The sequence below is a fragment of the Bacillus sp. FJAT-22090 genome (assembly GCF_007676755.1).
Classification (GTDB): Bacteria; Bacillota; Bacilli; order Bacillales_A; family Planococcaceae; genus Psychrobacillus.
The window spans coordinates 1-115,343 of the sequence record NZ_VEBK01000012.1 but is presented as its reverse complement, the minus strand read 5'-3'; the positions used below and the strand labels follow the sequence as shown (position 1 = coordinate 115,343).

Sequence of the window (115,343 nt, the reverse complement as noted above, 5' to 3'; positions counted from 1 at the left end):
TTACTAAAGCGTATGCCAGTTTAAATTCTGTAAAAGAGGAGAGGTATTTCAGTACGTGGCTTACGAAGATTCTTATCAATACAGCGTTAGAGTTTTTAAGAAAGACCTCAAAAATAATCCAACTAAATGAAAACATACCGGAGAAACAGTTTCCGATTGTGAAAATTGAAGAAAAACTAGATTTATTACATGCAATAGAGCAGCTAGAAGAAAAATATAAAACGGTCATTATTCTTCGTTATTATAGGGATTTATCTGTGCAACAAATAGCAATTTTTTTAAATTGTCCAGAAGGTACGGTGAAATCGAATTTACATCGGGCAATTAAAAAGCTGAAAAAGTTTTATCAGGGGGGAAAAGTAAATGGACAAGGATATTAAAAAATCAATTGATTCAATTCAAGTACCTAGACAAAAGCTAGATGCAGCTATCAAAAAAGGGTTAAATGTAAGCCAAAAACAAATTAAGCCTAGAAGAAAAAAAGTAGTGATGCTAATACTTTCATGTGCAGCTACATTTGGTTTACTAATTAGCTTAGGATTTATATCACCTACTATGGCTAGTGTACTTGCAAGAGTACCTTTACTCGATTCTATTTTTACATCAGTCGGTGACAAAGGTTTACGTGTTGCGATCCGTGATGAAAATGCAATTTTATTAAACGAAACGATATCTAGCAATGGAGTTTCATTTAAGGTTCAGGAAGTAGTATATGATGGTACTCGCCTTGCATTTTCATTTGTTCAAGATAAAGCTGAATACTTAAATCTACACCAGATTGAAGTAAACGGAGAAGAAATCAATTTTTCATCAAGTACTAGAGGTGAGTATTTAGAAAATGGACAGTTTTCTGGTCTCGTCCAAATATATCCAACAGAGTCCTTACCTAAAGAATTTGATTTAAACGTATCAATAATACACATAGGTGACACAAGAGGTGATTGGCAGTTTGAAACCCATGTATTACAAACCAATAATCATCGTGTGAATTTAGGAATAGGGCAACGAGCTGAATTAGATAACTTCTCGTATGAGGTGAAAAAATTCGAGAGTACAAATTCAGCTATAAGTTTGCATGTACTATTTAAAGAAACTCCGGAAGCTATGTATAATCCAAAAAAACAAAGATTAGAATTATACTTATTAGACCAAAAAGGAAATCCTATACCGATGATAAGTGCATCTGGTTCAGGTATTAAGAAAGGTTTAATTCGTGAATATGTGTTCGAACCAATTAGTGAAGAAGTAAGTGAACTTACAATAAGTCCTTTCTTTGTACCGGAAATCACTGAAAGAAAAGAGAATATAGAAATTCTGGATAAAAATAGTTTGCCATTAATCATTTCACAAGGTGAAATGGGCGATTTAGTGGTGACGAGAATGGAAGAAGAAAATGATCTAACTGCAGTTTACTTTGAATCGACAAGCTCATTCCCGTTTGGTACAGATTTTGAGATGAATCATTTATGGGTGGGAGATAGTGAGGGTAATTACTTAATTGCAGATGGAGGTTATCCCAAATCGATTGGCAAAAACAAATATAAAATGTATATTAACAGTACAAAAGACAATGGGGAAATAATTATTAAAACAATTAATATTCCAAAAATGACGCTAAATCAAGAAGCTCAAATCACAGTTAAGATTCCACGATAGAGAATATGATGATGCTTTCTATTCCTTTATGAAGTGAATTAGCTCTTCTTCGGCTAACGGGTGCTTAGCTAAATATTCGCTTTCCAAAATAATCAATTTTTATTACAAAAAGCCCTAAACAGTTATGAAGAATAGCCCCTATTTGATCAATCTTTGTTCAAAATAGGGGCTATGATTTTCTGTTAAAATTAGCTTTTGTAGCTGTTTTTAATCAATCTTTATTCCAAACCAATAACAAAAGAATCGTGCGCATGATCACTCTATTGATTGCAGTGAAAGGTGGCGACTCCAGCAGGATGAGGGAGAAAGGTGAAACATCACAACGTACCCGAAGGGGCGGTGATGGTTCAGCGCTCCCCCTGCGGAACGCGTCCACCTGAAACGGAAATCGGCAGTATTCTTTATTCTTTAAAAATGACGAGAACTCAGTGTTTACAGGACACTTATACTTTCTTATCTTTTGAAAAAAAAAAAACAAGAGCCAGATTATAAATGATCCGGCTCTTGCTTTTCTTGTACTTGTTCTACTATTTCTACCGGCGGCACTATTTTCGGAGCAACGCCCGTTTTCTTAATTAGAAAATAGGCACAGCCAAAATTACAATACTCGTATAAATAATCTTTCATCGTGCTTATTTTCGTATCAAAAGTTGCTTTATGATTCCGATCTTCAAAAAAACCTTTTAAGCGAAGCTGACCATATCCCCAGTCTCCCATAATATAATCATACTTCGAAAGGATTTCGCTATATCGATCCAAAAAAGCATCCTCTTTAAATGCATCCCGGTAATCTTCTATAATTTCATAAGTAAAACCTTCTGCAACTATCATTCGATCACCATCCATTAGCTATTTTGAGTAGCTAGAAGTTCCTCACCCTGCGCTTGTCTTTGTTTCGCTGCGGCATTTACTTGTTCATCTGCATGATAACTACTTCTGACAAGTGGACCTGCTTCACAATGCGAGAACCCTTTACTCATTGCAATTTTCCGTAATTCACCAAACTCAGCAGGAGAATAATATTTTAGCACGGGTAAATGCTTTTTCGTTGGTTGTAAATATTGACCGATCGTCATAATATCTACATTATTAGCGCGTAAATCGTCCATTACTTCTAATATTTCTTCATGGGTTTCCCCTAAACCTAACATTAACGAAGATTTCGTTGGAATGGTTGGTTGCATTTCTTTTGCACGACGCAATAATTCAAGCGAGCGATCGTATTTTGCTCTTGCACGAACCCTTGGAGTTAGACGGCGCACAGTTTCAATATTATGGTTCAAAATATCTGGTTTTGCATCCATAATATTTTGGATATTTTGCTCTATACCACCCATATCAGAAGGTAGTACTTCAATTGTTGTAAATGGGTTTTTACGGCGAATTGCACGAATCGTCTCGGCAAATACTTCAGAACCGCCGTCCTTTAAATCATCTCGAGCTACAGCTGTTACTACAACATGCTTTAAATTCATAATAACAACTGAATCTGCCACACGTTCTGGTTCTGCTAAATCTAACTCATTTGGAAGACCTGTTTTTACGGCGCAAAAGCGACATGCTCTAGTACAAACTGCACCTAAAATCATAAACGTAGCAGTTCTTCTTGAACCCCAGCATTCATGGATATTGGGACATCTTGCTTCTTCACAAACTGTATGTAGATTGTTTTCACGCATTAACTTTTTCAGACCTTTATAGTCCTCATTTGTATTTAGCTTTATTTTTAACCAATCTGGTTTACGTTGATGCTCTGATTTCGTTGGTTTACACGATGTCACTTCATATCTACCCCATTCTTCATAAACTGACTACACTGTTGTCAATGTACCATATTATTAGAATTCAAACAACCTTCTAAAAACCATACTGTAAAAGTAAAGGAACTATTTTTTTGTGTGAACTGCTTGCTTGTTTTTGGCATTCCATACAACAAATAATCCAATAATAATACACACTACAGTAGCAAACCCTAACCATGCAGAGTCCGTCAATCCTAAAACTAAATAGCCAACAGCAGCAATTATTGCACAAATAATCGCATAAGGTAATTGCGTCATGACATGATCGATTACATTTACCCCTGCTCCGGTTGCAGACATAATCGTCGTATCTGAAATCGGTGAACAATGATCTCCAAAAACCGCTCCTGCTAAAACCGCTGATAGAACCGGTAATAATAATGCTGGTTCGATCGCCATGATGATACTCGCCCCAATAGGTAATAAGATTCCGAATGACCCCCATGAGGAACCTGTTGCAAATGCCATAAATGCTGTTAGGACAAATAGTAATACAGGTATGACTCCAACGGGAATATGATGATCCGTTACTAATTTAGCCAAAAATGCTCCTGTTTCTAACTTATTGATCAGGAAGGATAATGACCATGCAAAAACTAATATAAGAATCGCAGGCAGCATTGAATTTATCCCGGTCACAAGAGCTTTCCATACTAAGCCGATATTTGCTTCTGCATTTGTTTTGAATTGGCGCACATACAGTGCTATAGCTAAAATAGTCGCTGTCAGACCTCCGATCAATAAAGAAAAAGGAACGTCTGTGTTTTCAAAAATCACAAATAGATTTAATTCAAATCCTGAATGTTGATAGCCTGTCCAAAACATGGTAAACAAAGTCACTACTATTAAAGTAATGATTGGCAAGACTAAATCGGTTACTTTCCCGTAATTATTTTCCGGGAAATTTCCTTGAAGATCCCCTGGATTAGATTTACTTGAATCGTAAAGTTCTCCCTTTTCTCTTGCTCTTTGTTCATGTTTTTTCATTTCTAATAAGTCAAAATCTGTCCAAGCTACAAAAAATACGACCGCTAACGTGGCGACAACATAAAAATTCATCGGTGCCATCAATACAAATGCTTGAAGCGGCGTATAGTCAGTTACCGAATAGGTCGCAAAAATCACCCCTAATTGGCTGATTAAAAAAGCACCCCAACTAGAAACAGGCGATACTACACAAACCGGGGCAGAGGTAGAATCGATAAAATAGGCAAGTTTTGCACGTGATACCCGATGAGAATCTGTAATAGGTCTCGCAATTTGCCCGACTGCCAACGCATTAAAATAATCATCCACAAATATAATAATCCCTAAAAATGCAGTCAGTAATTTGGATCCGCGGCGAGTTTTAATTCTTTTTACCGCCCACGCAGCAAATGCTGTACTCCCACCTGACAGACTAACAAACGCCGTAACTATGCCGAGCAATAAAATAAATAATAATATATAAATATTGTACGTATTCAACCCTTCCTCCCAAAAAGAAGTTTTAAAGGACTCCCACAACAATACAAACGAATCGACTGGTGCAAAGCTTTTTACAAGCAGAGCCGCTGAAACAATCCCGACTCCTAGTGATAAGACAACTCTTTTCGTTACTAATACCATAATGATTGCTAGTAACGGGGGTAATAAAGAAAAAATGGTGTTTTCCAAAACTGCTTCCTCCTCAAAAATATAAAAAGCCAACCTATACATTACATATAGGTTGGCTTTAACTATTGTATTTAAGCATAAAAACGTGTATTTATCCTTTGTAGCTCCCCATTTATATGAATCCATATAAATGACAGTGTTATTTCTATTTGAAATAACCCCAACCACATATCGTTTGACGAACGATATATAGCTTCGGCAAAACTTCCTTTCGTATACGATCATAAGCGTCATCTTCCCGTATAATACTATTAAGTCTTGCAGCCTCTACCTATTTTATTCATTTTCTATATTGTAACAGTTATTTCCGTCTTACCTGATATTTTTATTTTTCTGGTAATGGGAGTGGTACTTCGACAGATGGAGCAGCAGAACCATCTCCCCCTGTGTAAATATGAGGTACCTGGCCTTGAACTAACCCCATGGCAACTGGAATATTTTGTTCGACTACACTCATTTTACTAGCGAGCGGTACTATAATTTGGACATTTACTTTAATATGAATACTAACTTCCACATACGCATTATTTATCCCAAATTCTCTAATGGTAGGCACTACATTCGATTGGACATTCCCAATAACATGAAACCGAATAGGAATTTTAGGCCCCAAGTTTCCAATCAGAGGAATATTGGTTGCCTGCCCCATTGGCACAAAAAATACGACTCCTCCTTGGTCTTCCATTGTTTGTTTGTCGTATTCAATATCATCTAAATAGGGAAGACTCGATAAATTTCCTTGTTCTGCTTGTTCTAGATGCGCTTGAACCAAACTATTGGTATCCGATAACACACGATTAATGATTTCTGTATTGAATTTCGTCGTCACCATATTTGTACTACCGTTCGTGGACGGAACTTCCTCAATAATATCGTTCACATCTAGAACATTTGCCGTTCTTGAATTTATCGCTTTACTAATAACCATCGATGCAATTTTATTTGTTTGGACTTCTGCATATTGAAGATAGGTTGGTGTCAAACGATAATTGATCACATAAAAAACTACCGCTACCGATAAAATAAAGAACGCTAATAAAAGAGCTAATTTCCGCTGATTAGTTAAAAGGTTAAAACGCTTTTGTTTTCGATAGAACAATATAAAATCCCCCTTATTACTACTATGTAATAAGGGAGATTGTTATGTCTGCGATAGATGACTATCCAATTGAGTACCATACCATTTCACTACATCACGAATTAACTCGGGCATAAAGTATTCTTTTGTCGCAAATTTTAAGGAAGGAAAGAAATAACCAAATGTGAACATATCGAGCGTAGCAAGTGTGTATACTTTCTCTATTTGTAATTCCTCATCCTTAACATATAGGATACCTTCTTCGCTTTCTTTTAGATGCTCGAATAACATCGCCCCTAAATAGTTGCCTCTAAATCCAAGTCCTTTAACTTCTAAATAAGGCCATTTCTCGTTCTTAGACTCTTCTACAATTTCAAGTAGCTCTGCTCCCGTTAACGTAATGACACAAGGGTTAATCGGATGGGGCAAGCAACGATGCAAGTCACCCGCCGTTATCACTCCTTTATGTAAATCAGTTAAAAAAATACCTGCTGGAAACAGAGCACAATCTGCCTTCGTAAAGGATAGTAATGCCTTCCCGAAAAATGTAGACAGCTCCGATTCACCAAACCATTCTTTCTTTAAGTAAGTAGCGTTTTGGAAAACAGGGAAAGCGAGTTCTTCCCTACCAATCTCCTCCCACGCCTTTATTTGCAACTGAGCATCTTTTGGTTTTGGTAAACTTTCTGTAGCATATAAAACTGCCTGCTTTGAAATGATTCTTTTCGCTTCGTGATCATATTCCATCGTCACATGTCCTATATACATTCCATATTTTCCAGCCGCTGCTTGAAGTGTGTTTCCAAGCATTTTTCCATTTTCAAAAAAGTGATGAGTATGCGATCCTAAAATAAGATCAATTTCAGGGATTTGCTCCGTCATTATTTCATCTTGGGACATGCCCAAATGAGACATACAAATAATGAAATCCACTTGTTCTCTTATATCCTGGCATACTTCTTTTAATCGCTCAATCGGTTTTTGAATATGCCAGCCTAACTTCTCATAATACAAGCCAAAATCAGCGGTTGCAGCTACAATGCCAATTTTTATACCAGATGAGATAGTATGAATTTTATAGGGAAGCACCCAAGAAGGAATTTCCCCCTCTAATGTAGTGAAATTAGAGACGATAACTTCAAACTTGGCATCTTTATATAAAGTGTCCAAATCATCATGACTTAAGGTTATTCCTTCGTTATTCCCGATGGTCACATAATCATATCCTGCATCATTTAATAATTGAACATTTCCTTTTCCAAGGGAACCTTCTGTAAATATGTTCGATCTGTCCATATGATCTCCAATGTCTAGTAGGAGATACGCATCATTTGGATGATGTTTGGTATGAAATTCCGAGAGAAACTGATGAATGGTTGGCCAATTTTCTAAATGGCTATGTAAATCATTCGTATGATAAATATGTATGGTCTCTCTCATAGTCGGTCACCTTTCTTTATAGCAGTCCAGCAATAATCGAACGTACTCCCAATAATAGCAATACAATCCGTAAAGCAAAAACAAGTGTATCTGAGTTTAATTTTTTATTTAACGTTGCACCAATTTTAGCCCCTATAAAGGCAGCTGGAATAACGGGAATCGTATAAATCCATGGCACATTTCCCAATGATATATGGGTAACAGAATTGACAAGCGCAGATAGGAAAACCATAAACATGGACGTTGCGACTGCGACATGCGGTGGAAACAAAAATAGTAAGATCATAGCAGGCACAATGATAGAACCACCGCCAATTCCAAATAGGCCAGACGCGAAACCAACTCCAAATGTTAAAAGAAGCGCAAACCAAATAGGAAAACCATAAACATATATATCCTTCTCATCTTGAAATGTTCTTTTCTTCCCATTTTCAACAAACCACCGTACTGGTTTTAAACGATTGCGAACTAATAAAAGGGTAGATAAAATAATTAATAAAATTCCAAAATACAAATTAAAAGAAGGCAAATCCAATCCTTTGTTTACCCATGCTCCGAGTATCGTTCCCGGTATACTTCCAAGAAAAAAGATAAATCCACTTCTAAAATCTACAGTCTTTGTTTTCATATACGAAAGCGTAGAAGAAAGACCTGTGAAAATCATCATCACAACGGAAAGCCCAACTACGCTCTGAGGCGTGATATTAGGTATCAGTCCTAGTGTAGTTCCAAAAAACAAAACCGCCGGAACTAGAATAACACCGCCGCCTAATCCTACTAATGCCCCAACAATTCCCGAAAATAGTCCAGCTGCTACAAGTAATATCCACTCCATTATATCCCACCTTCAAATAAGTCTAATTGTTTCGGTGCCAACCCTTCAAATTCAATGCCTAGCATTTGTTGAAAGGTTTTCGCATTTTTGGCAGCATGCCCACCGGAGTTATTATTAAATAAGACAACTACCTCTTTTGCTTGTTTATGTAATTGCTCCACGTATTGTTGAATCTGTGTGAGCTCTTCTTTATTATAATCATATAAATAACGTACTTCCCGCCATTTTTCATTATTGCCCGGATTTATCCATCCATATGTATTTCGACCATGCAAACGAACGAGTACTTTGTCTGACGTTGCAACAGGTATGAGAGGAACAGATCCTTCTCCGACTTGCGGCTCATCGCACACCGTGTGGTGGAGATGGTGATTTTTTAAAAAGTTCAATGTGCCTTCCTGATGCTTAGTGGGGTACCAAGATTGATGGCGAAATTCGATCGCCAGCTCGAAGCCTTTCAATTCTTCTCTCACCCGAAGCAAATTTTCCACGTTTTCTTTGATACATGTAAACCAAGGTGGAAATTGTACTAACACCATCGCTAGTTTACCAGCTTCTTGAAAGGGCTGAATGGACTCACGGTAACGCTCGAACATGTCATCAGCTGATTCATAATGGGATTCCCCACGTAAATGGCCGGTTATCTCTTGGTATGCCTTTACGACAAATTGAAAATTATCGGGTGTCTCTTTTACCCACTTCGTACTATTTTTAAGGGAGGGAATCGCATAAAAAGATGTATCTAATTCAACAACTGGAAAATGGGCACTATAATCTTGTAATCTGTCTTTTGCCGTTGAGACATACAAATCAGAATGATCTCCCCAACCGGTTAAACCAATTTTAATCATTTGCTCACCTCTCTAGTTATGTTATTTTATCATAACACTACGACAGCTAATTAGACAAAAAAAGCAACAAGGATGAAAGGTACATTCATCCTGTTGCTTTTTGGTCATGAAATAGGAATTAACCGATAGAACCTTCCATTTCGAACTTGATCAGTCGATTCATCTCGACCGCATATTCCATTGGAAGTTCTTTTGTGAATGGCTCGATAAAGCCCATTACGATCATTTCTGTTGCTTCTTCTTCACTTAGTCCACGGCTCATCAAGTAGAATAATTGTTCCTCTGATACTTTAGAAACTTTTGCTTCATGTTCAAGAGAAATATTATCGTTCAAGATTTCATTGTAAGGAATCGTATCAGAAGTAGACTGATTATCCATGATCAATGTATCACATTCGATATTTGCACGAGCACCAGTTGCTTTACGTCCGAAGTGCACGATACCACGGTATGTTACTTTCCCACCTTGTTTAGAAATAGATTTCGAAACAATAGTAGAAGAAGTATTTGGAGCCAAGTGCATCATTTTCGCACCAGCATCTTGGTGTTGGCCTTTACCAGCAATTGCAATAGAAAGTGTCATACCACGAGCACCTTCACCTTTAAGGATTACTGCTGGGTATTTCATCGTTAATTTAGATCCGATATTCCCGTCAATCCATTCCATTGTCGCATTTGCATCACAAACAGCACGTTTTGTAACTAAGTTATACACGTTGTTTGCCCAGTTTTGGATTGTTGTGTAACGGCAGTACGCATCTTTTTTAATGATAATTTCAACAACCGCACTATGAAGTGAGTTTGTTGTATATACAGGTGCTGTACAACCTTCTACGTAGTGTACAGAAGCGCCTTCATCTACAATGATTAGCGTACGCTCGAATTGACCCATGTTTTCAGAGTTAATACGGAAGTATGCTTGTAGTGGTGTATCGACTTTTATGCCTGGTGGTACGTAGATAAATGATCCACCTGACCATACAGCTGAGTTAAGTGCTGCGAATTTATTGTCCGAAGATGGAATAACAGTACCCCAGTGTTTTTTGAAAATATCTTCATTTTCACGAAGGGCTGAATCCGTATCTTTAAAAACAATACCTAAATCTTCTAGCTCTTGTTTCATGTTGTGGTAGACAACTTCTGACTCATATTGTGCAGAAACACCCGCAAGGTATTTTTGTTCTGCTTCTGGGATACCTAGTTTATCAAATGTAGCTTTGATTTCTTCTGGTACTTCATCCCATGATTTTTGTGTAGCTTCTGATGGTTTTACATAATACGTAATTTCATCAAAGTTTAGAGATCCTAAATCTCCACCCCATTGTGGCATTGGTTTAGAATAGAATATATCTAACGCTTTTAAGCGATAATCCAACATCCATTGTGGTTCATTTTTCATACGTGAAATTTCTTCAACGATTTCTTTCGTCAATCCACGTTTTGAACGGAAAATGGATACGTCTTTATCGTGGAAACCATATTTGTAATCACCAATTTCAGGCATTTTTTTAGCCATCGTATTTCCTCCGTTCTTATGTTAGTTCTGTTCTGTAGAAACGCCTTTTTCCATCGCCTTCCACGCAAGTGTTGCACATTTAATACGTGCAGGAAACTTAGCGACACCATTTAACGCTTCAATATCCCCCAGGTCAATCGAGTCATCGTATTCTTTCCCAAGCATCATATCCGAAAAGATAGAAGAAAGCTGAAGTGCCTCTTCTACTTTCTTGCCTTTGACCGCTTGCGTCATCATCGATGCAGAAGACATGGAAATAGAACATCCTTCTCCGTCAAACTTTGCATTTTGAACTACCCCATCTTCCACTTGTAGTGTTAAATGTATGCGGTCTCCGCATGTTGGGTTATTCATATCAATCGTCAATGCGCCATCCTCAATGCTTCCTTTATTGCGAGGATTTTTATAATGATCCATTATCACTTGTCGATATAGCTGATCTAAATTATTAGAAGACATCGTTAAAATACTCCTTTGCAGTGCGCAATCCAGCAACAAGTCTGTCAATATCTTCTTCTGTATTATACAGATAAAAGCTTGCTCTCGCGGTAGCCGTACATTGTAACCATTTCATCAATGGCTGTGCACAATGATGACCTGCACGAACAGCAATACCGCTCATATCAAGTACCGTTGCAACATCATGTGGATGCACATCATTTAAGTTAAACGTTACGATTCCAGCTCGCTTAGATGGATCATTTGGTCCATAAATAGTCAAACCTTCAATAGTTAACATTTTTTCCATGGCATAAGTAGCAAGCTCATGCTCATGTTTTTCAATTTCATCTAGGCCGATTTCTTCCAGAAAATCAATCGCTGCTCCTAAACCGATGGCACCTGCAATTATAGGCGTTCCGCCCTCGAATTTCCACGGAAGTTCTTTCCATGTAGAATCATATAACCCCACAAAGTCGATCATTTCTCCGCCGAATTCAATTGGCTCCATTTTTTCAAGCAGCTCTTGTTTTCCATAAAGAACACCAATTCCAGTAGGGCCACACATTTTATGACCGGAAAATGCAAGAAAATCACAATCCAAGTTTTGAACATCTAACTTTAAGTGTGGCGCAGCCTGAGCCCCATCCACGACCATTATCGCTCCATGTTCATGTGCAATTTGTGTAATTTCTTTAATTGGATTCATCGTTCCTAAAACGTTTGAAACGTAGACAATGGATACTATTTTCGTTTTGTCCGTTATAGTAGCTCTAACTTTTTCCAAAGACAATGCCCCGTCTTCTTCTAAATCGATATATTTAAGCGTAGCGCCTGTTTCTTTCGCTAATTGTTGCCAAGGAATAATATTGGAATGATGCTCCATATGCGTGATAACAATTTCGTCGCCTTCTTTTACATTAGCACGGCCATAGCTTTGCGCCACAGTATTAAGCGAAGTTGTTGTACCACGTGTAAATATTATTTCTTTTGTAGATTTAGCATTAATGAATTTACGAACTTTTTCGCGTGCTCCTTCATAGCTTTCCGTTGCACGGTTACCTAATGTATGAACACCGCGATGTACATTCGAATTTTCAAATTCATAATACTTTGTAATAGCTTCTATTACTTGAACTGGCTTTTGAGAAGTTGCACCACTGTCTAAATACACTAATGGATGACCATTAATCTCTTGGCTTAATATGGGAAAATAGCTTCGAATCTCTTTACTGAGCATTAGCGAACTTTCCTTTCAATAACCTCCGACAGCTGTTTCTTCACGCCTTCGATTGGTAATTCGTTTACTACAGGGGCAAGGAATCCATGAATTACTAGACGCTCTGCTTCCTGTTTAGAAATACCACGGCTCATTAAATAATACAACTGAAGTGGATCTACTCGGCCAACAGAAGCTGCGTGACCTGCTGTTACATCATCTTCATCGATTAAAAGAATTGGGTTTGCATCCCCACGAGCTTTTTCACTTAACATAAGGACACGAGATTCTTGTTCAGCATTCGATTTCGTAGCGCCGAATTCAATTTTCCCGATACCATTGAAAATAGAAGAAGCTTCATCTTTCATCACACCGTGCTTCAAGATTTGACCTTCTGTATGTTTGCCCCAATGGATTACTTTCGTTGTAAAGTTTTGTTTTTGTTTTCCGCGTCCTACAACTACCATCTTCACATGTCCTTCTGAATTGTCCCCAACTAAATGTGTCACATTTTCAGAAATTGTATCACTGTCGTTCATCATTCCTAGTGCCCATTCAAGCACCGCATCACGACTAGTTACACCACGGCGGTTAACATACGTAGTAAAGCCTTCTGCTAATACATCCACTGTTCCAAATGTCACTTTAGCGTTATCTTTTACAATTACTTCAGAAATGATATTTGCTAAACCATTTGTTTTTTCTACAGTAGACAAGTAGTTTTCTACATAAGTTACAGCACTATTTTCATCCGCAACAAGCAATGTGTGGTTGAACAAAGATGCTGTTTCATTGTCATGTAGATAAATAACTTGAATCGGCTCTTCTACAACTACATTTTTTGGTACGTATACAAATACGCCACCGTTTAATAGTGCTGCATGAAGTGCTGTCAATTTATGCTCATTTACTTTTACGCCATCAGTCATAAAGTATTGTTGAACAAGGTCACTATGCTCACGAAGAGCTGTATAGATATCCGTTAAAATAACACCTTTTGCTTGTAAATCTTCTGATAATGAAATAAATGCAGGTGTATTATTATGCTGAATATAAATATTTTTTTGTTCTTCTGCATGTACTAACGCCTTAACTTCTTCAGGAAGTTCTTCTAAAGACGAGAAGCTAGTGCTTTCTACAGTATGTGTTGGAAATTCAGTGAAATTCCAATTTGTGATTTTTGTTTTATCTGGAGTTGGCATTGGAAGTGTTTCAAGTTCACCAAATGCTTTTAGACGAAGCTCCGTCATCCAGCTTGGTTCTTGTTTACCTTCTGAAAAGGAGCGGATATCTTGCTCGGTTAATGCCAATTTTGTTTCAACCGTCATGCTTATTCGTCCCCTTTCTTATACTTCTTGTCCAACTGTCTCGTCTTCAATTCCTAATTCGTCTTTAATCCAGTCATATCCTTGTGCTTCTAATTTTTGAGCAAGCTCAGGACCACCAGATTTTACTACGCGACCTTGCATCATAACATGTACATAATCAGGAGTAATGTAGTTAAGCAGGCGTTGGTAGTGAGTGATTACTAGACTTCCGAATCCTTCTCCACGCATTTCGTTAATTCCTTTAGAAACTACTTTAAGCGCATCGATATCCAGACCAGAGTCAATTTCATCTAAAATAGCGAATTTTGGTTGCAACATCATTAATTGAAGAATTTCATTACGCTTTTTCTCTCCACCGGAGAATCCTTCATTTAAATAACGTTGAGCCATATCAACATCCATTTCTAGGAATTCCATTTTGCTGTCTAATTCACGGATGAATTTCATCAAAGAAATTTCATCGCCTTCTTCTCTACGTGAATTAATAGCAGAACGTAAGAAGTCAGCATTTGTTACTCCCGTAATTTCACTTGGATATTGCATAGCTAAAAATAGACCAGCTTGAGCGCGTTCGTCTACTTCCATCTCTAATACGTCTTCTCCATCTAATTCAATGGAACCAGAAGTTACTTCATATTTAGGATGTCCCATAATAGCAGATGCCAAAGTTGATTTACCAGTACCATTTGGACCCATAACTGCGTGAATTTCATTTGTATTAATAGTTAAATTAACACCTTTTAGTATCTCTTTACCGTCAATTGCAACGTGTAGATCCTTAATAACTAAAGTCGACATTGAATAACCTCCATTAAGTAACTATGAATGAGTAACCATTCTAATTTATTATCATTCTAATCTTAACGCAAAGTGAAGACTCTGGCAAATCTTTTGAAATAGTTTCTCATTTATATTATTAGACATCATAATCTTTGAATTTCAAACTATTTTCCCTTAAGCAGCACCGTCTATTGAGGGAAGCAAATTTTTTCAATAAAGTTTTCTAATTGAGAATTGATTTCACTATGAATATAGTAAAAACAATAGAAAAAATCCATGAAAACAGATGTCTTCATGGATTTTTTACTATTTAACCTCTAAAGGCTTGAGCATCGATTTTGGCTACTAATTGAATACTTTTTTCATAATCTCTTTGTCTACGTTTTTCAACCTTCAAACGTAAAGTCTGACTGTTTCGCAATTCATCGTACCCGAATCCGTGTACTCCTCTGAATGCATGGTCCATTTGTTCCGTGTAAGGTAACCCTTCTGAACTGATAATGAATCATTCCTTTCAATTTTTAACACTTACACTGTGTTATATACCCGGTTCGTTTTTGTTTAAACATATTTTTTAAAAATGAATACATGATGATTTGGGCGTGCTTTTTGGTGGGAGTTGGGGTTGGGGTTGGGGTTGGGGTTGTATGCCCGAAGTCGGTTACTTTGAATGATTGTCCATGTTTTATGCTCGGTTGGACGGTAGTTATGCTCGGATAGCCACAACTTATGAGCGGATAAGCACAAACTATGCTCGAAGACATTCGCTTTGATCGGATGAACATGTTTTATGCTCGGTTGGATCGCGGTTATGCTCGGATAGCCACTGCTTATGAGCGGATAAGTACAAACTATGCTCGAAGACATTCGCTTTGATCGGATGAACATGCTTTATGCTCGGTTGGATCGCGGATATGCTCGGATAGCCATTGCTTATGAGCGGATAAGCACAAACTATGCTCGAGGACGTTCGCTTTGATCGGATGAACAGGTTTTATGCTCGGTTGGACGGTAGTTATGCTCGGATAGCCACAACTTATGAGCGGATAAGCAATAGGCATGCTCGAAAGCGGCTGCTTTGATCGGATGAACAGGTTTTATGCTCGGTTGGATCGCGGTTATGCTCGGATAGACACTGCTTATGAGCGGATAAGCACAAACTATGCTCGAGAACGTTCGCTTTGATCGGATGAACAGGTTTTATGCTCAGTTGGATCGCGGATATGCTCGGATAGCCACTGCTTATGAGCGGATAAGCACAAACTATGCTCGAGGACGTTCGCTTTGATCGGATGAACAGGTTTTATGCTCGGTTGGACGGTAGTTATGCTCGGATAGCCACTGCTTATGAGCGGATAAGCACAAACTATGCTCGAAGACATTCGCTTTGATCGGATGAACATGCTTTATGCTCGGTTGGATCGCGGTTATGCTCGGATAGCCACTGCTTATGAGCGGATAATCACAAACTATGCTCGAGAACGTTCGCTTTGATCGGATGAACAGGCTTTATGCTCGGTTGGATCGCGGTTATGCTCGGATAGCCACAACTTATGAGCGGATAAGTACAAACTATGCTCGAAGACGAACACTTTGATCGGATGACCGTGTTTTATTCTCAGTTGAGGAGCAGTTTTGATCGGAACAGCTACATTTGCTCAATTTCAGCAGACTTATGCTTGTTCGTATATAAAATGAAACCCTTCAACGATTGTTGAAGGGTTTCATTTTATAGTATGTGGACTTTTTGTTTCCTACTTTTATCAAATTTTCATTGGATAGAATTCTAGTAGCCTCATGTCTATTATTAAGTTTTAGAAAGTCTCTGCATTCCTTATTTGTAATGGAGTTTTTGTATATCAAAAAATAGGAAGCAAGTGCTTCTTTGTATGCGTGTATGTCTTTTTGGCCACACTTAGGACATTCCCAGGTACGTTTAATTTTTCGCATACCAACATAATGACATTCCGGACATTCCACACCTCTTAACAATTCATTGGGATTAATCGAAAAGTATTTGGTAAGAGGAAAATAAGTAAATGGAGTATTTTTATTTAAAAGGATGTTTTTCACGTTTTCCATTTCTTCGTCATTTAGGATGGGTGATTTCTTTTGTAATTGTAATAGATATGGAATTATTTCATTTTTATAGAGGATTCTTGCTTGATTGTTAGAGACACGCACGTAGCTCTTATGAGAGGCAAAAACGATGGCACCATAGATTGGAATAGAGATATTATGGTCATTGAAAAAGTGGGCAAGCTCGGCTTTGTATCCTTTTAGCTGGGTAACAGGGCATGGATATTTATTAATTTCGCCGTTTTCTTTTCGCTGAATAATTTGGGAAGGATTCTCTTGAAATTCAATTTCTCCTGTAATATTTTTCACTTCAAAAATCACAGCACCAAATGGTGTGATCAGAAGAATATCTAATTCAAATGACCTTTCAGAGTGTAATAATAATTTATGATAAACATGATACTTATATGGCAATCTCATCCTTTCTAGCTCCCGAAAAACCATCTCCTCACCAAATTCACCAGCAGTTGCAGCGTGAATAGCTGTCATCACTTTTTCATATAAAGAGTGACTAGTGTGCAATCTCCTGATAAGTAATTTCATCGCCTCAATATGAATAGATTTGGAATATTTTTTTACAATCAATTTATCAACTCCTTTTGAATCAGAATAGCATGAACATTGCTTTTAATCTATAAAAAAAGCAGGCACTTTATATGCGTGCCCGCTTCCCCACTCTGTTAATCAGTCGACTGGTACTACAGATCCGCCCCACTCTTTTAAGATAAAGTCTTGAATTTCTTGAGAGTGTAACGCTTCGACCAATGCTTTGATCTCTTTTTTGTTTTCATCGCCAGCTTTTACTGCGATCACATTCACATATGGTGATTCAGAAGCTTCTTCAATAGCAATAGAGTCTTCAAGAGGATTTAAACCTGCATCTATCGCATAGTTGGAGTTGATAAGAAGAGCATCCCCTTCGTTATTTTCATACAATTGGACCATTAGAGCTGATTCATAGTTAGGATCAAATTGAAGGTTTTTCGGATTTTCTACGATGTCAGAAATCTCAGCAGTAGTTTTATCTACGCCTTCTGCTAATTTGATTAGTCCTTTTGCTTCTAGCATTGCCAATACGCGGCCATGGTCTGCAACAGAGTTACTCATTAAGATTGTTGCGCCTTCAGGAAGTTCTTCGATTGATTTATATTTTTTTGAATATAGACCAATAGGTTCAATATGGATTCCACCGGCATTTACAAAATCGTATCCGAAATCTTTAATTTGTGATTCTAAATAAGGAATGTGTTGGAAATAGTTGGCATCTAAATCACCTGAATCTAAATCTTTGTTTGGTAATACATAGTCTTGATACGTTTGAATATCTAATTCAATACCTTGCTCTTCTAAAATTGGTTTTACTTGCTCTAATATTTCTGCGTGCGGAACATTGGATGCCCCGATTACTAATTTACTGCTATCATCGTCACCACATGCTGCAAGTGTTAAAGCGCTAATTGATAATAAAGCTCCAGCTAAAAATTTCTTCATCCAAATTCTCTCCCTTTTTCTATCTAATTTATAATCGAGTAAACTCGTGAACACCTAGTTAACGTTTGTCTATTTTCGCCGTTATTAAATCGCCAATCCATTGAATGGCAAATACAAGGATCAATATCAATATAGTGGCGATTAGTACGACGTCGCCTCTGCCACGTTGGAATCCATCTAAGAAAGCTAATGTACCTAGACCACCCGCACCGATAATTCCTGCCATCGCAGTATAACCAACGAGTGAAATACAAGTAACTGTAATTCCTGATACTAGGGCAGGCATCGACTCTGGCAATAAAACCTTCCAAATGATCGTGGAAGTTTTTGCTCCCATCGATTTTGCTGCTTCTAGAACGCCTTTATCTATTTCTCTTAATCCGATCAATACCATGCGTGCGTAAAATGGTGCCGCTCCAATAACAAGAGCTGGAAATGCTGCATTCGGACCACGCATTGTGCCTACAAGTAACTTCGTTAATGGAATTAATAAGATAATTAAAATAATAAACGGAATCGAACGGAATATGTTGACAAATGCCCCAGTTAACCAGTTCGCTAATTTATTTGCCCACGCTTGATGGGGGCTTGTTAAAAATAGTAAAAGTCCAAGTGCAAGACCTATAATAGCTGTTAAAATAGTAGAAACTGCAGTCATATATAAGGTCTCAAATGCTGCATCCCACATTTTTGGCCAATCAACATTCGGAAAAAGCGTATTAATCATTGTTGATCACCTCTGTAATAACTTTTTGCTCATGTATAAATCGAATGCCTTCATCAATTGCTAATGCATCTCCATCTAATTGAAGGATTAATGTTCCAAAGGCACCGCTTTTCGTATGTGAAATATTTCCTTGCACAATATTAACCTCGAGATCAAATTGTTTAATAAGTCTGGATAAAATCGGTTGCTCCGTTTGCTCCCCAACAAAAATAAGCTTGATCAGTTTTCCATGTGGATATAGATCCACTAGGTTTTGAATCGTTTGTAATGCTTGGTTGGAATCTGATACTTGAGAAACGAATCTTTTCGTAATCGGTTGTTGTGGATTTTGGAAAACTTCGAGCACATCCCCTTCTTCCACTACATGACCGCTTTCCATAACCGCTACCCGATTACAAATTTTTTGAATCACTTGCATTTCATGCGTGATCAACACAATAGTAAGGCCTAACTTCTCGTTAATGCTTACTAATAAATCTAATATGGCATCGGTCGTTTCTGGATCTAGTGCAGATGTTGCTTCATCGCATAGCAATACTTCCGGTCGGTTTGCTAATGCTCGAGCAATCCCTACACGTTGTTTCTGTCCACCTGACAGCTGAGAAGGATAATAATTCCCTCTACCTTCTAGCCCAACAAGTTCGATTAATTCCTTTACACGAGTTTCTCGCTGATTCTTGGGAACTCCAGCGATTTCAAGTGGGAAAGCAATATTTTCAGCAACTGTTCTGGACCATAACAGATTAAAATGTTGGAAAATCATGCTTACTTTCTGTCTAAATTGACGCAGTTTGTCTTCATTTATAGAAGTAATTTCTTTGCCGTTTACAATTATTTGTCCAGCACTCGGCTTTTCTAATCCATTGAGCAATCGGATCATTGTACTTTTGCCGGCTCCACTGTAACCGATGATTCCAAAAATTTCTCCTTGCTTTATGTCAAGATTTACATCATCAACAGCAATTATCGTACCTTGTTTCGTTTGGAACTTTTTCGAAACATCTTTTAAACTAATCATGTAAATCTCACCTTTCCTTTCATTAAAAAATCCCTTCTGCAAAAGAGCAGAAGGGAAGTAAGTGGTCAATTTTAATAACACTCATCCATTCTCTCATTTCCCAAAGCATTTGCTTTGCGTGACTTGGCACCATTTCATTTACATGACGGTTGCCGGGCTTCATAGGGCACTTCCCTCCACCTCTCTTAATAAGAGCGACACTATTAAATTTTTAAAGCTTAATAAACTGAATTTTATCATACGACTACTTGGTCGTCAATACCTTTTATCGTTTCTAATAAATAAGGAACTGATTGAAACGCATATATTTTTTTATACACTTTTCCACTTTTTGCAATCAATAGACAAGGCACACTTTCAATTTCATACTCCATGGCTAGGCTTTCTATAAAATTGATGTTTGCTTGGCCCACTGGATAAGAAACCATTTCATTGATGACATGCAACATTTTACTTGCTACCTTGCAAGTACCGCACATCGGTGTATATAAATAAAACAAGGAAAGTTGCTTGGAATTTCTAAACTGTTCCCATTGTTCTTTAGACCACTCATTCACATTGCATCATCCTAAAGTAAAAATTCTTTTTTCACTTTAATATTAACACGTTTCAGTATGGAAGCCAAAACTTTGAAAGGGGTATTGGCGACTTCGCAATACATGGGATTCGTGTATAAGTGGATAGCTTCGGGATATTCTTTTTTTACAATCGAACGTATTTGTTCGCCTGATTTGTCAGCATCTAAAAAAGCATAGATTGGAAAACCATCGTACGGACTTAAGATTTCTTCTAGCTTTACATTGGAAATAGTACCATTTGTACAAATGATTTCTGGAGATTCATCGAGAAGTGTTAAAAGGTGGAGCTTATCCGACCTTCCCTCGACGAGAATTACTTTTTCACTAAATACATTAGCCATTTAGCTTCTCTCCCAACTAGAACTCTTTAAATCAGTATATGAAAAAAACGCCGACAATTAACCGGCGTTTGCATTATTATTCTGCAATTAATTCTTCGTATTGATCTGCAGACAATAACTCATCGATTTCTGATGTGTTAGATGGTTCTACAACGATCATCCATGCATTTTCATAAGGAGATTCGTTTACAAATTCAGGGCTATCCTCAAGCTCACCGTTCACTTCAACAACTTTTCCGCTAATAGGAGCATAAAGTTCTGAAACAGTTTTTACTGATTCTACACTACCGAATGGATCTCCTGCTTTAATTTCGTCTCCAACTTGTGGAAGCTCAACAAACACGATATCTCCAAGTTCAGATTGTGCAAAATGAGTAATACCGATACGTGCGTTTCCGCCCTCAGTTTTTACCCATTCATGTTCTTCTGAGTATTTCAACTCTTTAGGTGTGCTCATAATTATACCCCTCTCAAATAAGTTATACATTCACTTATAATATTCACATATTTTTATAGTAAAAACAAGCGACTTTAGTTGTTTGTCCAAATATGTTCAAACTCATCTTCCTTGAAACCGAGTGTCACATGTTCACCATCAAAAGCAAGCGGTCTTTTGACAAGCATTCCATCAGATACGAGCGTTTCTATTTGTTCTTCTTCTGTCATAGTTGGCAGCTTGTCCTTTAACTGTAGCTCTCGATATTTCGTGCCACTCGTATTAAAAAGTTTCTTTATATCTACATCCGTTTTCTTCAATATTTCTTTTATTAATTCCTTGGAAGGAGGATTTTCTACAATATCGTTATCCTCAAACGCGATGCCATTGTCCTTCAACCACTTACTCGCTTTTTTACATGTGCTACATTTTGAATACCCGAAAAACTGAATCGTCATGACATCTCACCTTTTTTTCTTTTTATCATACCAAAAAATAATGCGCACCGCATTTTCAGAATTTTTTATTAGAAAAGCACAAGCACCCTTTAAGATGAAAACCTGTATTTGACGTTTTCGAAGTGCTTTGGAAAGAAAAGAAGCAACACTTTCCTACACTTAGAAAATGCGACCGAAGATACAATTTCGGTCGCACCCCTCCTTCTCTATTAGGAAACACTTACTATTCGCTATCATTCCACTATGAATACAACAGGGATTACCAAGATAATATTTATCCAAACACCGCTTAATCGAATCCTCAGCATACGAGAAGATCATCTCTATTTTTCGTTCTGCGAAACACCACATATATGATTGATAGTAGTGAAAGGCGGCGACTCCAGCAGAGGCCAACAGGATGTTGGTCACGAAGGCGTTGCCACACGAGGTGGCGTTCTTAGCCTTCGTTCCTTTGTAAACACTCTATAGGTCATCAAATTCTAGATTTCTTAGGTGAGGACTCATCGCTCACCCTGCGGAACGCGTCCGCCTGAAACGGAAATCAACCGTATGATAGAATCTATATTTTTCTCGCTACATTGATTTTACGGAGTGGAAAATTTCTCTTTTAAAAGAAAAAAAGCCGATCCACATGGGACCAGCTTTTCCTGTGCATTAAACGATATATTTTTCTGCGTCGATCAGTTTTACAGAAGCTTCACGTTTTTTAGCGATTACATTGTAAGGTGTGTAGCGTGTAAGTTTACGAAGGGCAGAAATCATCATTCGTAAGTTATCTCCTTCTACAGAAGCGATAAGCGTTTCTTTTGCTGCTTTTTCGATTTCATCGAATGCTTCTTGGCAGAAAATTTGTGTATAAAGGAGTTTTTGGTTTGCTTTTTCTGCTCCGTCACGACCGATTGCTTTTTCTGTACGTAGGACAGCAGATTCCATTGCAAATAAGTTATTAGCGATGTTCGCAATATTCACTAGCACTTCTTGCTCTGCTTCTAGTTTTGTACCAAAACGCTGTGCAGCAAGTCCAGCAGCTAGTAAACCAATTTTCTTCGCGTTTGCTACTAGTACTTTTTCTTGAGCTAATGGCTCATCACTTACTTCTTCTGGCATCATCATTAGTAGCTCTTCTTGTAGACTTTGTGCTTTTTGAAGTAATGGAAGCTCGCCTTTCATCGCTTTTTTCAAGAATGTTCCTGGAACGATTAAACGGTTAATTTCGTTTGTACCTTCGAAAATGCGGTTAATACGAGAGTCTCGGTAGATGCGCTCCACTTCGTATTCTTGCATGAATCCGTAACCGCCATGTAATTGAACAGCTTCGTCCGCGATGTAATCTAACACTTCGGAGCCTACTACTTTGTTAATAGAACATTCAATTGCATATTCTGCGATAGATGCTGCAATCGCTTTTCCATCTTTTTGTTCATCCGCGCTCAATTGACTCATACGCTCTTCAAAATAACCTACAGTACGGTAGATTAAACTTTCTGTCGCATACAATTTAGAAGCCATAGTAGCTAATTTTTGTTTTGTTAAATTAAAAGAAGAGATAGGTGTTTTAAATTGTTGGCGTTGATTAGAGTAAGAAATTGCTAGCTCAAGCGCACGTTTAGAGCCACCAACCGTTCCTACACCTAGTTTATAACGACCGATATTTAAAATATTGAATGCAATCACATGTCCGCGGCCAATTTCTCCAAGTAAGTTTTCTACTGGTACTTGTGCATCTTGTAAAATAAGCGTACGAGTCGAAGATGATTTAATACCCATTTTCTTCTCTTCAGCCCCGACAGAAACACCTGGGAATTCGCGTTCCACGATAAATGCAGAGAATTTGTCTCCATCTACTTTAGCGTAAACAACAAATACATCTGCAAAGCCTGCGTTTGTAATCCATTGTTTTTCTCCATTTAAAATATAGTGAGTTCCTTCCGCATTTAACTTAGCTGTAGTTTTTGCTCCTAAAGCATCTGACCCTGAACCTGGCTCTGTTAGAGCATAAGCGGAGATTTTTTCTCCAGATGCCGAATTCGGTAAATACTTCTGTTTTTGCTCTTCATTACCGAATAGCACGATTGGTAATGTCCCAATTCCTACATGTGCCCCGTGGGTAATAGAGAAACCACCAGCTACTGATAGTTTTTCTGCGATTAAAGCTGAAGAAACTTTATCTAATGCTAGACCGCCATATTCTTCTGGAATATCAGCTGCAAGTAATCCTAAGTCTCCAGCAGATTTAAGTAAACGAACAGAATGCTCAAACTCATGATGCTCCAGCTTTTCCACTACAGGTAATACTTCGTTTGTTACATAATCTTCGGCAGTTTTCGCAATCATTTTTTGCTCGTCTGTGAAATCCTCCGGTGTAAATACACGGCTTGCCTCGATATCTTCTACTAAAAAGCTTCCACCTTTAATCATTTGTTTTACTTCAGTCATGTTAAATTCCCCCTTGATAAGTTTGGTTATAGTAGTTCGAACACTCCGGCAGCTCCCATTCCCCCACCGATACACATAGTTACAACACCAAATTGTTTTCCTTGTCTTTTTAATTCGCTCATCATTTTTAATGTCAAAATCGTTCCTGTAGCTCCAAGCGGATGACCAAGAGCAATTGCTCCACCATTGACATTTACTTTATCAAGGTCAATACCTAAATGACGTACGACTTGGATTGATTGAGAAGCGAACGCTTCATTAATTTCCCAAATGTCGATATCTTCAATAGATAAACCTGCAAGTTTCAATGCTTTTGGTACAGCTACGATTGGTCCAATTCCCATTACGTCTGGTGCAACTCCACCGACTGCGAACGAACGGAATTTAGCGATTGGTTTTAATCCTTGTGCTTCCGCTACTTCCCGGTCCATCACAAGTACTGCACCTGCTCCGTCTGAAGTTTGTGAAGCATTACCTGCCGTTACAGATCCGCGAACATTAAACGCGGGACGTAATTTTGCCAGCGTTTCAATTGTTGTTCCCTGGCGAACGCCTTCATCCATTTCAAATAAAAACTTTTTCTCTTGTGCTTTATTGTTTTCATCCACAAAATGCTTCACTACTTCAACAGGTACAATATCATCATTAAATTTTCCTGCTGCAATAGCCGCTGCAGCTAATTCATGTGATCGAACGGCAAACGCATCTTGGTCCTCTCGACTCACGCCGTATTTATTTGCCACTTGTTCAGCTGTATGTCCCATCCCCATGTAATACTGCGGGGCAGTTTCTGCTAAGTGGGCATTTGGTCGAATCGTATTTCCCATCATGGGAACCATACTCATCGACTCTACTCCACCAGCAATAATTGCTTCCGAATGTCCAAGCATAATTCGCTCCGCTGCATAAGCAATCGATTGTAAGCCGGACGAACAAAAACGATTCACTGTAATTGCTGGGGTTGTATCCGGAAGGCCAGCCAAAGCCCCTATATTACGAGCGACATTCATCCCTTGTTCTGCTTCTGGCATTGCACATCCTAGTATTAAATCATCTATTGGCCCATCATAATTTCCAGCTCTTTTTAACGTTTCTCTTACTACTAATGCACCAAAATCATCTGGGCGAACAGTTGCCAAAGATCCTTTTTTCGCTTTGCCAACTGGTGTTCTCGCACCTGCTACGATAACTGCTTCACGCATAAGTTCTCCTCCTTTATCACCTACACACGCTTAGTTGCGTAGAGGCTTACCTTTCACTAACATATGCTGCATTCTTGCTTGGGATTTTGGATCTGCCACGAGACTTAAAAATGCTTCGCGCTCCAAATTAAGTAAATACTGTTCATCTACTAAAGTACCGTATGGAACTTCTCCGCCCGCCAACACATACGCAAGTTTTTTCGCAATTTTCAAGTCGTGCTCACTAATATAGCCAGACAAGAACATGCCCTCTGCCCCTAAAAGTAATGTTGCGTATCCAGGTGAACCTGTTACCGGAACTTTTTCACGAAGAGGCGCTTTATATCCATTTTCAGCGAGTGCCAGTGCAACTTGTTTTGCATCATATAATTGATGATCTGGATTCACACTAATACCATCTGCAAAATTCAAAAAGTTATTTTCACGAGCTTCTTCGCCCGAAGTAGAAACCTTTGCCATTGCAATTGTTTCAAATACTTTATTGGCAACATATTGATAATCCACTTGCACACCTTTCGGTAGACCCTTTAAATGCTTCATATATAGCTCTTTGTTTCCGCCACCACCAGGAATTAGCCCGACTCCCGCTTCCACTAAGCCCATATATGTTTCAGTAGTTGCTTGAATATGCGCTGCTGGTAAACAAGCCTCTGCTCCTCCACCTAGCGTCATACCGAACGGAGCAGCTACTACCGGTTTGGAGGAGTATTTGATTTTCATCATCGCATTTTGGAAACTGCGAACTACAAAGTCCAATTCAAAAATATTGTCATCTTGCGCTTCCATTAAAATCATGCCAAGATTTGCACCAACGCTAAAGTTTTTGCCTTGGTTACCGATGACAAGCCCTTTGAAGTTTTTCTCTACTTCTTCAATCGCAAAGTTAATCATTTGGATGATATCCAAGCCGATTGCATTGGATTTAGAATGGAATTCAAGGAGCGCAATTCCATCGCCAAGATCTATTAAACTAGCACCAGAATTAGATTTAATCACACCATGCTTCTTCTTATATCTTTTTAGATCAATTACTTTCTCATTTAACGGAACTTTTTCATAATCCTCACCGTTGAAGAAATACTGGTCGCCGTCTTCCTCTTTATAGAAGGATTCGAAACCTTTAGCTAACAAAGAAAGGGCAAATGAAGGAACTTCGTGACCATCTGACTTCATTTTCTCTACAGAATCCTTCACACCAATTGCATCCCAGATTTCAAAAGGACCTTGTTGCCAACCGAATCCCCATTTCATCGCTTGGTCGATGGATACTATATCATCTGCAATTTCACCAACAAGCGTTGCGGAGTACAGTAGTGTGGGACTTAAGATGCTCCACAGCAATTCACCAGTACGATCTTTTGCGTAAGTTAACGTTTTCACTTTTGCCGCTAGACCCTTTTGCTGCTTAGCCATTTCCATGGACGGAGTTTTTAACTTTTTGACTGGCTCATAGGTAAGTGTCTCTGTATTTAATTCTTTAATTTCTTTACCTTCTTTTAAGAAAAAGCCTTGCCCTGTTTTTGCACCAAGCCATTTGTTTTCAAGCATTTGTTGCATAAAAGCAGGTACCTCGAATACTTTTTGTTCCTCTCCAGTTGTTTGGTCATACACGTTTTTGGCAACATGTGCAAAAGTATCTAACCCCACCACATCTAATGTACGGAATGTCGCAGATTTTGGACGACCGATCAGCGGACCTGTAACTGAATCTACTTCTCCTACAGAATATCCACGCGCCAGCATCTCACGCAGAGTTACAAGCAAACCATATGTCCCGATTCGGTTAGCGATAAAGTTCGGTGTATCTTTTGCCAACACAACCCCTTTACCGAGCACGTCCTCTCCAAATTGTTTCATAAACTCGACCACTTCTGGTTCTGTTGTTGTAGCTGGAATTACTTCTAAAAGTTTTAAATAACGTGGTGGATTGAAGAAATGCGTTCCAAGAAAATGTTTAGCAAAGTCTTCTGAACGTCCTTCTACCATTGCATTTATACTAATCCCCGAAGTATTTGAACTAATGATCGTTCCAGGTTTACGTACTGCATCTATTTTTTCATATAAGTTTTTTTTCACTTCTAAATTTTCCACTACTACTTCAATAATCCAGTCTACTTCTTTCAGTTTGTCTAGATCATCTTCTAAATTGCCTGCAGTAATTAATTGTAGGTTTTTAGAAGAAGTAAGCGGTGCCGGTTTTTGCTTCAGCAATTTTTGCAATGCCGTTTGAGAAAACTTATTGCGAACTGCTGGGTGTTCCAATGTTAACCCTTTTACTTCATCCTCTTTGCTCAGTTCTTTTGGAACGATATCTAATAATAATGTTGGAATTCCGATATTTGCTAAGTGAGCTGCAATTCCCGAACCCATTACGCCCGAACCAAGAACTGCCGCTTTTTTTATTTGATATGTCACGTGCAAAGCCTCCCTTTAACTTGAATGAATACTCATTCATTTTGTAAATAAAAAAAATAAAACCAATTTCTATATCTATTAGTTTAGAACAATATTTAAATTTTCGCAATAATAAAATGAATAAAAAAGTACATTTTTCTTTCTCCTCTTTTAAAAACAGTGTAAACTACAAGAAAAGTGTAAATGTCTATGTTCAACATTCTTCCACGACTAGACATAAAAAATTATTGGAGGTATATAAAATGCAAAAAATCACAACTGAAGAGCAGTTCAATGAAATTATTTCTGGTGACAAAGAAGTACTAGTAAAATTCGAAGCCGGCTGGTGTCCAGATTGCCGTCGTATGGAGATGTTCATCGATCCAATCATTGAAAAGTATAATCAGTACACTTGGTATGAGGTAAATCGCGACGAATTGCCAGAGATCGCAGAAAAGTATGAAGTAATGGGCATTCCTAGTCTTCTAATTTATCAAAACGGAGAGAAAAAAGCACATTTACACAGTGCAAATGCAAAATCACCAGAACAAGTAACTGAATTTTTAGATGCACAGAAATAATAAAAAGATTGACTGTTCTTTAGTAGGACAGTCTTTTTTTATTTCTATATCCTTTCGTCGGTTTAATTCGTTATAATAGAGAAAAAACCTGAGGTGCTGTTATGTCACATGAAAAACAAATTCTTGAGCTAAAAGAAAAAATTGTTTACTATGAGCGAATTATAAAAAATATGTCTACTCCTATCATTCCTTCTATCGTGCCAAGAACAATTATGATTCCTATTGCAGGGTATATCTCTAAAGAACGCTTTGAACATATCGAAACACAAACACTAGAGTATATTAGCGAACATCGGGATATCGAAAAAGCAGTTTTTGACTTTACTGCTGTCAGCTTAAGTGATGTAGAAGAATTTGACTACAATGACCTAGCAATATCAATATCTAGTTTAAATAGTTCCCTTCGATTAATGGGTATACGTCCAATCTATGTTGGTTTTAATCCACGATTTATCCAAGAGATCGTTCGAGCAAGTATTCATGTAAATATTGAAACTTATAATAGTTTCCGAGTAGCATTAAACCAACTTCTCATGGAAGAAAACCAAATCATTACTACTATTAAATAAATAATAAAATCGTTGATAAGGCCTTCTTTTCAGAAAACGCAACCTTTTTCAACGATTTTTTTATAATGAAAGAAGAAATTGTTTACACTAAAAGTTTATTTACCATAAATACTTGAGAAATATCTGTATTTCTAAACCCTTTGCTTTGTAAGAAAGAGAGCGTTTTTTGTGAATGGTCCATTAAATTATAAGTAGTCCTTTTAAGAGATTTTTGAAACAGTAAGCCCTCCTGTAGGACAGCGTAGAGTGCCCTCTCCCCTTCTTCGGAATCTTTATTGACAATAGCTTGAAATAACGTCACCCCTTCTGCCTCTGAACCAAACTGTTGCCTCGTTCTTACTAAACAGGCGGCAAGGACTTCACCATCTTTCGCTGCAATAATTGCCTCTCCCCCTACCTTCGGGATAATAGTTGGATCAACTTGCCATGGTGCCATGGTTGGGAATATTTTTGCATGTGCAGCTTGTAAAGCAGGTATCCTTTTTATTAAAAACTCATTGGCAATTTCTTCATCCATAGGCAGCACACCGTCCGCTTCCCAAAAATGTAAGGTGTCCATAACTTTATAGCCGACTTTTTCATACAGTTTAATAGCTGGGTGATTCATAGATAACGCTTCTAAAGTAGCAATACTCACACCTTGCTGTTTCAATACATCTAGAGCTTTTTCCATCAAAATTTCACCAAGTTTTCTTCCCCTGTACTTAGGGATAATTCCCGTACCCCCATTCCAAGCCATTTTCTGACCGTTCACATCTCGTATTCCTTGCAAGACAAAACCAATTGGGAGTTCATCTTCAAACATAATAATCGATAATCCAGGAGATAGATTTTCAGTGCCTATTTTTGCTATAAAGGCATCTAGCTCCATTGTCATGGGGATATAATATCCTTCAAATCCTTGTATAAAAAGCTCATGTGACTGTCTATATGTCAAATCTTCCATTGTTTTGAATGTAATCATTTCAACACACCCCTTATGCAAACTCTAAAACGACGTGAAACAAACAGGTCCTTTCTTAGGCTTAAACCACTCGTCTAGCGAATGGATATCTATATTAGTTAAGGTCACAGATCCATAATTATAAAGAGAATTTAGGGAAACACACCCCATCCACCAAGCACTTATATCTTGGATACCTATTGTTATATTAATCTCTTCAGTCGAATCTGCTAATTTTGTAGCATTCCAGAAATCACCATTATAAATAACTTCGTATACACCATTTTGCTCTGACAGGAATGTATCTTCTATTTCTAGTAGGATTCTCGTATATTCATCGGGTTTTTTCAGCTGCTGAAAATTCATTTCGTGTATAAAATCAATTACATTTGTTATGCGATACATTATACCTGTTCCCGAAGTTGCAACCTCATGGTAGACACTTGGTATAAGATGATTCGATTCATTTAAAGGATTTATAAGAGCATGCACAAATGATTGATCATGTGTACGAAAAATAATTCTATCTACTTGGTCTTGTTGAGAATTTAACCAAGAAGCTAGCTGTTTGTATGCCTCTGGTTTTGTCCATATCCATTCAAGCACGGTCATATGTTGATGTAAAAAATGACTGTCTTTTACAGGCTCCAGTGTAAATGCCAATGCGCCTATTAGTTGCTCATTTTCTTTCACACCCACATAATTGGTGACTGCATTTTTAATACGCTGGCGTTCAGTCCAGGTTCTCTTTATCATCCCATGATTTTTTTGTGCGTAATCATTGTAAAGAGTAACGATTGCTTCCTCATCTTTGGGTGACAAGAACTCAACCAACCCTTTTTCTCCATTTGCGATAAGGGCATCAGGTTTAATTTTAAATTCATATTTCATCGGTCCGTAGCCATATCCCATTTTCCGATAAAAGCTTGGGTTAAAAGGATACAAGGAAACAAGTGACACATTTTCCTGTCTAGCATATTGATGAAAATGAGATAGAAGTGCAAAGGCAATTTTCTCTTTTTTATGTAGAAGGTGAACTGCAACCATTCCAATTCCAAATATACGCTGGAATTTGCCGTTTACATTACATTCAAAATCATTCAAACGATACATCCCTAACAGTTCTTCTTCCTTATTAAAATAACCAAAATATTGAATACCGTTTTCTGCGTCTTGCTCTTTCGTTAAACGCTCTATAAATTCCAGTTTTTTCTCTGATGATTGGATATTCATGCCTGGGTAGGCAAAAGCAACGACATCTGCCGCTTGTTCGAAGTCACGTTTTTGTAAAAGTCGAATCAAGTTATTCTCCCCCATTATTTTAATTCCTATTTTAAGGATAATTCATAATGACAAAATATTCACTGAATTTTAATTAGTTTTTATACCAAAATATTAGAATTTTATTTTCGTACATAAAAATAGACCATCCAAATGATGGCCATATTTGCTGTAGCACCCTTTAGCTCAATAAGGAAAGTATTAAATTTCTTTCTCCATTAATACATTTGTTGTCTGGTAACCTAATTTATCATATAATCCTCTTGCTACTTTGTTATGACCAAAAACATGAAGACCTATTTTATGCATCCCAAGATCTTTCCCGACAATCTCAATTTGCTTCATTGCTTCCTTTGCATATCCGAATCCTTGATATTGTTCTAATATATTTATATCGTATATAAATCCTTCTTTTTCAGACTTTCTTGCAAGCCATAGAACACCAATTGCCTTGTCATCATTTATGATATTGTATAAATAATTACTTTCCGTCTTTTCACCTTTTGGCAAAAGTCTTGTATATTCCTCTTCTGCTTTCCTTATTGATTCTTCTTGATTCCAATTTCCAGATAAAACTTTTTCATTTGCATATAATTTAATAGCTGAAATAATATACTTTTGATACTCTTCGGAATTCATTAATACTAATTTAACCATTCTCATTCTCCCCCTAATAGTTTATAACTTCTATAAAATAACACTTACTTCCTTCTTTTCACTATCCTGCACCTTTAGTTTTAGAAGAAAAAAAGCTTTACTCCTTTTTGAAGTAAAGCACCCGTCAGCACAATAATAATTAACTAATCCAAGTCATTTTCACTTCTTTGGACTCCCATTTATTATGTTTATAATGAATTTTAACTTCTACCCCAACTGCCCCTAAACCCGAACGATACTTGGAACCCTCCAAAAAAATTTCATTATTGGACTTAAAATCAACTTTTTCTACCCTTAGAAGTACGCCATCCAAACCCATCGTATTTGAATTGTATAATCCCTTTTCTTTCAGTTGTTCAAGAGTAGCGTCCATTACTTCAATCTTATACTTTTCCTTAAAGTAGATTAAAACTTCTTCTTTATCACTTTCATCAGCGTTCTCAAAATTACTGGTATCAATAGCCATATATTCCATATCACTACTTAATGCTTCATCTTGTTCCATTATAGAGTCCAATGCTACCCTATATATTTCTCCTAAATGCTCCCTTGGCTCAATTCCAGTATTGCAAGCAGAAAGGGATAGCGATAATACAAGCAAAATACTAAAATGTTTAATCTTCAAATTTACCCCTTTCTGAAGTAAAGCCCCAAGCCCACTGTACAAGCATAGTTAATTGATTAAGAATATTACTTATGGTGAGCAATCGTTACCGTTACAATTCGAGAAACAATGTAAGAAAAGCCACTTAGACCTACTATTCCTAGTAAAATTAATAAAGGCACTTGTTCAGCATACAACATACCTACACAAAACATGATAAAACATAATAGTGAGCCTATAATATTTAGAAAGATGTTTTCTCTATTCATTGTTTAAAACCACCTTTTATTCACTAAACTGCTGCATTAGTTCTATAAAATAAATGACTTGTATTCACCTATTTTATTTTTTTGTCTTAAATTTAGAGGAAAAATGAAACGTAAATAATATTATAAATGCGATAATACAAGGATAGCCAATTAGCACAACTGGATTCATGTGTTCGACTAAACTAAACTCTCCCCATTCTAGCCACAACCTCCATCCCATTCCTAAGGCACTAAATATCAAGGAGAGTATAAAAACCAATAATAGTCGTTCTTTAAATAACCCAACAAATATATTCGCAACTCCAATATAGATCAAAAGTGCAATAAAGAAGAAATACCAATTGAAGCCTTGTAACCCAGGGATTACAAAAGTAAATGTGATACCAGTAAAAAATACAATTGCTAGAATACTATAAATCAAAAAGAATAATGGTTTCTTTTGTACCTCTTCGTAAAAATTTTCACCTTTCATTATTTTAGACCTCCTATTACTTCCATACTCTTAATTTTACCATTATTCTTTTTCAAGTAACCTGCTTCGTGACCAGTGCTTACCTACTGTAAACTCACGTTATATATGTCTTCCTTATGATTCAAACCATGAGTATGTGTTAATAAGTGTCTAATGGCTGTGTCTTTCCAAGTATCTTCATCAAGTTCAGGTAAATGTAAATATTCTAACACCAAGTCATCTATGCTTTAAATGTGATCTGACCATGGTATACAGCGTATGTTACAGCAAAACCATTGACCCGTTGACTTAAGTAGTTTTCTTCACAAACAAAAAGTAATAGCTCTTTGTTTAAATAGATTGTTAAACCAGTTTATACATAAGTATATCGTCTACATATAAGTCATCATTAAACTTAACTTCCTTAATTTTACGTCCTTCTTCAACAAATCCCATGCTTTTGTACAATTCGATTGCTCGTTGATTTGTTGATAAAACACCTAAACTAACTTTCTCTATTAAAGGGTTGTGTTCCGCCCAGTTTAAAAGTTCTTTGATCAGCAGTTTACCAATGCCTTGATTGCGGAACTCTTTTTTGACCATTGCCGTAAAAGAACCAGTATGTAAAAGCCTTTGAGTACTTTTAGAGCGAAAAACAATCAAACCAACAATCTGCCCGTTGCTTTCGGCTATGATTAGCTCTTCTCTTTCATTCGCTAAGATTTTCTCTATCCAGTTTCTTATTTGGTCCAAAGTTTCTTCAAACTCTTCTATTACCGAAATCATAAATTCACTTTCTGAAAGAACTTCCTTTTGAATTTTTAGAACTGCTTCTGCATCATTTATATTCCCAGTTCTTAGAGTTACCTGGTTACTACTATTCGTCATCTGTCTTCCCCCATTACCTTTGCTTATCTTAATAATAATTCTACAAATAAAAATAAATACCTTCTTACACTATCCTGCACTTTTAGTTTAAGAAGAAATAAAACTTTACTCCTTCTCGAAGTAAAGCACCCGTTAGTTGAATCAAACAAATAAAGCCATTAATATTAAATCCTGATAACTGTTTTCTATCTTGACACCTTTTATTTTTCTTCCTTCTTCAACAAACCCCATTGTTTTATATAATTTAAGTGCACCAACATTATCTTCCATTACTTCAAGACAAACTTTTTCAATTTTGCCATTATTTTTTGCTCAGTTGATTAATGTTTCTAACAGTGCTCTTCCAATACCATAATTACGATACTCTGGGAGCACTGTCATTCCAAAAGTACCTTGATGGCTAATCTTCTCTTTGTCACCGTTTCTAAAATCGATGGCACCAACAAGTCTATCATCAACTTCAGCAATAAATTGAACATAATTTGGATTCTTCATAATCAAACTTAACACCTTCTCCATATCTTCAAGTGTCATCTTCTGAGCGTCCTCAACGGTACTTAGCATATATGGAGCATCTACCAATGCGTATGAAGCAGCAACTAACATTCTTTCTGCATCCAGTATCGTTGCTTCCCGAACAGTAACAGTTTTTCCGTTCTTTGTATAAAAAGAGTCAAAATTAGTTGATAAAATACTAAACACTTCCTCCCCATAAAAATTGAATATCTATCGTTTATTTTAGCATCAAACCCAAAAACCTTAATCAACTATCCTGCCGCGTTAGTTTAAGTGTAACATTTCCCAATTCATATCTTAAATCAACTTAATATTTGTCCATAAAAATAGACCATCGAAATGATGGCCATGTTTTGCTAAAGCACCTGTTAGTAGAATAAGAATCAGCTTTTCTTAGCTGTTTTAAGCGAAAGAAAACGGTCATAGATGATTTGTATTGAGTCGAGTATATTTTTTTAAAACGACTCTTATGTTAGGAATCAATGAATACGTCTTTAACCTTGTCACAAATATCATGATGAGCGGTACCGTCAAAGTTGAGTAAGACAACTACCCCCAAGTTAAGCTCAGGAACGAGTGTCATCAGAGACCTCACAGCCATTTGACCGCCTCCATGTTCCACCACTTTGAACCCTCTATACTCGTCAGTAAACCACGCAAGTCCGTAGCTTCTGACTTCACTACCGAACCGCCATTCCTCACTGACTGGATGAATAGGATTCTGCATTTCTTCGACTAAATCTGTACGTAAAATATGCGGATTTTTATTTAAGTGAAATGCTAAATATTTCCCTAAATCATTTGCCGATGAATACAAATAACCAATTGGAGCTGAAATAGAGTTTTTCGGAAATGGTGTTTCTATTTTATTTTCGCCCAAGTAATATCTAGCACTATTTAAATCCCCTTCAACTTTATCTGAATCGCTAGTTGTCCGCTCCATTTTTAAAGGAGTAAGGATATCATTTCTAAGATGGTTTTCCCAATTGGAACCAGTCACTTTTTCGAACAAATCTGCCAGTATTACATACGAATCTGTACAATAATTCCATCCCTCTCCCACTGGATACTCTAACTCAACTTTTTGGAACCACTTCGTTACATCTTCTCTGCTTTGAACATTACTAATCTCATCTTCTGTAAGGTTGTAATAGTCTAAAGCCTCTTGAAACTCAGTAGGTGTATCAGAAAAAATTTCTCTTACATTTGGGGCTATCATATTTGCAATTCCTAAACTAGAAGGAAATCCAGCCGTATGAGATAACAGATGCCGTATCGTGATCATATCACTTTGTTGTTTATTTTTGGTTCTGAAGTATGGTAAGTATTTAACAACAGTATCATCCAATGAAATCAGGTTCTTTTCAACAAGTTGCATGATCGAAAGCGCCATAAAATTCTTTGAAATACTTTGTATGCTCATTAATGTTTCTCCATCAATCGGTTGGTTTAAAGGCTGAATCTGTGAGTAACCAAAACCTTTCGAGTAAATAATGTCTGAGTCTTTTACAATTGAGACGCTCAACCCAACTCCCTGATGGTCATTCATAATTCCATTGATATAATCTGTTATCTGATTGAACTTTTCGGTTAAAGGCACCATGCTAACCTCCATTATTAATTTACTTATTTAAGCGTGGATATTCGACTCCCTACACATCGCATATGATACGACCTAGGCTCGGCCGCACAAGTACCTGTTATGTTGAAGAAGAAAAATACACACCCTCATGCCCAGAACATCCTCTAAGCCCCAACCCCTTCAAAATGGGTTTCCTTACCATTCTTAAATACTTTTAAGTAATCATAGTCCCCTTTAAGTTTTATTTTGTATAATTTATATGTGTCTGCTTCTCCCTCAGAAATAGAAATGTCGTTCAGGTAGATGTTAATCGAATTTTCGTCCGTTTTAATATCTATATCACCAAAACTTGTGCCATCATCCAAGAAATCTTGATTAAGATACAAATAGCGTTGGCCTTTAGAATTGTTGTATATATAAATACCAGTTCCTGTATCTTTTTCATCATTTTCTACACTTTCAATAAAATTTTTCACATTGTCATTTGCATTTTCTAAATTAATTTCAGAAATAGTTACTTTATCAGCCCCACATCCAGTTAGAATGCCGCAGACCATTAAAATTGGTAACAATATTCGCTTCAATATTCTTCAACTCCCCTGTTTGTTTTACCTCAACCTTTCACAAATTGACCGATTGATTTTCATCTATATACAAAGTTCAATAAGAAAAAAGGCTTTACTCCTTCTGGAAGTAAAGCACCCGCTTAGTTAAAGAAGATATTCTTATTTTTCGATTGCCTTATTAACTGATTCCAAAGCATGAATGACAGTTGTATCAAATATTGGAACTTCGGAATCCTCTTGTTTTATTAATAATCCAATTTCTGTACAACCTAATATAACCCCTTCGGCACCCTTATCAATTAAATTTTTGATAACGTTTTTAAAATATTCTTTTGACGCATGATTGATTTTCCCTAAACATAATTCTTCATAGATCACTTCATTTATAAGCTCTATATCCTCATTATCTGGAATTATTACCTTTATATCATGAGCTTCAATTCTTGATTTGTAAAAGTCTTGCACCATCGTATATTTAGTCCCAAGTAGTCCAACTGAAGTTACTTTTGATTTCTTTATTTCGTTTGCTGTTGCATCAGCAATATGTAGAATTGGAATATTTATTTTTTCTTCCATATAATTTATTACCTTATGCATTGTGTTTGTACAAATAACAATAAAATCTGCTCCTGCCTTTTCTAAAGAGAGTGCCACCTCACCCAAAGCGTGTCCAGCACTTTCCCAATCACCTTTCGCTTGATAACGTTCAATTTCGTCAAAGTCAACGCTATATAAAATGCATTTTGCTGAATGTAATCCGCCTAGTTTGTTCTTTATTTCTTCATTTATTAAACGGTAATATTCAGTTGATGATTCCCAACTCATCCCACCAATTAAGCCTATTGTTTTCAATGTATTAATTCCTCCTTATAAATTGTCTGTGTAGGACAGGATATTATAATATCCTCCATAAGCTCCTAAATTCTTTAATTCGACAAGTTAAGATCATTTTCCTTCCAGTGAAAGATTAAATGCATTAGAATCTCGTACCGCCAATTAATCTCTATTTTTTATTCTTTCTTTCTATTTTGTAGTAAAAATAATGCTAGACCGATTAAGATGAGTACGATGCCCATACCTTGTTGTAAAGAGATGACTTCATCCAAAATGAAATACGCGAGTATACATGTTCCAATTGTCTCTCCTAATATACTCATTGAAATAATGGTAGTACTCAGCCATTTCAACAACCAATTGAAAATTGTTTGCCCTAAAATTGTTGCAATAAACGCTAATCCAATAAAGGACCACCAGGTTTGTACAGAATAATGTAAGAACGGTGTTTTCTGACAGAAAGCAAAAACACCTAAAAGTAATGTACTGCTCCCGTAACTAATAACAGAATATGGGATAAGAGATAGCTTTTTACGAACATGTTGCCCAACGAAGAAGTAAGCTGTTATGATACCTGCCGCAATAAGTGCAAGTATATCGCCAAATAATGCTAGTCCACTAATTTGAAAATCTTGCCATCCAATGACAATACTTCCCGCAATCGCTACAAGAAAGCCCATTATAGCCCCTTTACTGAAACGCTCTTTGAATAAAAAATAACCGCCAATCATTGAAAATAGTGGTTGTAATGTGACGATAACCGTCGAGCTTGCAACAGATGTATAATTTAATGATTCAAACCACAATACATAATGTGCTGCTAGAAATACGCCTGATAATAATCCGAGTCCCCATTGTTTTTTTGATAACGAACGTAATTCTTGTCGATTCTTTTTATTAATTAATAGAAATGGCAAAAGTATGAGAGTTGCAAAAAGCATCCGATAAAATGCAGTAATTGTAGCAGGTGCATCTGCTAATTTCACAAAGATAGCTGAAGATGATAATGCAAAAACGCCAAAAAATAAGAGTGCATAAGAAATATGAGGGGATTTCAATTCTGGTCCTCCTAAACAATTATTTACAATAATAAAATAAGTTTATTATAATGTACAAATGTAAGTATAGAATATTTATGTAATTGAAAAAAGTATTTTTTCGCTATGTTTAGTATGTCAGCACAAAATGAGTTAAATATACATTATTGTAGAAAGGGGTTTTACTATGAACGATCATCGTCTCGGGCAAACTGTATTAAATTATCGTAAAAAGACTGGTATGACAATTCGTGAGTTCGCTGATTATGCTGGGATTAGTACTTCACTTATTAGCCAAATAGAAAGAGGACAAGCAAATCCATCGTTAAGTGTACTAAAGCTGATTGCACAGGCATTAAATGTACCGCTCTTTACCCTCTTCATTAATGAAATTGATACGGATTCGCTCATTTCGAGAAAACATGATCGAAAGAAAGTATATCGTGAGAATAGTGACCATATTGTCTTTGATGTGTTAACACCAGACTTCATGAAAGCACATATTGAACTCTTACTAATGGATTTAAATGCACACGCAAGCACGACGGAAAGTCACTATTCACATGATAACCAAGAAGAAATTGCTGTCGTCATGAAAGGGCAAGCGTATGTCGAACTGGAAGGCACCGAATACTTTTTAAATGAAGGAGATGTCGTACGCATTCCACCAAATGTCAAACATCGGTTTTTGAACAAAAGTGATGAAAAGAATCATATTTTATTCGTACTAACTCCATCATTAGTTTAAATAGCCCCTCCCCATGTCCTTGAACTTAGTTTTTAGTTGTAAAAGTAGGAAGGTAGATTATTTATACTCTTATAATTTTTCAAAAAGGAGAGTTTATGAAAAAGACTATTGTTTTTGTAATAGCGATATTTATATTATTCTCAGGATTCGCAGCACAAGGTTATGCAATGACAGATTCGAAATCTGCAGCAATACAAGCGTTACTAGATGACGCCTGTCGTATATCAGGTGTGCCCGGAATGTCAATCTCAATACTTGCTGATGATGAAGTGTTCTACTTTTCTTCTGGGTATGCAGACCGTGAAAAAGGGTTGTCTGCAAGTGAAAATACACTCTATGAGTTAGCCTCCGTCAGTAAAGCTTTTACTGGTATGGGAATTCTCCTATTAGAAGAGCAAGGGCTGCTATCAATGACTGACCCTATCCAAAAATATTTACCTTGGTTTACGTTAAAGTATCAAGGTAAACCTATTGATATGAATAGCCTTACACTAAATAACTTCCTTCACCATACCAGCGGCCTAACAAATTTTAGGCATACTCAAAATATTCCACAAGGCAATACGCCGGATATGTTGCAAAAGACCGTGGAAACGCTAGTAGATGCTGAATTGGCGTTCTCTCCCGGTGAACAATATAGCTATGGAACCGTTAATTATGACGTATTGGGTTTGGTTATTGAGATTGTATCGCGACAAAGCTATGAAGACTTTATGAGAGAACAGGTATTTCTGCCTTTAGGTCTTCACCAGACGTATGTTTATAAAGAAGATGCACAAGCATCTGGACAGTTGGCACAGGGCTACCGTTCTTCCTTTTTTATAACAACTCCATTAAACGCTCCGGATTATGGTGGGAATAAACCTGCAGGCTATATTATTTCTAATACAAAAGATATGGCGCGTTGGATGGGCATACAGATGAGTATCGTGCAGGATATACCCGATATATTTCACAGGGTGATTGAAAAATCACATAAGGGGGATATGTCTGTTTCGGCTGTTAATGATATGTATTATGCGGCAGGTTGGGCGGTAAATGCCGACCAAACGTTTATAGAACACACTGGGGGCAATCCGAATTTCAGAACCGAAGTAGCCTTACTGCCAAATGAACGAACAGCCATCTGCTTACTGAGCAACGGAGCAAATACCAATATAGACCTGGTACTAAAAGTTAAAAATATATTAGACGGCAATCTAACTCAGTCATATGAAATAAGCGACACTCAGCTTTTGGACATCATTTTGTCGTCCACCACAATTATTCTTTGCCTATTGGCCGTTCTGTTATTTCTCTTAGGATTAAGAAAAAGGAAAACGAATGAGCAGCAATCAATGACAAAAAAGAGAACAATCGTAACAATTATTTTCTTAATCGCTACGATTGCCCAGTGTATAATGTTTTTTGCCTTCGATTGGTCAACGATACTTATTTGGCAAACATATAGTGTTCTTACTGCTTTGATTTCGTCGACATTATTAACAGCAAGCATTACTTGGTTTGTATATACGCACCGATAAGATGCCTCGCTCCGAAATATAGATATAAAGGAACATTACATCGTTTTAAAATGACAGCATACCTTCCTTAGAAAGAGATGTGCACATGTTAAAAGAAGAGATAAGTGTTGCCTTTCCTAATCCTGAACTATTTGATCTTCTAATTTATTTCTATACTGATGGTGAGACGGAACTTGAAAGATGATTCGGATGAGATATAGAGGAGAGAGGAACGGATATCGATTATTTAAAGCAATCTCACAAAGTAAGACAGATGAGACTTCTCATCTACGCGCAAGCGACGGTGAAGATTCATCGCTCACCTCATGGAACGCGTCTGCCCTGGTCTAAACTTTCTCATTTTCATTTTTAATAAAAGATATTTAGATTTATACTTAATAAAATGGCAACTAATAGAAAAAGAGTTCTTCCTAACAAAATAGGAAAAACTCTTTGACAATCGGAGGTTACTTATGAAAACACAGCTACCCGTCCAAGGCATCTCTCAATATGATTCAAGCATACATCCAGCTTATCAAGCTTCTGCTTGTGGACCAGTCACTGCCTACGTTATATTAAACTACTTATTGCCAGCTGCTTCTTTTCAACCAAATGACCTTTATAACAAATTGGGGGGAACCCGCATCGGATTGTTTACCCACCGATTTGTTCGCAATATGCGCAAAATCCTTGGACCTCCATGGCAAATTACTAAATGTTCTCTTCATACAGCTCTACATGAATTGAATAATGGTCGACCTGTTGCTCTTAAGTTTGATAAATATTTTTCATTCCAGTGGAATAAAAATTCGACATTCGCTTATCACTGGGTACCTTTAATCGGGTATGAAATTGTAAACGATGAGCTTTTTTTAATCATTCATGATAATGGTGGCAGGAATCGAGAAAGTAAAATCCGAAAAGTCCATTACGGTAACAATGCATCGGTTTTAACTTTCATACAACTTACGCCAACAGCTGCTCCTTAGTTTTGGAGCTGTCTTGCCAAAATCGTATAGCCATGCTCATATAAATAATCGAACTTAGTAGCTTCGATATTTTGTACAAGTAAGTGATCTAGCTCCGCATCGATCGGTACATCGCGTCTTATCGTTGCAAGCTCTTTCGATAATTTGAGCATGTCTAAATCTGTTTCGATTTTAGTTCGATGTCCTGTTTTTAAAAGATGAAGTGATTCAATAACTTTTTCTACCGTTCCATAAGTTTGTACTAGTTGCAAAGCAGTTTTCGGTCCAATACCTTTTACTCCTGCGTATCCATCACTCGTGTCTCCCATAAATGCCTTTACATCGGGAAATAGCAATGGAGAAATTCCATACTCCTCTACGAAACGACTTTCATTGTATACATCGTAAATCGTAAAACCTTTTTTCGTAAAGGCGATATCCGTGGAAGGATGCAATAATTGCAATAAATCTTTATCCCCGCTCACTATAGTAAATTTCGCATCATCTTTCCACTTATGGGTAATGGAAGCTATCGTATCATCTGCTTCCATCCCTATAATTCCAAAGTTCTGCCAACCTAAATGCTCCGACAGATCTTGCGCCATATCAAATTGAGGAATCAGTTCTTCTGCCGGCTTAGGACGGTTTGCTTTGTAGCCATCATAGATTTCATTTCTAAATGTATGCATCCCTTTATCCCAGCAAATCGCCATATGTGTCGGCTGCATTAATTGTTGTGCTGCCAACACGTGACGGGCAAATCCTTGAACTGCATTCGTTGGAATCCCTTTATCATTTTTAAAATAGTTTCCGGACATCGCTGTTGCAAAAAATGAACGAAACAATAGAGCCATTCCATCTATTACTAATACATGTGGTTTATCTTGAGTCATTTCTAACACCCTTTTTCGTTGATTTCTTTAGTATAACATGAAGAGGCTTAAATCTTAGAAAAAAGGGTATATTGCTAGATATATATAATGGGAGGAATAACAAATGAACATACATAATGGCACACTGTATTGGCCTATTACAGCTGTTCCTTTTAAACCAAAGCATCCTTTTGAAAAGCATGATTTATATGACGTAGTAATCGTTGGTGCAGGCATGTCTGGTGCTCTAACTGCTCTAGCTTTAGTAGAAGCAGGATTATCTGTTGCATTGCTAGATAAACGGGATATGGGCTCTGGCAGTACAAGTGCCAATACAGGACTACTACAGTATTCAAATGATATTATGTTGCACGAATTAATAGAGCAAATCGGTGAACAAGATGCTGTCCGTTTTTACAAGCTTTGTTACGAAGCAGTGGATCATATCGAAAACATCGTAACCCGATTGAATATTGATGCCGATTTTATTCGACGTCCTAGTATTTGTTTCGCTAGCGTGGAAGAGGATGTGGAGAAGATTAAAAAAGAATATGCTACTTTAAAAAAATTCGAATTTCCATGTGATTATTTAGATCCGGATGAATTGGCTAATAAATTTCCTTTTTCGAAGCCAGGGGCACTCATGACATATGGAGATGCAGAAATCAATCCATTGAAATTTGTCCATGGCTTGCTGCAAAGAATAGAGGAAAAAGGTGCGCATTTATATCCTTATATTAATGTGGAAGATGTAGTTACAGACGACGAAACAGTACATATTCGAACTTCCGAACAACCATTCTTTGCAAAAAATATTATTTTTACAACAGGTTATGAAACTATCCCAGTGGGGCATAGAGTTGGCGCGGATATTAATCGCTCCTATGTGTTTGTCAGCAATCCGATTACTAATTTCTCCGACTGGTATGAACAAGCAATGATATGGGAAACAAAACGCCCTTATTTATATATTCGTACTACTGTAGATAATCGAATGATTGTTGGTGGCCTGGATGAAGATAAACCAGAAGCACCCTACTCTCAGGAAATTATTCAACATAGAGCTGAAAATCTATTACAACAGGTCCAAAAGTTATTCCCACATTACAAAATTGGAATTGACTATGCTTATGCAGCAACATTCGGAGAATCCGTTGATAATCTACCGTTCATAGGGGAGCACCCAACTAAAGCAAATCATTACTACTTGTTAGGCTATGGAGGAAACGGAACAGTATATAGTATGTTAGGATCCCACATTCTAAGGGATCTACTAGTGGGCAAAAGAAATGAAGACGCAGAGATTGTCCAATTAAAACGTAAATGTGGAGTGAGATAAATAAATCCCAAAATAAAACAGGTGAGGAAAAACGAATCGTTTTTCTTCACCTGTTTTGAAATTTTCACCTATGTTTTTTGAAAGTAGCTAACGGGCTAATGCTCCAATCCCAAACTCTGTATGAACTTTATCTAGGACCCACAGTAAAAATTTACGGAACGATCGATTGCCTTTGATGTGTACAATGCACAAGTAAATGTTTCACATTTAAGGACTGCTTTGGCGCATTCGTACGCCTTTAAATACTCAATTAAAATCGATAGGACCGGTACTTTGGAAAAAGATCATAGTCAGTAAAAATAAAAAAGATGAGCATTAGTAACAGAATTATTAAAGTGATAATTATTTCTTTCGTGTAATTCGTTTTATCCACTCTGTTCTTTTTATGTACCTGTTGCCTATACTTTATTTGTATCCTTCTCTTTTTATCGTCCAGATTCATAAAAGAACCCCTTTTTTGTTTAATTATTATATATATTTCTATTATAAAAAGATTTTTTAAACTATTTTTAAATATTTAGAAAAGTATTATATTTCACATTATTGTAATATAGATAAACTTACTACTGCAAAAAATAATTAAAAGGGGCTATTTGTTTTGAAATCCTTCGTCTATAATCGTAAATCAATGGAATGAAGGAAAGATCACTTATATTTTTGATATTAATATAAACTAGCAGTTGAGTATTTGCTGTAATTAAAAAACTCCCAGTTAGAAACTATGAATTTAAATTTTAAGAGGCTGATACCTAGTTTGGGTCAGCCTCTTCTTATATACTCATGAAATAATTTTCACTATATTTGCTACATCTCGCATATGCATGCTTTGAAAATTATATTTGTCTTTTAGATATTCTACATGCTTTAATATTTCCTCTAGAAACCACAAGTTTTCTTCTGTATTTTTTCCAAAGTTATGAGGGTGCCACCATAAGTGATAGAGCTTATTATTTTTTGCTGCTTTTGTTAGCCCGTTTTTAATTCGTCGTAATCGTAAATGCTCTAAAGCTGCTAATTGTTTATTGTATGGTCTTAAAAACCGACTCGATTTTATATGAATGATTGGTTCTTTTTGTATGTTTTTTAAAGAGAATGTATGGTGTCCAGTTAAATTCACATACGCATCTACTAATCTTAGTATGCGTTTGATCGGTGGATTTGTTTTACTTGTATATGCTTCATAAATCCAGCTGTCCTCATTTCCACGAAAAGCAGTAATCCCGTACTTTTTACAAATAGTCATATAATCATTATTCACTTGGTTTCTTGGAAAAACTAATGAGGTAATCGACTCATTTAGTTCAACAACCGCTTGCAAGTCTTTCTCAAAATGCTCCGGTTGCTGTCCCTCTTCCAAACAATAATAATGGGAGAATGTATGTGTCCCAATTTCTTGGTTCGGCACCGCTTTGATCGTATCAATAAGGGAATGCGCGAAATGGTAAGGGTCTTCGATTTCATCCTCACCTACTTGCCACAAGTTAGATTTGGGAGAAAACGCTTTATTGGCATAGGGTAGATCTAGACCTTCTAGTTTTGTTAATAATTCTTTCTTGCTTTTACAATAAAGCATCCCCACAATTGCCCAAGTAGCATGGATATCATATTTCAGAAATAACTGCAAAATTCTTGGAATTGCAAGTCGAGCCCCCAATATGTTTTCTCCATAATTCTCAAGTGTAAACACATCATGTACTCCCCAATTTAGCTCCATATCTAAAGAAATAATGAGAGCTCCCAGGACTTCATCCTTTCTTCATTTTGATTGATCGCAGCCAAAGGACTAGCCGACCCGTGAATGAATATGCCTCATAACCGGAATACACTTCCGTTATCTCCCCACCAAATTCTAATTTGAATTTGCGTATATTTTCATTCGTTGTAAGGCCACCCATATCGTAGATCGTATGCTGATGTTCTTTAAAATATAAAATATTTCGCCAAAGCAAATAACGACTAGCTTCACTTAACAGTCTTTTTTCTTCATTTCTTTCCTTTAAACGAAAAAGCGAAGCTGAATATAACGAAAAAACAGTGTCCCCATCTGAAATATACACTCGATAACATAGAACTTCGTTTGCTTTATTGGCAAGCTTTGTAATCACAAGTGCATTTTTATCTTTAAGCATACTCATCGTATTTACATGAAAGGAATTACAAGGATACGTGTTTGCAGATTTAGCAAAATAATTATAAAACTGTTGAAACGCACGTATGTCTGTCATATCTGGCCTATCGATTACTTCAATATAAAATTGGTGCCCGGCCGCTTTATTGATTTGTTTTCTATTTGTTCGATGCAGTTTTTGGAATAATTCCTCTTCACTCTTTGTTAAATCAATATACAATGTTTCCCCTTTATGCAATGTTTTTTGGGGGATCAATGAGTGTGAGAAACCTAGAATATCAGTTGACCGTTTATCCATATTCATTTCTCTCAAAAAGTAGTATGTTTTCATTTTAATATTTAGAAACTTTCTCTCTAACAGAATTATAAAGGCACCTTCTCCACTAAATTACTATCTGTTTTTCACAAACATATTGGGTTTTCTAATCTTCTTTGGAATATACTTTTCATTTGCCCATAACAAGTTTCTACATAGGAGAGAACGAACCGTATTTGCGGAAAAGATCAACGACTTTCTATCGATATGCTTATCATCAACGACTGGAAGTCTTTCCAGATTGGTCAACTCATCATATATATCCTTCTTCATTGGATTGTTAATATCTTTTAATTTTAAGTTTCTTGCAACTAAATACTCAGAAAGCTTTAAAAATGTTTCTCCTCTTACTGATAATTCATTTAACTGAAAAACAATATGCTTATGCTCATTCATCAAAGTATCAAACAAAAACATAATCGTTCGCCTAGTATCATTTTTTTTAACGATCTTATCCATTACTTGATTTTCATTAAGTGTTAAGAAGTAATATACAGGAACCCCTTGTATTTTTTTCACCTCAAACGGGAAAAAAGCAATCACTTTATTATTTTCTTTAATTGCATGTATTTCTATCTGTTTCTTTATTTCCAATGTGACCCACCAATTATAGACATAGTTATATTCCATAAATGGATTATTATTTTCATTTACTTTTAAAATGGAAGACCATTCTTTTTCATAAAAACTCAAATGCTTATACGAGTTAATCAGAATATGTTCCACTCAATCCCCTTTCGACTAGACATGTTTTAATTCGGTATAGCGTGATATTGTTTCTTGGATTCCTTCCATAAAACTATATGTCGGTTCCCAGCCAAGTTCAGAAATAGCCTTCTCATTAGAGAGAATACTTCTTTCAATTTCTCCTTCTCGCAATGTTTCATAACTTGGTTCCGCTGTTACTCCTGTACATTGCTTTAATTGTTCGTACACTTGTTGAATAGATATTTCAGTCGATGAGCTAATATTGTATATCCCTGTTTGATCTACTAGTAATGATTGGATACAAGCAGCAGCGACATCTTTAACATAGATAAAGTCTCTCGTTTGATTGCCATCGAAAATGACAGGAGTTTTTCCATTTATCATGCAATGAAGGAGTTTTGTAATTACGCCACCTTCTTGCAATGGACCAAATACGTTTGAAAATCGCAATATACAACTTTTTAAACCAAATAGTTTTTCATATAATTGGACATATTTTTCTGCTGATAGCTTGGATAAAGCATAAAAGGACAAAGGAGCAAGTTTCACGTCTTCCTTAATAGGTAAAGTAGTAGGATTGCCATATACTGCAGCGGTCGAAGCGAATATACATTTTTTTACATTATAGTGGTTAGAAAAGCGAAGAATATTAAGTGTACCAACTAAGTTTGATTGACAGTCTTCCATTGGTTTTACCATCGATTCAAATACAGAGGATTGTGCGGCTAAGTGTATTACATAATCTGGCTGTTCGTACTCGAATATGTGCTCTAACTCATTATTCGTTATATCTATTTCATAGAATCGAGCTTGTTCTGATAGGTTACGTTGTTTCCCCGTTGATAGGTTATCTACTGCAATGACCGTAAATTTTTGTTCTAATAATGTCTGTACTACGTAAGATCCGATAAATCCTGCTGCTCCTGTTACTAATACCTTCAATTTTTTTCCTCCAATTCAGTTAAGTGATAGTACGTTGAAAGTGTTTTTTTATACATATTGTCAAACGTAAAACTTGCCTCATATATCTCGCGACTTTTCTCTCCCATTTTTTCTCGAAGTAATGCATCTTCTATTAATATAGAAAGTTGTTCAGATAAGTTTTCATGTATTAAAAAGCCATTTTTCCAATCTCTAACAGCCTCTTTTACGCCACCGACATTGGACGCAATAATGGGAAGACCGTGGGCCATTGCTTCCAAAATACTTAAGGGTAGTCCCTCCCAAGAAGAAGTTAGAACGAAAATGTCCGCTTCGTTTAATAGCTCCGAAATATTGGAATGATTCCCTAAGAACGTTACTTTATGACTTAGATTTTTTTCTTGTACAAATTGGGCGGATCTCTGTTTTAAGCTTCCATCCCCCGCAAAAATCATATGCCAATTTAAGTCCTTTACATGTAAAAGTGCTTCTAACAGCTCTAGTTGTTTTTTGGGCTTGTCAAAACGAGCGACCATTAATATTTTCACAGTTTCTTTCATACCTCTTTGGAACTGTGTACTCTTTGTATCTATTACACCATTATGGATCGTCTTAATTTTTGCAAAAGGAAGTACTTCATGCTTTAACGCTAAGTTTCGATCGTGATCACAGACGGTTATGACAGTCGAACTAATTTTTCCTGTCCATTTTTCTATCTTCCTATAAAATTGCTGCTGTTTCTTTTCTACTCCTTCAGTAAATGACCAACCATGTGCTGTAAATACAAAAGGAATACGCAGAGACCAACAAGCTATCCTGCCAAGAACTCCAGCTTTTGACGAATGTATCGCAACTATATCGGGACGTAATTTTTTTATTTTCTGCCTTAAATCTAATAAGGCTATAAAGTCTTTGATTGGATGAATATTTCGAACGAGAAATTTACTTTGCACAAAAGGAACAGTAGGAATAACTAAATCCTCCGGAACTATTTCAGAACCACCAGATAAAATAGTTACCGTATGACCGTCCTTATCAAGTTGTTTTGCTAAATCGCGTACATGTACTTGTGCTCCCCCTAGTTCATTCATATGTGTAATTAGTTGAACAATTCTCATCCATAATCCCTCTTTTTCCTTTCTATAGCGCAGTACTATCTACTGCATTCTCAATGGCTATTTTTGAATATCCGAAAAATGTCTTTCTTTCTATATGTTGATAAACAGTAAATCCTATTTTTTCTAATTCAACTCTTTCTTTTCTTGAGTTGGACCTTACATATACTACTATTTTATTTGCTTTACTTTGCTTCTTTACAAAAGAACATATTTCAACTAGATTATCTAATTTCCAATTTTCTATAACGACAGTGCTTTTTCTAAAATCCTTCAAATAGTCTAACTCATCAATTCGAATGACCTTTTCGTTTATCCAGAATATATCTTCAACTTTTAGGTTATCATTTTGATAATATCCTCTATGAGATCTATACTTCTTCGTGCAAATTTCCTTCATATGAAATTTTGCAATCTTAGGATTTTGTAGTGCATCTTTTAATTTCAATTCATTAAAAGTATGTTCTTGAACTTCAGGAGTGCCCTTCCTAGCTATCTCATAAATCGTATAGTGCTTCCATTCAAATAAAAACTTTCCTATCCGTTTCATCATGCTTTGAATTTCCATCCATGCTTCTTTTGAGTTTTCCTTTTTAAAAATATTCTTCAAAACAAATATGATTTTTCCAATTTTGTTTCGTTTGATCAGTACAATACTTTGCTTAAGCTTAATTCGCGAAATAATTCTTTCTTTCATCGATAAAAAACGTCGTATTGTCTTTACTATTAATGAATTAGTTGAAAATATCATCTTAAGTGTATAGTCTACATCTGTATTCCAATCAAACTTATAGGATTCATAGCCTATGCTCAAATCAAAAATTCCAATATTCCGTTCACTACATTGTTGAATCTTCTCTTTTTCTAATATTCTTCCAGGACTAAATGATTCAAAATCATTATCATACGCCAGTATATACCCCAAGTACTTTCCACGACATGTAAAGCCATAGTTAAAAGCAATCATATTCCCATCAATATAAAGCCCGTCTATTTCTGTTATAACAGAACCATTTTGTAGTTTAGATAGGGCACGGAAAAAGTCCTTCTCTTTCGTAAAACTACTTGTATCGTGTTTCTTTTTCCATCTTTTTTCGTATATCTTAAAAACTTCATCCATTATCTCAGATCCCGCAGGTAATACTTCTATGGTTCCGCTTTGATGTAGTCTTTTTTCTCTCTTATCAAGACGATGTAGTTTTTGCCTTTTCCTAATATATTCGTCCATTTGTATTTTTTCTAAATTTATCCATGGGGTAATGACACGGTGAACGGAATAAGAAAATTTCTTTTTTCGCAAGAATACTTCTAACTTACCCGGTGATGCAGTGCTTTTTAATAAACCATGAAGGTTAAAAATAACATGCTTACGTTTGGAGATAATTTGCTCTATAACAAACTCTATTACAAATTCCAAGGAATGATCATAACCAATTACATTCATGTAATTTGCTTGACCAAAACCAATAAAGGAATAGGTGAATATCATACTAGTTTTCGAATAAATAAAAGGAAAGAATGCAATGATGTGTTGATTTTCACGAACTGCTAAAATTTCCACATTTTTATCTTCCCCCAAATGCTTCCACCAGTTATACACCCACCCAAATTCTATAAAAGGATTTGTATTTTGGGTCTCTTCTAAAATAAAGTTCCACTCTTTCTCATAATCACTTAGCTGTTCCATAGAAGTTATAACTAATAATTCCATACCGCTCCCCTTTTTTTGAAGTGCACCCACCCTTAAACTATCCCTACAGAGTTTATAGAATCCATCCACTGTTTGTTCCTTATAAACCATTGTATTGTTTGTTTAAGTCCTTCATCTAAAGCGAATGCCGGTGACCAGCCGAGTTCGGACGTTATTTTGAAGTTATCAATCGCATACCTTCTGTCATGTCCTAAACGATCAGGCACGAAACTGATTAAATCCTCACTCTTTTGTAAGGATTTTAATATAAACTTCACTATTTCCAAATTTTCCTTCTCATTATTTCCACCTATATTATATGTCTCTCCATTTCTTCCTTTATGAAGAACGATATCTATAGCTGAACAATGATCTTCCACATGCAGCCAATCCCTCACTTGTTTTCCATCTCCATATAAAGGTAGGGGCTGTTCATAAATTGCGCGTTGTATCATAAGAGGTATTAACTTTTCAGGATGTTGATAAGGTCCATAATTATTAGAGCATCTTGTAATAACTACTGGTAACTGAAATGTCTCGTAATAAGCCTTTGCAATCATATCTGAAGCCGCTTTGGAAGCTGAGTACGGACTATTAGGTGCAAGATTTGTTTTTTCGGTAAAATACCCTGTTTTTCCTAGTTCCCCATACACCTCATCCGTAGAAATGTGTATAAACTTAACTCCTTGTTTATATTCTGTTGAAAATTTATTTCGATTATCTGTCTTCCAATATTCTTTTGCAGTGTCCAGGAGAGCTTGCGTCCCCAAAACATTTGTCTTTATAAAAATTTCAGGATCCTCAATACTTCTATCGACGTGAGATTCAGCTGCAAAATGTATAACCGTATGAATATCATATTTTTGAAATATATCCTCTAGAAGATTTCTATCTTGAATATCCCCTTGAATAAAATGATATCTCTTTAAATGTTGAATACTTTTAAGGTTTAGTAAATTACCAGCATACGTTAATAAATCCAAGTTTATAATCGTGTAATCATATCTAGAAAGCATAAACTTGATGAAATTTGATCCAATGAACCCCGCCCCACCTGTTACTAAAATATTCATACTTAACCCCTTTACATTCTTTTAAGAATTAGTGATATCAACTAAATATTTTCCATAATTAGTTTTCAATAATGGTTCGGCAAGATTTAGTAACTGTTCTTTTGATATATATTTTCTGCGAAATGCAATTTCTTCAATGCAAGCGACATATAAACCTTGTCTGTTTTGTATTGCTTCTACGAAATTGGAAGCTTCTAATAATGATTCATGAGTACCAGTATCTAACCACGCTAGTCCTCTTCCCATAATTTTCACTTTTAAGACTCCTTTACGAAGATACTCCTCAATAATAGAAGTGATTTCTATTTCTCCTCGTGCAGAAGGCTTTACCTTCCTTGCAATCTTTATTACATCATTGTCGAAGAAATACAATCCCGGTACCGCATAAAAAGACCTTGGTTTTTCAGGTTTTTCTTCTATAGATAAAGCATTTTCTTGTTCATCAACTTCTACCACTCCATATGCTCTAGGATCCTTGACATAACAACCAAAGATAAGTGCACCTTCAGATAAATTCGCTGCTTCTTGTACTTTGTTACCAAAATCAGAACCATAAAATATGTTGTCGCCAAGCACTAGAGCAACCGATGATTGTCCTATGAATGTTTCGCCTATTATAAACGCTTCAGCAAGCCCATTTGGATATTCTTGCACCGCATATTCTAATTTCATTCCTATTTTAGTACCATCACCTAATAATTCTTTGAAGCCCTCTATATCCCTTGGAGTAGAAATTATTAATATATCCCTTATTCCAGCAAGCATTAACACTGATAATGGATAATAGATCATCGGCTTGTCATAAACAGGGAGCATTTGTTTAGATACTGCTTTAGTTAAAGGGTATAAACGAGTACCAGAACCTCCAGCTAGTATGATTCCTTTCATCGGCATGAGCGTATTACCTGACAAATATCTTCCACTGTTTCAAGCTTTAACCCTCCGTAATAGGGCAATGCCAGCACTTGTGTTACTGCTTGATGTGCATAGGGAAGATTTTCTTTTCTTGCAGAATCCAAATGTTCGTACCAACTAAAATCGCTACATAGCGGATAGAAATATTTACGTGTATGCACGTTATAATCTTTTAATGTATCATGTAACCAATCTCTTGATTTTCCATAGATTGCTTCATCTATTTGAATGACAAAATATTGATAACTACTGCTTTCTCCTTCTAAATTGGTCACTATCTTTATCCCGGCAATATCTGCTAACCCTTGTTCATAGCATCTTTTAATTTCATGTCTTTTAAGTCGTTCCCATTCAACTAATTTCAATACTTCCAGCCCTATAGCAGACTGAACCTCGTTCAATTTCGCATTCAAACCGGACAATACCACTTCATCGGGATTTGCTATTCCAAAGTTTTTATACTGATTTAATATCTCTATTAAACTAGTATCCCTGAAAGTCAATGCCCCACCTTCTATTGTATTAAATAGCTTTGTAGCGTGGAGACTAAACATTGTCATATCACCATATGTGCCAATAGATCGTTCGTCTAACTTTGTTCCGAAAACATGTGCACCATCGTAAATGACTTTTAATTTATATTTGTTAGCGATTGTTTGAATTTGCTGAACACTACATGGGTTTCCAAATGTATGAACACCTAGAATGGCAGTAGTTTTTTCATTTACAAGTGATTCAATTTTTGTAGCGTCTAAGGTAAGCGTATTAGGTTCAATATCACAAAATACAGGGGTTAAGTTATTCCAGTCAAGTGCTTGAACAGTTGCTGGAAAAGTAAAAGGGGTTGTAATCACCTCTCCAGTTAGATCCATTGCTTTTAAACCTAAAAGCAATGCTGACGTACCATTATTAAAGAGAGTTAAATTTTCTACATTTAAATACTTTTTTAATCCATCTTCTAGTTTGGCTTGCTGTGGACCATTATTTGTTAACCATTTACTTTCCCAAATCTCTTCTAGCCTTTTATAAACATCATCCAGTTTTGGAAGCAGCGGCCTCGTAACGAAAATGGGTTCCTTAAATTTTGTTTTGATAACTAATAGCCTCCTTCATTTTTAATTTGATATGAAATTTTCGCTTTCTCCAATTATCTGTATGTCCTTATAACCAATAACACCAATTTTGGGTTTAAACACAGACTGTTTAACAGTTTCTTTTTTTAACCATGAGATGATAGCTTTTGGAAGATTTACTCCTGCAAGGTGGCTAAAAGGATATCCTCCTCCAAATCGGGCATTCATCTCCAAAATATAGGAAACACCATTTACTACAAAAACATCAACGTCTAAATTTCCAATATGTTCTGTTTTCATAGAGAGTCTTTTGCCAACCATCTCTAAATCATGATGGGAAATTGTTACTGCACAATCAGTTTCACCAGATCTCATTCCTAGCTTTTTCTTAACAACCGTCGTTAAGTTATTTCCGTCCAGGTCGTTGATAATATCTAAACCATATTCTTGTCCAACAAGTTTTTGTTGAATAATTACCGAAGACTCACTATTTAAATCTGATGCATTTGATAAATACGAATTGCTAATGTTTTTCTTTGTCTTTTCATACAGAACGTATAGCTCTTCTTTATTATCAATTTCAAAAATAGAAATGGAACCCATGCCAAACCTAGGTTTTATTATTAATGGAAAATCTATAATTCCATTATGAATTGCTTGGAGCGTGTCGGAAATCGTTAAGAAAGATTTGGGTGTATGAAAGTCATTCCTTAGAAGGAATTCGTATGTCCACCATTTATCATTACATACACGTATAAAAGATTCTTTAGATACAATAACCTTAACCCCAACCGCTTTAAATTCATTTAAACATTTGGAAAGGATTAGCAAGTCTATATCAAACAATGGAATGATGGCTTTGATGTGATTCACCTGACAATACTGTTTCAAAAATGGAATATACTCTTTGTCATGAATAAGGGGAGTAAGGACAGATTTGTCACCATATTTCAAAGCAGCTGCATCCATACTATTCGCTACATGAACTTCTCCATTGACCCCAAGCGCTTCTTTAAAATATTGAACTAAATATCCTCTTCTTCCTGCAGAAGTTAAAAGTATGTTCATTTATTTTTCCCCTTTTGAAATGATTAGACTATACAGCATAGTTAACTCTTGTATTTTAAATATCCTGCTCATTCCTACATACATACTAACTCCAATAATCAGTTGAAAAATTAACTGGATGAAATGAGGGTAAGGAAGAAAAATTCCAAGCGAGAAAACAATCCCCCCCATGATTGACGATATCAAAAACGAAGGCAATAGATCTTTTAACTGCTCTAAAACAGAATATGCTAGTTGTTTTGCAGAAAAATATATGTTTATAAAAAGTGAAATATATGAATTTATAACAGCTGCACATATTAACCCAAAGATTCCCAACTGAAGCACTAAACTAGTAATGATTAATAAGGACAGAACAACCTTTTTAATAATTTCGCTTAATAAAAATAAATCCGATTTACCTTTTACTTGTAAAATGTTCAGATTTATAGCATGAAGTGGATACAACATGCCTGCAAGACAAAGAAGTTGAAAATAAGCGACAGAAGGCATCCACTTTTCTCCAAATAGAATATAAAAAAGAGGATTTGCTATTGCTGCCAATCCAATCAGTAAAGGAAAATTGATAAATGCAGACATCCTAATAATTTTTTTGAATGCTTCGTGTAGACGTTCTTCTTCATCTTGAATACTGCTAAGCACTGGATATGTGACTCGTTGAACCGTCGAAGCCAAGGACTGTGAGGCAATGTCTCGAAATTTAACTGCATTTGTATAGTATCCAAGGTGAAGAGTAGAAAATAACTTACCGATAATAAGAAAATACATATTGTGATAGATTGTGTCGATAAGGCCGGAGAGAAGCAATCTTGATCCAAATCCGAAAAAGCGTTTGAAAGACTGGTAGTTAAATTTTAAGGACGGAAACCATCTGTTATAGATGAAAAGAAGGAATGTCTGCATAAATTGGAGAGTTATCATATTAATCACCAAACTCCAAACTCCAAATCCTAATAGTGCAACCGTAACAGTTACTGTCCCTGATATTAGTGATGCTGACATACTTATTTTGGTTATTGTTTGAAAATCTAGTTTTTTCATAAGGATAACTCTTTGAATAATGGCAAGGGAATTAATGATGATTACTAGAGAAAGTAACCGTATTATCTCAACTAATTGTGGCTCTCGAAAAAAAATACTTATTGCTTCTGAACTAGTAAATAGAATTCCGTACAAAATAAATGACATGCACAAGTTAAAATAGAAAACGGTCGAATAATCTTCCTGTGTAGTATGCTGATCTCTTATTAGAGCTTGCGTAAATCCACTGTCTACAATGGAATTTGAAATAGCGATAAACACTAAAATCATGCCAATAATACCAAAATGCTCCGGCAATAATATCCTTGCTAAAATAACTTGAACGATAAATTGAATGCCATGATTGGCCATCAAGTCAGAAAAACTCCAAATTAAAGCGGTAGTGGTTTTTTTCGTTAACGAACCAGTACTTTTCATACCGGATCCTTATACATTTAAATTTTTATTCATTTTTGCTGTTTTTAAGTTTGAAATTTTCAAAAAGAGTGATGGGTAATTACATCTGATAATTATCTTCATTTTCGCTTTTATTTTATTTAACCAGTTGGAATGACTGAATTTGAATTGTTTCTGTTCTTTTGTCTTCTTTTTTAGTATTAGTAGCTCAAATTCAATAGGTTGTTTTGTTTTATTAATTTCATGTTGGTAAATATAGTTCGTAGATTCATTAAAGTCTTCTAATAATTGAATAATTCCTTCATTGATTCCAATAATTTTCTCTTTGATATTGGAACCGAAACTCATACGGTTTGTCCAGGAACCTTCTACTCCACTCCGATATGCACACATACACGCATCGAAATAGTAAACATAACCTTGACTGGCTAAATACATTTGCATCGGATAGTCGCCAATTGGTGCATTTAAATAGTAAGTTGGCGGATTCTCCATAAACTTTTTACGATATAAAAGGGAAGGAGTAGGGCAGAACCCCCCACCACCGATAATAATATCTTCAATAGGGCTAATTTTATCCGACAAGTATGGTCTGATAATTCTTCCAGTTGGCTTGTTGGGCGCCTGAAGAATTTCCGCGGAATGGAAGCACAAACTACACTCTGAGTGGCTTTCCATATAATCCACTTGCTTTTGCAGCTTCAAAGGGTCTGTCCAAAAGTCATCCCCTTCGCATTCTGCTATATATTTCCCTTTACTATTTTCTACGAGACGTCGTGAATTCTGCCGTGCTCCTACATTTTGCGAAGAAGTTATAATTCTGATGATCTCTGGATATTGAGTCGCATATTCATCTACTATTTTTCTAGTATTATCTGTACTGCAATCCTCACCAATTAGAATTTCATACTTAAAATTTGTTTTTTGCATTAAAAAACTTTCAATTGCATCTGCTATATAATCTTCATGATTATAAGTTGTACAATTTATACTGACTAAAATACTCAAACAACCACTCATTTCTTCGTTCTATTTTCTTTGTTATTTCATTTTTGAGGAATCCATGCTAATGCTAAGAGCAACCACAAATGTCGCCAGTGTAAAGTATCTACAAAGAAGCTATTAAATGCTAACCCGATTAAAGAGGCAAATATAACAACATAAATAGTTCCATTGTATGCCTCATCATTCCTAAAATGAGAAAATGCCTTTAAAATACTAACAACGAAAAATAAAAAAAATGATAGTAGTCCAATTACCCCATTTTCAGTAAAAAGCCTTGCATATAGGCTATGTGGCGAATATTGAAAGGCAAGTTCGGACTGACCCGATCCAATACCAAATGGATTAGACAAACCACTTTCAAATGCCGCAATTTGAGTTCCAAATCGATCATCATCATAGCCTTGATAACTTAGTCTCGAGACAAGTAAATTCTCAACTACTGGAGTTTGAATAAAGTAAAAAATTCCTGGAACACAAACCAAAAGGATAAAAATTATTGTATAAATCCTTCTTTTTACATGATTTATTTTAAAAAGAACCAAATAGATTAATAGTGAAATAGCAAAATTACCCCATGCCGCTCTAGAAAAACTAATAATTATCCCAGCAGCTAAGATGAGAAATGCACTATAATATAATAATTTCTTACGTGTCGTCATATCTTTTTGTTCTGCCATACAAAGAGAAAATAGAGATGGCATTACAAGAAAGGGCCCAAACACATTCGGATCCTTAAAAAATGCTTTTGCTCTTCCGTACATTAAGAAAAAGTCATTATAAGGAAGTAAGTGGAAATAAGCGAGTATTCCAATAATCGCTGCAAGAAATGCCGATAACAAATAACCATGCATGATGAGTTGGAAGGTTGTTCGTTTGATATGTTCACCCATACCAATTATCCCTATCCAAGTTAGTGCCAAGTAAAAAGTAATCCCCGTAAAAAAGATGGAGGATCCTAATTCTTCAATGAAAAATAAAGACAATAAATTACAAATTAAAAATACACAAAGAATGCAAAGCGGCAAAATCATTTCCTTATGGAAACTAAATGTCGACATAAGAAAACCAACAAAAAGAATAATTATTATAAATAAATCGTATGGAGAAGGTTCAAAATAAACGAACGAACTCACTGCCATTGTCAGAAATAAAAAAGATGACAACCATTTACTTCTACTTTCAGTCATTGTGTTCTCCCCATTGACATGCCCGTACTAAAATGGAACTGGTTCCTTTGTATGAAAATCGGTACCCGTAACGATATGTGCAGAATTGGCTTGAAAGTAATCTACAAGTTCTTTTGAAAACTTCTTTTGAATAATCTTATAAGCGCTATTTTGAATAAATGGTACCTTTTCATCGTAATAGGTATTTGTTGTAATAAAATGAATAAGATTATGGCGACACAATTTCCTAACAAATCGCTTAATTGCCCTACCATGTGCTCCTATTATGCTTGATGCATTTACTTGTACAAGAGCTCCTCTGTATACTAATTCATATAATGTATTCGGATTTTTTCTAAATTCTATATTTTGTTCAGGATGCGCGATGATTGGTATATATCCCTTCAGTTGCATCTCGTAAAAAACTTGCTGTGTAAAAAGAGGAATACTATTTTTGGGAAATCCAATTAATACATATTTATTTGATTCTGCAAGGGGTAAAAGGTTTTTCTCTAGGTCATACAGCAAATTTTTATGAAGTTGAATTTCCATGCCTTCGAGTACAGTTAGTGGGATATCCCGTTCAACCAGTTTTTTATTAATACTTTTTACTAAATGTTTGATCCATGTTTGAAAATCATCCGAGTTTTTATTTTTACAATGCGGATTAGCAATAATATGTGTAACACCGGCACTTACAGCTTTTTTAGCAAGTGCTATTGCTCCTTCGTCATTTCCAGGTCCAGCATCAACAGGTAATATAAAATTGTGCATATCTACAATCATGTCAAGACTCCTATTCTTACAAGTCGTATTTCCCACTGTTTTCATTTAAATCACTTTTGTTTAGTACTGAACCTAAGAATGTCGTACCTACTCTTATTAATCTAGACATATTCTTCCTTGCGAGTCCCTCCTTTGTATTTGTCGCATTAACGACAAATAGACAACCGTCTACTAATGATGAAAGGCTTAATGCATCCGTAACGGATAGAGGTGATGTATCAAAAATGATGGCATCGAAGCTCAATTTCAATTCCTCTATTACTTTTTTCATTTTAGTAGAAGATAATATTTCTGCTGAATTAGGAGGTATAGGGCCAGCACTTATAAAAGATAAATTTTCTATGGAAGTTTGCTGTATAATTTCTTCCAGTTTATAATCAGATACTATAGTGGAAGTTAGTCCCTTTCGTTCTGGAAGATTAAATAATTTCCTTCCATCTGGTTTCCTAAGGTCTGCATCTATAAACACTGTTTTTTTACCGTCCATCGCCATTACGATTGCTAGATTACCGCTCATCGTTGATCTTCCATCACCTGCGCTCGAACTTGTCACCATGAAAGCTTTTATCTTTTTTTGTTCCATTTGATATTGAACATTAGCGCGTAAATCTCTAAATTCTTCTATTAAATTTGAAGGGTTATTCAAATTTTGGAGTAATTTAAACTGCACATTCTTTACTCTTTTTTTCACTTTTTTGGTAGATTTCAAAAATGAAATTTTCCCCAAACTAGGTATACCTAAGCTTCTTTCGGTTTTTATTACTGTATTCAAATTTGTCATGTGGAATTCTTTAAACAGAATAAAAACAACACAGATAAGTAGGCTAATACCAAATGAAATAAAATAATATAAAATAGCGCTAAGTTTGACCATAGTTACATCTGTTTTTGCAGATACTTCTTTTAGAATATTGATATTATCTAGATTCATTAATTCATTTACTTGTTTTTGGAATGTTTCCGCATATATATTTGCCAGTAATGCTGCGGCTTCTGGCGTTTCTTCATTTACAACAATCGTGATTATTTGGGAGTTATTACTCGTTTCAATTTTTACGTTGTTTGTTATTGTTCCTTTCGAGTAGGGCCTTTCTAATTCACTGTTGACCTTACTTATCATTCGGTCACTCTTTAACATTTGTTTATATGTTTCTATTAGACGCAAATTAGTGTCAATTTCATTCGCCTGAAGCACGGTACTCTGATTTGTTCTTGTAGTATTATTAATAAGAAGATCTGTTCTAACTTCGAAAACTGGTGGAATTGTAAAATACACAGAACCACCTCCTAGAGTAAAAAGTAAGACGAAGAAAATAATTATCTTTCGTTTTTTATAGAACAAACCTATAATTTCTTTCATACTTATCGTCTGTTTCATAGTTCACGACCATCCTTCGTTGTAATATCCCCATCTTTTTAATATGCCCCCTTCCCGCGAATTACCAGTAATACAGTGTATATAATGATTTTAAAATCTAAAACCAAGGAGCAATGTTCCACATAATAGTGATCGAGTTCCATCTTTTTTCCATGACTTATTTCTGATCTTCCATTTATTTGTGCATATCCCGTAATACCTGGTTTCACTTTCAAACGTTTTTTTTGCTCGTCTGAATAATATCTTGTAATTTCCACCATCTCAGGTCTCGGCCCTACAAAACTCATATCCCCTTTCAGTACATTCCACAATTGGGGAATTTCATCTATGCTATATTTTCTATATATCTTTCCTATTCGTGTGATGTCCTGTTGAATTGGTTTTTCAAAAGAAAAGTCTTTAGGGACTTCATGCTCCCAATCGTATTGATGACTACTGGATTCCTCTACAATTGGTTGCATTGTGCGGAATTTCCAGATCTTAAAAGATGTATTATAAATACCACTTCGAATTTGCTTAAAAAAAATAGGCCTTCCAGATAAAAGAAACAACATAAGAGAAAAGAATATAAGAAACGGTGTGAATAATATTAAAAGAACAAAACTGGCTATAATATCAGTAGCTCTCTTTCCATATCGAGAATAAAAATTATTGATTATTTCCGGGAGTGTAATATCCTTAATATTCTCCAAAGCATGGTCTCCTTTTTCCATTGTAAAATATGGGCTATTGAAATTAGTATATTCACTATTGCTAATGAAAAAGAACTAAATAATGAAATGTTTAGGACGAGTTCTGCTAAAACAAAACGAGCTGCCCCAACAGTTTCCTGTCAGGACAGCTCGAAAATGATAGTTAAAAGTAGTATAAATACGGGTCAATTTAACTAATAATCACTTTAATGAATTACTCGATTGCAAAGTCTTTAGACAAATTCCCTTCCTGTCTGCACGTTTAAAAAATACTTATATCCCATGTCTCGGCAATTTTTTGCAGTAGCATAACACCCGCTACACTACTTCCATATTCATCAATAGCCGGTCCGTAAATACCTATACCGCATCCTTCGAGTAGCGGACAATCTTCATGTCGAACGCGTGGAGGCACCGCAGCCATGATGCCTCCTGATACACCGGTTTTTGCCGGAATTCCAATGAACGCCGCAAATTTACCAGAAGCATTATACACTCCACAAGTCAGCATTAAACTTTTCGCCAATCTTGCTACTTCTTTCGGCATAATTTGTACGTTCCGAATAGGATGATAGCCGTCATGTGCTAACACTAATCCGATTAAAGCAACATCTTCCGTCGTCACCTCTATCGAGCATTGTTTCAAATATATTTCTAAAGCCTGCTCTACTTCGATTTCTAAAAAACCTGTTTCTTTTAAATAATAAGCTAGTGCTCTATTTCGGTTGGCTGTTTTCCATTCAGAAATGAATACTTCCTCGCTATAGGAAGAAGATTTTCCTAGTATTTGTTCCATTAAAGTAAAAATCGATTGTAATTTTGCTTGTGGTGTCTCCCCTGGAAGTAACGAGGAAACGGTAATTGCTCCGGCATTAATCATTGGATTAAATGGCTTTCCTGGCTTATGCATTTCCAAACGAATAATTGAATCGAAAGGATCACCAGTCGGTTCCAAATCAACCTTCTCCAACACATAGGAAATGCCATGATGCATACACGCAACGATAAAACTGATGACTTTGGAAATGCTTTGCAGCGTAAACGTCACATCGCAATCACCCGATCTTAAAATGTTCCCATTTGGTTCAATGATGGATATACCCAAATGAGATGAATCTGCTTTTTCCAATGCAGGTATATAGGAAGCATTTTTTCCAACGGAAGTAAATGCACGATAGTATGTCACCCAATCATCCATCAATTTCTTATTTTGATGGTAAGTATCTTTTTTCATCTGTTCCACTGTTTTTTCTTCCCCTTTATAAATAAATCGTTCGCTTTAAAAAGAGACCGTCCATTTGACGATCTCTTTTTGAAATAAGTTGTCCAATTGCGAAGAATTCCTTCTTCCTCATTTTCCCCATATAACTAGTAAACAATACTTGTTTCTACTATCATCTCTCACAAGCCCAATTGTCTTTATCTCTGTCGTGTTTTCCTGCATAGGCTGGATGACCTTTTTTCACTCCATGCGGATAATATTCCCTCATTTCCGTGCAATTTTGAAAGAATTTCGGAGCTCCTGGAATTACTGCTAAGCCATTATCGACCTCTTGTTTGAGACTGGCAACTGGTTTAGAAACTTCCTTTGAGGCAGGTTTTTGGGCATTCGCAAGCTGAGCGAGTTTGTTTTTCGATGGTGTTTCATATAAGACTCTCTCATTCTTTGCAACAAAGTTTCCGCCTCCTACTCCATAAAGCCCATTATGCTGACTTTTGAAATTATACACACGGTATTCTTCGCCTTTTTTCAATGTTCGAACTACAGATAAAGAACCACTTCCATCAAATTTAACTAAGTCTGTATCTGCTAAAACAGTTACTTTCCCTATCTGTCCTAATGTTAGTTCTGTCATTCCCCACATTACCTTAGTAGCGGCATTTGTTTCATTCGAATTAAGGATATTCAGACTTAATACAATGAGTAAAACAGAAATCACTTTTAAAAATTTTGCAAACATTTTCAATCTCCTCCATCTCCGTTTACTATTATAGTACATTATTGGAAGATTACTATATGTATTTTCCATACTTTTTCGATTATTTATAGGCATAAAAAACTCGCTAGTCTCCGATTTTAACAGGAACTAACGAGCAAGCTGTACTTTTTCGATTTTAAATAGTAAATCACTTGTACGAGATAGGGCATTTCAAGCTGATTTTACTCTCCATCACTATCATCATCATCTTTTTCTCTAGAAGGCAATATTCCCATTTTCTCCACCAGTTTCGGCAAATTCATCGCTATAAACATTAAAACTGTCGTTATAATAGCTAAATCATAAGCTCCGTAACCTATTGTTAATCCAACACACGCAGTAATCCAAAGATTGGCCGCAGTAGTAAGTCCACGTTTTACATTGGCCTTATCTATCCAAATTACACCGGCGCCAAGAAAGCCAATACCACTAATTACTTGAGCCGCTAATCGCATAGGGTCCATATACGGTCCTTGGTTTAAAGTAGATAAAGACATCGCCAGTGTTGCTCCTAAACAAACTAATATATGAGTTCTAATACCTGCTGGCTTATTTTTGATTGCTCTTTCTAGACCGATAAAAAATCCTACAACCGTCGCTACAATTAGCCTAATATATAAATCTACGTGTGAATCGAATAATGAGGCAATAAAATTCATCATGCATTACTCCCTTCTTTATTATATTAACTCCATCTTTAATCTACCCTCCGCTATGTATGTTTATTTCTACAAAATGATAATAAAACCCTTTAACATGAGAAGTCTAAGAATCAGCGCATGGCCCAAGCAGCTGAGCCAAAAGCTCATTTTGGATATAAATAGAATGAAACCAGCCCTTAGCTTACACACTATGGTCTGGTTTTATATGTGTTTCCTATTATCTAATGCGGAGAGCTAGCATTTTCTTTACTTCTTTCGTTAAGCGGATTAATCCGAAGCCATAAGACTAATGATATGTTTCAATAGAAATTCTTTTCCTAAATCATTGTAGACTATGCGTTGATATGGCTTTCCATTGTAATAGCCTTCCATACTTTCAATTCCATATGCATTCGAATTGTCGTTTACCACCGTACGTGTTTTGTTACCATCTATCTTTTCTTCAGTTAAAACACCAATCTTTTTCAGCTTTCTATTTATCACAGAACCACTTAACTTTTTGGATATAGTTACGTCAATTACTAGATTTACTGCCTGTGCAAATTCACTTATAGATATTGGCCCTTTTGGTAATACAATTTTTTCTACTTGCTCTGCTGTAAGTACGACTTTATTAGGGCGTTTTCTCCGATTCGTTTTTTTCTGGTTCTTCGTAAGTTCAGTATCCAAAAAATTCAACAGGACAAATAAATGTCGAATAACCTGGGGATTATTCAACAAATGATCGGACGCTATTGCAGATTCATCTATCGGATTAATGCCATGCGCTAACTTTTCTAACGCTTGCTTTGATTCCAATAATTGTGCCTGATTTCCCTCCATTTTTTAACACCCTTTTAGTGTTCTTTCCTTGTGTAAATTGACATGAATATTATAGACGCAAGGAAGTAGCTATCTCTTTAATCCGTTCAACGGTTAGCCCTGTCACTTCTGCAATAAAATCTATATCCACTTTTTTATTTAGTAAATTTCGGACCATTTCCCCTGTTTTTTCCCTTTGCCCTTCAATCTTTCCTTCCTCCCTACCCTTTTTTTCAGCCATGTATTTTACATCCTCTAACTTTGCCTCTTCGTCTAGAATGTATTTCAAGCGGGATTCATAAGCAAGCACATCTTCTTTGGATTTGCTTAGTTCCTCCCAAGCGGAGAACGCATTGGCTATGTTTTCGTCTCTCATCGCTAATTCCTCCAATTCTTTGTAGATTTGATTGTAAACCCTTTCTTTACGTGCATCGACCATGCCGAGCAGTAGTAACCAGCGAACGAGTATATCGTCAAGGGTATCCAAATCATTTTGGTTCCACATGTGTAAAAACTTATTCATTTCAATGAAATGGACTTCCAGTACATTATCCAAATCGCTGATAGGTTGCATCGTAGAGTCTTCATATAAATGGAAAGTGTTATGGTAATAATTGTTTTTATCGAATACAGTAAAATTACAAATATTAATTGTGATTGTTGGTAATAGTGTATGATATCCCATTCCTTTAGACAACTGTGACGTGTAAAGTCGGGACCAGTAATAGAGCGTGCGCTTAAACATATTGTGTTCGTTGGATAATTGGACTTCTATGTTAATAAGATCCCCTTTTTGTGTTCGGACGACGATATCTAGCCGTGACTGCTTATCGTCTTTGTATTCTCCCCCTACTTCCTGACTTGTAAATTCAACTTCTTTAATCGTGTCACGACCAGTTCGTTGCAAAATGGCGTTTAGAAAAACAATTGTTATTTTTTTATTTTTCTCACTTCCGAACATTTGTTTAAAGGCATAGTCTACAGTTAGGTCCATGAGTTTTGACAGTGGTATTCTGTTCAATGCTCTTTGTTTGATATAATTCCCCCAATTACGTTGTATTATCTCTCTTTCTTTCAAGATACAATAACGTCATTTGGAAGTAAATTGTCATAAATGTACCAATAACAAAACTATTTCATTCTCTATGCAATAGTAGGGTCAGAATTGAGTTTTAGCCCATTTATTCATCGCAAAATAAAATTTCTGTTACCCTTTGACCATATGAAATCCGCACGTAGGTTAAACGCCCGCTATTATTTATTCGTTTCAACATAACTTATTGGTGAGCATCAATAATGGAAGGAGACATGAACATGCCATACGGAAATGACCATATGCCAGCTAGAAAAAATAATCCCCTTGAAACATTTGGCTTTCGTGACAAACCACTTTGGAACCTGATGCACCAAATGGATTCTTTTTTCAACCAGTTTTTTAACCAGCTGGACACTCACTTCTCCCTGAATTCTTTTCAAGTGAATACACATGAAAACGAATCGGACGTCATTGTGGAAGTAAAACTACCGGGCATCAAACAAAATCAGATCCAGTTGGAGATTATCGAAAACAAGCTCAAAATAAGTGTAGAAGATTCCCTACAGGAGGAAATTAAATACCCAAATCATACGGGGAAAAGACAAGTGTACCAACGAAGAGAGCAGTATGTTTCCCTTCCCTTTCTAATCTCAGAAAATGAAGCTAAAATTTCTTTTGACAATGAACTACTAACAGTCAGCTTCCCGAAACAAAAATACTTTACATTAGATGAATGATAAATAAAAAAAGCTACAATCACCGATAAACATGGTGGCTGTAGCTTTTTACTATATGAACGATTAAAAACCATTCAATTAAATTGTATTGATAGAATGGCCTATTTATGGTATATTAATTTAGAATTACATTTTTATATAATGGTTTATATTATCCCTATTATCATTATATATCATAATTCCTTTTTCGTCAACTACTATTTCTTTTTAAAGGGGCGTTTGTATGGGAACAGAATTTCAGCGGGAGCAAGAACGTGTAGACAGCGTAATGGAAACAATTACGGAACAAATTAGCATGCTGGAAGGTGAAACAAATCGGCGTCGCAATGAAGTTATTGATTTCCGAAAAAACTTTTGGGATGATGTCAAAGTAAACACAGATACCTTCGACGATTATCTAGAAACGATCATCAGTTTGCGACAACAAGCTCAAAATCTTTCCATCACACAAAGCACGCACAACCAAGCCTCCAAGCGATTATCTGCTTTGCGCCGCATGCAGGAGATCCCTTATTTCGGTCGGATAGATTTCACCGAAGAAGGAACTTCTACTTCAGATCGTATTTATATCGGCGTCTCCACTCTTAGAGATGCTACCGAGGAGAATTTCTTGATCTATGACTGGCGAGCACCAATTTCAAGCGTTTATTATGATTCCTCCCCTGGTCCTGCTCAATATAGCACGCCTGGAGGAGTAATTCACGGCATGCTAGATCAAAAATGGCAATATATCATTCATAATGGAATAATCGAGTCGATGTTTGATACGAGTCTCACTATTGGAGACGAAATTTTACAGCAAGTGCTCGGCAAAGGTACTGATAAACATTTACACAGCATAGTAGCCACCATTCAACAGGAACAAAACCGCATCATTCGCCATGACCATAAGCGTCTGCTCATCGTGTCAGGAGCTGCTGGCAGCGGCAAGACGTCTGCCGCTATGCAAAGGATTGCTTACTTACTTTATAAATATCGGGAAAGCCTAAGAGCCGACCAAATCATTCTATTTTCTCCTAATGCTATGTTCAACAGCTATGTATCTACTGTATTGCCAGAGCTTGGTGAAGAGAATATGCAACAAGTCACCTTCCAGGATTATTTGAACCATCGACTAAGCGATGCATTTCAGGTGGAGAATAGTTACGATCAATTGGAATTTGTATTGACAAAATCGGATACTCCTTCCTACGAGGCTAGAACTGCAAGCATCCGTTTCAAAGCGTCTCCTCATTTTTTCGAAGTGATCAAAAATTACCGACAAGCATTGGAATTATCCGGAATGATTTTCAAAGGAATTAAATTTAAAGGAAAACCAATCGTCACTGCTGAACAAATCACGGATAGGTTCTATAGTAAGGACACATCTCTGCGTTTTTATAGCAGGATAGAAAAATTAGTGGAATGGCTGAATAAGCTAGTTGATGAAACGGAGAAACGCGAGTTGACCGAACCATGGGTACAGGAAGAGATTGAGCTGCTTAGCAATGCAGAATATCAAAAAGCTCGTACTCATTTACAAAAAAAACAAGGCTTTACTGAGGAAATGCTTGATAACTATGAAAGCGAGACCGACGCACTCAGTCGTTTGATCGTCCGTAAAAAGTTGAAGTCCCTGCGCAAACAGATTCAGTCACTTCAATTTATTCATATAAAGAACATATACAAGCAACTTTTCATTGATCCAGCACAGATTACCCAATGGACAAAAGGTAAAACTCCCGAGAATTGGGATGATATTTGTCAATTATCCGAGCAAATGCTTGATGAAGGCAAACTCTATTACGAGGATGCTACCCCATTTTTACTATTAAAAGAATTGATTCAAGGCTTTCAGATGAATAGTTCGATCAAACATGTAATTGTAGACGAAGCACAAGACTATTCCCCATTTCAATACGAGTTTTTAAAACGTTTATTTCCAGCAGCAAAAATGACAGTGCTTGGCGATTTTAATCAGGCGATATTCACTCATGCTAGTGAAACAGGTGATTTTCATCTCCTCACAAATTTATACGGACCAGATGAAACGGATACGATCACGTTAAACCGGAGCTACAGATCCACCAAACCAATCGTTGAATTTACACGGCAGCTTGTGCCCAACGGTGAAACCATTACTCCTTTTGAACGAGACGGTGAGCCTCCTGTGCTGACACAATTGCCTGATCATGCGGAACTGCACCGCCGCATTGCTTCTAAAATCGCAGAATTGCGAAAGCAAAAGTATAATACGATAGCCATTATATGCAAATCTGCAGCAGAAAGCATCATTGCCTATGAAGCACTTGGCAACGATGACGACATTAAGCTCGTAAAGAAAGGTTCCGCTGAATATGAACAAGGTGTTGTCATCATACCCGCTTATTTGGCAAAAGGCATCGAATTCGACGCAGTAATTATGTATGATGCATCGGCCCAAGTATACGGCGATGAAAATCTTCGCAGATTGTTCTACACCGCCTGTACGAGAGCCATGCATTACTTGCACTTATATAGTGTAGGCGAACCAAGTCCTTTTTTAAGCAATATCAGACAGGAAAGCTTACTGCCTTAACCATATAAAAAAAGCAGACCTTAGCTTGAATGCTTGGGTCTGCTTTTAACTTAGCGAGATGGTCTAGCTTCTTGACAGCTTGAACACTTTTTCTGATTGCTGCCTTTAAACTTAGTAAAAGTCTTTTCAAATTCATTTCCGCAAGAACATTTGAACTGTAGTTTTTGTGAGTAACCTGTATATTCATTAGAAAGTAATTCACTATCTGAATTCTTCTTCACATACTCTCGGATTTGTTCAATCGTCCATTTTTTATTCATTATTAACACCTCCGCTAGTTTTCTATTCAATTAGACTTAATACGACCTCATCTATCTGAATTCCTATTGTACCATCAATTTGAAGATTATCTCATCTACTTGAACAGTTTTGTTAGTTAGCCAATTTCAAAATTTGCACCTACTGGATAAAGGGATATATATTGGCCTTCATCATGTAAAAAGGCAATTTCTACCCCCTCTATTAAATTGTGAGAAGATAGTACTTTCCATATAGTTTTAAAGGCTAATTCAACATCGACCACCAGGCAAAAGGTAGTCCCAGCACCATCACCAATTTCTGAGCCGTAAAGCTCACCATTTCCAGTAGAATGCAAAGCTTCATCTATTAAATCCTCAACAAATAAACTTTTTTCCTCTGCTTCGTCGAATTGTTCTTCATCTTCATACCGGTACTGTACTACCACTTTAATTAATGAATTTTTCTCAACATGTTCATATCCTTGATTTACTTTCTCTTTAGCTAATCTATTCATCGCTAATTTAGAGCTCTCCAATAATTTCAATCGTTTTTCTTCCTTTTCGCCATTCATCCCTAGAATGCCAGATAGCGTACATAACTGCTTTCCCACTTTCCAAACTTGCCAATAGAGTGATTCATTACTTGTCTTTTTAATCATTCTAATCATGTTGCCCATTCCCCCTTTTTTTGAAAATACTAACGAATCTAGTAATTCAAGTATAACTTATTTTCACTCCTTTTGTTTTTGCGTCGGGATGATGGGAAAATGAAAAAAGAAGACCTGCAGCAGCTGCGGATCTTCTTTTTCTAATTAGAGGATAAGACTTACAATAATCGCTGATAATACACTTACCAACGTTGCTCCGTATAAAAGTTTCAATCCGAATCGTGCTACGACATTTCCCTGTTTTTCATGAAGCCCTTTAACCGCACCAGAAATGATTCCGATCGAAGAGAAATTTGCAAAGGAAACAAGGAATACGGAAATGATACCGATGGAACGTTCACTTAGTTTTGAAGCCAATTCATTTAATGAAAGCATCGCCACAAATTCGTTTGTAACTAATTTGGTAGCCATAATACCGCCTGCTGTAACTGATTCTGAAACGGGAATACCCATTAAAATTGCAAATGGTGCAAAGACATATCCCATAATCTCTTGGAATGATATCCCAAATATCATATCAAAGATAGTATTTATACCTGCCATCAATGCAACGAATCCAAGCAGCATAGCCGCAACGATGATGACAACCTTGAATCCATCTAAAATATACTCACCCAACATTTCAAAGAAGCTTTGTTTTTCCGTTTGCACAATTAGAAGATCTTCTTCTTCGCTTACAGTGTACGGATTAATGATGGAAGAAATGATGAAACCTCCGAATAAATTAATCACGATTGCCGTTACAACATATCGCGGTTCAACCATCGTCATATATGCTCCGACAATGGACATCGATACAGTGGACATCGCTGACGCAGAAAGTGTATAGAGACGTTGCGGAGATAATTGTCCAAGCTGTTTTTTAACGGTTATAAAAACTTCCGATTGTCCCACTATAGCGGATGCTACTCCGTTGTAGGATTCTAATTTACCCATGCCATTTACTTTACTAATTACCCATCCAATCCATTTCATAATGAAAGGAAGTACTTTAATATGCTGCAGAATTCCTATCAGAACAGAAATAAAAACGATAGGTAGCAGAGCTGTTAAGAAGAAAGGAGCTTGTCCTTCATTCGCAAGGCCACCGAATACAAAGTTAATTCCTTCATTCGCGAATTCGAGTAATTTTTCAAACCCAGCTGCGATTCCTTTAATAAGAACCAATCCAAATTTCGTATTCAGTAATAAAAAAGTTAAAACTACTTGAATAACGAGCATCTGAATAATTGGTCTGATTTTTATTTTTTTACGATTGTTACTTGCAACCCAGGCAAGACCTAGAACGACTATTAAGCCGATGATTGAGATTAAATAATTCATTTGATGCCTCCACAAAGATGTATTAAATAAAAGGTCGAACGTCTGACCATATGACTTACTTACCTAGTATACAGATATAATTCATTATGTCCAAATACTATTTATTACATGTTACCCATGTTGATAAATAAATATTATATTTTTAAGGATTTTCTTGTCCTTAGGTATTCGAAGTAAAACTAGACGTCACTTTCACTCAAAAAGCTTTCCAAAATTAAAAAGCCACAATCACCGAATCAGTTTCGGTAATCGCGGCTTTTAACCTTGATTCAACGTATTTATTAAACCCTTACAGAGTTTTTAGAATTCATCGTAACTGTTTTACCTTCTTTACGTTCCTTCGCGTATTCTGCAGTAGCAGTGAACAGAACGTCAGAAGACGAATTGAGTGCTGTTTCACAAGAATCCTGAACAACACCAATGATAAAGCCAACACCAACTACTTGCATTGCAATATCAGCTGGAACTCCAAATAAATTACATGCCAGTGGGATAAGTAAAAGTGATCCACCTGCAACCCCTGATGCACCCGCAGCAGAAACAGCTGCTACTACAGAAAGCATAAGTGCTGTCATAAAGTCAACTTCAATACCAAGCGTATTTACTGTTGCAAGTGTTAGTACTGCAATGGTAACAGCTGCGCCAGCCATATTGATCGTAGCTCCTAGAGGGATAGAAACTGCATACGTATCCTCATCTAAGCCTAGTTTCTCACATAATTTCATATTTACCGGAATGTTCGCAGCCGAGCTACGTGTAAAAAATGCTGTAATACCACTTTCTCTTAAAACCTGTAAAACAATTGGATACGGATTTTTTCGCGTATAGATAAATACGATTAACGGATTCATCACAAGTGCGATAAACAACATACATCCAACTAATATTAATATTAATCTACCATAATCCGCTAATGCAGATAGACCGCTTGTTACAATTGCATCGAATACTAGTCCCATAATACCAAGTGGTGCTAGATTAATCACCCATTGTACTACTTTCGTGATTGCATCTGAAAAGTTACCTAGCATATCTTTCGTACTCTGATTTGCCTTTTTTAGTGCAAACCCAAGAACGACCGCCCACATTAAAATTCCTAGATAGTTAGCATTTACTAATGCATCAATTGGATTAGAAACTAAGTTAAATAGTAATGTTTTAATAACTTCCGAAATACCTTCTGGTGGAGTCAGGTCTTCCGCTCCTGTTGTCAGTGTTAAAGTGACTGGGAACATAAAGCTTGCTACTACAGCGACAAGCCCAGCTAAAAATGTACCAATAGCATAAAGACCAAGAATCGATTTCATATTCGTTTTCTTACCACTTTTATGTACGGCAATTGCATGCATTACTAAAAATAATACTAATATTGGTGCAACTGCCTTCAATGCACCAACAAATAAAGAACCGAAAATGGAGATCCAGCTTGCACCACTAGGAACAGTTAAAGCCAAGATAACCCCAATAATAATACCGATTACAATCCTTTTTACGAGGCTTATTTTATTCCATTTAGCCAATAAATTTTTCATTCTACTATCCCCCAACATTTTCAGATAAACTACAGTCCTTTCTCCCTTGTTTGAAATAATACGTACTTATTTAAACTTTAAGTAGACTGATATTTTATTTTAACACAAATTTTTAGAATTTTGAATTGTTATTTTTTGAGAAAAAACTTCATTACATGTTTGGATGGATTTGCTCTTTATCCTTAATTAAAACCTCCAAATCGCATAAATTGTAGGTTAGAAATTAGGGACTATTCTTTTTTGGATTCGTCACAAAAAAGTACACAGTGATCCAATTCGTGTTACTCCAATTCCAGAAGTGAACTTTCCGTGCTTCAATAATTACCCTAGCCCAAAATTACATAAAATTCCTTCCGATATTTTTTTCACAAAGTTGTGAATTTTAAAATAGTGCGATAAAATAAAATGAATTTTATTCCAAAAGAAAGTATAAGTGCATACACATTTGAAGTAAAAGACCTTTAAACATCATTACTGTTTTTAAAAATTATATAGTCTAAGAGGGGCTTTGAAGATGATTACGGAGAAAAGAGAGCAAACTATATTTGATCACATTGGAAATAAAATAATTACTGATAGAGAGATTGACATAATTACTAGATTAGAAGAGCCATTGATAATTATGTTAGGAAATGTATTAAGTGATGAAGAGTGCGATGAACTGATCAGATTGTCTAAGGACAAAATGAAACGTTCAAAAATTGGAATGACACGAGAAGTAAATGAACTGAGAACAAGCAGTAGTTCATTTATAGAAGAAAGTGATAACGTAATTGTTACTAGAGTCGAAAAAAGGATCGCATCTATTATGAACATCCCCATAGAACATGGAGAAGGTATTCAAATTCTTAAGTATACTCCTGGTCAAGAGTACAAAGCTCATTATGATTTCTTTTCTTCAACAAGTAAAGCAGCAAACAATAATAGAATTAGTACGCTCGTTATGTACTTAAATGATGTAGAAGAAGGCGGGGAAACTTTATTTCCTAAACTGAATTTTTCAGTGTCACCCAAAAAAGGGATGGCAGTTTACTTTGAGTATTTCTATAACGATCAAAATTTAAACGAGTTAACTTTACATGCTGGAGCATCAGTAATAACTGGTGAAAAGTGGGTCGCAACGCAATGGATGAGAAAACAAAGAGTAAGGTGAAAGTTCTTTTTCAATAAGTCAATTTCGTAACTTTGAATCTTCTTCATATTAATAGATTTCACAAAAGTATTTAGTATCGAAGGTTAAATGACACGCTCCAAAAAAGTTTCATCATATAGACTGACAAGTTATCTATTTTTTTATAAAGCATCAAGATTGTAAAAAAAGGGCGCTATCTCAAAATGAGATAGCGCCTTTTATATGATTAGAATATTGTATTTCGATTAACTTTGATGGATCTTTTTTCAAACAAATGGCCAGTTATGCTTTAGGAGGTGTTCCTTCAGCATTTGCCACAACTGCATCGATTTGGATTAAAGCATCATTAGCTAAAGCTGATACGCCAACTATTCTTCTTGCAGGAACACCGCCTGGGAAGAATGTTTTGTAAGCTTCGTCTACCGCGTCCATATCCGCGATATCTTTCAGGAAGATATTCACTTTAACTACATCATCCATAACGTGGTTGATATCTTCTACAATTGCCTTGATGTTTTTCAAGCACTGTTCAGCCTGCTCTTTTACACCACCAGCTATCATTTCACCCGTTTTTGAGTCCAAAGGTAACTGAGCTGAAAGGTGATTGTAGTGAGAGAACGCTACAGTTTGTGTAGATAGAGAACTCTTTGGTGCATTCTCAGTGTTGTTTGCCCATATAACAATACCATGTCTGTCTTCAATAGCTTGTGGAGGTGTACCATCTCCGTGTGATACCACTGCTTCGATTTGTACCAAAGCATCCATAGGTAAAGCGGAAGCTGCTACTACCGTACGTGCAGGGACATAGGCTACAGCTCTGGCAATAGCAGAGTCTGGGAAAAATGTTGTATAAACTTCGTTTACAGCTTCAGTATCCGAGAGGTTTTTAAGGAAAATATTGATTTTAACAATATCGTCAAAAGGAACGTCGATACTTTCTAAAATTGCCTTGATATTTTTTAAGCATTGTCCAGCCTGCTCTTTTACACCGCCAGTTACCAATCTGCCAGTTTTTGGGTCAATAGGTAATTGAGCTGAAAGATTATTGTAATGGGAAAAAGCTACAGTTTGTGTGGATAGAGAACTTGTTGGTGCATTGGACGTGTTATTTGTAAGCTTTATGAGGTCGCCTGCTTGAGGTGCATTCGGAATTGTACCTTCACCGTGTGAAACAAGCGCTTCAATTTGCACCAAAGCATCCATAGGTAAAGCTGAAACTGCAACTGTTGTCCGTGAAGGAACATATGTTGGGAAAAATGTTTTATAAACTTCGTCTACAGCGTCCAAGTCTTTGATATCTTTAACGAATACCGTGATTCTAACGATATCGCTCATAACATGATCGATGCTGTCTACAATTGCCTTAATATTATTAAAGCACTGTTCAGCTTGCTCTTTTATACCACCAGCGACCATTTTACCTGTTTTTGGATCGATAGGTAATTGCGCTGAAAGATTATTGTAATGAGAAAAAGCTACAGTTTGTGAATATAGACCGTTACCATTTGGTGCATTTTCCGTGTTTTTTGCTGATACTGCGTTATAACCGCTCATGAATGTTATTCCCCTTTTAAAATATATATTACTCAAAATATGCACTCAAAAAACCGGTCTAAACCATATCCATATTTGCATAGACAAAAACAGATTCGTCGTGAGAAACGTGTTCGAACAAAACCGCAATAATAACTTGCATCCTTGTTATAACAAAACTTTAATACCTGAGTTCAGTTGTGAAACTTGAGTTAGTAACCTTTGAGTGGTTACACAGGTTGCAATTATAGCAGGCTTTCCTTCGTTTTACTACATGTTTCTTGTGAATTGTTTTAGAGTTGTGTTTTTTTCCGCACAACCACAGTTATGACCAAAAACCAAAAGATAAATTCATTTCAGAAACAATTATTACTCATTTAGGGTCTTCTATATTTCCCATCATCTATTTTTTCCTTAGCTGCTTTGCTTCTTCAATCTCTACTTCTGTTAAATAAACAGATTTGAACGTATACCTCCACTTATATTTTTTACAAAAAAGCAACAATTATGTGGCTTCTTTTAACTATTTCTTGTTGAGTAACGCTAGCTTCGCTTTAGATGGTGTTTCATATTTGACATGCACTCCATTTAAAGTGCTATTTTGTATAATATAATACTCCCCACCTACTGCATACATGGGAACATATCCATCTGGTGTTTTTGTAGAGTATACTCGATACACTTCGCCAGGTTTCAAAGCACGGACGGCACCTCCATCAACCGAAGGGTCTTTACCTATATGCAATAGTGATGTCTCTTTTAAGATGGTAACCCGTCCAATTTGGCCCTTTTTTAGCTCCATATTGTCCCACATAACTTTTGAAGGGTTGGCCGCACTTACAGATCCTCCAGAAGCAAAAGGCAATGGGATGAGTATCATGGTAGCAGCAATGATTTTCAATAAATTTTTCATTATATTGTATTCTCCTTTTCTATTAAATGTGGTAAACATATCATGAACTTTCGTTTTAATGATGTTTATGCGTTTGTTTATTATCAAAAAAGAGGACCCTCTAACATACCACGGAGCAATCCTCTTCAACCATCTATTAATTACTTTCGTAAAATTCTTTCGGTATTCGTTGAATTAATGGGGAAGCTTCACCTGAATAGAATATACGTAAATCGTGGAGAGACCTCGTGCAGCCTACATATAATAACTTGGCATCATAATTTGAATCTTTATAGTGAATTGCGTCCACATCTATAAGTAGCACTGCATCGAATTCCAAGCCTTTCGCTAAATACACGGGTACGACAGAAATACCACCTTCGTATTTTCTTTGATTTGCTTCAATGACGTTCACATCAATCCCTGATTCTTGTAACTTTTCATATATAGAAAGGCATTCAGCTTCTGTTCTACCTATAATTGCAATCGTTTTAAGATTTTCCTTTTGTAAATCTTGTAGTACGTGAATAATTTCGGTCATTTGATCATCTGTAACGATCACTTTCACTTTTTCACCGCTACGAAAAACTGGGGTTGCTAGACCTACTGGGACTTCGGCTTGTTTAATAACCTCATTTGCAAATTCGATAATTTCCTTTGTAGAACGGTAGCTTCTCGTCAGTTCATAATAACCAGTCTCTTTAAACACTTCTTTAAAATCATTCCAATCCTCTATACCTTGATAATTATAGATTGCCTGAGATAAATCACCTAAAATAGTAAACGAATTGCCTAGTGTATTCTCTTTTAATATAGAAATTTGAAACGGTGAAAAGTCTTGTGCTTCATCGATGACAACATGATGGAATTTTTGTTTGCTTTCTATTCCTGTTAACTGCTGATGGATATAGACGAGCGGTGCTAAATCTTCTACATGTACTTCTCTTTTTTGGCAATTCTTCGCTGTTTCTCGAACAAGCTCTTCAGGTAATAGTTCTACTATGTCTGGTCGATTCATTAAGGATTTATAAAATGATAAAGCGCTCATTTTTGGCCAAAACTTCATATATGCATTCAATCGATTGTTCGCTTCTTTTTTCAATAGCTTCTTCTCATCGGTTCCGTCGAACTTTTTCAGTTCTATTTCTATCCAACGCTTGATTCGTGCAACTAATCGTTCCCTACGCTTTGTTAATGGATAATGCTTATATTCAAGTATCCACTTCTTAATTTCATCTATTGTTATGACAGCTTGATCCCATAGTTCTAAATTAGTTGCTGGTACGAGACTTTCTTCAAATTGAGTGAGACATTTTTCAATGAATGATTGAAACTTGAGTGACCCCTTTAATTTACCCTGCATAACTTTATGATTGTCTCGATTAATGGAAAAGGCTTCTCTTAACTTGTCTTCTGGCTGTTTTAATTTCACTGCATTATCTAAAAGACGCAACGCCCACTCTGGAAAAGTAGTTTGTTTAATATTACCTACTCCTAGTTCAGGAAGTACACCAGAAATATAATCTAAAAACAAACTGTTTGGAGCGAAAATAATCATTCTATCTGCTTGTAGCTGTTCACGATATTCATAAATTAAAAAAGCAAGGCGATGTAAAGCGACAGTAGTTTTCCCACTCCCTGCAACCCCTTGTATCAATAATGGACTATTTTTCTCAGCTCGAATAATTTCATTTTGCTCCGATTGTATCGTGGAAACGATATCTTTTAACTTATTATCTTTGCTTTCCCCTAATCGGTACAAGAGAAATTCATCTGTTAGGGATACATCCTCACTTCCTTTTACATACGTGTCCACAACACGCTCCAGCTCTCTTTTACGAATGGCGATGTTTCTTTTTAAATAGACTTCTCCCTCTACTAATCCATCAGGCGATTGATAAAAAGCCAGTTCTTCTCCACCATTGAACGAATAAAACATACTCGCCACTGGTGCACGCCAATCAATAACTATTGGTTTTTTCGCTTCCTCATCCGAAACACCGACTTTCCCAATATATAATGGATTTGGCTCGAGCTGTCCATCCTCCTTAAAATCTAAACGTCCAAAGTATGGCTCCTGTGCACCAATTCGTAAGTTTTGCCGATTGATTTCCCTCATATCTTCAAGAACTTGCTCGGTATAGTTATCTCCATAGTAAACTGGAATACTTTCTAGCTTGTGTATTCGGTCATCCAGTGTAGACAAAACTTCTTGCAATCTCTTAAATTCCTCTTCATATATAGTGCTCATTATGATACTACCCCCTAACCTTTCTAAAATTTCAGTCGAATTACAATTGTATAAAATATGTAGATAGAAAGTCAATAAAATTCGGTATCTATGTAAGAAAAAAAAAGAGAATCAAGCTATACCTGATTCCCTTTTTGTATATGGTAAAAATTAAACTAATAAGTTACCTTCTTTTAAATACTTTTCAATGCCTTCAGCAGCACGATAAGCTAAAGCACCTAGAGTACCTGTTGGATTTACACCAGATTGGTTTGCGAAAGTAGATGCACCTAATACAAATACGTTATTCACATCCCAAACCTGTGAGTAATTATTTACTACAGAGGTTTCAGGATCTGCTCCCATAATTGTTCCTCCAACGCTATGTTCTGGAACAAACGCACCGATATTATAATCACCCATTTGATCAAAAGCCATCGTTTGATCAGCTCCCAAATTCTCCATAATTTCTAAACATTTTTGCGTCATAAATTTATGGGCGTTATGATCTGTTTGTGCGTAATTTACCGTCATACGAAGTAAAGGCATCCCATATTCGTCTTTATAAATTGGGTCTAAGCTTAAATAGTTGTATCGGTTTGGCATCATTGGCGTTTGAGAGAAAACCATCATTTGACGATTATAATAGTAAAGTGACTGTTTCTTAAACTCCTTCCCCCAGCCAGGTGTGCCAAGCGGTACAAGGTTACTTCCGATAGGACGATTGCCAACTTGTGTTGTAGAAATACAACCACCATGCAGGAAATCTAAATCTGTATGGTCAAAGAAATCTCCATGATAATCATCTAAAGATACGCCTAGTGCACCAGCTCCCGCATAATCATTGAATTGTTCATTGTCAAAGAAGCCAAATGCCATGCTTAGAAAATGATCCGCGTAATTTTTACCTACGGCACCCGTTTGTGTGGTAGGATCGTAAGGCTTTCCAACCTTAGAGTTTAATAGTAGTTTCGTATTCGTAAATGTATATGCAGATAAAATAACAACTTCCGCTTCTTGTATGAATTCTTCCCCTGTTTGCACATCGATATAGCGAACGCCTGATGCCTTCCCATTTGAATGAAGTACTTCCAACACGTTAGAATGAGGGCGCAATTCAAAATTCCCTGTTGCATGTGCTACTGGCAATACAGTTACAAGTGGATCTGATTTTGCACCGTACTCACAACCAAAATGGTCACAAAAAGCACAGTACTCACAAGCCCCTCGTTTAATGCCATCTGGATTCTCATAAGCTTGTGAAAGATTTCCAGACGGACTGACAAAGGGGTGTAGACCCATCTTTTCCGTTGTCTCAATAAACCTTTTCATTTTTGGGGTTTTTATCATCGGCGGATTCGGGTATTCCCAACTACGTGGACGGAAATGATTTGCTTCACCTGAAGTTCCAGCCATCATCACAAACTTTTGGTAATACGGATCAATCATTTCTTCCGTAATGCCCCAATCTTGAAGTGTCATGTCCTCAGGAATTTTGTTTTCTCCATAACGTTCGATTGTTTTCGTACGGATTTGAAAGTCATAATCTAAAAATAAGTGAGTAAATCCATTCCAGTGAACACCAGCGCCACCAACGCCTGTACCTAATGAGAAGGCAGACATTTTTCGCATTGGTAATGCTTCTTCTGAATCCTTGTTGCGGAATGTTAGCGTATCTTTTGATAAATCTTGCATTAATTCTTTTCGTTGAGCGAATTTCAATTCATCGTGACCAGTTAAAAAATCGGAAGTTTTGCGGTCTTTCCCACGTTCTAATCCGACAACTTTAAATCCTTTTTTCGTAAGTTCTGCTGAAATGATTCCTCCCGCCCAACCTACTCCTACGACTACTGCGTCTACTTTTGGTAATTTTGTAACCATTTTTAGCACCTCTATATTCCTATTCTTCTATTACTTAATGCATAGAGCTTAAACTTTGTGGTTCGTATACGATAAATTCTTCTTTTTCCATAACTGCTTTAAAGGACATTTGATGACCTGGATAATTTTTGAGTTTCCATCCACCCATACCTTTATTACCACCATACATCGGATCGGAATAGAGACCTTCTAATGTTAAGTTTTTCAACATATTAAAAAATTGATTGGATGTAATACCTGTAATTAGGACTTTATTTTCCCCTGAGATATTTTCAAAATCCATGAGAATTGCATCTTGTTGTTCTGCTGTCAACTCATTAAATCGAGCGTTTTCATAATTAGATTTTGTATAATTTTCTAGAGCAGTTAACCCCATCATGAAAATTTCTGCATTCTTTTGGCGTCCTTGGTAACCTTGTGTAGCAGTTCCAACTTTAAAAGGTCCCGTCATATACTCTTTAGCACTAAGTCCCCAAGGCGAAGCCAATTGATGATCTATAAACATTGCAACCCCTAATGATTTAGCTCCTGGGCCTAATTCATCTTCTGGAAAAATACGTTCAGCAGCAGCCTCGACAACATTGTATTGTTCGAGTGTTAGGAACATTAACGCTTCGTTTGGATTAGCAGAAGATACGGTAGCATTGTGTTGATGTGTTTCAGTAGTTGTTGATGTCTCCTTGTTTACGAGTAGACTCCCCAATGCTCCACCTAAAACAACCCCACCTACTGTCAATCCAGAGTTTTTGATAAAGGTACGTCTAGAAGAACGTTTGTCCAAAACTGAATTTTTCTTTTCTTGTTCTGACATATAATACCCTCCTATTAAGGTAATGATTTTCTTATTAATGTATTATTTCGCTCCAATTGTAGATAAGCGTATGAGCAATCGAAAAAACTAACAATGAAGCAACAAAAAGTATGTACTTTCTTCCAGACCAACAAAGAACAATAATCGATAAACCGATTCCTGATCCTAAAAGTGCAAACCAGGGATATGGACTTTGGTAAAAAAAGAGCAATAATGCAAAATCAGCAACTATGAAAAGAGCTAAGAAACATTCATTTAGCATTCTTAGTTCCTCTAAATTGTATTTAGTCATGCTTATTCAACCTCTCCAACGATTCTATTTAACACCGTGTAAAATAAGTCAAAATAATATTAACATTATGTTCAATAGTTCACAATAGAAAATTTCATTATTATAGAATATTATTTCAGGTGAGAAATGGAATAATAAAAAACCAACACAAATATTTGTATTGGTTTTTTATGCTATAATCTATGGTAAATTAACTTTGGCAATAGTTATTAGGAGGACGTCATGCAAGAAAGTTTAGACCCTAGGCAATTGAAATCCAAAAAGAAAATACATGAAGCTCTACTAAAAATATTAGCTAAGTCAAAAGAAACAATATCGGTAAAAGAAGTTTGTGATGAGGCAGGGATAACACGTCCCACCTTTTATAAGCATTATAATGATATTCCTTCCTTAATGAATTGTATGTCAGAGGATGTATTACAAGACTTAAGAGACTCCCTCATCATTAGAAAAAAGATATTGATTGAAGACGTAACATTTAATGAACTGCCAATTAATATGATTGCCTTATTCAATCATATTCAAAAGCACCATGTTTTTTACGAAATATTTTTGATTTTGAAACATGACCCCCACTTTGTCAATGAAGTCAAAATCATACTAGAAGAGTTTATATCGATAGGCTTACATTACTCGACACCAAATGAAGAAAAACTAGTTTTGCCACTTAGTCTTCTTATAAGTTACGTAACAGGTGCTTATTTGGAAAGCATTATTTGGTGGATAAAAAATAATTATTCCTACTCCCCAGAACAAATGACTTTAATGCTACTAAAAATTTCTATCAAAGGTCCATATACAGATGACATGGGTCGCTTTGTGAGAGACTGACTATGTGGTACCAGGTTCTAATACAATTCAGAATTGTTTCAGAGCCTGGTACCTTTCTATATAGTCATTTTCCAGCTTGATAACTCTAACCATTTTTCCTGCTCCTTATAATCGGGCATTATTTTCCCAACAAGGCGCCAATAGGAGCGGTCGTGGTTTAGATGGACCATATGACACATTTCGTGAACGACTACATACTCTATTACCTTAAGAGGTGCCATTGCAAGTCTCCAATTAAATGTTAGCTGCAGCTTGGAATCACAGGTTCCCCAGTTACTTTGGCTATCAGTAATACGTATTGAACGTGGTTTTACTTTATAGTTGCTTTGATAGGATGCGATACTTTTCTCCACTAACGCTTTACACTGCTGATAATAAAAACGTTTTAAAGCTTGTTTTATCTTTGCATCATCTAGCTGCTTCACATATATATGCAACTGATCCTCTTCAAACACTACATGGTCTTTCGTAATATGTATATCGTGATGAATCCTTATAGGATAGCTGTTTCCTAAATAAAGAAAGCGCTCCCCATGATCATAGACCTTTTTCTGTGGTCCAAGTAGTCTATCCTTCTGTTCTTTAGACTTTTGTTGAATAAGCTGCCAATTATCCTCTAATAATTGAATCACACTATCCAAGGCTGTCCCTTTCGGAGCCAGCACTTCAAGATTTCCATAAGCATCCATAGTAATTCCTATAGTTGTCCGCTTTTTGTAAGTTATTTCAAATTGAATAGTCTCACCTAAATAGTTATGTATCATTTCATCACCTGTATGTTAGAGTTAATGCTGAATTTCTTTCTCATTTTACCATGTTTTATACTTTTTAAAAAAAGACGTAGCCACACCTTCTCGGTGAAGCAACGTCTTTTTTTCTACTTAATCATACCCTCTCAATAATCGTTTTCGACGATTCGTTGCATTTCTTGCTTCCGTTTCCTTGGCTATCTGCTCTTTCCGTAATTGCCCATTTACGCGTGGGTCCTGTGATCGCATTGTATCCCATCCAGTCGGCCCAACTATTTTACTTACTTTCTTTATTTCCCTTTCAAAAAACAACATGTCCATTCCTCCCTCCTAAAAATTAATCAAAGAAGACAATTAATATAATCCGTCCCCTCTCCCTAAAATATGCTAGTAATTAAGACATATAAAGGTGATGCGCACAGTGAAAAGGAATTTAGTGAGACATGCAATGCAAAAAGTTTCTTTTTTTAAGGTTTGTTTAAGGTGGATCATGAATAATGACATAACATAACACAATACAAATTTATAAGGTGGCTTTAATAGAATGAAAAAAATATCTACAAAAATTATTCTCTTATCATTAATTAATTCCATAATTGTCGCAGTAATTAACGTAAGCGCATCCATCTTAATGCGTACTAGTAATAGTGAAATGTCCGTTGCAAAGGAAGAAACCGCGCAACAAATGGCAGTCTGGATTGATGATTCCTACCCCAGTATTATGGGGGTTATGTATTTCTCTAGTAATTGGCGTCATTTTATCCTATATCTTAGGAAAAGCAATTGAAAAACCGATCGTGAAAGTAACACAGTTTGCCGAAAAAACGGCTAATTTAAATTTAGTGGATACCGACGATGAATTAGAAAAACTGTTAAACATCAAAGATCAAACGGGAGATATGGCAAGAGCATTATATGAAACAAGAAAAGTACTCAAGGACATCGCTTCCGAATTACAATTGGTATCTTCCACTGTGACCAATCATTCGGAAAATTTAACAAAAAATACAGTTGAAAATGTGGAGTCTATCACACAAGTCGTCACAACAATCGATCAACTCGCTGCGGGGAATTCAAAGCAAGCCCAGACAATGAGTGACATTACTGGGAAGCTATCAAATGTGGTTGCTTTAATAGATGCGATGACAAAGAAAACGTCTGTTAATGCAGAACAAGCTGCTCAATCAATTGATTCAATTATGGAGGGACAAACGAGTGTTGACATGCAGACGAAAAAAATGGATGAATCCATTCGAGTTTCAACTGAAGTCAATCGTTCTGTTAACGATCTAAAAGAAATGATTGAAGAAGTCACAGGATTTGTCGGCATTATTACATCGATTGCAGGACAAACGAATTTGTTAGCACTAAATGCATCAATTGAAGCGGCTAGAGCAGGTGAGGCTGGCAAAGGTTTTGCAGTAGTAGCAGATGAAATAAGAAAACTAGCCCAAGAGACATCTAAATCAGCAAGTGAAATCACCATCATTATCGAAAAAACGGCAGACAAGACAGATTTAGCTGTTCTGAACTTCGAACAATCAAATAAACTAGTAGATGAGCAAAGAGAAGCTTTAAAAATTACAGAAGAAGCGTTTAATAAAATTAAGCGTATGTATGAAGGAATTGTCGATGGTTTTAAACAAACTGCAGCAGCTATGAATACCGTTAATGAAGATTCTCAAAATGTATCCAGTCAAATTCAAGAGGTAACATCACAAATAGAAGATTTTGCAGCAAGTACCGAAGAAATCGCAGCAACAGGACAAGAACAACTAGCCTCTACTGAAACTATCGCTACTTCTGCGAAAGAGTTAGATGGATTAGCTATTCAATTAAATGAACAGATTAATAAGTTTAAGACGAAATAAAATAAATGCAATAATGATAGACCGGTCTTGGACATGATAGAGTAATCATATATCCTCATACTTGAAAAAAGGAAAATATAGACATATAATAAGAATAACATGTGAGTACAATAAAAAAAGACCATTCGATGTTTGCGCATCAAACGGTCCAATATAATAGTAGGTTCCCTTCAAGGGGATTGGCTATTGATTAGGTAGTAACCCATCAGAGCACTCAACTCAAGGATGGGTTATTTTTTATGGTTAAATGAAAGAATTGATACAATTAATGCTGCGAACATTTCTCCATTAGCTGCTTTCTTATTTTATGTGTTTCTAAATCTGCCAATCTAACGGGGATAGGTAAACGACTCTCATTATTGATACATTTCATCACAACTTCCATACTTGTATCTAAATCAATCCAGTTCCCACAAGAAACAAAAATGGGTTTAACATTTTTGGTTGTTCTCAAAGCTCGGCCATAGACTTCATTATTTATTACAATATTGGTGTAAGAGCCTGTTAAATTCGCTGGCATCATAAAATCTTCATTCTGGATTTTAAGATAACTTTTTGCCACTCCAATAGTTGGTTTATTTAAAAAGAATGAGGCATGAGTAGCAATACCCATGTGTCGATCATGTAAATAACCATTTCCATCAAACATATATAGATCTGGTTGCTTCGATAGCTTTTTAACTGCCTCTATCACTAAAGGCAATTCTCGAAATGCAAGAAAACCTGGAATGTAAGGGATTAGTATTTCTCCATAACTGTACACTTTTTCGACAATTGCCTTTGTACGATAATCAATAATGACAATACAGCATGCACCGTACTTCCTTTCATTCATGTCCCAGTAAGACAAATCTACTCCCGCAATAAATTGTATATTCTCTCTTTGAAAATTATTTTCTAATTTAATTTTAGGAAATAATTCACGTTGAATTTTCGAAAACTCCTGTATTAATTCATTTCCATCAAAGTTATTCATTATCATCACACCGTTTCTACCTTTCCAGTAGTATACTCTGAACAATGATTCTAACACACGACACAAATTAAAACTTTTCCTTCCCCTGTCCACTTTTCGACTACTTCTTTCTATATAGAAGGTAAAGGGGGAATTCTAATGACTCACTACTTACAAAAACACGCTCGTTTCAATTCCATAGCAGAAATGGATGAGGCTGCTGCAAAACATTGCGCATTCCATCGATATGAACTAAACAAATCAGACCATCTGGTGCTCGATGTGATCCGCAGGTATTCGGTGAAATATGGAGCTGCCCATTTAAAACACGCAACGATTGAAACAGCGATCGGCAAATCGAACGCGACTGTTCGTCGAGCAATCCGAAAGCTTGAACAGCTTGGCATTATTCAACGCATTCACTATGTACGCCCTGTCATGAGTGGGCTAGGTGCGAACATCTATATTATTTTACCCTTCGATGATCAGGGGAGTTTGAACAGTCGAGAAGATGCCGACACCCCGCATGACGACGAGGAAAATGAGCCAATTTCTGAGAAAGAACCGTTATTCTTAAAATCTTCTTTTAAAGATCTTACTAACACGTCTCCTATGGAATCGAAAAAGTTATCCACAAGTCTATTTAGCAGAATGAAAGAATTACTTTCAAGTACAATTGGAGAAACAAAAAAAGCACGCAATTTCTTCGGCATTCACCGTTCTTTATCAAGTGAAATGCTGCGTTTTGATATTTATAAAAATGATGGAGACATTTTTGATGACCTAGCCTATCATGCACTGAAAATTACAGTGACGGCAACCAAGCGAAAACAAATACGTAACTTGCCTGGATATTTCAAAGGCGTGCTTAACAAATTAATTGATGAGACATATTTTAAGGATATGTTTATGTATTTTGACGTTCCAGTAGAAAACTTTTATATTCCGGGGAATTAGGGGCTAATATGAAATAAGGGTTCCAGATGGGAGTCCATTCACGCGCCTTTCGTTCTCCAGTTAAAAACAACCAAAAAAGCTGATTTTCTTGTTAGCCAGGATTATAATAAAGAGAAAAAGGGGGTTGTCCAATGCCAGTTTATAACAAATTAGTACGCGACCTAATACCACAAGTTATCGAAAAATCGGGTAGCAAGTTCACTACACGTACATTAGATCCTTCCGAACACTTAACAGAAATAAAGAAAAAATTATATGAAGAAATACAAGAATTCCAAGAAACGAAGAACCACCAAGATGCCCTTGAAGAACTAGCAGACATTTTGGAGCTCATTCATGCTGCGCTTCCAATTCATGAAGCGACTTATGAAGATTTAGAGAAAATCCGTATTGCTAAGAAAGAAAAACGCGGTGGATTTAAGGATGGAATTTATTTGATAGAGGTGGAGGATGAATAAGTTACGGCTTATTACGTCGAATCTTATTCATGACTTAACAAAGCTATCTGCTGAAGCATCTAGTATTTATTGGATAACAGCTTTTGCTATGAAATCAGGTGTGAAGCTAGTGCTACCTTCGTTAAAAGAAGCACTAGCAAGAAACTCGGAACTCAAAATATTAATTGGGGATTACTTATATATTACACAACCCCAAGCCCTGGAATTACTTCTACAGGAATTACCTGGAGCAGAAATTAGGCTACATAAAAGTTATGGTACTTCCTTCCACCCGAAGGCCTATTTGTTTCGCTCAGAAATAAACAATCATCTAATTGTTGGATCATCTAATTTATCTGCCTCGGCTCTGCAAAAAGGAATTGAGTGGAGTCTATATGCACCTGCAGAAATGAGTGGATCTGTTTTTGAGGAAGCAACAGATGAATTTATGAAACTGTTTTATTCCGAAGCTACTATTGCCTTAAACAAAGAAACACTAGAAACTTATGCAACTGCATATGAACAAGCAAATCTTCCAATTCCTTTAAGCCAAAAATGGACCGAGTCAGAAGAACAAGAAGTCATGTTTGGTCCCTCTTCTCCCGAATCTACTATTCAAGAAAAGGTAGAGCCATACATTACAGAAACGACCAAGCTCACACCACGTCCAGCACAGGTTATGGCGTTAGATGCATTACAGGAAACTATGCAGGATGAATATGACAAAGCACTTGTCGTTCTAGCAACAGGACTTGGAAAAACCTATTTAGCAGCGTTCTTCGCAGAGCAATTCAAGCGAGTGTTATTTGTTGCGCACCGTGAAGAAATACTACACCAAGCAAAGGCTTCATTCTTACATGTTCATCCAGATAAAACTGCTGGAATATATAATGCTATTGAGAAAAATAAAGATGCTGACTTTGTCTTCGCATCTATTCATACGCTATCTCAAAAATTCCATCTAGAGCAATTTGATCCACAAACATTCGATTTAATCGTAGTAGATGAATTTCACCATGCAACTGCTCCAAGCTACGAACGAATGTTGGACTACTTTAAACCTAAATTTCTACTCGGAATTACTGCAACACCTGACCGTTTAGACAATAAAGACGTCTATAGCATCTGTGATGGAAACATCGCGATCCGCATCCACTTTATCGACGCAATCCAGCGAAACTGGCTCTCTCCATTTCATTATTACGGAGTTTACGACGATACAGACTACTCCCAAATTCGTTGGATTGGAACAGGCTATGACGAGGAAGAATTGTCTCGCGTTCAATTAAGAGAAGAAATGGCTGATAGGATATTACAGGCATGGTTAGAGCGGAAACAAACAAGAACAATTGGCTTCTGCTCTACTGTGAGACAAGCTAACTTCTTAAGTAATTACTTTACACAAGCGGGATTTAAATCTATTGCATTAAGTGGAACTACTCCTAGAAATGAAAGATTAAAAGCTAAACAATATCTAGAAGCAGGGCAGCTTGATATCATATTCACAGTCGATTTATTTAACGAAGGTGTAGACATTCCATCTGTCGACACCCTCCTATTTGCGCGACCAACAGAATCGATTGCAGTGTTCACGCAGCAAATTGGGCGAGGCTTGCGCATTGCAGAAGGTAAATCTCACTGCGTAATAATTGACTTAATAGGAAATTATCGAAACGCAGACACAAAACTAACAGTATTCACTACAGATTTAACTGATAAAGTAGCTTTAAAAACAATTCAAACTAGCCTACCAAGTCTTTGCACTTTTCACCTGGGGACAGAAATTATCGACTTAGTAAAAGAAATGGCAAGAAAATCAGCGTCTCATAAACAGAGGATTATTTATGAATATTTCAGATTGAAAGAAGAAATGGGAACTCAACCAACCTACCTCGACTATCATCTGAAATCAGGAATCATCGCTTCTAATGTTAGAAGAGAATTCGGTTCGTATGTGGGGATGTTAAAAGAAGCTGGGGAATTGAATGTGCAGGAATTAGAAGCTTTTGATTTATATAAGGATTGGCTAGAAGAAGTTGAAAAAACAGCGATGTCTAAAAGTTATAAAATGGTGTTGCTGAAATACATGCTGTCAAGAGGTGTAGATCATTGGTGTAAACCATTGAAAGCGCAAGATGCTGCCCCCTACTTTCACGATTACTTAACATCCAAAGAGTATAGAAGAAAGATTGATGTTATTGACAGTGATTTGAAAAATGTTGCTTCCCTTATTAAGCGAATGCCTATGACGAAGTGGAGTGGATCTTCGAAAGGGAAAACTACTTTTGTTGATGGAGAGTTTGCTTTGAATTTTGATGTTGTAGAATCTTTTAATGGGATTGTTTATGAATGGACTAAGGAGATTTGTGGATTTAGGTTGCATTGGTATTTTGAGAGAAAGGGAGAAAAGGTGTAAACCTATACCTAAGTTTGCACGTATATTCTCCAATAAAAGTGCTCTCTACTTCATTCTATTAAGGACTGAGAAACCACTCAGTCCTTACTCTCAATTCTGTTATTTAATTAATTAGAATCTTTTCCAAAGTATGTCCAGATTTTTAGAAATCTTTTAAACAAAATATCCGAACGATCTATTATGCTTTCTTCATCCCATAAATCATAATTGCATAAATCCTTATTCATTTGAATGTTACTTTTCTGATAATAATTCTTTTTCTTCAATTGTTGACAATTTACTTTTACACATATTATAATGTCTTTAATTATATTTTAAATATGAGCATCCTCTTTCCTTGCTATCATTTGCAGGGCTGGAATTGCTCTTGACTTAACCCTTTCCCCGCTACCATTTTGCAGGGCTGGGGGTTTTTATTTTGTAATTGAATCTCCTTAATTCATATTATTACGTAAAATTCGAAAAGCCTTTTTTAATTTTAGAAGCTATTAAATGATTACAGCATATACTTTAAAATGGCTGTTCCGTGTCAAAATCACATTGTTGAATACTTTGTTGAGATTATTCGTGCTAAATTTGAAACTCAATTTTAGCAAAAAACGTAACTCTAACTATAAAATAGTAAAATATTAATGATAACTTACTCTTCAATATTTAGTTGTGTATTGCAAAATAATTATTCATAAAAATGCAAGATACTGATGCGAGGAACTGTAAAAAAAATACATAGTGTTTTAAGGAAGATTTTACATTGAGATGTGGGTATGGTGCCTGCTTTTGCTATAGCCAGATTCCCATGGTTTCTGGCTTCTAGGCTCATAAATTTATGCCCACAGAGACTTCATTTCAAATCAATTTGGACTATGTAAAATACTTGGCAATACTATGAATGCGTTCTTTATAATTCTCTGTAGTTACTTTTGCAAAATATAATACTTTTTAGAGTTGTCTTTAACAATATCAAGAAGAACACCTACTTCACCATATTGTTCCTTATCAAATTTAACAATACATTTTTTTCCTTGTCATATCTACTAATTATCTCTTCCACTTAATCTTACTTTAATAGTTCAGCCAACTGTTTAATCGTCATATTAGCAAGTTGTTCAAGTTCTATATTTGCAATACTGCCGCCACTAATTATATAGTTCACTCTTTTAGAATTATCTACATTAATTACTTCTTCAAACTGCGAAATTCCATCGTTAAAATAGTAAAAATACATACCTAACTGATCTCTACTAAACACTATATTAGGTGCTAATAAATATCCTTTTTCATTAAAATAAATTATCTTACCAGCCACTGCATCATAGTCTGAATACTCAATACTAATTTCCCTCATAGATACTTTATCCCCTTGTATTTAAAATTGAATTATATGACTTAATAATGAAATTACTGATTTATGTATACGAGATGGCGGGAGTCGAACCGCTCTCTATTGTAGACCTTATAAAACCAACGTTTGTTGGCTTTTTAGAACTTTTTTAAAATCTCTAAACGCCATTTCACTAAATTAGTGTTGCGGGGACAAAATTAAACTAATTTAGTAAATAATAAAGCTTGTCCACTGTTCAAGTGTAACATTTCATATTGTATCGCTGAAACTTCTGTAGTTTTTCCAATAGACTATCAAAATGGAGTACATTTCAATATGATGGCCCAGCTTCTAAACCTTTAATAAATGTAAAAGCTTTAAATAAATCCTCTTCAAATCCTCCAAACAGTTTTTTCTTCATGATGTAATCTGTAGAATTATATTTTAAAAGTGTTGTACCAAACATCACTAAATGAAAAAAACATAATCAGCATGATTCTCAAAATCAAACTCTTTTTTAAATCGTATTGGATCTTTATTATTTTCATATTGATCTATCATTGATAAAGAATGAACAAAAAGCTGAAGTATTTTTTCTTCCATCAATTCGCGAATTAATATGCCTCCTGCATCTTGTCCCAACAACTCTAATTTATCTTCATTAAAAGTTTTAAATTTCATATAGCTTCTACTCCCTATAAATTTTATATCCCACTCATCTATTATTCTTCACAACATACATTTGTTCCTGCATTATCTATGATTCTTCACGATATGTTATATTAAAGTAAATTGAATTCGAAAAGGAAGGATAGTATGTGTGGTCGTTACACGCTATTTGCAGACTTTGAGCAGCTAATAGAACGCTTTGATGTGAATGCAGCATTTGATGAAGAATTCTCCCCCCTAACTATAATGTAGCTCCTTCACAGTCCGTTTTAAGCAACCGGAAGGGGAAAATAAAATGGGGGTTGATACCCGGATGGGCAAAGGATGAAAAAGTTTCCTACAAAATGATTAATGCACGTTCGGAAACAGTAGATGAAAAGCCGAGTTATCGAAATGCTTTTATTAAAAGAAGATGTTTAATACCAATGGATTCCTTCTATGAATGGAAAAAGCATGAATCTAGTAAGATTCCTATGCGAATATAGATGAAATCAGATGAAGTTTTTCCGGTTGCTGTTTTATGGGAGTCATGGAAATCTCCAGAGGGGAATATGATTCATTCCTGTACGGTACTGACAACGGAAGCAAACTCTTTAGTATCTGATATACATGACCGTATGCCTGTGATTCTAAGGCGTGAAGAAAAGATTTGGTTAAATACTAAACTACAAGAAAAAGAATCGTTAAAAAGGTTGCTAGTCCCTTATGATGCATCTCTTATGGAGGCTTATGCTGTTTCTAGTGAGGTGAATTCGCCGAAGAATAATCACGGAGGATTATTAAACTCTTTATAAGGGTTGCGTCAGGAAAATGCGGATTTACAACGTTAAGCAAATTACAGCATAAAAAAATCGATTCCCTTACAACGTATTAGGAATCGATTTTTAAAATTGGTCTTATTAAGCTAACTCACCTGTTAGTGAAAAATAATGATATTTTACTCACCTACCATACCATCGTTATCACGATCGTCCATATATGGGTATAACCAATGATCACTGGTTATTGGCATACTAAAACCTGCAGCTTTTGCTTCTTTAATCGTCACCTGGCCATTACCGTTCGTATCAACACTAGAAATATCACCGGTTAGGTTTGAACTCGTTGAATCAGAAGGCTCACTGCCTGTTAAACCGAGTGATGCATTTACTTCATCAGGGTTTACATTATCAAATATATCAACGATCTCGTTACCCATTATCGTATAAGTATATTGATAACTTGAAGGAATTTGGGTTTCCGTATTTGGATATGTGATAATGGCTTCAAAATTTGTTGCTCCACCAGCATCACGGATTACTTTTTCCATGTACGCTTGGTCCCCATGACGATTTAGAGTACTATTTTGGGGAGTAATGTTATAAGCATTCGATACCCCTCCGAGAGAGTCAGCAATTACATGTCCTTCATCTAAAACGTCACTTTCAACACCAGGAACCTTTGCTTCATCAGAATAGTATCTGCCAGACGATGTTACAGGTTCGTTACTATCATCTTGTATAACGATTTCCTCAGCAATGACACGCACTAGTTGACCATATTCATTAGTAAATGCCCAATATTCACGGTCCCCGTAACCAATGTCAACGACGACGTTAGGTTCCCGATAACCAGACAAATCGCCACCATCAACTTCAATAAGTTTATATCCTGAAAACAGTTCATTATTTGGTTGGGTTAGTGTTTCTTCCGCAATCAGAACAGTCGACGTTTCCAATACCTTTTTGTAATCGCCTAAATAATCATATTGTGACTTGTCATTGCTGTCATAAACGCAGGTAATCATGACTACTTTCCCGGTATTAATGTTATAAGCAAATGAATAACTCCCAGTAGAAATCACCCCGTCTCCATTTGTATCAGAATTGGAAAATGTGATTGTCCAACCAGGCAACCCCGCAATTGAGATTTTCTCTGATTTTTGTATTTCCATGTTAGCAAAATATTTAGTCTCTAAGGTACTCTTAACAATAGAAGGTATTTGGCTATCAAAATCTTCCTGTGTCCCTGAAAATTCTTGGCTTTGAAACAATATAGACGCATAATAATCTTCTTCTTTAGGATAATAGGTTATCCAAGTTTCCGTTGAACCTTTGTCTAACACATCGAAATAAGACGGAAAGGAAAAATCGATTCCACCCAAAGTAATGGTTTTGTTCGTTTTTGCATCGAATCCGCTTACAGTTCTGTCACCAGAGACCCCGCTTACTTCCGTGACTTCCGAAGTCTTCGTTGTTTTCGGCACATTTATTTTATTATCCGTGTTATCACCTGATTCACAGGCTGCCAGTAACAGGGCCAGCAACAAAGTTACTATACTGGTTATTAGTTTTTTCATCGATTTATGCTCCTTTAGAAATGGTAGTTTCTAAATCTGGTACTGAAACAAAAAATTCTTTCTTTATACAGATAGGTAAGCCTTTGAAGTTATCGTTTAAGCATAAAGATGTCATAGTGACAATCTTATGCTTTAAGTCACATTTAACAGTGTTTCTACTGTAAAAATAAGTATGGATACGGCGGGAGTCGAACCACCCTCTCCTAAAAATGCTATAACATCAGTGTTTATACTGGTTTATAGCAACAATTGAAAATGTTTGACTACGCTATTGACTACGTTTAAATAAAAATGAGTTGCGGGGGCAATGTTGTTCAAAAGAAATTTCTTTTAAATATAAAGTAATTATTATAGCTGTCACTTATCTCTCACACCTAATATTTTCATAATCTGTTATAAACTTTCAAATATTAGTACTGCATGAACTTTCTCACATGTTAACTAGTGGTTACGGTTCACAAGCACAATTCACTAACTTTGTACTGAGATATTCGAATTTGATTTTATGGGCATTTTCTTATGTTATATCTATTTCAAATCCACCTTCTAGTAAGAATTTACGTAGGTACTCATCAATACGAATATTCACCTGAAATGGCTTAATTGACTTACCTTCAACTTTCTCAAGAAAAGACTTAGCCCTTTTTTTATCCACGGTTTGTTTCAAGTTATCGAAACGATTATATTCATTGATATTTGATTCTGTGATTTTCAGACTCATCAATCTCCGCAATTCAGCTTCATTAAGACCTAAAAATTCAGCAAATTTATGAATCTGATCGTTTTCCGCCTTTGCCTGATACTCAGTGATGTAGTCCCTGAGTGTCTTACCAGGTTCTACGACAACGTCTCCACTTTGAACATCATGCATGAAAATATTCGCATACTTTTGCTCCTCTTGCGTTAATGTTGAGAATGTGGTGTGAAGATCATTTAACGCATCTTCAATCGCTCGCCTTGTGGCTCCTGTTTGATTAATCAAACGAAGGTATTTTTGGAAACGAGAATTCATGTAGTTAGCGTCAATTACACTCGTATCAATTTCAGTAAGATACCCTTCCACCTCAAACGGCACTTCGCCTTCGCTACCACCGCCACCGCCACCGCTAAATAATTCCTTGTAGCGCAAAGCTAAAATGAGATATGCGGTTTCATTAAACTTCATCACAACAGATGTTTTTGGTTTTCCTTGCCCATGAGAGAATTCATACTCTGATTTCTTCCATTTGAAACCTTGAATTTGGGAAGCTTCTAAATAATCATTGAAGTCCTTAAACAATGAAGCAAATTTTCCTCTTGCTGTAAGTTCTAAAGGTAACTTCTCAAAGTTTTCAACGCCTTCATTTTCGAAAACATCTTCAATATCTTCAAAAATATTGTTCATTTTCTTCAGATTACTTTCAAGCTTCTGAACAAATAACATGATAGGCTTATCTCCTGAATATAGTTTCACTGCTTCGTTGATATTGCGTTCCATGGTACTAGGGTATCGATAATAACGAATTGTACCAAACGGCTTCTCAGGGCCAAATAATCGATTTGTACGTGAAAACGCCTGAATAATATTGGCATACTTCATCACTTTATCCATGTATAAAGTATTAATCCATTTCGAATCAAATCCCGTCAACATCTGATCAACTACAATTAATAAATCAATTTGTTGGTCTGGTTCACGTTCAATCATGCCGTATGGTTTTTTATGTGCTAGGCGAGAAGCAATATCTTTCTTGAACTTTGCGTGCGTTGCAAAAGAAAAGCCTTGGTCATATCGTTTATTGTAGTCTTCGACAATTTCAATCAAACCGTCTTCCTTAAATTCGGCACCACCCATATTATCGATATGGGGATCAAACAGTGCAGTTACTTTCAACCCAATTTCATTTTTCTTTAACAGTCGATAATACATAATAGCTTCAGAAATGCTACTCGTCGCAAATATCGCATGAAACTTGCTCGCGTGGCTTAATGTCACCCAGTTATCCAATATATCACTAACAACTGTTTTTCGATGAGTCTCTAGTTCGTATTGAGACTTTGGTAAGTAGTCTTCAATACCTTTGATATAGTTTCCTGATGAATCTTTATACCCTGCCATTGGAACCAGTGTGGGATTAAGAAACTTATAATAGATTTTTGATTTTTGAGGTTCTCTTATCGCTTCTTCTTCAGATTTTGCTTTTGCCTGATGAAGTGCCACTTCTTTCCGAAGGTCACGATTTTTATAAGTCAAAACTTTATATGGGTCAAAACCGAGAACATTCTTGTCTCTAATCCCATCAGCGATACTGTATCGGTGTAATTCATCTCCGAAAACTGTTGCAGTCGTATTCATCTTCTTTTGATTTTCTTCTTGAATCGGTGTCCCAGTGAACCCAAAGAAAATAGCGAAAGGGAACATTTCTTTAATATCAATCAACATTTCTCCAAACGTTGAACGATGTGCTTCATCAATGATGAAAACAATCCGTTTTGACTTCATTAACTCCAGGTCTTTTGCATTTAATCCGCCTTCATCATCTTTAATAAGCGACATCTTTTGAATGGACGTCACAATCAACGTATCCGCAGGGCTCGAACTCTTTAACTTGGTGACGAGTACGCTTGTGTTTTCTGTCGCTTGAACTTCTTCGTTCTCGTCGGTGAATCCGCGATACACTTCGAGCGATTGCGTTCCAAGTTCTATTCTATCCATCAGGAACAGAACCTTATCCGCTTCTTTTGAGTTAGCAATTAACTGGGCGGATTTGAAACTTGTCATGGTCTTACCTGATCCAGTAGTGTGCCAAATATAACCACCGAGCATGTTCTTGCCGTCCCATTTTGTCTCAGCTACTTTATCAGAAATCGCATTTGATGCGTAATACTGATAACTACGCATGACCTTAAGAACTCCGTCACCACTATCTGGAACGGTGTAAAATCCAATTAATTGGTGTGCCATTGGGATAGACAAAAGAGAACCTGCAAAGTCTTTCCAACCATTAATAGGTTCATTATCGAAATCAGCCCAATGGAAATAGAAGTCAGAATTAAATTTCCTGTCTGGCCCTGGATTAGCAAAGTAGACTGCTTCTCCTGGTTCCATAGCAACAAAAACTTGAACTAATGAGAATAATCCTGTAAAAATCCCTTCGTGAGCGTATTTCTCTATTTGATTATATGCTTGACTTACGGAAACACCCGAGCGCTTCAACTCAATATGAATGACAGGCATTCCGTTAATTAGCAGCATTAAATCTCCACGACGGTCGTTTATTATCTTCGATTTAGTTGGAAACTGTGGTTGATGTGCAATTTGATAACGACTTTGACCTCCCGCAATTTCTAAACGGTCATAAATTTTCAAGCTAACTTCTTTTCCTAGATGTAGCTTATCATCAGGATTATCACGTGTAATCGAAATGGATTTACCATTAATAAACCCATTGAGTCTTAATGGAGTACGAAGCTCGGTGATCTGCTCCATAATTTGTCGCATTTCACTATCGGTTAATGGCACATTATTTAAGCGATCAATATCACGGTTATTTTGAAAGAGTATATCCGCCCAGTTGCGGATTAAATCTTCCTCAGAAGGGCACTTAATTACTTCCTCCCAACCTTTTTGAGAAATCAACAAGTTTACTAAGGCTTCTTCAAACTCCGCTTCTTTTGTAAAAATCATAATGCCATTCCTCCTTAAACCAACATCTTTTGAAGTAGTGCTTTTTTAATATTTTTCAATTTTTCCAACTCCTGCTGTTGAAGGGAGATAAGTTGATCTAACTCTTTGAAAAATGCACCAATTTTATTTTGTTCCTCCAGTGTCGGAATAAATACCTCCATTCTTCCGAGGGATTTACCAGAAATTTCTAAAAACGTTGATCCAGAAGCGTTTTTAAGCGCGTATTTTTTTATTTTATAACCCATTGAGTATAAGAAATAAACATTCGTTTTTTCATCTAAAACAAGAGACTGAAAGCCTTGATTTGTAGCTCCATCTTTAGCAAGAATCGCCATATCACCAATACCAGCACGAGATGTAAACAATATTGTTCGGTTTGCTGGAAGAATCTTAGCAGAACTTTTCGCCAGGCCTTGTTCTGTTATCTTTTTAGCACTACCAGTGGCGTATACTTCTGAACCTATTTCTGTAGGAGAATACCAATCAATATCTCCGTTCCAATACTCTTCGATTACTGTACTTGGTGTACCACCGCCTGTTATAGCCACAATATCAGACAAATTCCTCCGTTCCCAATTATAGGAGAATTCTTCAAAACGAATCTCTGGTTTATCTTCTCCATTTTTCGGAAACATTTTTTCAAGTAAAGCATTCTTCATGTTTACCGTCTTTTCATACTTACGTTGTTGAAGGGTGATAAGCTCGTCAATTTCTTTAAAGAAGTCGCCAATTTTTACTTGTTCATACTTTGAAGGTACTGCAAGTTTGAAACTAGCATATTCTTGAGCGTTAACCCCTGGTTGCCCAGAGCGTTGAGATGTTATTTTAATGAAGTTGTCATAAGCGTCAGTTAATGTTTTCTGATAAACAAACTCTGAGTCATTATTTTCGTTAATATGAGCTCTAATCAAGAAGCCTGCGTAATAAACTTTCCCATCAGTTTCCCTATATTTATAAGTTTTCCCAACACTTGCACCTGTTCTTGCGAAAAGAATATCGCCTTTTGATAGTAAATAATTATCAGCTTTATCCAATTCAATATCAGGTGAAGTTAAACCATCTTTAACGAACTCTCGACTGTTTTCGTCAATGTCCGTGATGCGAAGATACTTATTTACTCCATCAAAATCTTTAGCTGCTGCATTTAATCCATATTCAAGTGAACTAGCCAGATCACCTAACTTCAGCTGTTCCCAAGCGTCAGTGAATTGACCATATCTAATTTCAGGGTATTTTTTTCTTTCACTCATTTTATTCACTTTTCAATAGCGATTGGAACTCGCTAAGCCCCTTCATATCAAATTCACTACCTGTTAATCCATCAATTAAGGTTGTTAAATTCATTTTTGTGTCCGCAATTTCACTCGCAACTTCGTAATATGTTGTTGCATACTTGTCTGCTAGCTCTTGAACCTTGTACATAAGCTCCGAAATAACATTATCTGGTACTTTATTTAAAGCTGTTGTGAGTGGAGTTATCCACTTCTCTTCAAGTAACTTACAAACTTCATTTACAGATAAGTTCTCGATTGTTTCTTTCGTCTTCATATGAAGTTCCGCAGAATCTTTTTTCACTTGTGACTTTAATGCTTTTTCTTCTGCCATTAAATCACTGACTTGAATAAGTTTTGCTTCGAATAACTCTTCAGGGAAATTGTAATTAGATTGTAATTCTTTTAGGTATGCATTAACCTTGGTTTTCGTGAATGTACCATCTTTATTTGGTTCAATTTCTGACCAAGTAACTTCTGGATGGCTGGCAATGAAACTTTCTTTTTCTGGTTTCTTCGCTTTTGCATCTAGCAAACTAATATATTCGTTCAACGCAATTATTTCTTCGGATTCAATATCTGCATAGGCAGATTTCAGTGCTTTATTTACTTCAGCAGTAACGAAGGCGTCGTTTGCATCATTCAATACTATTGATTCTTTTTCTTCTTCCGAAAGTGAATCAATAATTTCAGAATAGCAAGACAAAATTTCAGCTAAACGATTTTCCATGACCTTTATAGCATCTGCTTCTTCTTTCAGCATTGTTGCCTGAACTATATCAAATGGAATCACATGCCCTAGATAGCCTTCTTGCACTTCAACTTCTTTCCCATCCTTTTTCTTCAAGACAATATTTCCATCAACTTTTTTCGTTGCTTCAAAACCTTCATTTTGAATAATTTCTAAATCAAATGCTATTTTTTCCCACCCGTCATCAAGAACTTGGTAAGCTTTATACTTATCTACCAAAGGAATGGAAGAGAGACGTGCGAAGATATCATCACTAATAGTTGTTTTTTCTTTACTAATATTAATTGAAGTAATTTGGTCAATAAGCTTCTTTTTAAGATAGTCCTCAAATCCATCAAATGACTTGTGATAATTGTTTATGAAATTCACCACATCGACATTTTCAGTAATTGCTTTCTTCACATCATTTGTTGCTAAATTAACATATGGTGATTCATTTTCTGAGAACAATTCTTTCTTGAGTATTGGTAGGCATTCCCAGTACGACGCTAGATTTTCAATTTCAGATTTAGGAATCCCACCAAACATTGACGCATAAATATCCCAATTTTCATCTTCATCAGAAGGATCTACATATAGTGAAATATTTAATTTATAGTCATTTGCTCGGATTTCATCTTGACTCACTTTACGAGCATAATTTTCAATGTTGATACGCTGGGTAACCGTATCTGCAATCTTCTTAATATCAGATGCTTGTAATACATTGTTTTTTCCAGTTTTGATAAATCCTTTTGAAGCATCAACAAATAAAACGTCGTTTGTTGTGCGCTTTTGTTTTAACACCATAATGATAGTTTGAATACTTGTTCCAAAGAAAATACTCCCAGGAAGGCCAATAATGGCATCAATATTATTTAGTTCAATCAAATTTTTACGGATTTCTCCTTCTTCACCACCACGGAATAACACACCGTGTGGAAGAACGATTGCCATAATACCTTCAGGTTTAATGTGATATAAATCATGAAGTAAGAAAGCAAAATCCGCTTTCGTCTTAGGAGCAAGACCATAGTGAGCGTATCGCGGATCACTTTTTTTATTTGTAGGATCCCAAGATTGTGAATATGGTGGATTTGAAACCACCGCATCCACATAAAGTGGATCATACGTATTAATGGGATTATTATCATCAAAGAACGGCCAATCTTCTTCAAGTGTATCTCCATTACGTGTTACGATATTATCAGGTATAATTCCACGCATAACCAGATTCATTCGGGTTAAGTTATAGGTATTTTCCTTCAATTCTTGGGCAAAATACTTAATGTTATTTTCGTTGTCAATATGTTTTGCAACAGATTGACCAATGTTGATTAACAATGAACCTGAACCGCTCGTTGGGTCATAGATTTTAATTTCTTCTTTATCTTTCAAGTGATTTGCAACAATTTCTGACATTAAAACAGAAACTTCATGTGGTGTATAGAATTCTCCTGCTTTTTTTCCTGCATTTGCAGCAAACATACCAATCAAGTATTCATAGATAAAACCAATAACATCATAGTCTTGTTTGCCGTCCATCGGGATAATCTTAATCAATTGGATTAACTCACTAATCGCTTTTGTCTGAGAACCAGAGCTATCTCCTAATTTACTCAACCCAGTTTCCAATGTATTGAAGATACGGTCGAAAACCTTTTTATGACTCACACTAATAAGACGACTGAACGCCGACAATCCTACACGGACATTATCGACAGAGAAGTCTTTCCCAAGTTCTAGCCAAGTTGAGAACAAATTATCGTACTCAATAAAGTATCCAATTCCATTTTGAATGAATGCTACTTCTTCCTGGCTTTCTTCTTTTAGATTCTTAATATCCTCTATCGAATAATCATTCTCCTTTAAGAACTTCACTTCTTTATCAGATAAGAACTTGTAGAAGATAAATCCTAAAATATAATCCTTGTACTCGTTCGCTTCAATCTTTGAACGCATTTTATTTGCAGACTCCCAAATTTTCGAAGCCAGTTGTTGTTTATTCATTACTCCACCCTTTTCAAAAAACTCTATTTTTTTGTTATGTTTATTAGTTTTATTGTATCACAGCGAAACTAACTCCAGTGGTCGGATAAAATAGATTTTTGGCGACCAACCATTCAATTTTATAGGCTATTTTACGTTTTTACAATCGGAAAATCTGTTAAATTAACCATCTGCCGCCATTTTATATGTTAACTTTATTCCACCTAAATATTCTCAACTTTAGGTATAAATTGTAGTTTCCAACCTTATCTATTACTTCTTTACGACTTAAGATTTTCACAACATATATACTAAGTTCTAAAGCCTTTTCTTTAGCGTATTACTGAATTGTATGCTCCTGCATATCTAAATTTTGTTCTTCGGTACTCTCTAAACAAAATAAAAGTGCACAAACATTAGTTTGTACACCTACAAATTTGTCTAATAATTGATTATTTTATGGACTTCACTGCTTCCTAGTTTTTAAAAGAGGTGGATAAGTCGAAATTAAATATTTTTCAAATTCTTCATTATTATTAAGATAAATTCTTGCATATAAAATCTCTTTATCTTTTATAGTTAAATAGTCTTTCAACCCTAAATTGCTATTCCCCCCCTTATGTCCAGTTACATGAGCATTTATTCTGCCAAAAATATCAGAATTTTTCCCCCAATATAACGGATAATAATCATTTATAATTGATTTAGTCTTTGAATCCGCATCGAATTTGTTGCCGCCTAGTTTTTTTGCTTCATTAAATAAGTCTAATTTTTCTTGCGCATTTAGTCTAACAACAAAACCATAGACTACTCCAGATGTTTTTTTAGGTAGAGTTTCGCCAATTTTGAAAGTACTATTGGATAGAAAATCTCCTTCTTCTTGTCCTTGTTCACTCGCTATCTCTTTTAAAAAATTTGCTAAATCCATAGATATACTCCTTTTCAATTCTTAAGAAGAAAACATATTTTATATTAAATTTATAAAGTTATGGAAAGTATCTTTTAATAATCTTAAGTCATGCAGAAACCGCTCGATATTAGATCAAATGGACAAATTTATTGTATGCAGTTACTCGTTACCGTTCACCTTTTTTAAAAGTTTTCACCTGTACTATAATGGGGATTTCGACTAGCAGAACAACTATTCTACTAATCGTATTACTCCATATCTCGCTTCACGGATGTGTGGATGTAGCTGGATGATTGTAAATCCAAGTACAAACACTCTAGTTCGGAAATAAGCCTCCTACTTCCTCCTTCTCGTAGAAATATAAAAAGACCATATCAATGAGCTCTTGTTGCTTTTTTTGTGACCGTATATAATATCTCTCACAACATTAACATTTTCATCCTCTTAGTTACAAACATTATTTGAAAAATATAATGTGTTCTTCTTCAGTAAAATCGAACTAGTGTAAAGATTTGTCTATAGCCGTACGCCTTACTAGTAAATTGGTTTATCCCAAATTTAGCTTTAGATTATAAAGACTATTTTCTACCTTTTCGCAGTCCAACATGAATATGTTCACTCGTACCCCATCATCACTAACAAATTGAATCTCTTTCGTATTTTCAAATTGATCATTCATCGGATAAACCAGGAATATCTCATTTGTTTGATATTTCTTTGCATACGCATACATTTGATACATATCTGCTTGTGAAATACCATAATTCTTGCTTGAAGAGTTAGATAATAGTTTCCATTTTGTATCAATGATGATGATACGTGATTCATCTTGCGTTCTTAGGACAATATCTGGTCGAAGTGCAAATTTATCCTCAAACAAATAGAAGCCCTTGTCTTGTAACGACACATTCCAATCATCTGAAAATTGTTTAGCGATGTGCCGCCCCACATAGGCTTCAAATACCTTATCCATAGGAAATAAAAGGGCTTTTCCAGACGTTCCACCTGAAAATGTTGTAAAACTAAGTTGGTTTAAGAAGACTTTTGACCATTCGATGATAATCGCATAATCCTTAGAATTTCGATTAATGACGACCAACTGAAAATCCTTTTCGTAATTAAGGGAAGTTTCCACCAACTCAAAGTGCATTAGTAATTTTCGAATCTCTTTTAGATTTTCTGTATCAGTAGATTGTTTCAATAATTGTAGTAATGTCGATTTAATAAGTCGATTCTCTGCCCGGTTGATACCGAATTCATCATAGCGCATGTAGAATCTTTCTTTATGTACGATGTTATGTTTGATTTGCGAATTGAATAGCATTTTTCCCTTATAGACATTTAAATTGTTTTCCACCTCATAATAGGCAGATTTTATACCTTTCTTTACAAGTCGCTGAACTTCCTGGATATATAAATGAATAAATACTTCAAATATCGGCATACGTTCTGTATTCAAGTGTGCTTCATTAAAAACTTTAGTTGGAAAGTCTTTAAGTGCCTTAAGCATCTTCAAAAAAATCTTTCGCGTATCTCCAGTAGTATGTCGATGAATTTTAGGTAAAATTTCTATTTGAAGCCCTGTTGCTAAATGAATCATTCCCACATAGTTTTTCACTTTAATGATCTTCCCTACTTCTCTCTTCGTTGTCACATTAAAGAAATCTATTGCATCCGCCTGTTCATCTTCATTGAATGTTAAGATGAGTTGTTCTAATTGTTGGAATGACCTTGGATCAATAAAGACGTACCCTGTTTGTTTTTCAAATTCACGATTACATGTAATAATATCAAACTCTTTTGCTTCAATAATCTTCTTCATGTGCAACCTGCTCATAAATTCCAATGTAGCTTTCAGGCTTTAGAAATGCTTCTTGCTGAATATTAAAGGACTGTTCAGGTAAGTCAAGACTAACCTTGCCAACAAATACATTTTTCATATTTAATTTCTCATTTAAAATAAATCTAGTCGACTGGCTCTTTGCATTATCTCCTAGGATTAGTTGAATCTTACTGTAATCTTCATAAAAGTATTCTTGTAATAAAGGCAGAATTTCATTTTCGAAAATTAAAGCCAACCTCTCTAGTGTCGGCACTTCTTTTAATATAGTGAAATATGCATGGCCAATAGTATGTTCACGATCAAATAGTACTTCAATACGCTGATTCATTGCTTCCAACATTCGTTGAATGTTAATTTCTCCTACTTGAATATCTTGTAGGGTTGCTGTATCAGGCATCATTTCAATAAAATTGAAACGTCGTCTCAGTGCAGTATCCATTAAAGCAATCGAGCGGTCTGCTGTATTCATCGTACCCAGAAGATAAACATTTTGCGGTACACCGAATTCTTTTTTCGAATAGGGAAGTCTTAATTTCATTTCTTCTCTTGCACCAAGTCGCTTTGTTGGTTCAACGAGTGTAATCAGTTCGCCAAAAATCTTCGAGATATTTCCACGGTTAATTTCATCAATAATGAATACATAGTTTTTCTTATTCTCTACAATTTCCAACTCTGCTTGTTGATTCGAAGAGTACTTCAAGATCAACTTATTGATTTCTTCCCTATTAATATTTCTTAATTCATAAACAGTAGCTAAAGTTAAATTGGTTTGCTGATTAAACTCATAAACGTATTCCCAAATGTCCTTCGCAATCCATTCAACTTTTCTACTTCTTTTGTAATATGGCATTTGGTCAAGCCATTTGGGTTCTTCTGTTACTAAGCCGATTGCATCAATATGTTTCTGATCACCCAATGACAACACAATATCACCAATACTCATTTCATCATAAAAATTGGACAAAATATTTTTCACACTAGCGTTTGGTAATTCCGTTTCATCAGTAATGACTTCTCCTAAGTCATCCCACCCGATGCGAATTCGACTGTTGTTAAAACAATCTTTTTTTGTTTTTTCATCTCCACGTCTACCTAGAGATACTTTCCAGATTCGCGTATCTGTAGAAAACTCTAGTTCTTTATCAGATGAAGAAATTTGCAAATGTTGTGCTTGTTCACAAAACAGTTTAAAAATACCTGCTTCAATTTTGTATCTCACTTGCTCCGTTTGTTCGTCATCTAATACAGGTTTGATTCCTTCAATAAACTCTTCATAACCGTATGATTGATGGAATGTAATAAAGCCGACTTGTCCATTTTTTCGATATGCTTTGTAACGAGAAAAGACCTGTTCATAAGGTTCTTCTTGCACGTCTTTTAAAGGCTTATCTTCAATGATACTGACTGCAAAGTTAATAGTATTATAGGTTTTCCCTGTGCCAGGCGGGCCGTATAGAATCATATTTTTTGGATAATCCATTCTCTGTTCTCCCTCTTCTAAAGAACTCGTATCTGTAGTTTTTATTTCCTCTATACCACCAAGAAGGGCTAATTGATAATAAGGCAAAAGCTTTTCTACACCCTCTAGTACCCTTTGTAAAATTTGTTCGTTAGTCATCTTGTTTCGTTGAATTTCTTCATAAGTCAGGACATACGTTAATTGCACCTTTTTATATGTTTTATTTTGCAACTTTCTCTTAATGGCCTCTGGTTCTTCATCGTAAACATGAAAATTATGATTTGTTGCACTTTCTTTTACATAATAGGAAAGCTCTGATGGAATGCTTGATTCATTTAAAAATTGGTGATGCCTCATATAGTCTGCTTGCGTTGCAACTTTCTCATCCAATTCTACCGCAAGTCGAATGCGTGCTTTATGTTCGTCATCTTTTGCCGCTTCTGCAAATAACGAGATACTCGTTGGATAATCCATGAATTGTTCAAGCTTTAGTTGCTCCCAGAAATAACGGCGTATACGATCATTTCCACCTGTAAGCCATTTCGATTTTATTTTATTTTTCAGATGATATTTCTCTCCACATAGACGGGCTACTTTGTTTAATTCTGTAACCGCTGCACCACCGAGTTCTCTCAGTAATTCCAATTGTTGCTTTTCCTGACCTGTAGCGGCTTCTGGATTTTTGTACGGCATATTACTGTATTGTTCAAGATAGTCTAAAATCGAAAAGAAATCGATTGTAAATAAAGATGTATATTCCTTCTTTACAAAGCTATAGATATCAGCGAATGTTACTACGCCTATCGCTGTTTCTATCGTATCTGTTTCATTCAATTTAGGTCTCTCTTTATCACTTTGAAATTCTCCGTTAAACGTAAGACGACGTGTTTTATTTTCTCCCTCACGTAAGTAATTTACCTGACTCCCTGGATGATCACCATTTGCCCATTGATTAACACGTGCATGTTGTACAGCATTTGCTGTATATTGTTGTGCTTTATGTTGAATATCCACTTGTCTAAAATACATATCATTTTCAGAAGGTTTCGTTTTACTATGATATGTTTCGTAAGCTAATACCGCTGCTCCTACCCAAACAGCTTCAATCACTGTTAAATTCATATGACACCTCTTCTTTTTGATCAACATAATTTTTCATCTTCAATTCATCAATAAGTTACGTTATTCTCCTGTTTCATCTAATCGATCTACATATAAAAATTGATAGATGATTTAATTCCCAATTCCCTCTTCAAGATTATCCCGTGCCTAGATCTCCTAGTCTTGATATTCGACTTTCCAATGACCAAATTCATCTTCGCATACTTTATAAATATATTGGACGAATCTATTAATCAATATTAGTAGAATAAGCTTATTAAACGGATGTTTCTTTATGAGCTCTTTGTATTAATTCCGGTTCATGTTCACCTAAATACTGGATACGAAATACCTAAGAAAAAGGAGAGGCTTATTATTAGCTTCTCCTCTATTCTAACTTATTTACTTGGCTTAGAATTCTTAAAGCGTATTATTGAATTCAATTCTTCAGCATCCTTAATTCCTTCTTGCTGCTCACAATTTTCTACGAAGTTCTTCAATTTATACATGATGTCCTTCAGTTCTTCATGTTCGTCGTTTTCTTTTTCCATATTTAAGAAAATTTTATTTAAGTCCGATTTAAAAATAATGATATATGTTATTCCTACTCTTAAAGCAGTGAGCAGCATGTATAGCACTAATCCACCCAGCAATAATTCGTAAGAAAACTTTATAATTCCAGTTTTGCTTATTGAACTGAACAAAGGATATAGAATCGCATAAACTATATAGAGAAACGAACCTATAAAAGCATTCCTTAAAAATTGAATTAACTCCTTGTATGTCTTAATTCCCATTTTCACCATTTTTGAGCTACTTTTTATAGTTAATAGTATTGTAAAAATACTAAAATAAATACCTATAAAAATTGCAGAGACTGAAATTAGAATTCCTTCTCTGTTAACTAAGAATTGATCAATTAAAAGCTTATTTATATTATCAAACTCATGTATTTCAAAAGCATCGAGAACATAACTAAGACATGAAATAATAAAAATACAAATCATAATAATAATTATCCAATATTTAAGATAGAATTCTTTACGATTCCAATCTTGAATCAATTTCATTATGCACCTTCTTCAGGTACAGCAATAAGCTCATTATTAATATGTGGAATTATTGCCGGTAGAGTTCTATTCCTAATAAGATTTGGGAAACGTTGCATTGCTGTATTCCCTGGTTGATGATTAAGATCATATGAAATTTCCATTTGATCAATTATAAACTCATAACCTGTTGCATCGACATCTTGCAATATTAAATACTTTAATATATTTCCATTTTTCAAATCAATAGTTTCCTTAACGTTTTCTGCATTTATAAATTCAATCTTTACTGAGCTAAAAATATCATCTTCTAAATCTAAGAGTGCTACCATTTGAATCAAAGTTTGCGCCTGTATAATTTCTAACCTTCTCTTTCCGTTTCCAAATTTAATAGTTGCTATATTTGCTCCAAACTCAATATGACTCTCTACAGTTCGAAGAATATAATTAGCTAAAAAAGTTTCAGCTTGAAAATCAGGTAAATTTTGAGTACAGTCAATTCTGAATTCAATATTATTAATCCTGTTTGCTTGTCTAATCACATTTAATCCACGTGTAGCATCAATCGGTTCTAAACATATATCCCAGATAGCCCCTTCATTCTTAGGCAAGAAAGAAGAAAGATACCTCGCTATTTCATTAGGTCTACTTCCATGGTGGTTATATTCTATTAATAGTTGCCTTGAGCGCTCAACATAACAACAACAAGTAAACTCAATTACATCATCTTCAATTGGGTTTGCAACATTAGTACCTATTCTTCCAGTATAAGGTCTATAGTTATCTCTGTACTTAGCAACAGCAAAAGATCTGTTATATATATTCAATGGATTTTCAACATCGATCGTTTTTAAATAAAGCAATGATAAGTTTTTCGCTCTCCAGTGTCGTTCTACATCATCAAGTTCTACAATTCTATTAATTAAATCCGAAAGACGAAGATTTGTTTTTTCCCCATTAAAGGTAATGTAAACATTATGATAAAGTATGGTACGTGACATTTTCTCTCTCCATTCTAAATTACTAACTGTGAAATTTAAATATCATATCTTTCTATCCCTATATTTTTCAAAAAAGATAGAGTATCAATACAAACGTTTTTATTAGGAACAAACAATAACATCCCTATACGTCCTCTTGATAACAAAACTCTATAAATATTTCTGATCGTAGTTTCCCTATCTTCATAATGTTTAGTAGGTTTCACTTGCCACTTATCATTATTTACCAAGAAATCTCCCCCAAAATAAACAATAGGAATATTTAACTCTAATCCCTGGCAAACAAACTCCGTTGCAATTGCATCAAGTTTTGAAGAATCTTTAAAGTACCATTTTCCAATCGTTTCTTTTGTATCCGATTGTTGAATCATGCGCGCATTTCCTAAGAACTGTTTATGGTCATTTAAATTCATATTCGATGAAGATATTAGTCCATAAAATTTATCACCAGTTTCGATAGCATGCTTTTCTAAATATCTTTTCGCGCTATTAAGGTTATCTACCATATGAATAAAATATCCTTGTTCACATAGCTTTTGATATTCTTCTTTTGCTGTTATTACATCTGCATTTAATACAGCTTCAATAAAAGACGATGTATCAATGAAATTTGAACGAATAGATGTAGCTAAATTCAAATCATTTACATAAACAATATTCGACAAATGACCTAGTTTTCCCTTCAAATTAGAAGGCGCATATATTTCCCAATCCTGATAATTTGATTTTTCCAGTACTTTTACCCATGTTTCAAATTCATCTTCTTCACCTTTATATATACTTTGTCCAAAACCAATAGAAGCTACAACATTTGTATAGCCGTTTTGAGATGCTGCTTCACCCTGTACTTTCAAAATCAATTCTGGTTCGCTCATTCCGTATGAAGCCCCCATTTGTTTTTCATTCCAGGCACGTTGTGCTTCATCAAATAGTATGGTGGATGGTATTTTAATATTTTGAAAAGGCTGTTTAGTACCCCGATTAAAGTACGCTTTTTTATATGCGAGAACTCCTTTAATCAATGTTTCTCCATCTGCACCAGTTTCAGCATTTGATAGTAAATAAGAGAGTACTTTTTCTAGTGGGCCATTCCCTGTTAAAAAAACACCGCGAAATCTTTCCTCATTCAGCTTATATAATGTATGAAGTAACGCTAAAGTCTTTCCAGCACCTGGTACGCCTGTGAGAAAAATTAATCGTTTTTTTGGATGCGACTCTATTGTCAATCTATGCAATACGTCTAATACATTTTGAAGCTCATGCTCTGAAATATTCTTAATCATTGAAAGGTCATCATTCATAAACATATTAAATGTTGCTTTTAACACGTTCTTGGAAGGTTCATATGATGAATTCGCCCATAGTAACGACGACTCACGATCTAATGGATTTTTATTATTAAAGTCATTAAGTAAATTTATTAATCCCTTACCTTTAATTAAAGTAAATCCAATTGCTGATACAATGTGATTTTCATTATTCGTTGTTAAAATTAACGCACCTTCTACTAACAAATTCATACGTTGTGTCTCATCATGAAATTTTCTTAAGAAATTCAAATAGCCGCGCAGCTGATCTACATCTTGAATCAAATCAATATCTTTCCTTTTAAACTCAAGAACTATCACTTTTCCGTTAAATAACATGATTACATCTGGTCGTCGATAATTTGTAAACGGCAGACAATATTCAAATAGAAGAATGCATTGATCGTAAATAGTTGTATTTTGAAATTCATTTATCAAATAATCATAGCAGTCTTCCCAGGATTTCTCCTGAGAAGTACTATATTTAAAATCCAAACTAGTTGTAAATGCACCAAGTTCATTAATAAATTGTTGTCTTGGCATTTCTTTTAATTGGCAAACTGTATATCCAACAATTTCTTTACTCACAATTGCTTGTCCCCTTATGAATTATTTCACTTTAATTGCGTAGAATTCTTTAAGCTGAGTCATAGTCACTTCGATACCTACTTTTTCAAGACGATCTTTTATTTTTTCAAAAAGTTTTTCAATCATCGGTAATCTTACCTCATCCACTCCATGATGGATTTTACGATGGCATGTAGGACATAAAGATACAATGTTAGCAGTCCGGTCTAGATCTACCTCTGGGAATTTTTCATATTGCGCAATTCCAACAAAATGATGAGCTTCGACATATGGATGTTCAGTTGATTTTGAAGTAAAAGTTTCATGGCTTGGATCCACTTCGCATACAAACTTTTCCCTTAGTAAAGCTTTTGCAGCTTCTTTTGCATTACGTGGATATCTTTTTTTCCCAACTTCATCAATAATTACATCCTTCGGAGGCCGAGTTCCTTCGTCCAAATCAATTAATGAGATCCGAGTCTCAATTTGATTTGCGTAATTATTAACTGCATCTTGATAATTTTCTTCATCCATTTCTAAGAATTCTAGATCATCTTGGAGTAGTAAATAATCATTAAATTCTTTAACATTACGATCATTCATGAACACAACAATCTTCTTATAAGCTTCTAGGAGTTCACGAAAGTCCGTAGTAAGTTCAGATTGTGAAGGAAGATTGTTTACATCATAATACTTTCCGTAAATATGTCCCTTCTCGTATCCTGATGCTAAGTCAGCTTTTGAAGCTAAATCAATACTCATTAATTTAAATTCATTTGGTACATCGACTTTTGCTCGAATTAACTTTGCAGTATGTTGAAGCTTTTGATGACCTTCTCTTTTTCCGTATTTTTCCTTAAAGAAAGTGTAGCCTTGGTTAAGACTTAAATAAAAACCAGACATATCTTCTTTAAATAAATAAACCATGTAATAACCATTTGTTGCTGATGTTGTTACTGAACGATCAAAGCAACTTACCCAAGGAATAGCCGCCCAATTACCTTGACCAACAGATCCAGTCACTAAATACTTCTTCTCATCCAGAGGGATTTCTGTATTGATGATCTCTACTAGCTCATTACGAACAAAGTTAGCTAATGGATTATTTTTCAAAGGTTTTGTCTTTTCTTGTGAATACTCATTTAATACTCGTTTGAAAGCTTCTCTATAATAGAATGTTGATTTTTTATTAGATAAAGATTGTTCAATTTTCATTGAAGAATTAATGAAATATTCTGCAGGTACATCGAAATAACCCACCAATTTCGCTAGTGTTTCTATATCTAATTTTTGTGTACCATTTTCAATTTTGTTTAGCCCTGTATAATTCACATTGATTTCTTGCGCTAAATCTCTCAAGTTCACTTTTCTGTATTCACGTAAGTTTTTTACTTGTTTTCCTACCTGTACACTTGTAATCTCCATTTAAATTCCCCCTAAATTTAAAATAGTTTGTTTCTATTTTTCATTATAGTTTGTTTCGATTTGAGATAACTATATTTTTACATATAACTTTCTTTCTTGCAACAGAAATCTTACTTATTTTTATCAAGTCACAACTAACTAGTAAGTAAACCGCTCTATATATAGATTTTTCTATAGATTTTTTCGCAGCACCTGGTTATTTATATCAAATGGGGTACCCCCTCTGTTTCATGCCCCACCCCTTTTTATTTGACGTTGTTTATCCATTCGGATGAGCAACGTCTTTTTTTGTTTTACAGAGATGACATGCGTAGTGAGAGGAACGCAATTGTAAGGAGGTGAATACAATGTCAATTTCAATTGTTAGGTTACTAGTACATGCAAAACAACAGAACAAATGGATTCCAAAAAGCGTATTGACCATGCATAACATTTCGTCATGGACAATACAACATTTAGAAGATGAAGGTTATCTTCTTGTCTATCATTGCAGTGATAGAGGAACGTTAATCAAACTGACTCTGAAAGGGTATAAGCATTTTTCTAATCAAGAACCACACTTTGAATTACAAAACTAAGTACAGAGAGGAAGATTTAGATGATGAATTGGATGTATAAAAACAGTTGGAATGCGAAGGAACTAGAAGAAGGGAAGGATTTATCCATTAAAGATGTTGCTGCTACTTATAAGGCCTTACAGGAAGAATTAAAGCATCTCCAACGTGAAATAAAGCGTGTATGTGATTTCGGTGACTATGTCTCACTAAAGAGATTAATTAAAAAGAGAGAACAACTACAGAATGCCCTACTTCAAATAGAAGACACTTACGAGGGACAATTAATCAGCGAAACAAATATGTCAATTAACCTTGTTCACAAATCTCAAATAAGTGTGATGAAAATACGGGAGAAGATGGCTACTGGTTTCAAAACTCTAGAGAAAAGATCTATTACACTAGCTTCTGAAACAATTACTAAGTCAGTTGATTTAATAGAGACTTCGAATGAAGTATACCTAAGAATAAATCGGTTCCTAGTAAATAAATCAATAGTAGGATTAAAAAATGTCAGCAATAGAATTACCAATCATTCAAACAAAACTAAATAATGGAGGAATGCAGGATGGTTAATACGCAAAACAAAGTGGTGCCACTTTCTTCTAAGTTTTCTAAATCGGTAGCGTTACCGAACTTGGTAATCACTTTATATGAATCTGAAGATCGTATAAATGAGCTGAATCAGTTTGTACAAAAAATCATGGTTAAAGGAGTAGATTATGGCATCATCGGAGGATTTTCTAAACCGACACTATTTAAGCCTGGAGCAGAAAAACTATGTGATGTATTTGGTTTTTCAAAAGTAGTAGAAGTAACCAACCGCATTGAAGATTGGGAGAAAGGAGTTTTTTCGTATGAAGTGAAGTTGACTTTAATCGCAAAAGAGACTGGAGCTATAGAGGCAGAAGGTTTAGGTTCATGTAACAGCAAGGAACCATCTTTTCAAAACCAAAATCCTTATACCAATGTAAATACCGTATTGAAGATGGCTAAGAAAAGAGCGCTAATAGATGCAGTATTATCTGCAACCAGAGCCAGTGGTCTATTCACTCAAGATATCGAGGATTTTCAACGAAAAGGATTTATTAAAGGAGGTGATGAACATGTAAGCAACGAACAACTGATGAAGATTATTCAGTTGATGAAAGAAGAATTAGTTAGTGTAGACATTGCGAAGGGATTGATGATGACAAACTATAAAGTAAAACACAGCAAAGAATTAACACGCAAACAAGCTGCTGCATTTATAGAAGATTTAACACATCTTGTAAATGCGTACAGAGACCTTGGAGCAGCCGATGAATAATAGCTTATCGATTGTAGGAACAGTCGGTGAGCTTTTTTGATGCAAAAAAAAGATGAGCACATCACACAATGTACTCATCTGCATTCAAATTTACAACTTAATAATACCTGATGTTACATGCATCTCACAAATGAGAGGGACAGAAATGTCTCTCTTTTTTCATACAAAAATATAACCTATTGGAGGAAATACAATGACAACATTCGATAAATATACATTCAAACAATTACTTGCAACTACACTACGTGAAAAAGAGAACGGATATGTTTTCAATGAAATATTTAATCGCTACCCATCTATCCAGGAATTACTGGAAATAACTGAGGAAGAACTAATGCAGATAAAAGGCATTGGCAAAGTAAAAGCAAATCAAATTGTTGCCGCAATAAAGCTAACTAGAATGTTGCCAACGACAGCTGAAGAACGATACACAATAAAATCACCAAAAGATGCATTCGATTATCTTCAAGACATGCAGTATCTTACTCAAGAACACTTTGTTGTATTAGGATTAAATGTAAAGAACCAGATTCTTTTCAGAGAAACAGTATTTATTGGATCACTAAATGCATCCATCGTACATCCAAGAGAAACATTTAAACAATTAATCCGTCGTAGTTGCGCTAGCGTCATCGTCGCACATAATCATCCAAGCGGTGTGCGCCTGCAAGGTGCGTAAATTTAGTGATTTCAATTGAAATCTAGAACTTCTTACAATGTTCTATGGTCAGCATCTTACCTTGAGAGGAAACTCATAGAGGGAACATAGCATGATGTGAAAAGGAGAAAAGACGACAAAGCTATCAACGTCGAGTCAGTTCTTCAGACCAAGTGATGTATGGTAAAAGCTATACTGCCTGAATCCTAGACGA

102 protein-coding genes, 5 pseudogenes and 2 riboswitches (1 of these 109 running past the window's edge) are annotated in these 115,343 nt (G+C 35.8%); of the genes and pseudogenes, 22 read left to right on the top strand and 85 right to left on the bottom strand.

The features are described from left to right. Together FS486_RS15080 and FS486_RS15075 are read left to right on the top strand one after the other, a co-directional pair. A protein-coding gene (locus FS486_RS15080) for a sigma-70 family RNA polymerase sigma factor (RefSeq protein WP_144512461.1) crosses the window boundary here: on the top strand, nt 1-380 show its 3' portion. 151 nt of this gene lie to the left of the window's left edge; the window shows 380 of its 531 coding nt (coding positions 152-531); the start codon falls outside the window, past its left edge; the stop codon is at nt 378-380. Continuing rightward, a complete protein-coding gene (locus FS486_RS15075; protein ID WP_144512460.1) occupies nt 364-1,656 on the top strand; it encodes a DUF4179 domain-containing protein in 1,293 nt (430 codons plus the stop codon). Before FS486_RS15080 ends, FS486_RS15075 begins: the two co-directional genes overlap by 17 nt. 486 nt (nt 1,657-2,142) lie before the next feature. Here the strand turns inward: FS486_RS15075 and FS486_RS15070 are convergent, their stop codons facing one another. The 24 genes from FS486_RS15070 to FS486_RS14960 all read right to left on the bottom strand — a co-directional run bounded on the left by FS486_RS15070 (nt 2,143) and on the right by FS486_RS14960 (nt 27,783). Beyond that, complete coding sequence (locus tag FS486_RS15070; RefSeq protein WP_144512458.1) at nt 2,143-2,487, bottom strand: YutD family protein; 345 nt, start codon at nt 2,485-2,487, stop codon at nt 2,143-2,145. Between the two features lie 14 nt (nt 2,488-2,501). Next, nucleotides 2,502-3,437, bottom strand: a complete 936-nt coding sequence (gene lipA, locus FS486_RS15065; RefSeq protein WP_144512456.1) for a lipoyl synthase — start codon at nt 3,435-3,437, stop codon at nt 2,502-2,504. 105 nt (nt 3,438-3,542) lie between these two features. Continuing rightward, a complete protein-coding gene (locus FS486_RS15060) occupies nt 3,543-5,114 on the bottom strand; it encodes a Na+/H+ antiporter NhaC family protein (protein ID WP_144512454.1) in 1,572 nt (523 codons plus the stop codon). A gap of 93 nt (nt 5,115-5,207) precedes the next feature. Beyond that, a riboswitch (Lysine riboswitch) is annotated at nt 5,208-5,392 on the bottom strand. 47 nt (nt 5,393-5,439) lie between these two features. Continuing rightward, nucleotides 5,440-6,213: a sporulation protein YunB gene (yunB, locus tag FS486_RS15055; protein ID WP_144512452.1), complete on the bottom strand. Its 774-nt coding sequence runs from the start codon at nt 6,211-6,213 to the stop codon at nt 5,440-5,442. Nucleotides 6,214-6,255: 42 nt separating this feature from the next. Then, nucleotides 6,256-7,632, bottom strand: coding sequence for a bifunctional metallophosphatase/5'-nucleotidase (locus FS486_RS15050; protein WP_144512450.1), 1,377 nt, complete (start codon nt 7,630-7,632; stop codon nt 6,256-6,258). 16 nt (nt 7,633-7,648) lie between these two features. Continuing rightward, nucleotides 7,649-8,467, bottom strand: coding sequence for a sulfite exporter TauE/SafE family protein (locus FS486_RS15045; protein ID WP_144512438.1), 819 nt, complete (start codon nt 8,465-8,467; stop codon nt 7,649-7,651). Further along, nucleotides 8,467-9,318, bottom strand: a complete 852-nt coding sequence (locus tag FS486_RS15040) for a DUF72 domain-containing protein (RefSeq protein WP_144512436.1) — start codon at nt 9,316-9,318, stop codon at nt 8,467-8,469. Before FS486_RS15040 ends, FS486_RS15045 begins: the two co-directional genes overlap by 1 nt. Before the next feature lie 118 nt (nt 9,319-9,436). Continuing rightward, nucleotides 9,437-10,834 carry a Fe-S cluster assembly protein SufB gene (gene sufB, locus FS486_RS15035; RefSeq protein WP_144512434.1) on the bottom strand — a complete coding sequence of 466 codons (1,398 nt, stop codon included), beginning with the start codon at nt 10,832-10,834 and terminating at the stop codon, nt 9,437-9,439. 21 nt (nt 10,835-10,855) lie between these two features. After that, a complete protein-coding gene (gene sufU / locus FS486_RS15030; RefSeq protein WP_144512432.1) occupies nt 10,856-11,293 on the bottom strand; it encodes a Fe-S cluster assembly sulfur transfer protein SufU in 438 nt (145 codons plus the stop codon). Next, nucleotides 11,283-12,512 carry a cysteine desulfurase gene (locus FS486_RS15025; RefSeq protein WP_144512430.1) on the bottom strand — a complete coding sequence of 410 codons (1,230 nt, stop codon included), beginning with the start codon at nt 12,510-12,512 and terminating at the stop codon, nt 11,283-11,285. Before FS486_RS15025 ends, sufU begins: the two co-directional genes overlap by 11 nt. After that, entirely contained in the window at nt 12,512-13,819 is a 1,308-nt protein-coding gene (gene sufD / locus FS486_RS15020; protein ID WP_144512428.1) for a Fe-S cluster assembly protein SufD, read from the bottom strand. Before sufD ends, FS486_RS15025 begins: the two co-directional genes overlap by 1 nt. 18 nt (nt 13,820-13,837) lie before the next feature. Then, a complete protein-coding gene (gene sufC / locus FS486_RS15015; RefSeq protein WP_144512426.1) occupies nt 13,838-14,617 on the bottom strand; it encodes a Fe-S cluster assembly ATPase SufC in 780 nt (259 codons plus the stop codon). 292 nt (nt 14,618-14,909) lie between these two features. Continuing rightward, nucleotides 14,910-15,065, bottom strand: coding sequence for a YuzK family famiily protein (locus tag FS486_RS20795; RefSeq protein ID WP_483861233.1), 156 nt, complete (start codon nt 15,063-15,065; stop codon nt 14,910-14,912). 1,238 nt (nt 15,066-16,303) lie between these two features. After that, nucleotides 16,304-17,263 carry a nuclease-related domain-containing protein gene (locus FS486_RS15010; protein ID WP_144512424.1) on the bottom strand — a complete coding sequence of 320 codons (960 nt, stop codon included), beginning with the start codon at nt 17,261-17,263 and terminating at the stop codon, nt 16,304-16,306. A 99-nt stretch (nt 17,264-17,362) separates the two neighbouring features. Then, nucleotides 17,363-18,169 carry a MetQ/NlpA family ABC transporter substrate-binding protein gene (locus FS486_RS15005; RefSeq protein WP_144512422.1) on the bottom strand — a complete coding sequence of 269 codons (807 nt, stop codon included), beginning with the start codon at nt 18,167-18,169 and terminating at the stop codon, nt 17,363-17,365. 58 nt (nt 18,170-18,227) lie between these two features. Then, nucleotides 18,228-18,896, bottom strand: a complete 669-nt coding sequence (locus FS486_RS15000) for a methionine ABC transporter permease (RefSeq protein WP_144512420.1) — start codon at nt 18,894-18,896, stop codon at nt 18,228-18,230. Then, complete coding sequence (locus FS486_RS14995) at nt 18,889-19,914, bottom strand: methionine ABC transporter ATP-binding protein (protein ID WP_144512418.1); 1,026 nt, start codon at nt 19,912-19,914, stop codon at nt 18,889-18,891. The genes FS486_RS15000 and FS486_RS14995 overlap by 8 nt, the downstream gene beginning before the upstream one ends. A 90-nt stretch (nt 19,915-20,004) precedes the next feature. Further along, nucleotides 20,005-20,109, bottom strand: a riboswitch (SAM riboswitch). A 41-nt stretch (nt 20,110-20,150) separates the two neighbouring features. After that, a complete protein-coding gene (locus FS486_RS14990; RefSeq protein ID WP_144512416.1) occupies nt 20,151-20,471 on the bottom strand; it encodes a thioredoxin family protein in 321 nt (106 codons plus the stop codon). A gap of 11 nt (nt 20,472-20,482) precedes the next feature. Then, nucleotides 20,483-20,833 carry a toprim domain-containing protein gene (locus FS486_RS14985; protein WP_144512414.1) on the bottom strand — a complete coding sequence of 117 codons (351 nt, stop codon included), beginning with the start codon at nt 20,831-20,833 and terminating at the stop codon, nt 20,483-20,485. A 76-nt stretch (nt 20,834-20,909) separates the two neighbouring features. Further along, nucleotides 20,910-21,290 carry a glycine cleavage system protein GcvH gene (gene gcvH / locus FS486_RS14980; RefSeq protein ID WP_144512412.1) on the bottom strand — a complete coding sequence of 127 codons (381 nt, stop codon included), beginning with the start codon at nt 21,288-21,290 and terminating at the stop codon, nt 20,910-20,912. Nucleotides 21,291-21,364: 74 nt separating this feature from the next. Next, nucleotides 21,365-21,727, bottom strand: coding sequence for an arsenate reductase family protein (locus FS486_RS14975; RefSeq protein ID WP_144512410.1), 363 nt, complete (start codon nt 21,725-21,727; stop codon nt 21,365-21,367). A gap of 657 nt (nt 21,728-22,384) precedes the next feature. Then, complete coding sequence (locus FS486_RS14970; protein WP_144512409.1) at nt 22,385-24,166, bottom strand: acyl-CoA dehydrogenase family protein; 1,782 nt, start codon at nt 24,164-24,166, stop codon at nt 22,385-22,387. A 26-nt stretch (nt 24,167-24,192) separates the two neighbouring features. After that, nucleotides 24,193-25,368, bottom strand: a complete 1,176-nt coding sequence (locus FS486_RS14965; RefSeq protein ID WP_144512407.1) for an acetyl-CoA C-acetyltransferase — start codon at nt 25,366-25,368, stop codon at nt 24,193-24,195. A gap of 30 nt (nt 25,369-25,398) precedes the next feature. Beyond that, on the bottom strand, nt 25,399-27,783 hold the full coding sequence (locus FS486_RS14960) for a 3-hydroxyacyl-CoA dehydrogenase/enoyl-CoA hydratase family protein (RefSeq protein WP_144512405.1): 2,385 nt from the start codon (nt 27,781-27,783) through the stop codon (nt 25,399-25,401). Between the two features lie 116 nt (nt 27,784-27,899). Between FS486_RS14960 and FS486_RS14955 the strand changes: the two genes are divergently transcribed. Both FS486_RS14955 and FS486_RS14950 read left to right on the top strand, forming a co-directional pair. Continuing rightward, complete coding sequence (locus FS486_RS14955) at nt 27,900-28,343, top strand: thioredoxin family protein (protein WP_144512403.1); 444 nt, start codon at nt 27,900-27,902, stop codon at nt 28,341-28,343. A 101-nt stretch (nt 28,344-28,444) separates the two neighbouring features. Further along, complete coding sequence (locus tag FS486_RS14950) at nt 28,445-28,912, top strand: STAS domain-containing protein (protein WP_144512401.1); 468 nt, start codon at nt 28,445-28,447, stop codon at nt 28,910-28,912. 82 nt (nt 28,913-28,994) lie between these two features. Here the strand turns inward: FS486_RS14950 and FS486_RS14945 are convergent, their stop codons facing one another. The 12 genes and pseudogenes from FS486_RS14945 to FS486_RS14885 form a co-directional block, all read right to left on the bottom strand. After that, nucleotides 28,995-29,876, bottom strand: a complete 882-nt coding sequence (locus FS486_RS14945; protein ID WP_144512399.1) for a GNAT family N-acetyltransferase — start codon at nt 29,874-29,876, stop codon at nt 28,995-28,997. Between the two features lie 24 nt (nt 29,877-29,900). Beyond that, complete coding sequence (locus tag FS486_RS14940; RefSeq protein ID WP_186321472.1) at nt 29,901-31,157, bottom strand: GNAT family N-acetyltransferase; 1,257 nt, start codon at nt 31,155-31,157, stop codon at nt 29,901-29,903. Between the two features lie 180 nt (nt 31,158-31,337). Further along, nucleotides 31,338-31,793 (bottom strand): GNAT family N-acetyltransferase, encoded by a 456-nt coding sequence (locus FS486_RS14935; RefSeq protein WP_144512395.1) that lies wholly within the window; start codon nt 31,791-31,793, stop codon nt 31,338-31,340. Between the two features lie 139 nt (nt 31,794-31,932). After that, nucleotides 31,933-32,418, bottom strand: a complete 486-nt coding sequence (locus tag FS486_RS14930) for a peptide ABC transporter substrate-binding protein (RefSeq protein ID WP_144512393.1) — start codon at nt 32,416-32,418, stop codon at nt 31,933-31,935. 65 nt (nt 32,419-32,483) lie between these two features. Beyond that, the gene (locus FS486_RS14925) at nt 32,484-32,666 is read right to left on the bottom strand and encodes a hypothetical protein (protein WP_144512391.1); all 183 of its coding nucleotides are present in this window, start codon (nt 32,664-32,666) and stop codon (nt 32,484-32,486) included. A gap of 73 nt (nt 32,667-32,739) precedes the next feature. Next, entirely contained in the window at nt 32,740-33,138 is a 399-nt protein-coding gene (locus FS486_RS14920) for an ABC transporter permease (RefSeq protein ID WP_144512390.1), read from the bottom strand. 342 nt (nt 33,139-33,480) lie between these two features. Then, entirely contained in the window at nt 33,481-34,005 is a 525-nt protein-coding gene (locus FS486_RS14910; RefSeq protein ID WP_144512388.1) for a GNAT family N-acetyltransferase, read from the bottom strand. 141 nt (nt 34,006-34,146) lie between these two features. After that, a pseudogene (locus FS486_RS14905) lies at nt 34,147-34,707 on the bottom strand (N-acetyltransferase family protein). Nucleotides 34,708-34,993: 286 nt separating this feature from the next. After that, nucleotides 34,994-36,124 (bottom strand): serine hydrolase domain-containing protein, encoded by a 1,131-nt coding sequence (locus FS486_RS14900; protein WP_186321471.1) that lies wholly within the window; start codon nt 36,122-36,124, stop codon nt 34,994-34,996. A 143-nt stretch (nt 36,125-36,267) separates the two neighbouring features. Further along, entirely contained in the window at nt 36,268-36,687 is a 420-nt protein-coding gene (locus tag FS486_RS14895) for a hypothetical protein (protein ID WP_144512384.1), read from the bottom strand. Between the two features lie 141 nt (nt 36,688-36,828). Then, the gene (locus FS486_RS14890; protein ID WP_144512382.1) at nt 36,829-37,521 is read right to left on the bottom strand and encodes an aspartate/glutamate racemase family protein; all 693 of its coding nucleotides are present in this window, start codon (nt 37,519-37,521) and stop codon (nt 36,829-36,831) included. A 158-nt stretch (nt 37,522-37,679) separates the two neighbouring features. Next, the gene (locus FS486_RS14885; protein ID WP_144512380.1) at nt 37,680-38,561 is read right to left on the bottom strand and encodes a DMT family transporter; all 882 of its coding nucleotides are present in this window, start codon (nt 38,559-38,561) and stop codon (nt 37,680-37,682) included. A gap of 105 nt (nt 38,562-38,666) precedes the next feature. On the opposite strand from FS486_RS14885, the pseudogene FS486_RS14880 reads away from it, so the two are divergent. The 4 genes and pseudogenes from FS486_RS14880 (at nt 38,667) to FS486_RS14870 (ending at nt 41,779) form a co-directional block, all read left to right on the top strand. Further along, a pseudogene (locus FS486_RS14880) lies at nt 38,667-39,288 on the top strand (helix-turn-helix domain-containing protein). A 95-nt stretch (nt 39,289-39,383) separates the two neighbouring features. Beyond that, the gene (locus FS486_RS14875; protein WP_144512376.1) at nt 39,384-40,811 is read left to right on the top strand and encodes a serine hydrolase domain-containing protein; all 1,428 of its coding nucleotides are present in this window, start codon (nt 39,384-39,386) and stop codon (nt 40,809-40,811) included. A gap of 94 nt (nt 40,812-40,905) precedes the next feature. Then, nucleotides 40,906-41,082 (top strand): annotated as a pseudogene (locus tag FS486_RS20600) (phosphoribulokinase); the annotation flags it as partial. A 181-nt stretch (nt 41,083-41,263) separates the two neighbouring features. Next, a complete protein-coding gene (locus tag FS486_RS14870; protein ID WP_144512374.1) occupies nt 41,264-41,779 on the top strand; it encodes a C39 family peptidase in 516 nt (171 codons plus the stop codon). On the opposite strand, the gene FS486_RS14865 is transcribed toward FS486_RS14870, so the two are convergent. Next, on the bottom strand, nt 41,776-42,651 hold the full coding sequence (locus FS486_RS14865; RefSeq protein ID WP_144512372.1) for a 5'-3' exonuclease: 876 nt from the start codon (nt 42,649-42,651) through the stop codon (nt 41,776-41,778). The two genes, FS486_RS14870 and FS486_RS14865, sit on opposite strands and share 4 nt — an antisense overlap. A gap of 103 nt (nt 42,652-42,754) precedes the next feature. On the opposite strand from FS486_RS14865, the gene FS486_RS14860 reads away from it, so the two are divergent. Next, nucleotides 42,755-43,969 (top strand): NAD(P)/FAD-dependent oxidoreductase, encoded by a 1,215-nt coding sequence (locus tag FS486_RS14860; RefSeq protein WP_144512370.1) that lies wholly within the window; start codon nt 42,755-42,757, stop codon nt 43,967-43,969. Nucleotides 43,970-44,747: 778 nt separating this feature from the next. On the opposite strand, the gene FS486_RS14855 is transcribed toward FS486_RS14860, so the two are convergent. From FS486_RS14855 to FS486_RS14755, 21 genes are all read right to left on the bottom strand, one after another. After that, nucleotides 44,748-45,656, bottom strand: coding sequence for a polysaccharide deacetylase family protein (locus FS486_RS14855; RefSeq protein ID WP_222122600.1), 909 nt, complete (start codon nt 45,654-45,656; stop codon nt 44,748-44,750). Between the two features lie 58 nt (nt 45,657-45,714). After that, nucleotides 45,715-46,395, bottom strand: coding sequence for a hypothetical protein (locus FS486_RS14850; RefSeq protein ID WP_144512367.1), 681 nt, complete (start codon nt 46,393-46,395; stop codon nt 45,715-45,717). A gap of 93 nt (nt 46,396-46,488) precedes the next feature. After that, entirely contained in the window at nt 46,489-47,139 is a 651-nt protein-coding gene (locus FS486_RS14845; RefSeq protein ID WP_144512365.1) for a GNAT family N-acetyltransferase, read from the bottom strand. Between the two features lie 15 nt (nt 47,140-47,154). Next, nucleotides 47,155-48,063, bottom strand: a complete 909-nt coding sequence (locus tag FS486_RS14840; RefSeq protein WP_186321470.1) for an NAD-dependent epimerase/dehydratase family protein — start codon at nt 48,061-48,063, stop codon at nt 47,155-47,157. After that, a complete protein-coding gene (locus FS486_RS14835; protein ID WP_144512361.1) occupies nt 48,060-49,160 on the bottom strand; it encodes a glycosyltransferase family 4 protein in 1,101 nt (366 codons plus the stop codon). Before FS486_RS14835 ends, FS486_RS14840 begins: the two co-directional genes overlap by 4 nt. A 22-nt stretch (nt 49,161-49,182) precedes the next feature. After that, a complete protein-coding gene (locus tag FS486_RS14830) occupies nt 49,183-50,868 on the bottom strand; it encodes a GNAT family N-acetyltransferase (RefSeq protein ID WP_186321469.1) in 1,686 nt (561 codons plus the stop codon). Nucleotides 50,869-50,900: 32 nt separating this feature from the next. Beyond that, a complete protein-coding gene (gene rfbB / locus FS486_RS14825; protein WP_144512357.1) occupies nt 50,901-51,920 on the bottom strand; it encodes a dTDP-glucose 4,6-dehydratase in 1,020 nt (339 codons plus the stop codon). Between the two features lie 21 nt (nt 51,921-51,941). After that, nucleotides 51,942-52,808 (bottom strand): glucose-1-phosphate thymidylyltransferase RfbA, encoded by an 867-nt coding sequence (gene rfbA / locus FS486_RS14820; protein ID WP_144512500.1) that lies wholly within the window; start codon nt 52,806-52,808, stop codon nt 51,942-51,944. After that, on the bottom strand, nt 52,805-53,875 hold the full coding sequence (locus tag FS486_RS14815) for a DegT/DnrJ/EryC1/StrS family aminotransferase (RefSeq protein WP_260858126.1): 1,071 nt from the start codon (nt 53,873-53,875) through the stop codon (nt 52,805-52,807). The genes rfbA and FS486_RS14815 overlap by 4 nt, the downstream gene beginning before the upstream one ends. A gap of 75 nt (nt 53,876-53,950) precedes the next feature. Further along, a complete protein-coding gene (locus FS486_RS14810; protein WP_144512353.1) occupies nt 53,951-54,976 on the bottom strand; it encodes an ATP-grasp domain-containing protein in 1,026 nt (341 codons plus the stop codon). Next, nucleotides 54,977-56,434 (bottom strand): lipopolysaccharide biosynthesis protein, encoded by a 1,458-nt coding sequence (locus FS486_RS14805; RefSeq protein ID WP_144512351.1) that lies wholly within the window; start codon nt 56,432-56,434, stop codon nt 54,977-54,979. It abuts the gene before it with no gap. 9 nt (nt 56,435-56,443) lie between these two features. Then, a complete protein-coding gene (locus tag FS486_RS14800) occupies nt 56,444-57,421 on the bottom strand; it encodes a glycosyltransferase family 2 protein (protein WP_186321468.1) in 978 nt (325 codons plus the stop codon). Nucleotides 57,422-57,459: 38 nt separating this feature from the next. Further along, a complete protein-coding gene (locus tag FS486_RS14795; RefSeq protein ID WP_144512348.1) occupies nt 57,460-58,605 on the bottom strand; it encodes an O-antigen ligase family protein in 1,146 nt (381 codons plus the stop codon). A gap of 27 nt (nt 58,606-58,632) precedes the next feature. Next, entirely contained in the window at nt 58,633-59,370 is a 738-nt protein-coding gene (locus FS486_RS14790; protein WP_144512346.1) for a tyrosine-protein phosphatase, read from the bottom strand. Between the two features lie 16 nt (nt 59,371-59,386). Then, nucleotides 59,387-60,730: a tyrosine-protein kinase domain-containing protein gene (locus FS486_RS14785; RefSeq protein ID WP_260858125.1), complete on the bottom strand. Its 1,344-nt coding sequence runs from the start codon at nt 60,728-60,730 to the stop codon at nt 59,387-59,389. Nucleotides 60,731-60,786: 56 nt separating this feature from the next. Beyond that, the gene (locus FS486_RS14780; protein WP_144512342.1) at nt 60,787-61,461 is read right to left on the bottom strand and encodes a sugar transferase; all 675 of its coding nucleotides are present in this window, start codon (nt 61,459-61,461) and stop codon (nt 60,787-60,789) included. A 241-nt stretch (nt 61,462-61,702) separates the two neighbouring features. After that, nucleotides 61,703-62,674 (bottom strand): glutaminase, encoded by a 972-nt coding sequence (locus FS486_RS14775; RefSeq protein ID WP_144512498.1) that lies wholly within the window; start codon nt 62,672-62,674, stop codon nt 61,703-61,705. Between the two features lie 160 nt (nt 62,675-62,834). Continuing rightward, entirely contained in the window at nt 62,835-63,401 is a 567-nt protein-coding gene (locus FS486_RS14770; protein ID WP_260858123.1) for an excalibur calcium-binding domain-containing protein, read from the bottom strand. Nucleotides 63,402-63,601: 200 nt separating this feature from the next. Beyond that, on the bottom strand, nt 63,602-64,081 hold the full coding sequence (locus FS486_RS14765; RefSeq protein WP_144512338.1) for an MgtC/SapB family protein: 480 nt from the start codon (nt 64,079-64,081) through the stop codon (nt 63,602-63,604). Nucleotides 64,082-64,348: 267 nt separating this feature from the next. Beyond that, nucleotides 64,349-64,903, bottom strand: coding sequence for a hypothetical protein (locus tag FS486_RS14760; RefSeq protein WP_144512336.1), 555 nt, complete (start codon nt 64,901-64,903; stop codon nt 64,349-64,351). 49 nt (nt 64,904-64,952) lie between these two features. Continuing rightward, entirely contained in the window at nt 64,953-65,903 is a 951-nt protein-coding gene (locus tag FS486_RS14755) for an Rpn family recombination-promoting nuclease/putative transposase (RefSeq protein ID WP_144512334.1), read from the bottom strand. Between the two features lie 293 nt (nt 65,904-66,196). On the opposite strand from FS486_RS14755, the gene FS486_RS14750 reads away from it, so the two are divergent. Together FS486_RS14750 and helD are read left to right on the top strand one after the other, a co-directional pair. Further along, nucleotides 66,197-66,655: an Hsp20/alpha crystallin family protein gene (locus FS486_RS14750; RefSeq protein ID WP_186321467.1), complete on the top strand. Its 459-nt coding sequence runs from the start codon at nt 66,197-66,199 to the stop codon at nt 66,653-66,655. 223 nt (nt 66,656-66,878) lie between these two features. Further along, nucleotides 66,879-69,212 carry an RNA polymerase recycling motor HelD gene (gene helD, locus FS486_RS14745; RefSeq protein WP_144512330.1) on the top strand — a complete coding sequence of 778 codons (2,334 nt, stop codon included), beginning with the start codon at nt 66,879-66,881 and terminating at the stop codon, nt 69,210-69,212. A 50-nt stretch (nt 69,213-69,262) separates the two neighbouring features. Here the strand turns inward: helD and FS486_RS14740 are convergent, their stop codons facing one another. The 4 genes from FS486_RS14740 to sstT form a co-directional block, all read right to left on the bottom strand. Continuing rightward, nucleotides 69,263-69,472, bottom strand: a complete 210-nt coding sequence (locus tag FS486_RS14740) for a hypothetical protein (protein WP_144512329.1) — start codon at nt 69,470-69,472, stop codon at nt 69,263-69,265. Nucleotides 69,473-69,588: 116 nt separating this feature from the next. Then, complete coding sequence (locus tag FS486_RS14735; RefSeq protein WP_144512327.1) at nt 69,589-70,119, bottom strand: hypothetical protein; 531 nt, start codon at nt 70,117-70,119, stop codon at nt 69,589-69,591. 144 nt (nt 70,120-70,263) lie between these two features. Continuing rightward, a complete protein-coding gene (locus FS486_RS14730; RefSeq protein ID WP_144512325.1) occupies nt 70,264-71,442 on the bottom strand; it encodes a NupC/NupG family nucleoside CNT transporter in 1,179 nt (392 codons plus the stop codon). 281 nt (nt 71,443-71,723) lie between these two features. After that, the gene (sstT, locus tag FS486_RS14725) at nt 71,724-72,974 is read right to left on the bottom strand and encodes a serine/threonine transporter SstT (protein ID WP_144512323.1); all 1,251 of its coding nucleotides are present in this window, start codon (nt 72,972-72,974) and stop codon (nt 71,724-71,726) included. A gap of 514 nt (nt 72,975-73,488) precedes the next feature. Here sstT and FS486_RS14720 point away from each other — a divergent pair. Next, nucleotides 73,489-74,127, top strand: a complete 639-nt coding sequence (locus FS486_RS14720) for a 2OG-Fe(II) oxygenase (RefSeq protein ID WP_144512321.1) — start codon at nt 73,489-73,491, stop codon at nt 74,125-74,127. A 261-nt stretch (nt 74,128-74,388) separates the two neighbouring features. Here FS486_RS14720 and FS486_RS14715 read toward each other — a convergent pair whose 3' ends face one another. From FS486_RS14715 to FS486_RS14690, 6 genes are all read right to left on the bottom strand, one after another. After that, nucleotides 74,389-75,660 carry a RidA family protein gene (locus FS486_RS14715; RefSeq protein WP_144512319.1) on the bottom strand — a complete coding sequence of 424 codons (1,272 nt, stop codon included), beginning with the start codon at nt 75,658-75,660 and terminating at the stop codon, nt 74,389-74,391. Nucleotides 75,661-76,162: 502 nt separating this feature from the next. Further along, nucleotides 76,163-76,552: a hypothetical protein gene (locus tag FS486_RS14710; protein WP_144512317.1), complete on the bottom strand. Its 390-nt coding sequence runs from the start codon at nt 76,550-76,552 to the stop codon at nt 76,163-76,165. Between the two features lie 136 nt (nt 76,553-76,688). Continuing rightward, a complete protein-coding gene (locus FS486_RS14705; protein WP_144512315.1) occupies nt 76,689-78,782 on the bottom strand; it encodes a HelD family protein in 2,094 nt (697 codons plus the stop codon). Nucleotides 78,783-78,932: 150 nt separating this feature from the next. Continuing rightward, nucleotides 78,933-80,642 carry a GMC family oxidoreductase gene (locus FS486_RS14700; protein WP_144512314.1) on the bottom strand — a complete coding sequence of 570 codons (1,710 nt, stop codon included), beginning with the start codon at nt 80,640-80,642 and terminating at the stop codon, nt 78,933-78,935. A 34-nt stretch (nt 80,643-80,676) separates the two neighbouring features. Further along, nucleotides 80,677-81,453: a gluconate 2-dehydrogenase subunit 3 family protein gene (locus FS486_RS14695; protein ID WP_144512312.1), complete on the bottom strand. Its 777-nt coding sequence runs from the start codon at nt 81,451-81,453 to the stop codon at nt 80,677-80,679. Between the two features lie 34 nt (nt 81,454-81,487). Then, the gene (locus FS486_RS14690; protein ID WP_144512310.1) at nt 81,488-81,745 is read right to left on the bottom strand and encodes a hypothetical protein; all 258 of its coding nucleotides are present in this window, start codon (nt 81,743-81,745) and stop codon (nt 81,488-81,490) included. Nucleotides 81,746-81,967: 222 nt separating this feature from the next. Between FS486_RS14690 and FS486_RS14685 the strand changes: the two genes are divergently transcribed. Next, a complete protein-coding gene (locus tag FS486_RS14685; RefSeq protein ID WP_144512308.1) occupies nt 81,968-82,576 on the top strand; it encodes a TetR/AcrR family transcriptional regulator in 609 nt (202 codons plus the stop codon). Between the two features lie 56 nt (nt 82,577-82,632). On the opposite strand, the gene FS486_RS14680 is transcribed toward FS486_RS14685, so the two are convergent. After that, a complete protein-coding gene (locus FS486_RS14680; RefSeq protein WP_144512307.1) occupies nt 82,633-83,340 on the bottom strand; it encodes a M48 family metallopeptidase in 708 nt (235 codons plus the stop codon). 117 nt (nt 83,341-83,457) lie between these two features. Continuing rightward, nucleotides 83,458-83,646: a hypothetical protein gene (locus tag FS486_RS14675; protein WP_144512305.1), complete on the bottom strand. Its 189-nt coding sequence runs from the start codon at nt 83,644-83,646 to the stop codon at nt 83,458-83,460. Nucleotides 83,647-84,026: 380 nt separating this feature from the next. Here FS486_RS14675 and FS486_RS14670 point away from each other — a divergent pair, with 380 nt between their 5' ends. After that, nucleotides 84,027-85,196 (top strand): methyl-accepting chemotaxis protein, encoded by a 1,170-nt coding sequence (locus FS486_RS14670; RefSeq protein ID WP_144512496.1) that lies wholly within the window; start codon nt 84,027-84,029, stop codon nt 85,194-85,196. A 265-nt stretch (nt 85,197-85,461) separates the two neighbouring features. On the opposite strand, the gene FS486_RS14665 is transcribed toward FS486_RS14670, so the two are convergent. Beyond that, on the bottom strand, nt 85,462-86,172 hold the full coding sequence (locus tag FS486_RS14665; RefSeq protein WP_144512303.1) for an endonuclease V: 711 nt from the start codon (nt 86,170-86,172) through the stop codon (nt 85,462-85,464). A gap of 138 nt (nt 86,173-86,310) precedes the next feature. On the opposite strand from FS486_RS14665, the gene FS486_RS14660 reads away from it, so the two are divergent. The 3 genes from FS486_RS14660 to FS486_RS14650 all read left to right on the top strand — a co-directional run bounded on the left by FS486_RS14660 (nt 86,311) and on the right by FS486_RS14650 (nt 89,961). Further along, a complete protein-coding gene (locus FS486_RS14660) occupies nt 86,311-87,108 on the top strand; it encodes a helix-turn-helix domain-containing protein (protein WP_144512301.1) in 798 nt (265 codons plus the stop codon). A gap of 131 nt (nt 87,109-87,239) precedes the next feature. Continuing rightward, complete coding sequence (locus tag FS486_RS14655; protein ID WP_144512300.1) at nt 87,240-87,566, top strand: nucleoside triphosphate pyrophosphohydrolase; 327 nt, start codon at nt 87,240-87,242, stop codon at nt 87,564-87,566. Then, nucleotides 87,559-89,961, top strand: a complete 2,403-nt coding sequence (locus tag FS486_RS14650) for a DEAD/DEAH box helicase family protein (RefSeq protein ID WP_144512298.1) — start codon at nt 87,559-87,561, stop codon at nt 89,959-89,961. Before FS486_RS14655 ends, FS486_RS14650 begins: the two co-directional genes overlap by 8 nt. 107 nt (nt 89,962-90,068) lie before the next feature. On the opposite strand, the gene FS486_RS20710 is transcribed toward FS486_RS14650, so the two are convergent. The 3 genes from FS486_RS20710 to FS486_RS14635 form a co-directional block, all read right to left on the bottom strand. Then, nucleotides 90,069-90,227, bottom strand: coding sequence for a GmrSD restriction endonuclease domain-containing protein (locus tag FS486_RS20710; protein ID WP_395940860.1), 159 nt, complete (start codon nt 90,225-90,227; stop codon nt 90,069-90,071). A 791-nt stretch (nt 90,228-91,018) separates the two neighbouring features. Continuing rightward, nucleotides 91,019-91,306 (bottom strand): hypothetical protein, encoded by a 288-nt coding sequence (locus FS486_RS14640; protein WP_144512296.1) that lies wholly within the window; start codon nt 91,304-91,306, stop codon nt 91,019-91,021. Nucleotides 91,307-91,750: 444 nt separating this feature from the next. Further along, nucleotides 91,751-91,963, bottom strand: a complete 213-nt coding sequence (locus FS486_RS14635; RefSeq protein ID WP_144512294.1) for a hypothetical protein — start codon at nt 91,961-91,963, stop codon at nt 91,751-91,753. A gap of 135 nt (nt 91,964-92,098) precedes the next feature. On the opposite strand from FS486_RS14635, the pseudogene FS486_RS14630 reads away from it, so the two are divergent. Then, nucleotides 92,099-92,745, top strand: a pseudogene (locus FS486_RS14630) (SOS response-associated peptidase). A 143-nt stretch (nt 92,746-92,888) separates the two neighbouring features. Here the strand turns inward: FS486_RS14630 and FS486_RS14625 are convergent. The 11 genes and pseudogenes from FS486_RS14625 to FS486_RS14575 all read right to left on the bottom strand — a co-directional run. Beyond that, nucleotides 92,889-93,638, bottom strand: a pseudogene (locus FS486_RS14625) (DNA/RNA non-specific endonuclease); the annotation flags it as partial. A 1,168-nt stretch (nt 93,639-94,806) separates the two neighbouring features. Beyond that, nucleotides 94,807-97,956 carry a type I restriction endonuclease subunit R, EcoR124 family gene (locus FS486_RS14620; RefSeq protein WP_144512293.1) on the bottom strand — a complete coding sequence of 1,050 codons (3,150 nt, stop codon included), beginning with the start codon at nt 97,954-97,956 and terminating at the stop codon, nt 94,807-94,809. Between the two features lie 14 nt (nt 97,957-97,970). Then, nucleotides 97,971-99,206: a restriction endonuclease subunit S gene (locus tag FS486_RS14615; protein WP_144512291.1), complete on the bottom strand. Its 1,236-nt coding sequence runs from the start codon at nt 99,204-99,206 to the stop codon at nt 97,971-97,973. Nucleotide 99,207: 1 nt separating this feature from the next. Further along, nucleotides 99,208-101,967, bottom strand: a complete 2,760-nt coding sequence (locus FS486_RS14610) for a type I restriction-modification system subunit M (RefSeq protein ID WP_144512290.1) — start codon at nt 101,965-101,967, stop codon at nt 99,208-99,210. A gap of 445 nt (nt 101,968-102,412) precedes the next feature. Further along, nucleotides 102,413-102,874, bottom strand: a complete 462-nt coding sequence (locus tag FS486_RS14605) for a hypothetical protein (RefSeq protein WP_144512289.1) — start codon at nt 102,872-102,874, stop codon at nt 102,413-102,415. Nucleotides 102,875-103,403: 529 nt separating this feature from the next. Further along, complete coding sequence (locus tag FS486_RS14600) at nt 103,404-104,678, bottom strand: McrC family protein (RefSeq protein WP_144512288.1); 1,275 nt, start codon at nt 104,676-104,678, stop codon at nt 103,404-103,406. Next, the gene (locus FS486_RS20495; RefSeq protein WP_260858122.1) at nt 104,662-107,280 is read right to left on the bottom strand and encodes an AAA family ATPase; all 2,619 of its coding nucleotides are present in this window, start codon (nt 107,278-107,280) and stop codon (nt 104,662-104,664) included. Before FS486_RS20495 ends, FS486_RS14600 begins: the two co-directional genes overlap by 17 nt. A 377-nt stretch (nt 107,281-107,657) precedes the next feature. Beyond that, nucleotides 107,658-108,329: a hypothetical protein gene (locus tag FS486_RS14590; protein ID WP_144512287.1), complete on the bottom strand. Its 672-nt coding sequence runs from the start codon at nt 108,327-108,329 to the stop codon at nt 107,658-107,660. Further along, nucleotides 108,329-109,309, bottom strand: a complete 981-nt coding sequence (locus FS486_RS14585; protein ID WP_144512286.1) for a DUF6731 family protein — start codon at nt 109,307-109,309, stop codon at nt 108,329-108,331. The genes FS486_RS14590 and FS486_RS14585 overlap by 1 nt, the downstream gene beginning before the upstream one ends. Nucleotides 109,310-109,344: 35 nt before the next feature. Beyond that, nucleotides 109,345-111,204, bottom strand: coding sequence for a DNA/RNA helicase domain-containing protein (locus FS486_RS14580; protein WP_144512285.1), 1,860 nt, complete (start codon nt 111,202-111,204; stop codon nt 109,345-109,347). Between the two features lie 21 nt (nt 111,205-111,225). After that, nucleotides 111,226-112,608 carry an MrcB family domain-containing protein gene (locus FS486_RS14575; RefSeq protein WP_144512284.1) on the bottom strand — a complete coding sequence of 461 codons (1,383 nt, stop codon included), beginning with the start codon at nt 112,606-112,608 and terminating at the stop codon, nt 111,226-111,228. Nucleotides 112,609-112,955: 347 nt separating this feature from the next. On the opposite strand from FS486_RS14575, the gene FS486_RS14570 reads away from it, so the two are divergent. From FS486_RS14570 to FS486_RS14555, 4 genes are all read left to right on the top strand, one after another. Beyond that, nucleotides 112,956-113,186 carry a hypothetical protein gene (locus FS486_RS14570; protein WP_144512283.1) on the top strand — a complete coding sequence of 77 codons (231 nt, stop codon included), beginning with the start codon at nt 112,956-112,958 and terminating at the stop codon, nt 113,184-113,186. Between the two features lie 20 nt (nt 113,187-113,206). Further along, nucleotides 113,207-113,716: a hypothetical protein gene (locus FS486_RS14565; RefSeq protein WP_144512282.1), complete on the top strand. Its 510-nt coding sequence runs from the start codon at nt 113,207-113,209 to the stop codon at nt 113,714-113,716. Nucleotides 113,717-113,730: 14 nt separating this feature from the next. Further along, the gene (locus FS486_RS14560; protein WP_144512281.1) at nt 113,731-114,471 is read left to right on the top strand and encodes a hypothetical protein; all 741 of its coding nucleotides are present in this window, start codon (nt 113,731-113,733) and stop codon (nt 114,469-114,471) included. Between the two features lie 193 nt (nt 114,472-114,664). Next, nucleotides 114,665-115,150: a JAB domain-containing protein gene (locus FS486_RS14555; protein WP_144512280.1), complete on the top strand. Its 486-nt coding sequence runs from the start codon at nt 114,665-114,667 to the stop codon at nt 115,148-115,150. Nucleotides 115,151-115,343: the final 193 nt, after the last annotated feature.

Bases quoted from the DNA above. Each gene is read 5' to 3' on its own strand.
- FS486_RS14765 (WP_144512338.1), bottom strand. From the start codon at position 64,081: ATGATGAATTTTATTGCCTCATTATTCGATTCACACGTAGATTTATAT.
- FS486_RS15000 (WP_144512420.1), bottom strand. From the start codon at position 18,896: ATGATTAATACGCTTTTTCCGAATGTTGATTGGCCAAAAATGTGGGAT.
- FS486_RS14865 (WP_144512372.1), bottom strand. From the start codon at position 42,651: ATGACTCAAGATAAACCACATGTATTAGTAATAGATGGAATGGCTCTA.
- FS486_RS14955 (WP_144512403.1), top strand. From the start codon at position 27,900: ATGAATAAAAAAGTACATTTTTCTTTCTCCTCTTTTAAAAACAGTGTA.
- FS486_RS14975 (WP_144512410.1), bottom strand. From the start codon at position 21,727: ATGACGATTCAGTTTTTCGGGTATTCAAAATGTAGCACATGTAAAAAA.
- FS486_RS15040 (WP_144512436.1), bottom strand. From the start codon at position 9,318: ATGATTAAAATTGGTTTAACCGGTTGGGGAGATCATTCTGATTTGTAT.
- FS486_RS14945 (WP_144512399.1), bottom strand. From the start codon at position 29,876: ATGATTACATTCAAAACAATGGAAGATTTGACATATAGACAGTCACAT.
- sufB (WP_144512434.1), bottom strand. From the start codon at position 10,834: ATGGCTAAAAAAATGCCTGAAATTGGTGATTACAAATATGGTTTCCAC.
- FS486_RS14760 (WP_144512336.1), bottom strand. From the start codon at position 64,903: ATGGAGGGAAATCAGGCACAATTATTGGAATCAAAGCAAGCGTTAGAA.
- FS486_RS14690 (WP_144512310.1), bottom strand. From the start codon at position 81,745: ATGACTAAATACAATTTAGAGGAACTAAGAATGCTAAATGAATGTTTC.
- FS486_RS14965 (WP_144512407.1), bottom strand. From the start codon at position 25,368: ATGCGTGAAGCAGTTATCGTAGCAGGTGCGAGAACACCAGTTGGCAAA.
- rfbB (WP_144512357.1), bottom strand. From the start codon at position 51,920: ATGAATATTTTAGTAACAGGTGGGGCGGGGTTCATTGGATCAAATTTC.
- FS486_RS20795 (WP_483861233.1), bottom strand. From the start codon at position 15,065: ATGGACCATGCATTCAGAGGAGTACACGGATTCGGGTACGATGAATTG.
- FS486_RS14560 (WP_144512281.1), top strand. From the start codon at position 113,731: ATGGTTAATACGCAAAACAAAGTGGTGCCACTTTCTTCTAAGTTTTCT.
- FS486_RS14770 (WP_260858123.1), bottom strand. From the start codon at position 63,401: ATGTTTGCAAAATTTTTAAAAGTGATTTCTGTTTTACTCATTGTATTA.
- FS486_RS14740 (WP_144512329.1), bottom strand. From the start codon at position 69,472: ATGAATAAAAAATGGACGATTGAACAAATCCGAGAGTATGTGAAGAAG.
- FS486_RS14935 (WP_144512395.1), bottom strand. From the start codon at position 31,793: ATGGTTAAATTAGTATTAATGAATTCCGAAGAGTATCAAAAGTATATT.
- FS486_RS14720 (WP_144512321.1), top strand. From the start codon at position 73,489: ATGATTACGGAGAAAAGAGAGCAAACTATATTTGATCACATTGGAAAT.
- FS486_RS14780 (WP_144512342.1), bottom strand. From the start codon at position 61,461: ATGGAAAAAGGAGACCATGCTTTGGAGAATATTAAGGATATTACACTC.
- FS486_RS14585 (WP_144512286.1), bottom strand. From the start codon at position 109,309: ATGTCACGTACCATACTTTATCATAATGTTTACATTACCTTTAATGGG.
- FS486_RS14985 (WP_144512414.1), bottom strand. From the start codon at position 20,833: ATGGCTAATGTATTTAGTGAAAAAGTAATTCTCGTCGAGGGAAGGTCG.
- rfbA (WP_144512500.1), bottom strand. From the start codon at position 52,808: ATGAAAGGAATCATACTAGCTGGAGGTTCTGGTACTCGTTTATACCCT.
- FS486_RS14665 (WP_144512303.1), bottom strand. From the start codon at position 86,172: ATGAATAACTTTGATGGAAATGAATTAATACAGGAGTTTTCGAAAATT.
- FS486_RS14995 (WP_144512418.1), bottom strand. From the start codon at position 19,914: ATGATTAGTTTAAAAGATGTTTCGAAAAAGTTCCAAACGAAACAAGGT.
- FS486_RS14835 (WP_144512361.1), bottom strand. From the start codon at position 49,160: ATGAGAATTGTTCAACTAATTACACATATGAATGAACTAGGGGGAGCA.
- FS486_RS14670 (WP_144512496.1), top strand. From the start codon at position 84,027: ATGATTCCTACCCCAGTATTATGGGGGTTATGTATTTCTCTAGTAATT.
- FS486_RS14695 (WP_144512312.1), bottom strand. From the start codon at position 81,453: ATGTCAGAACAAGAAAAGAAAAATTCAGTTTTGGACAAACGTTCTTCT.
- FS486_RS14620 (WP_144512293.1), bottom strand. From the start codon at position 97,956: ATGATTTTTACAAAAGAAGCGGAGTTTGAAGAAGCCTTAGTAAACTTG.
- FS486_RS14860 (WP_144512370.1), top strand. From the start codon at position 42,755: ATGAACATACATAATGGCACACTGTATTGGCCTATTACAGCTGTTCCT.
- FS486_RS14875 (WP_144512376.1), top strand. From the start codon at position 39,384: ATGAAAAAGACTATTGTTTTTGTAATAGCGATATTTATATTATTCTCA.
- FS486_RS14610 (WP_144512290.1), bottom strand. From the start codon at position 101,967: ATGAATAAACAACAACTGGCTTCGAAAATTTGGGAGTCTGCAAATAAA.
- FS486_RS14640 (WP_144512296.1), bottom strand. From the start codon at position 91,306: ATGAGGGAAATTAGTATTGAGTATTCAGACTATGATGCAGTGGCTGGT.
- sufD (WP_144512428.1), bottom strand. From the start codon at position 13,819: ATGACGGTTGAAACAAAATTGGCATTAACCGAGCAAGATATCCGCTCC.
- FS486_RS14590 (WP_144512287.1), bottom strand. From the start codon at position 108,329: ATGAAATTGATTCAAGATTGGAATCGTAAAGAATTCTATCTTAAATAT.
- FS486_RS14730 (WP_144512325.1), bottom strand. From the start codon at position 71,442: ATGAATTATTTAATCTCAATCATCGGCTTAATAGTCGTTCTAGGTCTT.
- FS486_RS14715 (WP_144512319.1), bottom strand. From the start codon at position 75,660: ATGAGCGGTTATAACGCAGTATCAGCAAAAAACACGGAAAATGCACCA.
- FS486_RS14850 (WP_144512367.1), bottom strand. From the start codon at position 46,395: ATGGATAAACGGTCAACTGATATTCTAGGTTTCTCACACTCATTGATC.
- FS486_RS14675 (WP_144512305.1), bottom strand. From the start codon at position 83,646: ATGGACATGTTGTTTTTTGAAAGGGAAATAAAGAAAGTAAGTAAAATA.
- FS486_RS15025 (WP_144512430.1), bottom strand. From the start codon at position 12,512: ATGCTCAGTAAAGAGATTCGAAGCTATTTTCCCATATTAAGCCAAGAG.
- FS486_RS14680 (WP_144512307.1), bottom strand. From the start codon at position 83,340: ATGATACATAACTATTTAGGTGAGACTATTCAATTTGAAATAACTTAC.
- FS486_RS15005 (WP_144512422.1), bottom strand. From the start codon at position 18,169: ATGAAGAAATTTTTAGCTGGAGCTTTATTATCAATTAGCGCTTTAACA.
- gcvH (WP_144512412.1), bottom strand. From the start codon at position 21,290: ATGAGCACACCTAAAGAGTTGAAATACTCAGAAGAACATGAATGGGTA.
- FS486_RS14600 (WP_144512288.1), bottom strand. From the start codon at position 104,678: ATGAAGAAGATTATTGAAGCAAAAGAGTTTGATATTATTACATGTAAT.
- FS486_RS14605 (WP_144512289.1), bottom strand. From the start codon at position 102,874: ATGGATTTAGCAAATTTTTTAAAAGAGATAGCGAGTGAACAAGGACAA.
- FS486_RS14655 (WP_144512300.1), top strand. From the start codon at position 87,240: ATGCCAGTTTATAACAAATTAGTACGCGACCTAATACCACAAGTTATC.
- FS486_RS14970 (WP_144512409.1), bottom strand. From the start codon at position 24,166: ATGACTGAAGTAAAACAAATGATTAAAGGTGGAAGCTTTTTAGTAGAA.
- FS486_RS14705 (WP_144512315.1), bottom strand. From the start codon at position 78,782: ATGAGCACTATATATGAAGAGGAATTTAAGAGATTGCAAGAAGTTTTG.
- FS486_RS15045 (WP_144512438.1), bottom strand. From the start codon at position 8,467: ATGGAGTGGATATTACTTGTAGCAGCTGGACTATTTTCGGGAATTGTT.
- FS486_RS14950 (WP_144512401.1), top strand. From the start codon at position 28,445: ATGTCACATGAAAAACAAATTCTTGAGCTAAAAGAAAAAATTGTTTAC.
- FS486_RS14615 (WP_144512291.1), bottom strand. From the start codon at position 99,206: ATGAGTGAAAGAAAAAAATACCCTGAAATTAGATATGGTCAATTCACT.
- FS486_RS14635 (WP_144512294.1), bottom strand. From the start codon at position 91,963: ATGAAATTTAAAACTTTTAATGAAGATAAATTAGAGTTGTTGGGACAA.
- FS486_RS15070 (WP_144512458.1), bottom strand. From the start codon at position 2,487: ATGATAGTTGCAGAAGGTTTTACTTATGAAATTATAGAAGATTACCGG.
- FS486_RS14555 (WP_144512280.1), top strand. From the start codon at position 114,665: ATGACAACATTCGATAAATATACATTCAAACAATTACTTGCAACTACA.
- FS486_RS14870 (WP_144512374.1), top strand. From the start codon at position 41,264: ATGAAAACACAGCTACCCGTCCAAGGCATCTCTCAATATGATTCAAGC.
- FS486_RS14700 (WP_144512314.1), bottom strand. From the start codon at position 80,642: ATGGTTACAAAATTACCAAAAGTAGACGCAGTAGTCGTAGGAGTAGGT.
- FS486_RS14810 (WP_144512353.1), bottom strand. From the start codon at position 54,976: ATGAACATACTTTTAACTTCTGCAGGAAGAAGAGGATATTTAGTTCAA.
- FS486_RS15075 (WP_144512460.1), top strand. From the start codon at position 364: ATGGACAAGGATATTAAAAAATCAATTGATTCAATTCAAGTACCTAGA.
- FS486_RS14660 (WP_144512301.1), top strand. From the start codon at position 86,311: ATGACTCACTACTTACAAAAACACGCTCGTTTCAATTCCATAGCAGAA.
- FS486_RS14830 (WP_186321469.1), bottom strand. From the start codon at position 50,868: ATGGAATTATTAGTTATAACTTCTATGGAACAGCTAAGTGATTATGAG.
- FS486_RS14790 (WP_144512346.1), bottom strand. From the start codon at position 59,370: ATGATTGTAGATATGCACAATTTTATATTACCTGTTGATGCTGGACCT.
- FS486_RS14785 (WP_260858125.1), bottom strand. From the start codon at position 60,730: ATGAAAGAAATTATAGGTTTGTTCTATAAAAAACGAAAGATAATTATT.
- FS486_RS14805 (WP_144512351.1), bottom strand. From the start codon at position 56,434: ATGAAAAGTACTGGTTCGTTAACGAAAAAAACCACTACCGCTTTAATT.
- FS486_RS14735 (WP_144512327.1), bottom strand. From the start codon at position 70,119: ATGATTAGAATGATTAAAAAGACAAGTAATGAATCACTCTATTGGCAA.
- FS486_RS14650 (WP_144512298.1), top strand. From the start codon at position 87,559: ATGAATAAGTTACGGCTTATTACGTCGAATCTTATTCATGACTTAACA.
- FS486_RS14910 (WP_144512388.1), bottom strand. From the start codon at position 34,005: ATGACGAATAGTAGTAACCAGGTAACTCTAAGAACTGGGAATATAAAT.
- FS486_RS14685 (WP_144512308.1), top strand. From the start codon at position 81,968: ATGCAAGAAAGTTTAGACCCTAGGCAATTGAAATCCAAAAAGAAAATA.
- FS486_RS14795 (WP_144512348.1), bottom strand. From the start codon at position 58,605: ATGACTGAAAGTAGAAGTAAATGGTTGTCATCTTTTTTATTTCTGACA.
- sstT (WP_144512323.1), bottom strand. From the start codon at position 72,974: ATGAAAAATTTATTGGCTAAATGGAATAAAATAAGCCTCGTAAAAAGG.
- FS486_RS15050 (WP_144512450.1), bottom strand. From the start codon at position 7,632: ATGAGAGAGACCATACATATTTATCATACGAATGATTTACATAGCCAT.
- FS486_RS14925 (WP_144512391.1), bottom strand. From the start codon at position 32,666: ATGAATAGAGAAAACATCTTTCTAAATATTATAGGCTCACTATTATGT.
- FS486_RS14710 (WP_144512317.1), bottom strand. From the start codon at position 76,552: ATGAAAAATTTATTGAAAATCATTGCTGCTACCATGATACTCATCCCA.
- FS486_RS14900 (WP_186321471.1), bottom strand. From the start codon at position 36,124: ATGGTGCCTTTAACCGAAAAGTTCAATCAGATAACAGATTATATCAAT.
- FS486_RS14775 (WP_144512498.1), bottom strand. From the start codon at position 62,674: ATGAAAAAAGATACTTACCATCAAAATAAGAAATTGATGGATGATTGG.
- sufU (WP_144512432.1), bottom strand. From the start codon at position 11,293: ATGTCTTCTAATAATTTAGATCAGCTATATCGACAAGTGATAATGGAT.
- sufC (WP_144512426.1), bottom strand. From the start codon at position 14,617: ATGTCGACTTTAGTTATTAAGGATCTACACGTTGCAATTGACGGTAAA.
- FS486_RS14920 (WP_144512390.1), bottom strand. From the start codon at position 33,138: ATGAAAGGTGAAAATTTTTACGAAGAGGTACAAAAGAAACCATTATTC.
- FS486_RS14570 (WP_144512283.1), top strand. From the start codon at position 112,956: ATGTCAATTTCAATTGTTAGGTTACTAGTACATGCAAAACAACAGAAC.
- FS486_RS14575 (WP_144512284.1), bottom strand. From the start codon at position 112,608: ATGGAGATTACAAGTGTACAGGTAGGAAAACAAGTAAAAAACTTACGT.
- FS486_RS20495 (WP_260858122.1), bottom strand. From the start codon at position 107,280: ATGAATTTAACAGTGATTGAAGCTGTTTGGGTAGGAGCAGCGGTATTA.
- FS486_RS14565 (WP_144512282.1), top strand. From the start codon at position 113,207: ATGATGAATTGGATGTATAAAAACAGTTGGAATGCGAAGGAACTAGAA.
- FS486_RS14750 (WP_186321467.1), top strand. From the start codon at position 66,197: ATGCCATACGGAAATGACCATATGCCAGCTAGAAAAAATAATCCCCTT.
- helD (WP_144512330.1), top strand. From the start codon at position 66,879: ATGGGAACAGAATTTCAGCGGGAGCAAGAACGTGTAGACAGCGTAATG.